Below are 115343 nucleotides of genomic sequence, written 5' to 3' on the forward strand. Positions count from 1 at the left end.
ATCTTGTCCTTCAAATTGTTCCATTATCCTAGTTTTATTGACTTAAATATACGGAAATTAAATGACTAACTCAATAAATTTAAATGAAATAAATTTTAAATAAAATAAAAATTGATGATTTGACCTATTTCCTGATGAATTGACCTTATTTATTTAATAAAATAGCAATAATTATAGGGTTGCAATTGATGAACTTATAATAATGATTTTCCTGATAAAAAGTTAGTAAAAATCAAATAAGCATTTGTTTTATCGAAGTAAGCGGTTTAGCAAAAAAAGAGTAAATTTAGATTTTAAAATTAATTTAAAATAAGAAGTAGTTAATTTAGATTTTTTATAAAATTTCGTTTTTATACAATGCAACTTAAATGAGATTCAACAACTTTGATAAAAAATAAATTATGTTAATATTGAAGCAATTAAAAAAAACACAAGACATTAATAGAACAAAATTTATTAATTATTTCGTTTTTATATTAATATGTTTCCATGTTTTTTCTTGTAATAAAAAAAGTAGCGTCTCTGATGATGATAAATCTATCAAGATTGAAGAAAAAAAACAGAAAAATAAAAAAAATAATATTGTTGATTCTACTGAAATTAAAAATGCTTATTCCACAAAAAAAATCCTTGTATTAGATTTCAATAAGAATGGTTCAAATGACACTTTAATAGTATCTACCAGCGCTTTATCAAATAAGAATGATGAAATCATATGGGATGACTCGCAACACTGGAGGGTTCATCTACAAAGTGAACATAAACTAAAAACTATTTATGAAAATGAGATACAATTGGGTAAGTTGAATGTATATTATAATACTTCAGAAAATACCTTTTTTTTAGTTGAAGATGCTCCTTATCAAAAATCTATTTATAAGATTGATACTGATAACAACTGGAAACTTATCAAAGTAAATAATCTTCCTGATTTTACAAAGTATAAAATAGTAACATTAGAATAAAAGATTTCATTTTTATAAAATTTAACTCTCTAATATTAAGAAACTTTTTTTTTAAAATGAGCTTTTATATTTTATGAAGAGTTCTTTATTTTTCTATGTCTAGATAAGCCAACCAACAAGCCTATAAAACCAATTATTGTAAAAATCACTCCCCAAAAAAATACATTGTATTTATCTACTAAAACCCTATAGATAAAAGTAAATAAGAACATTGTAAGACCAGTTATTTGCCAAACTCTATCTTTCTCTAACCTCGCATCACTGTTAATTATTGGAGTTAAGTTAAACAGTACTTTAAATTCATTCCAATCCCAAGCAAAAAGCAAAATATTTGCTAGTAAAACCATACCTGTTATTACAGGAGTAAGTGCGAAATAGTAGGATATAGTAATTACAAAAATATTTAATATGATAGGAAAATTTATGATTGCTCCCAATTTAGCATATTTTTGGGTCATTAAAAGAAACCCTGCGATGAGTTGACCTGCGCCTATAAACTTCCAGTATAATCCAGATTGATACATTGTTTCAAAAAAATGCCAAGGATTATCAATTGGATATAGCGCACCACTTTCTGTTGTAAAACGATTCCCTTTTATTTTTATAAGACTAGCAAACACAAAGGCACCACCAATTATATAACGGGTGTAGATAATAAAAATTTGTGCCCAAACGAGTGTTTTAAAATTTTTCATAATATAATTCGTTTATATAACGACGAGTTATATACGTTTGTGTTACTCAAAATAACCATATAATTTGAACAATTTATCTTGAGGTTTTTAATATCAAAACAAAAAATACGTTTTTTTAAATCCTTGAAAAATAATTTTTTACCTAAAAATTAGTTATTCAATTCTACTTTTTTCATCTTCAAGACCTGTATTTCTATTTCTTAATTTCTTAATTTCACTTCGTCCGAAGTTGTACGTTAAATTAATTTTGAATTGTCTGCTGTCACTTCCGCCACTACCATCAATAAATAAATCTCCAAATTGTGTTGTTCCACTCCAAGGGGACGTGTATAAAATATCATCTATACCAATTCTTAAGTTCAATTTATCATTCAAGAACTTTTTCTGAACTGCAATATTTAGAGAACCTAAACTGTTGGTTCTGTAGGTTCCTCCCCAAATTGATGGTGAACTATACCAGCCAGAAATCTCGAATCTAAAGTTATTTGGTAACTTAAAAGTGTTTTGTGCATATAAACTCAAAGAGTTTTGAGAAACCCCTACAAAATCTGGATTAGTAGCTTCGTAAATACTTCTAGAAGCATTTAAACTAACATAATAGCTCCACCATTTTGTAAAACTTGATGGATAAGAGATGCCTAAATTGATTACTTTTTGATTAGCTACATTCCTAACGTTGATAAAGTTTTGATTGTTTTCTGCCGCTTCTGTAACCTGCGCGAAGAAATCTTTGATAAAACTGTAACTTACAGAGGTATTTAGCCTGTAATTATACGTGTGCGAAAGCTTGATGTTATTGGTGTATTGTGGTTGTAAAAAAGGATTTCCCTTTTGTGCAGATAATTCATTAAGCTTGTATTCAAAAGGGTTTAAATTTTGATAATTTGGACGTTGTATTCTAGTGCTATAATTTAAAGCCAATGAATTTTTTTGATTGATTTGATACGTAATTCCACCACTAGGAAAAAAATCTGTATAATTTCTTTTAACAATGTTGTTATTGTTATTTTGAGTACTAGTTAAACGCCCTTCGGATGAAGTGTTTTCTACTCGTAAACCTACTTGAAAATTTACTTTTTTAAATTTTCGATTAAAGTTAATGTATCCTGCATTTATAATCTCGTCATACTCAAAATCATTAGATCTGTTGTTGTTTAAAATATCATTTCCGTTTTTTCTATCATAAAACTCAAATTCATTTTCTGTGTTAATTTTTGAGAATTTCACACCAAAACTTAATTTGCCTTTTAAGAAATTTTGCTCATAATCTCCTCTTACTGAAAACAAATTTATAATTGTTGGTGACACAATGAAAAAAATAACTTCATTTAGAATTACTGTTTCATCACTATTATAATAGAAATTAGGTTGTAAATTTTCTCGATTGCTTTTGTACTTCCCAAAATCTACATCAGCATTAAAAGAAGTTCCTTTTTTATTATCATATTTGTAATTGATATTGCTATAAAGGTTGTAAAAATCACTTTTGGTATTATTACCTGCTACTAGAATACTATCAGGACTGGTTTGGCTTTGAGGAGTAATTGGCGTTCTGGAATCAGAATCAGAAAAGGAATCATTAAAATTTGCGGATAAAATAATACCAAGTGTAGATTTTGTATCTATATAATAATCAAACCCTAATCTTGTATTAGTGTTATTAAAATCATTAACTGTTTCTGATTTCGCATCAAAAATGGTATTATTTTGAGTTCTATACAAATTTAAAAAATTAAAACTTTCTCCACTACTATTGCTTAAAGTTCCATACAAACTGGTCTTTTTACTTCTTTTGTTAAAAGAGCCCGAATTGTTAAAACGTGCAAACTTGCCTTGTGTATAACCACTCGCTAGACTACCATTTGTACCTAATGTTTTATCTCTTTTTAAAAGAATATTTATAATGCCAGCATTACCTTCTGCATCATATTTAGAAGATGGTTGTGTTATGATTTCTACAGCCTCAATATCACTAGATTGTAAGGTTTTTAAGAAATTTACTAAATCTTGACCACGTAGAATAGATGGCTTCCCATCAATATAAAAAAGCACACCTGTTTTGCCTTCTACAATAATATTGTCATTGTTGTCAATTACAATTCCTGGAGCTTTTCTTAATAATTCAAAGCCAGAATCTCCAGCTGCATTGATAGTATTTTGAACATTAAAAACAGTTTTATCTGCCAAAACTTGTACCATTGGTTTTTTGGTTTTAATAACAATTTCTTCTAATTCTTCTGATGAATTTTCTAACATTAATTGGCCAAAATTTTTGTTGGCAATTAGTTGAAATGCTTTTGTTTCATAATCTTTATATCCTAAACTTGTTATTATTAGAAAATAATTTCCTTCCTTGATATTTTGAATAATAAACTCACCTTTAGGATTTGTTATAGCTGCTTTTACAAACTTCTTATCATCTGAACTAAATAAAGATACTGCCACAGATTCTAAAGGGATATTATTTTTATCTATCACATTTCCTGAAATGGATTGTTGACAACATATTGAATAACTAATCAACAAAAAAAATAAAATTGAAATTAGATTTTTCATAAACTATGTATTTAAAATTATGCTACAAATATTTCACCTATTTAAAACTCTCACAATAACTTCTCGACGAATGGGAAAATAAGCAGTTGAATGAGAAAGGTTAATTCATCGGAAAATAGGTCAATTCATCGATTTTAATTTAAATTTTAAAGCATTAGTTTTAAATTTGTTATAAATTTTATTATTATGAAAAAATCTAATAAAAAGTTTAATATTTTAGGAGTGAACAGAAAAGAATTGCTACTATTTATTGGGTTCTACATCTTTTTTGCTTTTTTTTATCGTTTTACACTATGGGTCAATAGAGGTGGGTATGATGACCCAAACGATAATTTGTTTAACATCATTCTTTTTTTCGATGATGCTGGTTTAAAGTATGTAGTAGAGTTTTTGCTAACGATTCCTATTTGGTACTTACTTTTTAGAAAATTAAATTATCTTTCTCTACAAATAAAACTATTGCTACATTTTATTTTATTGCCTATTTATGTTTTTTCTTTTTTTAATATTTATTATGTGGTTTCAGATTTCATCGGGTTTGAACATCTGAAAGGGAAAAATGCCATTTGGGATATTTATTTACCTTCTTTATTCTATCTATTGCAATTCGGTATTATGCATTCTTATAATTATCATTTAGAGAATAAGAGAAAAATAGTTTTAGAAGGAGCATTAAGAACTGCAGCTTTAAAGAGTGAATTATCTGCCTTGAAAGCACAGCTGAATCCACATTTTTTATACAATGTTTTTAATACAATTAGCGCTTCAGTACCCGCAGAACAAGAAAAAACGAGAAATATGATTGCTGAATTATCAGACCTGTTTCGTTATCAATTAAAAGCATCACAAGTAGAAAAAGTTACTTTAAGAGAAGAATTGGCTTTTGTAAATAAATATTTAAAGTTAGAAAAAGAACGCTTCCAAGAACGTTTAACAGTAAATATTGATGTTGATGAATCTCTTTTGAATGAAAAAGTACCACCAATGTTATTACAACCTTTGGTGGAAAATTCTATAAAACATGGATTGTCTTCACTAATAGAAGGAGGAGAAATTACCATAAAAATAAAGGAAAAAGAAGAAAAATTATTTTTTGAAATTACAGATACTGGAATTGGAATCAAGAATAAAGAAAACGTTTTTAATAAAGGAATTGGATTAACAAACACAAAGTTAAGGCTGGAAAAGATGTATAAAAGCACTTTGAATTTATCTGATAATTTACCTAGGGGTTTAAAAGTAAGTTTTGAATTATGAAGAAAGTAATTATTGTTGATGATGAGATTGCTGGTAGAAAACTTATCAAAGAATATTTGGAAGATTATTCTGATTTAGTTTTACTAGGAGAAGCAAATAACGGTGTTGATGCGGTTAAAATCATCAATGAATTTAAACCAGATTTGGTTTTCTTAGACATTCAAATGCCAGGAATGACAGGTTTCGATGTATTAACACATTTAGAGGAGTTACCCCAAATTATTTTTTCTACAGCTTATGATCAATATGCATTAAAGGCATTTGAAGTGCATGCAGTAGATTATTTATTGAAACCATATACAAAGGACAGGTTTGAAAAAGCGATTCACAAATTGTCTTCTAATCTTTCCAATAACACAGCGCAAAATTTAACCAATAGTCTATTAATGGATGCTGAGAAATATCCTAAAAAAATACTAGTTGAATCTCAAAATAAGCTAGTAACTATATCTGTTCAAGAAATTATTAGAATTGAAGCTTTTGGTGATTATTCAAAGATTATTACGGCAGATAAAACCTACTTAAGCAACTTCGGAATCTCAAAACTCGAAGAAAAATTAAATACCGCCATCTTCTTACGCGTACATCGCTCATCCATAATAAATATCGATAAAATAAAAGAGTTGAATAAGTATGGAAAAAGTTACGACGTAACAATGCAAAATACTGATATTGTTCGTGTAAGTAGAGGATATATGGAAACTATAAAAAAAATAATGTATTAATAATTTATTTCAGAAAACCTTAGCCTTTAAAGTTTAAAATCTATCCATCCAATAAAAAAACTTTACTTATCGGATGACCTATATAGACAATTCTAATCATCTATTTAAAAAAAGAATCCACAAACTCAATTTTATGAAACACTTGTAAATCATCAATACCTTCTCCTACTCCAATATATTTTACAGGAATTTTAAACTGGTCTGAAATACCAATCACAACACCACCTTTTGCAGTACCATCTAATTTTGTTACAGCCAAAGAAGTAACTTCTGTTGCCAAGGTAAATTGTTTTGCTTGCTCAAATGCATTCTGACCTGTAGAACCATCTAACACTAGTAAAACATCATGTGGAGCATTGGCTACCACTTTTTGCATCACACGTTTGATCTTTGTCAATTCGTTCATTAAATTGACCTTATTATGTAAACGTCCAGCGGTATCTATAATAACCACATCGGCATTTTGAGTTACGGCAGATTTTAACGTATCAAACGCTACAGAAGCAGGGTCAGAACCCATTTCTTGACGTACAATGGGTACCTCTGTTCTGTCTGCCCAAACTTGTAATTGATCTATCGCTGCCGCTCTAAATGTATCTGCTGCGCCTAAAACTACCTTTAAACCTTGCTTTTTAAATTGGGCTGCTAATTTCCCTATGGTGGTGGTTTTACCAACTCCATTGACGCCTACAACCATTAAAACATAAGGCATTTTTTTGCCATCTTTATCGGCTGGAATTTCTGGGATGGTAAATTCAGTTTCATTTCCTTTATTGGTTTCAGACAATAAACCTGCAATTTCTTCTCTAAGAATTTTATTCAGTTCGTCTGTACCCACATATTTATCCTTTTCAACACGCTCTTCGATTCTAGTAATAATTTTAAGCGTGGTGTTTACACCAACATCAGAAGCAACTAAAACCTCTTCTAAATTGTCTAAAACGTCATCATCTACTTTCGATTTTCCTGCAACTGCTTTAGTTAGTTTGCCAAAGAAATTTTCTTTCGATTTTTCTAAGCCTTTGTCTAAGGTTTCTTTTTTCTCTTTTGAAAATATTTTTTTAAAAAAACTCATTCTTTTATTTTATAACCACAAACTGTACGTTAAAAAACGTGCCATTTGTGGGGTTTGGTCAAATTGTCATTAAAATATATGCCTGCTTACGGCAGGTGGGTTAGGGATTGTAATGGCATCCTTTTTATGCTAGACTTCATTCAGAATATCTTTTGAATAACTAAAAATAGTTTTCAAAAATTAAAAGATGCTGAAATAATTCAGCATAAAAAGATACAATGAAAAGCCCGACCTTTAGGGAACCCCCAAAAATACATAATTATACGGTACAAAAAAAAGCTACTTTCTAAAATTAGAAAGTAGCTTTACATATTTTATGTGTAAATGATTACTTTTTAGCTAAAAAGTCATTTACTTTAGAAGGATCCATAATTGCTTCTACAAATGTGTAAGCTCCAGATTTTGGAGATTTTACCATTTTTATAGCTTTACTTAACCTTTTTGATCCTGTTTGTAATGATGCTACTGATTTCTTTGCCATTGTCTAAATGTTTTACATCTATATGCTCTGTTCTGAGTTCTAGATATTTTTAATTATTTAATTTCTTTGTGAAGCGTCACTTTGTTTAAAATAGAGTTGAATTTTTTAATTTCCATTCTATCAGGACTGTTCTTCTTGTTCTTGGTTGTAATGTATCTAGAAGTACCTGGCTTACCAGTTGCTTTATGCTCTGTACATTCTAAAATTACTTGAACTCTGTTACCTTTTTTTGCCATCTCTGTATAATTTTAATCTGCGTAAGCTTACTTAGTTAAAAATCCGTTAGCTCTCGCTTCTTTTATAACTGCAGAAATTCCTTTCTTGTTAATATTTTTTAAAGCAGATGCAGATACTTTTAAAGTAATCCATTTATCTTCTTCTTGTATGTAAAAACGCTTCACCATTAAGTTCGCGTCAAACTTTCTCTTTGTTCTATTCAATGCTTTCGAAACATTGTTTCCAACCATTGCTTTTTTTCCTGTTAATTCACAAACTCTAGACATCTTTTCGACAGTATTTATAGTGTTATCTCTAAACGAGGTGCAAATCTACAAATAAATCTAATTCTGAACAAAACAATTTTACAAATTTTTAAAGAATTTCTTTTTGTAATATTTCTAGTGATTTACTTACTGTTCTATTAATTACTTTTTCTCTGGGTTGCCCAAAGTTAAACGCTTCTACAAACTGATGATCATCCCCCACCACAGCAATGTAAACCAGTCCTAAACTTTTATCGTTTTTATCTGTTGTTGGCCCCGCGTTTCCTGTTACTGCAATTGCATAATTGGTTTGCAACTTTTCTTTAGCTCCTTTAGCCATTTCTAAAGCAACTTCTTTGCTTACTACAGAATGTTTTTTAATCGTTTCTTCAGAAACATCTAGTAAGTTCATTTTTGTTTCTGCAGCATACGCTACAATGCTCCCTTTATAATAGGCCGATGAACCCGCTATTGAAACCAAAGTTGCCGCTATTTTACCTCCTGTAATGCTTTCTGCTGTACAAATGGTTTTATTTTTAGTTTTTAACAGTGCTCCTACTCTTTTTTCTAAGGAAGCATCGTCATCTAAACCAGTAATGATGTCTGGGAGTAATTGATAGAGTTCTGCTACTTTTGCATTTAATTCAGCTTCTAATTGTGCTTTATTTTCTCCTTTGGTTGATAGTCTGAGACGAACTCTGCCATAAGAAGGCAAATAGGCTAGTTTTATAGAGGAGGGTAAATTGTTCTCAAAGTCTTCAATTTTTTCTGCAATGGTGCTTTCTCCTTGACCATAAGTCATAATTGTTTTATGAATGATAAAAGGAAGCTTGAATTGTTCTTGAATTCTTGGTAAAACCTCGTTTGTTATCAAGCCTTTCATTTCATAAGGAACTCCTGGAAGCGACACAAAAACAGTCTCATTCTCATAAAACCACATGCCTGGTGCTGTCCCAAACTTATTCATCAAAAGCGTGGCTTTCGATGGAATTTGTGCTTGTGTTTTTTGAATTTCTCTAAAAGGATGCTTCATTTTTTGAAACAAACCTTTGATGTGCGCGATCACTTCTGGATATTCCACAAGTGCATCGTCCTTAAAAAATTCAGCAATTGTTTTTTTTGTGATATCGTCTTTTGTAGGGCCTAAACCTCCTGTTATAATAACGATATCTACTCTTTCTTGCGCTTCTTTAAACGCATCTAAAATATGTTGTTTATTATCTTGAATGGATGAAATCTGATACACAGAAACTCCAATTTTATTTAATTGTTGACCAATCCATTGTGAGTTGGTATCTATAATTTGACCGATTAGGATTTCATCGCCAATAGTAATAATTTCTGCTTTCATTCTTTGTCTTTAAACGCAAAGGTCGCAGAGTTTTCGCTAAGAATACAAAGATTTTTTTTCCTTTGCGAACTCTGCTTTTTCTTTTGCGTTCTTTGCGGTATAACTTATTTCACTCGAATACTAAATGCTTCTTTCCCTTCTAATACTCCTTTTAAAACATCATTTTCAATAACTTTGCCAACTCCAGCTGGTGTTCCTGTAAAAATAATATCGCCTTTTTTAAGCGTAAAGTATTGAGAAACATAGGCAATCAATTCATCTATTTTCCATAACATAGCATTTGTATTTCCATCTTGAACAATTTCATCATTTTTATACAATTGAAATTTTAAATTTTCTAAATCAAACTGTGCTTTCGGATAAAATTCCCCAATCACGGCGCTTCCATCAAATGCTTTTGCTTTTTCCCAGGGCAATCCGTTTTCTTTACAACTTTGTTGAATGTCTCTTGCCGTAAAATCGATTCCTAAACCAATTTCATCATAATATGTATGCGCAAATTTTGCATCAATGTATTTACCAACTTTATTAATTTTCAGTAAGACCTCTACCTCATAATGTACATCATTAGAAAAAGGAGGTATAAAAAAAGGATTTTTCTTTGGAAGTATTGCCGAATCTGGTTTTAGAAAAACAACAGGATTTTCTGGTTTTTCGTTTGCCAATTCTTCAATATGTTTTGCGTAATTGCGCCCAATACAAATTATTTTCATACAACCCCTTTTAATTTCCCCAAAGGGGAAAACACTCTTCTCTTTATCGTTACAAAAAGATAATTAACTACTAAATTATTATTTTTCAAAATATTTTTTGTTCAAACAGCTTTTAGCACAACAGTTTCTTCCCTTCGGGAAGATTAAGATGGGCTTCTACTCCCCAGCTTCTGGAAAAACAATGGCTCTATTTCCTGAAACGATTATTTGATTGTTTAAATGACATTTTACAGCCCTTGCCAACACCAATTTTTCAATATCTGCTCCAATTCTTTTTAAGGTTGTTGGTGTACTTTCATGAGTTACTGGCTTTACATCTTGCTCTATAATTGGGCCTTCATCTAAATCTTCAGTTGCATAATGTGCTGTGGCTCCAATTAATTTTACACCTCTTTCATAAGCTTTTTTATACGGATTTGCACCTTGAAAAGCGGGTAAAAAAGAATGATGAATATTGATAATTCTCTCTGGATAATAATTGATAAAATCTGAAGACAAAATCTGCATATATCTTGCCATTACAATCAAATCTATTTTATGAGCATCTAACAATTCTCTAACTTGAGATTCTTGTTGCAGTTTTGTTTCTTGTGTTACTGGCAAATAATGAAATGGAACACCAAACATTGCTGCAATGTGTCTTAACTTATCATGATTACTGATAATTATTTTTACGTTGCAATCTAATCTTCCTTCTTTAGAACGCTCTAACAAATCATATAAATTATGACTGGTGTGTGATACCATAATGGCCACACACTGTTTCTTATCTCCGTAATTTACAGACCAATCAAAGTGCAACGGTGTTGCCAATTTTAAAAAACCATTTTCTAAATCTTTTTTAGAAATAATGGTGCCAGCTGCATTCAAACGAATTCTCATAAAATAAGTGTCTTCAATAGCATTTACATATTGCTGACAACTTAAAATATTGAATTCTTTTTCATAAAAAAAATTAGTAATTTTCGCTACCAATCCTTTTTGATCTGGACATTTTATTAGAAAAGTTACTATTTGTGATTTCATTCCCATCTTAATCTTCCCGAAGGGAAGAAACTGTTATGTTAATATTTAACAAGAAAGCATGCTCCCTTGCCTTACTGAAAACTGCTGACTGCAAACTGCCAACTTTTTACGGTATCCATTTTTTAGGAAAATTTGGTTTTCTCTTCTCTAGAAAAGCATCTCTACCTTCTTTTGCTTCCTCTGTCATGTATGCCAAACGCGTTGCTTCACCCGCAAACACTTGCTGCCCCACCATACCATCATCTGTTAAATTCATAGCAAACTTTAGCATTCTTATAGACATCGGGCTTTTTTCTAATATTTCTTGCGCCCACTCATAAGCGGTACTTTCTAGTGCTTCATGTGGAATCACTGCGTTTACCATTCCCATTTCGTAGGCTTCTTGTGCGGAATAATTTCTTCCTAAAAAGAAAATTTCACGAGCTCTTTTTTGTCCAACCATTTTAGCCAAATATGCAGACCCATAACCACCATCAAAAGAAGTTACGTCTGCGTCTGTTTGTTTAAAAATTGCATGTTCTTTAGACGCCAATGTCAAATCGCAAACCACGTGCAAACTATGTCCGCCACCAACTGCCCAACCCGGAACTACTGCAATTACAGCCTTTGGCATAAAACGAATCAATCGCTGCACTTCTAGAATATTTAATCTGTGATACCCGTCTTCACCCACATAACCTTGGTGCCCTCTTGCTTTTTGATCTCCACCAGAACAAAAAGAATACACGCCGTCTTTTGTACTTGGTCCTTCCGCAGATAAAAGTACAACACCAATATTTACATCTTCACCTGCATCGTAAAATGCGTCGTACAATTCTTTGGTAGTTTTTGGTCTAAAAGCATTTCTAACATCAGGTCTGTTAAATGCTATTCTTGCAACACCATTGCACTTTTTATAGGTGATATCTTCATATTCTTTCGCAGTTTTCCAATCGGGTTGTATCATATTTTTGTATTTTAGACGTTCTAATAGCAAAATAGCATTAAAATGTCGCATATAATCATGTTTCTTTTTTGTTATAAAGAGAAAAAAACATTCTTGTCTACAAAAATAAACATTCTAAATGATGATTAAGAAATCGCTACCATTAATATTCTTATTTTTTTCGATTTATGGCTATTCGCAAAAAATTATAAATAAAACGATTGAATCTGATTATGTAGACTCGATAAGAACATTAAAAATATATCTTCCAGAAGGTTATGATGATAAAGAAGATAAAAATTATCCTTTAGCCGTAGTTTTAGATGCTGAATATTTATTTGATACTTATGTTGGAAACGCGGTGCTGTTTGCTGCAAAAGATAAAGCACCAAAACAAATTGTTGTTGGCGTACAAATGGCAAAAACTAGAAAAAAGGATACTTACTTTAATATAAATAATGGAAATTTAACTTCAGATAACGAAAATTTTTATCAATTTATAAAAGATGAAGTTATTTTTGAAATAGAGAGTACTTATAAAACATCTCCTTTTATTTCTATTATTGGTGAAGGCACTTCGGCAAATTTAATTACCAATTTCCTAAGAGAACAAACACCCTTTATAAATTCTTATATCTGTATAAACCCTACGTTCTCAGATTTTATAGGAAGTCAAATACAATCTTACAACATCTCTAGGTTTCAAAAAGAAGACAATACTTTTTATTTTTACACAAACAATGCTGCTGTTTTTTCTGATGAAAAACAAACAAGAATTGGTGAGTTACAACAATTACTTTCTGGGCTAGAAATTAAAAACTTTAATATTATAAATGATACCATCCATACAAAAAGTAGTGTTTCTGCAATTAGTGAAGCAATTCCTAGAGCATTCAATAAAGTTTTTGAAATCTATTCTGCCATTTCTAAAGAAGAGTTTGAAAAGAATGTAAAAGAACTATCTCCTCTGGATGCAATTTCTTATTTAGAGAATAAATACCTAGATATCGAATTTTTATTTGGAAGTAATTTAGGCATTAGAGAACAAGATATTTTTGCTATTGAAAAAATAGTGATTGAAAAAGAAAACGGAGATCAATTATTGAATTTTGGTAAGATGATTTTAAAACTCTTCCCTTCTTCGCCTTTGGGTGATTATTATATTGGCAGGTATTATGAAGAAGGTAAAAATATTAAAAAAGCATTAAAATATTATAAGATTGGTTATGGTAAAATGGATCCAGCAGATCCAAATGCTGATGCTTTTTATGAGAATATTTTAAGATTAGGTGGACGATGATTTAGTAAGTAGTCTTTTTAGTAGGCAGTCCTCAGTCTTCAGTAAGCAGTCCTCAGTCTTCAGTAGGCAATTGCAGTATTCATTAGAGGCATTTACTAAAACTGAAACCTATTTTACTAGAAATTTTAAAACTAACAAATATTCTAAATCAAATAACATCTAACCGCCCACTGAAGACTGCCAACTGAGGACTGCCAACTGAAGACTAAAAACTACTTCACCAACGCTATCCTATCTTCCTCAATTTCAATTAATTTCTGCTTATACAAGTTTCCGACTGCCTTTTTAAAAGCTTTTTTGCTCATTTTCATATGGAAACGAATAGCATCTGGAGAACTCTTATCTGTCAATAACACAAAACCTTCTCTACTATCTTTTAGTTTGGCCAATACTTTATCAACATCAGAATCAATTACATTTCTAAAACCTTGTGGTCTTAAAGAAACATCTATTTTACCATCTTCACGAATGTTTTTAATATAACCAGTAACTTCCATATTTTCTTCTAACTCCTGAAAAACCTCACTTCTAAAAAGTAAACCATCAAATTCTTCATTAATTAAAACGGTGTATCCCAAACCTGTTTCAGTTTCGATGACCAAGTTTACTTTATCTCCTTCCTGTAAATTCATTTCACCTTTTTGAGCGTTGTTTTCAAGTTCTTGTGAATTATTTTCTCCTTCTTGATTGTCCATTATTGTATGTATTTAAAATAATCTTTTAAAACTAAATCATTTTCTGCACTTGGCGTAAAGATTTCTAATATTTTTGGTTTTTCTGATGCTTCAAAAAATCCTTCTAGTTCTTTTTCAACAGTTTCTGAAGAATATGCTTTCTGATACTCAAACTCATGCATTTTACACAGATGTTCTGCAGTTAAACAATGAGGCGTTTCAAAATAATTATAAGCATTTGTAGTTCTTGGTCCAGGAATAATTTTAAAAATTCCACCTCCTGAATTATTGACAATAATAATTCTAAAACTTTTGGGGATATTTTTATTCCACAAGGCATTGCTATCGTAAAAGAAACTTAAATCGCCCGTAATAAAAACGGTTTGATTCTTACTTGCAACAGCAGCTCCTATGGCTGTACTTGTGCTGCCATCAATTCCGCTTGTACCTCTATTACAAAACACTGTAAACGTATCTTTGATTGTAAAAAGTTGCGCATATCTAATAATTGCACTGTTGCTAATTTGTAGTTGAGAGGTAGCTGGAATTTTTTCTAATACTTTCTCAAAAACAGCAAAATCTGAATGTGGAATTGTTTTGAAAAAAGCGGCATGCTTCTCTCTTCTTTCATCCCTAAAAGCCAACCACTTGGGTTGATAATTACTTTTTGAAGGTTTTATAAATTGGTTAAAGTGAGTGAAAAAATCGACAGGTTTTGTTTGAATAAATTCTGACAAACAAAAAAATGTATTGGTAGCTTTTCTAGCATCTATATCCCAATGATGTTTTGGTTGATAATCGCGTAAAAAACGTTTGATTCTTTTAGAGACAATCATCCCACCAAACGTAATTAAGATATCTGGCTGTAAATTTTTAAATTGAGCATCATCTAAGGAAAAAATTAATTGATCTATAGAATTGACAGCCTTATCATGGTGCAAATTAGAAGTTGTTTCTGTGAATATTAAAACCGAATCATCTTCCGCATATAAATCCATTAAATTGTGTAAATCTTCATCTGGATAATTGACACCCACCACAATCATTTTCTTTTCGGCAGCGTTCCAAATTTTAGACAACTTATCATAATTAATATGAGAATTATCTAGAGAACTCAAAGAAATATGCGGAAAGTGGTACTCTTTTAGCGTAGCTACCGTTTCATACAATGGCTCTTCAAAGGGAACATTTATGTGGACTGGTCCTTGTTGCGATACAGATATTTGTAAAGCTTCACCTATTAATTGAGCATTTCTGGTTTTAAATTTCGGGTTTTCTATCAAATTTGCAGAGAATAAAATATGATTTGCAAACACATTCTCTTGTCGAATGGTTTGTCCGTCGCCAATGTCTATGAAATGTTTTGGTCTGTCTGCAGAAATAATAACTAGTGGAATGTTGCTATAAAAAGCTTCTGCTATTGCAGGATAATAATTTAGTAAAGCAGAACCAGAAGTACACAAAACGGCCACTGGTTTTCTAGTTTGTTGCGCAATTCCTAAAGCGAAAAAAGCGGCACAGCGTTCATCTACAACACTTAGTGTTTCGATCTCTTTATGATTAGAAAAACCAATAGTAAGTGGTGCATTTCTTGAACCAGGAGAAATAACAACGGTCTCAATATTAAATTGAATACATGCCGAAATTACCAGTTGTGCGAGTTCTTTTTTTGGAAAAGCCCTCTTTAATTTCCTCATTTCGTCTACGCTCAATGCAGGCTCTGGGGAGGAACTCTTGCTGGATATTTTTATGTTAGTGTCTTTGCTCAAAAAGAACTTTAATTATACTATTAAGTTAGCAAACAGGTTTAGCCCTGATTGGAATGACATCCTTTTTGCTTTTTCAGCAAAAAGATACAATGGAAAGCAGGAAGCCTGACTGCAGCAGGCAGGTAGCTTCAAAAAATTATTCTTTTAACTTATTTCCTGCTTTTCATACAACAGTTCCTTCCCGTTGGAAAGGTTAGGATGGAATTAATTTCCTTTCTTGTAATCTGCTAAAAACTTCGCCAAACCACTGTCTGTTAAAGGATGTCTTAACAAGCCTTCAATTGCGCTTAATGGACCCGTCATAACATCAGAACCTAACTTTGCACAATCTATAATATGCATTGTATGACGCACAGAAGCTGCTAAAATTTGGGTTTCGAAACCGTAATTGTCATAAATCAAACGAATTTCTGAAATTAGGTTTAATCCGTCTGTAGAAATATCATCCAAACGTCCAATAAAAGGAGATACATAGGTTGCACCTGCTTTTGCAGCTAATAATGCTTGTCCCGCAGAAAAAACCAAGGTTACATTCGTTTTGATTCCTTTTGATGAAAAATATTTACATGCTTTTACACCGTCTTTTATCATCGGTAATTTCACAACAATCTGCGGATTTAAAGCAGCCAAAGCTTCCCCTTCTTTTACCATTCCATCAAAATCTGTAGCAATTACTTCCGCAGAAACATCACCATCTACCAATTCACAAATTTCTTTGTAATGATTAATAATATTTGCCTCACCGGTAATGCCTTCTTTTGCCATTAAAGATGGGTTTGTAGTAACACCGTCTAAAATACCTAAAGCTTGTGCTTCTTTAATCTGATCTAAATTTGCAGTATCTATAAAAAATTTCATCTAGTTTGTTTTGCGTTTTTTTAATAATGTTTCGTTTTACAAAGGTAATGAGATAAAATTATTTTATGATTGGAACAAAAAGTATTTTATGATCATTTATAAACAATTCTAAGGTATCTTTTTTAAAGCGATCTAAGAATTTTTTATCTTTTATTCTAATTGTTTTTACATATTTTAAGGTATCCAAATACTTTTGATATTTAAAGTGAAAACAACTATCTAAAAATACTTTTGAACAAGCTTTTACAATTACATCATTAGAAGCAAAAAAATGATACGTTTTTAAATTTGGGATGTCAAAAACTTGAATCTTATTTACAAAATTATTATCTTCTAAAGCAATATATTCATACTTATAAGGTGCACCAGGTGGCATTAAAAAACAAGAATTAAAAATAAATAATAAAATTATAAGAACTAATCTTTTCATAATTTATAATGATTCATTAATAATTTCTCATACATCTTATCTGGTAAAATTCGTTTTAAAACGATGGAGAACTTTTCCATAAAACCGCCTACCTTATAATGAATTTTAGGGTTTTCTGTTTGGATGATTTTATAAATAACTTTTGCCATTTCAATAGGATTCATTCCACTATCTACATGCGCATCCATTAACTCTAAATTGGTTTGATACTTTTCTTTGTAAGCAGAATTTTCAAAAACTGGTGTATGATATCTTCCCGCAGCAATGTTGGTAGCAAAATCTCCTGGAGCTACATTTACCATATGAATTCCAAAATTTTTCACTTCCATTCTCGTCGCTTCAGTAATTAATTCTAAAGCTCCTTTGGTTGCAGAATACAAACCTCTAAAAGGCAACCCCATATAACCTGCAATAGAAGTTACGTTGATAATTGTACCTGAATTCTGAGACCTCATTTGAGGTAAAACAGCTTTCATTACATCGATTGTACCAAAAAGATTTGTATTGAAAACGGCTCTCATTTCTTCGGTTGGTGTGTCTTCTATGGGGCCAGTAATTCCCATGCCTGCATTATTTACCAAAACATCTAGCTTTCCTTCTTTTGCGATGATAAGATCAACAGCTTTGTTTATAGATTGGACATCTAAGACATCCAAAGCAATCATTTCGAAGGAAAATTTTTGTGTTGTATCAGGATTTCTACTGGTTCCGTACACTTTAAAGCCTTTTTCTGACAAAAAAATAGCGATTGCTTTTCCTATTCCTGAAGAAGCACCAGTAATTAAAACAACTTTAGACATAAAAGAGTTCAAGATTTAAAGTTTAGAATTCAAGGTTTCGCAAATATCATAAAACTAATTTATAAATGTAAACAAATAGCTAGTTAAATAAGATCTCTTTTTCAAGTCAGAAGTTTTTTTGAAGTCCTTTCCTTTGGAAAGGATTTAGGATAGGAATAAAAAAATAGCGATTGCTTTTCCTATTCCTGAGGAAGCACCAGTAATTAAAACAACTTTAGACATAAAAGAGTTCAAGATTTAAAGTTTAGAATTCAAGGTTTCGCAAATATCATAAAACTAAATTATAAATGTAAACAAATAGCTAGTTAAATAAGATCTCTTTTTGAAGTCAGAAGTTTTTTTGAAGTCCTTTCCTTTGGAAAGGATTTAGGATAGGAATAAAAAAATAGCGATTGCTTTTCCTATTCCTGAAGAAGCACCAGTAATTAAAACAACTTTAGACATAAAAGAGTTCAAGATTTAAAGTTTAGAATTCAAAGTTTCGCAAATATCATAAAACTAATTTATAAATGTAAACAAATAGCTAGTTAAATAAGATCTCTTTTTGAAGTCAGAAGTTTTTTTGAAGTCATTTCCTTTGGAAAGGATTTAGGATAGAAATAAAAAAAATGGCAAGCTATCTACATCACACCGCTACAACCTAATACCTTTGCTGCGTTCCCGCCCTGGAGGATTCAAAGGGAGCTAGTTGTGTAGGACTTGCCGATGCAAATTTACAATCTATTTTTATGAAAACAATTAAAAATAGATTAATTTTTTTGTAACATTTTTAATACTCTGAATACTAATTAATTGTTTTGATAGTTTATAAAAATTTATAAAAAATAAAACTATCTCAATGAAATGAATATATTTGTATCACTAACTAAAATTAAAAAAACAAATGGAAAATCAAACAAACAGTAAAAGTATTATTTTAAATTATGGCTTATATTTAGGTTTAGCCTCTGTAATTATAGCTTTGATAAAATATGCGACTGGAAATCTTTATGTACAAGAATACTATTCTGGTATTGTTGGTATATTATTACTTATAGCTTTTATAGTACTTGGTATAAAAAAATATAAAAGTGATAACGGTGGTTTTATTTCTTTTGGTCAATCAGTAAAGATTGGTATTGGTTTAACAATGATTGCTACATTAATAATAATCGCCTATTATTTTTTATTATCTACTTTTATAGAGCCTGACTTTGCTGCAAATTCTATTGAAGCACAGAAAGTAATGCTTGCCGATTCTTTTGGAATGACGGAAGGACAAATCGAAGAAGCTACAAAGAATGCAGGAGATAACTTTAGTTTAAACTTATTTGGAGGAATTCTTATTATGAACTTATTCTTAGGAGGCATTACATCTTTAATAGCTGGAGCTATCATGAAAAAATCTGAAGAAGAAACGTATTAAACATTGTTTAAAAGTTCTTAAAGTTAAAACTTTACAACTACATAGATATGGATATTTCGGTAGTAATACCACTTCTTAATGAAGCAGCATCTTTACAAGAATTACACGATTGGATTGCAAAAGTTATGCAATCCAATCGTTATTTATATGAAATAATTTTTATTGATGATGGAAGTACAGATGCTTCTTGGACGGTTATTGAACAATTAGCAGAAAAGAATACGGCTGTAAAAGGAATTCGTTTTCAAAAAAACTTTGGAAAATCGCAAGCCTTAGACGCTGGTTTTGAACTCGCAAAAGGCGATGTTATAATTACCATGGATGCAGATTTACAAGACAATCCAGAAGAGATTCCAGAATTATATGACCTGATCATAAAAGAAAATTTCGATTTGATTTCTGGTTGGAAAAAGAAACGGTATGACAATGTTGTTACCAAAAATATTCCTTCAAAATTATTTAATGCTGCGGCTAGAAAAACATCTGGTCTAAAATTACATGATTTTAATTGTGGTTTAAAAGCCTATAAAAACGAAGTCATTAAAACCGTTAAGGTAAGCGGAGAAATGCACAGGTACATTCCTGTATTAGCTAAAAACGAAGGTTTTACGAAGATTGGCGAAAAAGTGGTGCAACATCAAGCAAGAAAATACGGCGTTACAAAATTTGGGATGGAGCGATTTGTAAATGGCTTTTTAGATTTAATTACCATCTCCTTTTTATCAAAATTTGGTAAAAAGCCCATGCACTTTTTTGGTCTTTGGGGAACTTTTATGTTTCTTTTCGGAACAACAACCGCATTTTATATTGGTCTTTTAAAACTCTATAAAGTTTACAATGGCATGAAAACAATTTTAGTTACAGACAACCCGTGGTTTTACATTGCGTTGACATCTATGATTTTAGGAACTTTATTATTTTTAGCAGGTTTTATTGGCGAATTGATAATACAGAGCAAAAGCAATGAAAAACACTACTCCATAAAGGAAAAACTCAATTTCTAAAATGTATCTTTGCATTTTATAAGCATAAAAATAAACTAAAAATGAGCGAAATTTTAGACAAAGCAAAACAGTGGTTATCTGCTACTTTTGATACTGAAACTCAACAAGAAATTCAGCAATTAATTACTGCTAATTCACCAGACTTAGCAGACAGATTCTATAAAGATATGGAATTTGGTACTGGAGGAATGCGTGGAATTATGGGCGCAGGAACCAACAGAATTAATAAATATACTTTAGGGAGAGCTACACAAGGTTTGTCTAATTACATGCTAGAAAACGTTCAAAAGAAACAATTAAAAGTTGTAATTGCTTACGATTGTAGACACAATAGCAAAAAGTTTGCAAAAGTTGTTGCAGACGTTTTTTCTGCAAATAACATACAGGTATTTTTGTTTGAAGACTTAAGAGCAACTCCAGAATTATCATTTGCAGTTCGTCATTTAAACTGTGATGCTGGTATTGTTTTAACAGCTTCTCACAATCCGCCAGAATACAATGGTTATAAAGTGTATTGGGCAGATGGCGGACAAATAGTTCCTCCGCATGATGGTGGAATTATCAATAAAGTAAATGCTTTAGATTTTTCTGAAATAAACTTTAAAGCAAATGAAGCACTCATCGAAACCATTGGGAAAGAAGTAGACGATGCTTTTATAGAAGCTTCTGTTAAAAATGGTTCTTTATCAAATGCTATTGATAGAAAAAATTTAAAAATAGTTTTTACCTCTTTGCATGGAACATCTATTGTATCTATACCTGATGCTTTAGCAAAAGCGGGGTATACAGATGTTCATATTGTTGAAGCACAAAGAGCGCCAGATGGAGATTTTCCAACGGTAAAATCACCAAACCCAGAAGAACCAGAAGCTTTAAAAATGGCAACTGATTTGGCAAATAAAATAAATGCTGATATTGTTATTGGCACAGATCCTGACTGCGACAGATTAGGAGTTGCTGTAAGAGATACCGATGGCAATATAAAATTGATGAATGGCAACCAGACCATGGTTGTGATGACAAAATTCTTATTAAAAAAGTGGAAGGATGCAGGTAAGATTAATGGGAAACAGTTTGTAGGTTCTACCATTGTATCCACAGAATTGGTAAACGATTTGGCAAATAGTTACAATGTTGAAACCAAAGTTGGTTTAACAGGTTTTAAATGGATTGCTAAAATGGTGCGTGATTTTCCAGAACTCGATTTTATTGGCGGTGGTGAAGAAAGCTTTGGGTATATGGTTGGCGATTTTGTTAGAGATAAAGATGCCGTTACCGCCACACTACTTGCTTGTGAGGTTGCTGCGTATGCCAAACAAAACGGGAGCTCTTTCTATAAAGAACTATTAGCTATTTATGTAGACAACAGTTTTTACAAAGAACATTTAATTTCTATCACAAAAAAAGGAATGGACGGAGCTACGCAAATACAACAAATGTTGAGCGATATGCGGAACAATCCTTTGACAGAAATAGATGGAGAAAAAGTAGCAACATTATCTGATTATGAAGCTTCTATTCAAAAGAATTTGATAACTGGTAAAACATCAAAAATTGATTTACCAAAATCAAACGTATTGATTTACCAAACTGAAAACGGAACAAGAATTGCGGCAAGACCAAGTGGAACAGAACCTAAGATAAAATTTTATTTCAGTGTGAATTCAAACTTAAATTCAAAAGAAAATTCAGTAAAAGTTGAGGCAAATTTAGATGCAAAAATTCAACGCATTATAAAAGAGATGAAATTGAATTAATGAGCTATTTTAAGGATATTTTAAAATATGAAAAGAAGTATAGAAAGTTTACACTCTTAAACATTCTATTCAATATTTTATATGCAATTTTTAATGTGCTCTCTGTTTTAGCATTTATTCCTGTTTTAAACATTTTATTTGGTAAAGAGAAAAAAGTAATTGTAAAACCTATATATGAAGATATAGCTAGCATTGGTAGTTATGCTGAAAATAGTTTCAACTACTTTATTTATCAAAAAATATTAGATGAAGGTGAAATTAGCGTTTTACTTTTTATCTGTATACTATCACTCTCACTTTTCTTTTTCAAAAATTTATTTAGATATTTAGCCTCTTATGTGATCACTTTCCTAAGAACTGGTGTTGTTAAAGATTTACGTGATAAAATATATCATAAAATTGTAGAATTACCTGTTTCTTACTTTTCAGAAAAAAGAAAAGGAGACATTATAGCAAGAATGACAGCAGATGTACAAGAGGTAGAAAATTCAATATTAAAATCTATAGAAGTCATCGTAAGAGAACCTTTAACAGTTATAATTTCAATAAGTATTATGCTTTTTATGAGTGTAAAACTGACCCTTTTTGTATTTATTTTACTACCAGTTTCTGGATTTATTATCTCATCAGTTAGTAAAAAATTAAAAGCAAACTCGGTTAAGGCTCAAAAAGAAACCGGTAATTTTTTATCTTTTATTGAAGAGACCTTAACGGGGTTAAGAATTATCAAAGGTTTTAATGCAGAACATGTTATTGAAAAAAAATTCAATGATTCTACCTCTAGTTTTCGAAAATTAATGACGAGTGTTTTTCACAGACAAACCTTAGCTTCTCCTATGAGTGAGTTCTTAGGTTCTGCAACAATAATTGCAATTCTTTGGTATGGTGGAGTTGAAGTTATAAATAAAACGAGTGCTTTAGATTCCAGTAAATTTCTAGGTTATATTCTTCTTTTTTATACGGTTTTAAATCCTATAAAATTAATTACAACTACCTATTATAATGTTCAAAAAGGGGAAGCTTCTGCAGAAAGAATTATGCAGGTTTTGAATACTGAGAATCAAATAAAAGACAAGATAAACGCCACCGCAAAAGAAGAGTTTAAAAGTAAAATTGAATTTAAAAACATTTCTTTTAAGTATAAAAAAGAATATGTTTTAAAAGACTTTTCTTTAACTATTAATAAAGGAGAAACGGTTGCTTTGGTTGGGCAATCTGGAAGTGGGAAATCTACCTTAGCAAATTTAATTACACGTTTTTATGACGTTGGTAAAGGCGACATAATAATTGACAATCAGAACATTAAAGACATTACAAAAAAATCGTTGCGGAATTTAATGGGCATTGTTTCTCAAGATTCTATTTTATTTAATGACACCATTACAAATAACATAAAATTAGGCGCTCAAAATGCAAGTGATCTAGCCGTTTTAGATGCTGCTAAAATTGCAAATGCATACGAGTTTATTAGAGAATTACCTTTGCAGTTTGAAACCAATATTGGTGACAGTGGAAATACCCTTTCTGGCGGACAAAAACAACGTTTATCGATTGCGAGAGCTGTTTTAAAGAATCCACCCATTATGATTTTAGACGAAGCTACTTCTGCGTTAGACACAGAATCTGAACAATTGGTACAAATTGCTTTAGAAAAAATGATGAAAAATAGAACCTCTTTAGTAATTGCACACAGATTATCTACCATACAAAAAGCAGATAAAATTGTAGTCATGAAAAAAGGTAAAATTGTTGAACAAGGAAAACATGACGAATTACTTGACAAAAAAGGAGAATACTTTAAGTTGGTTAATATGCAATCTTTAAGCTAATTGTAAGCCTAATTTTTTTCCTTTTTCAATCATAAAATCATAAGAAGCTTGGTGTTCATTTGGTATTTTCCCATCTAAAATGGCTTCTTTTATCGCTTCTTTTATTTGACCAATTTCTCTACAAGGTTTTAAATTAAAAGCCTTCATAATCTCTTCACCAGAAACTGGTGGTTGAAAATTACGTACTTTATCTCTTTCTTCAACTTCTTTTATTTTAGAGCGAACCAACTCAAAATTTTGATGATATCTTTTAAATTTCTTCGGATTTTTTGTGGTGATATCTGCCTCACATAGTGTCATTAAAGCATTAATATCATCACCAGCATCAAAAACCAAACGTCTTACGGCCGCATCTGTAACTTCACTTGCCAAAACAATTGGTCGAGAGCTCAACAACACCATTTTTTGAACAAATTTCATTTTAGTATTCAACGGCATTTTTAGGCGTTTGAACAATTTATAGACCATTTTAGAACCTACAAATTCATGCGCATGAAATGTCCAGCCAACTTTTTTACTAAATTTTTTTGTGGGTGCTTTTCCAATATCATGCAACAAGGCTGCCCAGCGCAACCAAACATCATTTGTGTATTTTGAAATATTATCTACAACTTCTAAAGTATGATAAAAATTATCTTTATGCTTTTGCCCTTCAACCTCTTCTACTCCTTTTAAATTAATTAATTCTGGAAGAATCTGAGGCAATAATTTTGTTTTTTCTAGCAATAAGAATCCTATAGATGGTTTTGATGCACTTAGTATTTTATGCAACTCATCTACAATGCGTTCTCTCGTAATAATTTCTAATCTGTGCGCGTTTTTTGCTATAGCTAATAATGAGTTTTCTTCAATTTTAAAATCTAATTGTGTTGCAAAACGAACGGCACGCATCATTCTTAAAGGATCATCAGAATAGGTAATATCTGGATTTAAAGGCGTTCTAATAATTCCTTTTTCTAAATCTAGCATTCCATCAAACGGATCTAACAATTCCCCAAAATTAGCTTCATTTAAACTCAACGCCAATGCATTTATAGTAAAATCGCGTCTATTTTGATCGTCCTGTAAACTTCCTTTAGAAACTTCTGGGTTTCTACTTTCTTCAGAATACGATTCTTTTCTAGCACCTACAAATTCAATTTCAATATCTTGATAACGCAACATGGCTGTACCGTACGTTTTAAAAATTTGAACTTTGGGTTTGTTTGGTAACAACTTAGAAACTTGAAGCGCCAAATCAATACCACTTCCAATGGCAACAATATCAATATCTTTTGCGGTGCCTCTTTTTAGGAAAAAATCTCTTACAAAACCACCAATTACATAACTTTCTACATCAATATTTTGCGATGCTTGAGAAATAATTTTAAAGATTTTTAATGAAATAGCCTCTTTCGAGATTTGTTTTTGCATGAACTATGGTCTTAAGGCCAGAATATGTTTCATCTATAATAATTGACAGTTTTAGATGATGTATATTCACTTTATTTTAGTGCAAATTTACTATATAATCAACATCTTTCAAAATTGGTTTTACTATTTATTAAAACGATTATTTTTATAAGTACAACACAACATCCAAAGTGTAAAAAATACTTTTATTCTATTTAAAATTCTACTTTTAAACCCTCTATATAATTTTCGTTTTTAATAAATGTTTATTAGTAATAACTCTAAAAATAGTAACTTTGTAATCTATCTAAAATATATGTCTCAAAAAATTCCAAATTATATAAAATACATTTTTACAAATGTTTTTTTTCTTTTTGCTTATATCTTTTTCTTTAGGGCGCTCTTCTATTTTTTATTGGCAGATCTAGACAACATTTCTAATTTAGAATTACAAAAAGCTATTTTTCTAGGAATTCGTTTTGATTTAAAGTTAGCTATTCTTACTTTTTTCCCTGCAACAATACTAATTTTAATTGCCAATCATAATTTTTTCAAAAAGGTAATATATAAAAGAATAGCTAGTATTTACCTTGTATTATGCTACTTAATTCTAACACTTTTTTATCTATTTGATTTTGGGTATTATGAGTATTTAGCGATTCGTTTAGACGCATCCTCTCTTCGTTTTTTAAGTGACATAAAGATATCTAGTCAAGTATTAATAGAAAGCTATCCTATTTACAAAGGTATTTTTGGATTGTTAATTTTATGCTTTATCATCTATAAATATGCGATCTTTATTTATAACTTATGCTCAAAAATACATCAAGAAATAGTTGCAAAATTAAAATTAGTATACTTTATTTTTACTATTTTACTGTTTTCTTTTGGCATTTACAACAGTGTAACACATTACCCTTTGCGCTGGAGTGAGGCTTTTTTCTCTGAAAATAATGCTCTAAATCAATTTACGTTAAACCCCGTTTTATACTTTTTTGATAGTTTTGCTTTTAGAAGTGAAGGTGTAGATTTGGAAAAATTTAAAACCTATTACCCAGTAATTGCAAAGCATTTAAACATTCCTGTAGATACTGTAAATTTTGAAAAAAAAATAACTTTCAAGAACCCTTACAAAAAAAAACCTAATGTTATTTTTGTAATGTTAGAATCTACGGGTACTGCCCCCATGAGTTTCTATGGAAACCCACTGAACAGCACACCTAAAATGGATTCGCTTATGAAAGAAAGCTTAAGTTTTTCTAAATTTTATGTGCACAAACCAGGAACCGCGGGTAGTGTTTTTGCGAGCATTACGGGTTTGCCTGATATTGAAGATGTGAAAACAGCCTCAAGAAATCCTATGATTATAGATCAACGTATTATTTTTGATCAATATAACGGTTATGAAAAACTATATTTTTTAGGTGGATCTGCAAATTGGGCGAATATTAGAGGCGTATTTCAATCTAATATAAAAGACTTAAAGATCTATGAAGAAGGAAGTTTTGAAGAGGAAAACAGAGCCGACGTATGGGGAATTGACGATTACGACTTGTTTAAAGAATCTGATAAGGAATTAAAAAAATTACACCAGAAAGGAAAACCTTTTATAGCTTACATTCAAACAGCAACAAATCACATGCCTTTTACGGTACCTAATAAAAAAGAAAGTTTTGTACCCATTTTAGAGCATGAAATTGACGAGGAAACACTACTCAAGGGAGGATTTAGATCTTTGGGTCAATTAAACGGAATTCGCTATTTAGATTTTAATATTGCGCGCTTTTTAGAAAGAACCAAAAAATCTGGTTATTATGAAAATTCTATATTTGCCTTTTTTGGGGATCACAGAGGAGGAATGAAAAAACTAAATTTCCTAAAAAATAATGAAGACGATTTAGGAATTCAAGTGCATCATGTTCCGTTTTTTATTCATGCACCAAAATATGTAAAACCTCAAGAAATTAAAAAATATGCAAAGCTAATAGATATATTTCCAACAGTAACAAGTTTAGCCAAAATAGATTATACGAATTATACTTTAGGAAGGGATTTATTGGATCGTAAAACCACAAATACGGCTGCATTTGTTTATACTCAAAGCAAAGGAGAAAAAGCTGTTGGAATAATAAAAGATGGTTTTTACTATGAGAAAACCAATACCACTAAAAAATCGAGTCTATATAGTTTACAAACAAATACAATTGACGATATTAAGTTTTTAAAACCAAATATCACACTGCAGATGGACAGCCTTTTGTCTGCCTACTATCATTCTACTAAATATTTATATTTTAACAATAAAAAATCACCAAACTAGTAAATAAAATTTTTAGGCGTAATCACTGTATTCAACGAGACAAAGTTAAAGTATAAAAATCCTTTGAATAAGTTCTTCTTGTTATATTAATTATATTTAACTGAAAGCCATTTTTTTATAAAATTTAATTTTTCTTTAGGACACTTATCTAAGCTTTGCATACAGAGAAAAAGTCTATTTTTATTTTTATCAGCATTTTTGAGCTTATATTTTATCCAAAAAAAAGGTTTTTTATAATTTTGAAAATTAACTAATTGATAATTGTTATTCAAAATAAAGGTATTGTTTTTTATCTCTAAATGAACGGCTAGAGATTGATTTAAAAATTGTTTATGACTCCTAAAACGATATTTAATGTTTTCTTCTAACATCTTTGAGTTTTTTAAATAATACTTTTCAAATGTAGATTTTCTCATTGCCGTAAAAGAATGATCTAAACGCACATACTTTTTAAAGCCTAACTTCTTAACAATTAATTGCTGACTTTTCTTAAACCCAAAAGCATTTATTTTTTCATCCTTACCAATCAATTGAAAAATCTTTTTTTGAAATTTCTTGTACCAAATATCTTCGTAAAAAGATGTCCAAACACCTCTAATTACAGTTTTATTACCAATAAAAAAATCAGAAATTTTTACATCATTCAATAAAAAAAAATCATCGTTTAAATAAATAAAACGTTCTGATAAATTGGGTATTTTATAAAGTAAAGACTCGATAGACATCGAGTTAAAAGTAGGTAAATATTTATGGTAACCTTCAAAAATTACTTTATGATCTACAATAAAAACATTGGGAAATTCTCTAGTTGCTTTTTCTGGATCTTTTAAAAAACCTGGAATCTGATTGTCTGTAACAATAAAGATATTTCTTATAAACTTAGCAAATTTTCGAATTGACTTAACCGAAAATTCAATCTCATTTACGTGATCGAAACGACTTCGAAAATTTATATTATTCATAGAGTTTAGATTTTCAACAAAAGGTTTCATCTTCTCTCTATGATTATAATCATGTCCGTCTACCCATGTAATTACCGCATCAATTTCATTATTTTCAAAACGCTCTAAATTCATAATTAAATAGGTATTGAATGAATTAAATTATGGCTAAATATTTTTATAGATAAAACTATACTGATACTTAAATAAAAATTATATGTTTCTTCTTGCAACCGTAGCGTATTGCATATAAAACATATCTAATTGTGAACATAATAAAAGAATATTAACTAAAACAGCAAAAGGAAAGAATAAAAATGACTTGGTTCTATTAATTCCTTTAATACATTGTATTGAATATCCAGAATCCATATGCAATCTTTGAATACTTTTTTTTGTAAAAAAACGGAAATGTGTATTGTCTAAAATACCAGATTCTGTGTATTTCCAGTCCTTTTTAAAAATCAAATTAAAAATATTTTTTGAATATCGAACGTTAGGTATTGACGAGACAGTTACACCCTCCTTTGTAAGTTTTATTTTTAATTTCTTTAAAACTTCTGAAGGATAGGTTAAATGTTCCAAAACATCATTCATAATAATAACATCAAAATAATCATCAGGCAAATATTTAAGTGCCTCATCAATAGCACTTTCAAAAACTTTAAAAAGCTTTTCAATAGCAAACTTTGCTGCGGTTGGATCTGGTTCTACACCCCATACCTCTATTCCATCTTTTACGAATTGTCCTGAAAAATTACCCTGCCCACAACCAATCTCTAATATAGTTTTGGCTTCCTTTGGAACAAATGGCAACATCCCAGTCCTGGCATGTTTATAATAAGATTTATCTTTTATTTCCATGCTATTTTTTGTTTTGATGATTCATAGATTTGTCACTCAACCAGGTCTGATTAATTATTGCAAAAATATAATACTTTAAAACTTTAAAAAACAAAAATAAGTCTAATCTAAATTTAAGGATAAAAAAGAAAATAAGCCCCAATAATGCTATGATTAATTTACTAAAGAATGTTGTTGACACGACAAGAAATTGAAGTATAAAATGTTTTATACCCGTAAAATGATTTCTAATATAAACATGTTTTGAAATGATTACTTCTGTTTTAGTAGTAACTGCTGTTTTGATATTAATTCGGGAGGAACCTCCGTGGTTATGAATTATTTCAGTATCTGTTAGCAGCGCAACTTCTCCTCCACTATTTCTAACTTTTTTAGAGAAGTCTACATCTTCAAAATACATCCAGTAATCTTCATTCCAACCATTAATTTTGTCAAACCAACGCCTACTTATACATACTACAGCACCAGAAACCCAATCTGGAAATAGGACTTCATCTTTCTTTTTTATTTTATTGAATAAATAGTTTTTGTTAAGTGCTCTTAAAAATCCAAAAAGTGTGTGAAAATCGGGGAAAAATCGATGTGTTTTTTCAAAGGAAGTTTCATTTTTTTGTTGGCAAGAAACGATACCGAAGTTTATATTTGCCTCTAAATAACGAACCATTTTGTAAATTGGTGCTTCTGTAACAATGGTATCTGGATTTAAAAAAAGTAAATATTCTCCAGATGCCTTTTTTGCGCCTAGATTACAACCATTTGCAAAACCATTATTTCCTGAGTTTACAAAAAAAGAAAAATCTGAAAATTTCTTTTTAAAGTCATTCAACCGATGATCATTAGAACAATTATCAATAATAATTGTTTCTAATTTTAAATTCGAAGATGAAATTTCTGCTATAGATTTTAGGCATAGTTCTAATGGTTTCCAACTTTTATAGTTGACAATAATTATAGAAATATTAAATTTAGAATTACTCATCTTTTAAAGCATCCCTGTTTAATAAACCTAATTTCATATATCTTGCTAACACTCCGTATGCTTGTGTTTTAGAAACTAAAAGCCCCATAAAACCATCCAAAAAACCAAATCTTATGATGTAATGAATACAAAACCGAACAGCTGGTTTTACTAAAATATGATATGCAGTTACTTTTTTGCCTTGTTCGTGCAATTCTTTTGCTCTTAAAGCGGCATAGTGATTCATTTTAGAAATGTAGTGATCATAGCTTCTGTAAGAATAATGTTCAATTTTATTGCTTAAAAAACCAACTTTACCCTTTGCTTTTATGGTTTCATGCACAGGGCTTCCATTATAATTACAAAACTCTTTTAAAAACAAGCGAATTACTTTATCTCTTTGAAAGCCAGAATACCTTACTCTTTGTCCACAAAAATAAAAAGCTCTTTTAATATAAAACCCCACAAAATCTTTAGGGTTTTCTATAGCTTCTACTATTTCTTTTTTCAATTCTTTGGGTACTCTTTCGTCTGCATCTAAAATATAAATCCAAGGATATTTTGCTTGATTGATTGCAAAGTTTTTTTGAGATGAAAAATCATCAAAGGTTCGCTTGATGATTTTTACATTCAATTCTTCTGCTATTTCTATGGTTTTATCTGTACTATAAGAATCTATGACAATAATTTCATCTGCAAAACGTACAGATTCAATTGCAGCTGCAATATGAATTTCTTCATTTAAAGTTGGTATTATTGCCGATATTTTTGCCATAGCATTTTTAGCTTTAAACCGCTACATCGTACTCACGTAAAGCATCATTCAAAGATGTTTTTTTGTTGGTACTTTCTTTTCTTTTTCCAATAATTAAAGCACAAGGTACGTTGTATTCTCCTGCGGCAAATTTTTTGGTATAACTTCCGGGAATCACTACAGATCTTGCAGGAACTCTACCTTTCATTTCTATCGGTTCATCACCAGTAACGTCTATAATTTTAGTACTCATTGTTAACACAACATTTGCACCTAAAACTGCCTCCTTCTCTACCCTGACACCTTCTACAACAATACATCTAGAACCGATAAAAGCACCGTCTTCTATAATAACAGGAGCTGCTTGTAAAGGCTCTAAAACACCACCAATACCAACACCACCAGAAAGGTGTACATTTTTACCAATTTGCGCACAAGAACCCACTGTAGCCCAAGTATCTACCATTGTCCCTTCATCTACATAAGCTCCGATATTTACATAACTTGGCATTAGAATTGTGCCCGAAGAAATATAAGCTCCGTGTCTTGCTACTGCATTGGGTACTACTCTAATTCCTCTTGCTGCAAAATTTCTTTTTAATGGAATTTTGTCATGGTATTCAAAAATACCCGCTTCTAAAGTTTCCATTTTTTGAATTGGGAAATATAAAACCACTGCTTTTTTAACCCATTCATTTACTTGCCAACCTCCCGAAATTTCGGGATGATTTGGTTCTGCAACTCTTAAAGTGCCTTTGTCTAATAAATCTATAACTTTTCTAATCGTATCAATGGTGTTTTGCTCTTTTAATAACTCTCGATTGTTCCAAGCTGCTTCTATAATTTCTCTAATTTCTTTCATTGTAATTGTTTAATTTTTACAAATATAATTGTATCCGCAAAAACTGAAAGCGAAGATACATTTTTTAAACAGATATTTTTGCTTTGTTTAAAAAACGTATTTTTGTTAAAAAAAGAATAAATGTCAAGAATTTTAGCCATCGATTTTGGTGAAAAAAGAACAGGAATTGCAGTTACAGACGAGTTGCAAATAATTGCGTCTGGCCTAACCACTGTAAATACTGCAGAATTACTCTCGTTTTTAAAAGCATATACTTTAAAAGAAAAAGTAGCCTTGTTTTTAGTAGGAAAACCAAAACAACTAAATAATTCTGATAGTCAAAGTGAAGTATTTATACTTCCTTTTCTAAAAAAATTAGAAAAAACGTTTCCTCAAATACCTATGATAAGAATTGACGAGCGTTTTACCTCTAAAATGGCTTTTCAAACCATGATAGACAGCGGTATAAAGAAAAAACAACGGAGAAACAAAGCAATGGTAGACGAAATTAGTGCTACTATTATTCTGCAGTCGTATTTATACAGTAAATAGTTTTTTGCAAAATGCATTCTTTGTACTTTTGCAATCGTTTTTAAATAAAAATAAATGATTTTACCAATTGTTGCATACGGTGATCCTGTTTTAAGAAAAGTTGCTGTAGAAATAGAGGCAGATTACCCTGATTTAGAAAAGTTAATTTCTAATATGAAGGAGACCATGTACAATGCCTCTGGCGTTGGCTTAGCGGCTCCACAAATAGGAAAATCAATTCGTTTATTTATCATTGATGCCTCTCCTTTTGCAGAAGATGAAGAGTTGTCTCATAAAGATAGAGAAACACTAAAAACATTTAACAGGGTTTTTATAAATGCTGAAATTTTAGAGGAAGAAGGAGACGAATGGGCTTTTAATGAAGGCTGTTTGAGTATTCCTGATGTAAGAGAAGATGTTTTTAGACAACCAAAAATTACGATTGAATATCAAGACGAAAGTTTTAAAACACATACAGAAATTTTAGAAGGTTTGGCTGCACGCGTTTTTCAACACGAGTATGATCACATAGAAGGTATTTTGTTTACAGACAAACTTTCCTCACTCAAAAAACGAATTATTAAAAAGAAATTAGAAAATATTTCTAAAGGAAAAATTAATTCAGAGTATAGAATGCGTTTTCCAAATATTAAAAAAGGCAAATAACAAATGTATTTCTGTTCGAGACCCGAGAAAAATTTTTATCAAGCGGTTGGAATGACGTAATGTCTCCTCGAGCGCAGTCGAGAGGTTAAAGAAGGTCTCGACTGCGCTCGACCAGACATATATTAATAATTTGTAAAACAGTAACTTACAAGCTACGTCAATGGTAGCCTTCCGAAGCTTCGCAAGGAAACTATTTAATTTTCGACATTCGTTTACATAGAGCGAAATCAAAATACTCGAAGAGATATTTTAAAATATAAAATCAAAATGGAATTTAACAAAATTATTTCAGTTACAGGCAAACCAGGTTTATACCAAGTAGTTTCTCAATCTAAAAACGCAATTATAGTTGCCTCTTTAACAGATCAAAAAAGATTGGCTGTTAACGCTACACAAAATGTAAGTTTATTAGAAAACATTGCTATCTACACTTACGAAGAAGACATTCCTTTACTGCAGGTCTTTAAAGCAATGTTCGAAAAAACAGAAGGTAAAGAAGCCATTTCTCATAAAGAAAGTGGTAAAAAATTAGAAGCATTTTTTGCGGAAGTATTGCCAGATTATGACGCAGAAAGAGTGTATACTTCTAACATTAAAAAAGTAATTCAGTGGTTTAACTTATTAGTGAACTCTGGGATGGATTTTTCTAAAATTGAAGAACCTACGGAAGAAAATACTGAAGAAACTGAAAGTAAATAGTATTCAGTATTCAGTATTCAGTATTCAGTATTCAGTATTTAAAACTAAAAAAATCTAGCGAATGTTGTCTCGAAATGTGCTTTTTAAAGCCTTTCGAAAATTTCATTTTTACTTTTAAACAAAATAAATATTGATTTCTGTAATCTTTAAAATTTGAAATTTTGAAATTTTGAAACTATAATAAAATTTGCATCTATAAACATTTTGCAACTCTTTAAAAATGAATAGCAGAAAAGAACAATTAGCAGCTTTTAATCGTTTGTTAGATATCATGGACGAACTTCGTGAGAAATGTCCGTGGGATCAAAAACAAACTTTAGACAGCCTACGTCATCTTACCATAGAAGAAACGTATGAACTGGCAGATGCTATTCTAGACAACGATTTAACCGAGATTAAAAAAGAATTAGGCGACGTTTTGTTACACATTGTTTTTTATGCAAAAATTGGAAGCGAGAAAAAAGCTTTTGATATTGGAGATGTTGCCAATTCCATCTCTGATAAGTTAATTTCTAGACATCCTCATATTTACGGAGATGTAAAAGTTGAAAACGAGGAAGATGTAAAACGCAATTGGGAACAATTGAAACTAAAAGAAGGCAAAACTTCTGTTTTAGAAGGGGTTCCAAAAAGTTTGCCTGCAGTTGTAAAAGCTAGTAGAATTCAAGAAAAAGTTGCAAGTGTTGGTTTTGATTGGGAAGAACCTGCACAAGTTTGGGAAAAAGTACAGGAAGAACTTTCTGAACTGAATGAAGAAGTTGAAAAAGATCATAAAGAAAATATCGAAAAAGAATTTGGCGATGTTTTATTTTCTATAATCAACTATGCACGTTTTATTGGTGTAAACCCAGAAAATGCTTTAGAAAAGACAAATAAAAAATTTATAAACCGATTTCAATATTTAGAAAAGGAAGCAAAAAAAGCTGGTAAAAATATTTCTGAAATGTCTCTAACTGAAATGGATGTGTATTGGGAAGCTTCCAAAGAATTCTTTTCCTAAAATAAAATTTTATTTTTATTTTAACTTAGCATTCAATTTAAAATCAACTCATTATGAAAAAATTAAAAACACTTTTTATACTTTCTCTAGTATTTTTCGTTTTTTATGGATGTATATCGAATGATAAAGCAGAAAATAAAGTCGATAAAATAGAGCATTCAGCAGAGTATAAAAATGTAGAACTTGCTATTTTAGATTATGTTGAAGGTTTGTATTTAGTAGATTCTACGAGAATTGACAAAAGTGTAGACACCAAATTACGTAAAATAGGATATTGGTATAATGCTGACGAAAAAGGATATCGAGATCATTTAGAAATGACCCATAAGCAGTTATCTAATTTAGCTGCTAGCTGGAATACATCTGGAGATAGAGCGAATGAAGAATCTCCAAAAATTATTGAAATATTTGATATAAATTCTAAAACAGCCTCTGCAAAATTAACTGCTGAGTGGGGAATTGACTTATTTCACTTAGCAAAAGTTCATAACCAATGGAAAATTGTAAATGTAATGTGGCAAAGTCAACCAGAAAAAGAATAATAATCTTTAATATGACAAACTTAAAACATCGTATACATTGTAGTAATAATAACTCCTTTATTCGTATGTAGTTTTGTACTCAGTAATTGATGCTCTTCTTTTACCTTCAGATTGAATGGTGGTAGCAATAAATTCAAACCACTTTTCTTTTTCAATCGAATTCCCTGTCCAGAAATAATATCTTTATTGGGAGTAAAATCACCATTCGGAATATGTTCCGTTAAAATAACATATTTAAAATCGTATAATTTACTGAGTATGCTTTGTATTTCAGCATTCGATAAATGTTGTAAGACTTGCCTTAAAATAGCACAATCTCCATGGGGTAAATTATCAACTGCAATGTTTACACATTGAAATTCTAAATTTTCGCTACCAAATTTTTCTTTATTCCTTTCAATTAAATCTTTTACAATATCTACAGCAATATATTTTGTAGTATGTTTTACCAATTGCTTACCGATATTGAAATCGCCACAACCTAAATCACATACCAGCAATGGATCTTTAAAAGAAGTTAAAAATGAGGTTAAAACTCTTATATACGGATCTACAATAGCTAGATGGTGAGAACCCGCACCAGAATAAAAATCAGAATTATCATCACCCCAAAGTTTCATTTTGTAGACTTGTTCCATCGCATCTTTGGTTGGCCAAGGCTTTTTTACTCTCTTTATATTCGTCTCTTTTTCATTCATAAAGATGAAATTTTCTAATCATACTATCGAAATATACTTTTCTATTTGTAATCAAACAAGAAAACAAACCTACAAATTATTCATAACAATGAGATTTATAAAGAATGATTAAAATACCTCAAAATCTGCTAAAACCTAATTAAAATCTTTATATTTAATTTTTTGAACTTAAAAAACCTATTTATAGGAATTTTTAAAATTCATATAATCACAATAATTAATTCCTTTACACAAAAGATATGTCAGAGAATCCGATACAATATAGTTCAGAAAAACTTGAAAAATTCAAAACTATCATAGAAAGTGATTTAAAAAAAACTACCGAAGAACTTGCTCGATTTCAAAACGATCAAAAAGATCAAAAACAACATTTAGCGAATACCAACGTAGATTTTAATCAAAGTAGCAAACATTTTCAGCAACAAGCTAAAGACAAACAACTGATTCGTCGTTTACAAGATAAATCTAGAGAACTTCAAGCTGCCTTAACGCGCATCGAAAATAAAACGTATGGGATCTGTGATAGAACTGGGCAACTGATTCGAGAGGAAAGACTTTTAGCCAAATCTACCGCCCGTTTTGATATTTTACCTAACTAAATTTAAAACATTGTTAAATGCAAATATCATACATATTTCAATTTTGACTGTTCTTCATAAAATTAATTTTATAGACTAAACATTTAGTATTGATCAAAATCTTAGTTAAAATAAAAAAGCCTTTTTCTGAAGTTTCAGAAGAAGGCTTTTTACAATTAAGTTTTATACTATTTATTTAGGCATCACAACACTTTCTATTGCATGTATAACTCCGTTTGAAGCGGCAACGTCTGCAATAACCACTTTAGACATGTTTCCTTTTTCATCCTTCAACATTACACTTGTTCCATCTAAAGATGCAACTAATGTACCTCCTTGAACAGTAGCCACTTCAAATGCGCCATTGTTTGCTTTAATAGCATCTACTACAGCTGCAGCATCAAATTTACCTGAAACCACATGGTATGTTAAAATACCTGTTAACATTGCTTTATTTTCTGCTTTCAATAAAGTAGCAATGGTACCTTCTGGTAACTTTGCAAAAGCATCATTTGTAGGTGCAAAAACAGTAAAAGGCCCATCTCCACTTAGCGTCTCAACCAAACCTGCTGCTTTTACCGCTGCTACAAGTGTAGAGAAATTCTCATTACCAACTGCAACTTCTACAATGTTTGGTGTTTGTTCTTCTTTAACAACCACTTCTACAACTTCTTCTTTTTTAGCTTCTTCTTTTTTTGAATCTTTACAGGATGTAGTTGCAAAAAGTCCTACCAATGCAAATGCCATACATACGTTCTTTGTTTTCATAAATTTAGTTTTTAATTATTGATTTGCCACAAAATTAAAGATTCATTTCTTAAATACTCTTAATTTTTGTTTAAATTTTAGTTAAAACACTTAAACAAAAGATATGTTTTAAATTTTGGATAAAAAAAACATCCAACCCTAAATTTAGAATTGGATGTTTTATAGTGCGTTTAAAAAATTTTATTTACTCAAATACATTTTTCGTCTTGCATATAAGTCGTAAAACTGATCATCTTTTAAGCTATCAATAAATAAAATACTTTCTCCAGTAGATTTCATTTCTGGACCTAGTTTTTTATTTACGTTTGGAAATTTATTAAAAGAAAAAACAGGCTGCTTAATTGCATATCCATCTAATTGTGGATTGAAATCAAAATCTGTAACCTTTTTCTCTCCCAACATTACTTTTGTGGCATAATTTACATACGGTTCTTTATATGCTTTTGCGATAAAAGGAACTGTTCTAGACGCTCTTGGATTTGCTTCAATGATATACACAACATCATCTTTTATGGCAAACTGAATATTGATCAAACCAACCGTTTTCAATTCTCGCGCAATAGTGTGTGTATGGTCTATAATTTGTTGCATCACCAAATCACCCAAATTAAAAGCTGGCAACGTAGCATTAGAATCTCCTGAGTGAATTCCACAAGGTTCTATATGTTCCATGATTCCCATAATGTAAACATTCCCATCAGCATCACAAATAGAATCCGATTCTGCTTCAATAGCGCCATCTAAATAATGATCTAATAATAATTTATTACCTGGCATTCTGCCTAACAAATCAACCACATGCTCTACTAATTCTTCTTTGTTGATGACAATTTTCATTCCTTGACCACCTAAAACATACGAAGGTCTTACCAAAATTGGAAAATCTAATTCATCTGCTAAAACTAAAGCTTCATCTGCGGTTTCTGCGATTCCAAAATCTGGATATGGAATCTTATTTCTCTTTAATAATTCCGAGAAACTTCCTCTGTCTTCCGCTAAATCCAACGCTTCAAAAGAAGTTCCAATTATTTTTATGCCGTATTTTGTTAACTTTTCTGCTAATTTTAGTGCGGTTTGTCCGCCTAATTGAACAATAACGCCTTCTGGTTTTTCATGACGAATAATGTCATAAATATGTTCCCAAAAAACAGGCTCGAAATACAATTTGTCAGCGGTATCAAAATCAGTAGAAACCGTTTCTGGATTACAATTAATCATTATGGTTTCATAGCCACATTCTGCCGCCGCTAAAACTCCATGTACACAACAATAATCAAATTCAATTCCTTGACCAATTCTGTTAGGTCCAGAACCCAAAACAATAATTTTCTTTTTATCTGTTACAATGCTTTCGTTTGCAATGATAATTTCTCCATCAGCTGTTTCAATTTCATTTTCAAAAGTTGAATAATAATAAGGAGTCTTCGCTTTAAATTCTGCAGCACAAGTATCTACCAATTTAAAGACACGCTGTACTTTTAGTTCCTCTCTTTTATTGTAAACTTCGCTTTCTAAACAATCTAGCATGTGTGCTATTTGTCTGTCTCCGTATCCTTTTTGTTTTGCTTCTAATAATAAATCTCTTTCTATTGTATCTATGGTATAGGTAGCAATTTCTTTCTGCAATTGAAACAATTCTTCATATTGCTTTAAATACCACATATCGATTTTAGTGATGTCGTAAATGGTGCTTAATGGAATTCCCATGGCAACGGCATCGTAAATAGCAAAAACCCTGTCCCAACTTGCATGGGTTAATTTTTCTATAATTTGATTGTAATCTGTATATCCTTTTCCGTCCGCGCCTAAACCATTTCGCTTAATCTCTAAAGATTGTGTTGCTTTGTGCAATGCTTCTTGGAAAGAACGTCCAATTCCCATAACTTCTCCAACCGCTTTCATTTGCAAACCTAACGTTCTGTCTGAACCTTCAAATTTATCAAAGTTCCAACGAGGAATTTTTACAATTACATAATCTAACGTTGGTTCGAATAATGCTGAAGTTGATTTTGTAATTCCGTTTTCTAACTGGTCTAAAGTATAACCAATGGCTAATTTTGTGGCTACTTTTGCAATTGGATACCCTGTTGCTTTACTCGCTAAAGCAGAGGAACGAGAAACTCTTGGGTTGATTTCAATGGCAATAATATCTTCTTTTTCATCTGGTGAAACAGCAAATTGTACGTTACACCCCCCTTCAAAATCACCAATAGAACGCATCATATGTATTGCCAAATCACGCATTCTCTGATAGGTTTTGTCAGACAATGTCATTGCTGGTGCTACGGTAATAGAATCTCCTGTATGAATACCCATCGGATCCATATTTTCAATAGAACAGATAATTACTACATTATCATTTCTATCTCTTAACAATTCTAACTCATATTCTTTCCATCCCATCATGGCTTTATCAATCATCACCTCATGAATGGGTGATGCTTCTAAACCTCTGCTTAGTAATTCATCAAAATCTTCTGCTTTGTAAACAATAGAAGCTCCTGCGCCACCTAAAGTGTATGAAGAACGAATTACTAAAGGAAAACCAAACTCTTGTGCAATTTCTTTTCCTTTTAAAAAGGAAGTTGCGGTTGCTTGTGGTGCCATGTCTACACCAATTTTTAGCATGAGTTCTCTAAATTGTTCTCTGTCTTCGGTAACATTAATGGCATCGATATCTACACCAATTAATTTTACGTCAAAATCTTTCCAAATTCCTTTATCATCTGCTTCAATACACAAATTTAAAGCTGTTTGCCCACCCATTGTTGGTAAAACCGCATCAATTTGAGGATGTTCTTTTAAAATCTGAATGATTGATTTTGTAGTTAAAGGCAACAAATAAATATGATCTGCCATGGAAGGGTCTGTCATAATTGTTGCGGGATTGGAGTTGATTAGAATGGTTTCAATTCCGTCTTCTCTTAAAGATCGTAAAGATTGCGAACCCGAATAATCGAATTCACATGCTTGCCCTATCACAATAGGACCAGATCCAATAATTAAAATTGATTTTAGGTCTTCTCTTTTTGGCATGTTAAGTAGTTGTGTATTATGTTAGTGTAAAAATATGTACTTGTTGGGTACAAAAAAAGGTGTTACTAAAAATAGTAACACCTTAATTATTAACAATTGTTAATCATTATATTATTTTTTATGTCTTGTTTCTGTAGACACAGATATTTTCTTTCTTCCTTTAGCTCTTCTTCTAGCTAAAACTTTTCTTCCATTAGCAGAGGCCATTCTTTCTCTGAAACCGTGTTTGTTTCTTCTCTTTCTCTTTGATGGCTGATACGTTCTTTTCGGCATTATATGTATTTTTAAATATCTTCTTTATTTCTAGTTTCTACTCAATGAATTTTACCTCATTTAAAGCGTTGGCAAATATACAATTGTTTTTATTTTTAACAAACAGAATTTGAAAAAAAATAAAAAAATTTATTTAATTTTTTTAAGGAGTTTTTTTATGGCTTTTTTAGCCAAGTTAAAAGAATTCCTATGTACTGGTATCGTACCAATTACAGGTCCTTGATGATCTATTTCTTCCTCAAAATGATATTTAGGATCGTTAACACTAGCAGTACAACTCATTTCTAAAATTACATCATTATTTTTTAAATCTATAATTTTTACAGTTGCAATGGCACCCGCTGAGGCAGAAATTAAACGCGCTTTATTATTTTGACTTAAACTTTTTTTATCTAAAAATTCTAAATATTCAATTTTTGAAAGAATAATAAAATCAAAATTAGTAGTCTTGCTTAATATTTCTAAATCTGTTTTAGAAATGTTATAAGGAAAACTGGATTTTAATAAAATTTTGCCGTTTTTATCTCTTACCTGATTTACAAAACTTACATTATTATCTAATTTATTGCTAAAATATTCTTGAACACTTTTTAGATTTTGTTTTCTAAATCCATTTTGGGTCTGAACACTTATAACATTTAAAATATAATTATCTTTTACATTTATTCTTTTATTTGGATTATAATAATCGTAATTATAATCTGGAATATTGAAAGAAAACAAATGTCCATTTCGGTTTGCGCAACTGTAACAAACCATAATAAAAAATAAGATTAAAACTTTTTTTAACATCCTAGAGATTTATACCTATCCTCAGATGTAAATCTATGATAATACCGTCAGAATCAAATGCTGTAAAATATTTTTGATCAAAAAAAGTTAGGTACCCAATACCAATACCAGCTTCGTAGTTAAAATACTTACCTAAATTACGCCTAATACCCCACTTTGGTATAAAAGATATACTATTTTCTGCCCCTTTACCTCTATCGTGCAAGATTTCAAAAATATTAGAACGATAGCTTGTTTTTATGGTAAAGAAATTAGCAGCATTATTCGCAATATTTCTTCCTTTTTTATTTCTTTTACCTAAATTATAGTACCATCTAGGTTCTAGTGTTATTTCTGGCGCCATAAAAAAGCCATTACCTTCTACAATTTCTGTATACAAACCTACCTCGGTTCTTAAAGATAAATTATCTAACATTTTTATTTCATTATTTAACCAAACCCCAACAGTACCTATTTGTACACTAAAAACAGATCTTTCTACGCTTATATTCTGGTCTTGTGCGCTACAAATTAGAGAAAGAAGAATAAAATTTATAACTAATACCTTTTTCATTTTATAGTTGATTTTTTTTATGGAATAACAAAACTACAATTTTACAAATGTTTTTCACTTTTTTTATTTGACATAAATTAAAGAGTTAGTACTTTTGTACAAACCTAAGAATACCATGAGTAACACTAAATACGTTTTTGTAACTGGAGGCGTAACTTCATCACTGGGAAAAGGAATTATTGCCGCATCTTTAGCGAAACTATTGCAAGAACGAGGTTTTTCTGTAACCATTCAAAAATTAGATCCATATATAAACATAGATCCAGGGACGCTAAATCCTTACGAACATGGCGAATGTTATGTGACTGATGATGGTGCAGAAACAGATTTAGATTTAGGCCATTACGAGCGTTATTTAAACATCCCAACTTCTCAAGCCAACAATGTTACCACAGGTAGAATTTATCAATCTGTTATTAATAAAGAGCGTAAAGGTGAATTTCTAGGAAAAACGGTTCAAGTAATTCCGCACATTACAGATGAAATAAAACGTAGAATACAGCTTTTAGGGGAAACGGGAGAGTATGATATTGTAATTACAGAAATTGGCGGAACTGTTGGTGATATTGAGTCTTTACCTTATGTAGAATCTGTTCGTCAATTGTTGTGGGAAAAAGGTGAGGAGAATGCCATTGTAATTCACTTAACACTAGTGCCTTATTTAGCGGCTGCAGGTGAATTAAAAACAAAACCAACACAACATTCTGTAAAGATGTTGATGCAAAGTGGTGTAAGTCCAGATATTTTAGTATGTAGAACAGAACATGAAATTTCTGACGACATCAAACGTAAATTGGCCTTGTTTTGCAACGTTAAAAAAGAAGACGTTATACAATCGATAGATGCAGAAACTATTTACGATGTGCCTAATTTAATGCTAGAACAGGGCTTAGATACCGTTGTTTTAAATAAAATAAAATTATCTTCTAAAGGTGAGCCTGAACTAAAAGTTTGGAATGAATTCCTTAGAAAACACAAAAACCCAAAATCTGAAGTAGAAATTGCTTTGATTGGGAAATATGTAGAATTACACGATTCTTATAAGTCGATCACAGAAGCATTTATTCATGCAGGTTCTTCCAATGAAACCAAAGTAAAAGTTCGTTGGGTGCATTCAGAAAGCTTAACACCTAAAAATGCAGAGAAAGCCCTAAAAGGTGTCAACGGTATTTTAGTAGCACCAGGTTTTGGAGATCGCGGAATTGAGGGAAAAATTAGAGCTGTACGATATGCACGCGAAAATAAGATTCCATTTTTCGGAATTTGTTTAGGAATGCAAATGGCAGTTATTGAATATGCTAGAAATGTGTTAGGTTTAGAAAATGCGAGTTCAACAGAAATGAACAAAAGCACAAAACACCCAGTTATCAACTTAATGGAAAGTCAAGAGAAAGTGACTGAAAAAGGAGGTACCATGCGTTTAGGTGCTTGGGACTGTGAATTAAAAAAAAGTACGAAAGCCTTTAGTGCTTACAAATCTGAATTGATCAGCGAACGTCATAGACACAGATATGAATTTAACAATGCATACTTAGCACAAATTGAAGCGGCAGGAATGAAAGCTTCGGGTGTGAATCCAAAAACAGGTTTGGTAGAAATTATAGAATTGCCCAATCATCCTTGGTTTGTGGGTGTACAATACCATCCAGAATATAAAAGTACGGTTTTAAAACCACATCCTTTATTTGTAGATTTTATAAAAGCAGCTTTAAAACAATCTAAAAAATAATTTTGCTGGGTTCAGAGCGTTACTGAAATCAAAGTATATTTTAATTGAAAGTAGCAAACAAAGTTTAAGAAACTTTAAACTTCTCGACCGCGCTCGAAGAAACCATCAAAAACGGAATGCTATTTGACCTACCATACACTTCAACAATAACCATAGAAAAATCAACTAAAAACAATACAGTTTTACTACATTTGTCGCCTTTTACTTCAAACAAGAAGTTTAAAAATGACAGATTGACATTTTAAAATAACACATGGAACAAAAAAAATTCGACTTCAATTCTTTTATAGGATTGATATTATTAGGAGGTATCATTTTTTGGTGGATGAGCACACAGAAACCAGAAATAGAGGCTACTGAAGAAACAAATACTACTCAAATTATAGATTCAACAAAAACAAGAGACAATTTTAGTACTCCCGTTGTTAATGAAACCACTTTTGAAAATGATTCTGTCAAGCAAATTGCTCTAAAAAATAAATTAGGTGCTTTTGCGCAAAGTGCAATAGTGGGCACTGATGGTTTTTCTGTTTTAGAAAACGAACTTGTAAAATTAACGATTGATAATAAAGGTGGACAAATTAAGGAAGCGCTAATTAAAAATTACAAAACCTACGATTCCCTTCCGCTTTATATGATAAAAGACAACAACGCGTCTTTTAACATCAATTTTGGAACTACAGACAACAGAATTTTAAATACCAAAGATTTATTTTTTCAGCCAACAATCACTAAAAATGGAGACAAACAGATTGTTTCTATGAAGTTAAGAGTTTCTGATACACAGTTTTTAGAATATAGATATGAAATGATGCCAAAAGAATATATGGTAAATTTCTCTATCCGTTCTCAAGGTTTAAGCACTATAATTAATTCATCGAATCCAATTCATTTAGATTGGTCGTTAACAGGTTTTAGACATGAAAAAAGTCTAAAAACTGAAAACACCATGTATACTTACTATTATTATAAAGCAGAAGGCGAAGTAGATTATATTAATGCTGGTAAATCTGAAGTCTTAAATGATTTAGATTGGGTTGCTTACAAACAACATTTCTTTACCTCTAACTTATTATCAGACACACCTTTTAATAATGCAACCATAACTTCTACAGATTTGGTCTTAAATGAAGATATTGATACTGTTTTTACAAAGAAATTCGAGCTAAAAACACCATTAGAATTGTCTAACGGAGAGTTAAATTATGATATGAAATGGTTTTACGGGCCAAATGACTATAATTTATTGAAAACATACAAAGGCACAGACTTAGCGGATTCTTCAGATTTGGGTTGGGGAATTTTTGGTTTCTTAAACAGAACGATTTTTTATCCCGTATTTAACTTCTTAAAAGGCTTCTTAGGAAATTACGGATTAATTATTATTTTAATGACCATCGTGGTTCGTCTAATCATGTCTCCTTTGGTGTATAAATCGTATTTATCAAGTGCAAAAATGAAGGTGATTAGACCAGAGTTAACCGCTTTGAATGAGAAATACCCAGGGAAAGAAAACGCAATGAAGCGTCAGCAAGAAACCATGGCAATTCAGCGAAAAGCGGGTGTTAGCATGATGTCTGGTTGTATACCCGCATTATTACAAATGCCTGTATTCTTTGCATTGTTTAAGTTTTTTCCAACAAACATCTCTTTAAGACAAGAAAGCTTTTTATGGGCCAATGACTTGTCTTCTTATGATACTATTTTTAAACTTCCATTTACGATTCCTTTCTACGGAGATCACGTAAGTTTATTTCCAATTTTGGCATCTGTAGCAATTTTCTTTTATATGAAAATGAATCAAAGTCAGCAAGCAAATATGCAAGCACCTACGCAAGAAGGAATGCCAGACATGAGTAAGATGATGAAGTATATGATCTACTTCTCTCCTATTATGATGTTATTTTTCTTTAACAATTATGCCAGTAGTTTAAGTTTGTATTATTTTGTATCAAACTTGTTAACCATTGCTATCATGTTGGTTATTAAAAACTTTGTGATTGATGAAGATAAAATTCATGCACAGATAGAAGAAAATAAAAAACGTCCTGAAAAGAAAAAAAGTAAGTTTAGACAAAAAATTGACGATGCTATGAAACAAGCGCAAGATCAACAAGCTAAAAAACCAAAAAGAAAATAAAATATTTATTTAAAAATCGAAACTTTAAAGTTTCGGTTTTTTTTTGTTCTCGATTCAAATAGTTAAAAAAAAAGAATATATTAGCACAATATTATCGAGGCTTAAAACTCTTTAATAAACCCCTAAAATAATACTTTATGATCCCTAAATCTAAAAGTAAATGGTACTTGGTACCATTTATCATACTATTTATTAGTTTAAATAGTAGTTCTCAAAATTGCGTTAATTATACTGTTAATCCAGCAACTACAATAACAACAACTGGTGGAATTATCTATAACACCATAATAAACGTACCACTCGATTTTGCTATTTCAGACATTAACGTTTCTTTAGACATCACACATTCTTGGAATTCAGATTTAAGTATATTTTTGATTTCACCTTCTAATACTAGAATAGAATTAAGTACTAGTAATGGAGGTAATGGTGACAATTACACGAATGTAATCTTAGATGATGATTCGACAAATACTTTTGTGAACGCCAATGCCACTTTAACAAATTATAATATAACCGGCACTTACAAACCTGAAGGTCTTTTAAGCGATTTTAATAATGAAAATGCAAATGGAAATTGGGTGCTAGAAATTACAGATACTCAAAATGACGATGGTGGAATTATAAATTCTGTTTCTCTAGAAATTTGTAGTTCTGAAATTGATAGAGACAGTTTTGAAAATTCTTTAGAGGGTTGGTCTCAAAGTGCTGGAGATATTTTTGATTGGATAAATAAAGAAAATAATACACCTTCCGCTGGCACAGGACCACAAAGTGGTGGATCTGAAGGCACATGGTTTATGTACATTGAAGCCTCGTCTCCAAGAGCTACAGGAGATAATGCTTTTTTAGAAAAAAGTTATGATTTTACAAATCAAATAAATTCTGCTATTTCTTTCGATTATCATATGTACACTGACAAAGTAAACTCAATGGGAACTTTAAATGTATTGGTTAGTTCTAATGGAGGAGCGTTTACAGAAGTATTTACAAAGTCTGGAAACCAAGGAATTGATTGGTTGGCCGCCAATATTGATTTATCTATTTATGATGGTGAAAACATCATTGTAAGGTTCGAAGCAATTGTTGGTGCAGGCACTATTTGGAGTTCAGATATTGCTATAGACAATGTAATCGTTTCTGGTTTTAACGCGACACCCAAGATAGAAATTACGGTTACTGCAGACACAAAAAATAAATCGATTGGAGATACAGAACCAGCTTTAACATATACAATTACTTCTGGTAATTTAGAAAGTGGAGATTCATTAGTTGGAAGTTTAACAAGAACCCCAGGCGAAGCAGTAGGTGGTTATAATATCAACCAAGGAACGTTAGTAAATGATAACAATCCAAAATACAACATCACATTTATTTCCGCGTTATTTACAATTGAAGATAAAGACACCGACGGTGATGGCTATGGAGATAGCACAGATGTTGATGACGACAACGATGGAATTTTAGATACAGATGAGAATTGTGTAATCCCTGGAGCTTCAGAACCGCAGCTAGATCAAATATCGTACAATACTAATGGTTATAGTATTTATGCAGTTGGAGGTAATACCAATAGTGGTTTAGGATTTCAAGAATCGGGATTTCAAAGTGACGCTTTTTCTAGAGGGTTAACGCTAAATAGATTAAATGGAGCTACAGATTTTAGCTCTTTACCTCCAGCTCCTGGAACCAATGGAACTGCTGGTTCTACAACAGGAACCTGGACGAATGGTACATTATCTTACATAACCACAGCCGCAAACCCTACTACAAGAAGAAATCAGTTTAGAAACACTACGGGTTCAGAATTTATATCTGGAACAGGCGGAGATGCAATTTATATCAAACCTTCCATAAATTTAATTCAAGGCGAAGATTATACTGTAAGTATAGGTTTTACAACCCCTGTCTATGCGTTTAATTTTGATTTAATAGATATTCTTGACACATTTATTGATAGTACAGACTTAATTATTAAATATGAAATATATGCAAACTCTGAGCTAGTTGCCTACTTCCAAAGTAATTTTATAGGAAATGATGCTACTGCCACTGTAGATGTTTTTGATGTAAATGGAGTTTCACAAGGAACGATGTTAATAGGAAACAATGTAGAGACTTCTATTGGTTTTATATCAGAAAATAGTATCTCCAACGTTTCAATTGTCCATAAAGTAATCAATGGTGCAATTACTGATAATAGAGCAGATTTACACGCTTTAGATAATTTTGTTTGGAGTACACAAACGCAATCTTGTTTTGCAGACGATTTAGATTTTGACAAAGATGGCTTAAATAACGATAAAGATTTAGATTCTGACAATGACGGAATTCCAGATAATATTGAAGCACAAACCACAATAGATTACAGAGCACCCAATTATATGTATACAGCAAATGGTTTAGATACGGCTTATAGTGTAGGACTAATTGCAGTAAACTCAGACGAAAGTGGAAATGCAGATTATGTAGCTTTAGATGCAGATGGTGATACTATTTTTGACACTGTTGAAGTAGGTTTCACAATTGATACTGATAACGATGGAATGACAGATGGCATTGTTGGTGAAAATGGTTTAGACAATTCTTTATATACAGCTGATGATTATAATGATGTAAATACAAACATTGATGATCCTAAATTATTACCAGATGCAGACAGCGACGTTTTAACTATTGGCGACGTAGATTACAGAGACAATCATGTATCAGGAACCCCTATGATTACTCAATTTTATATTGAAGGCACTAGCAGGGTTATAGAAATTACAAACATAGATACAAACTATAGTATATTAGCAAACACGATAGAGTTAGGATTATTCAAAGATAAATCAGGGATACAAACAGGAATAGTTCCAGACAATTCTTATACAATACCTGTAGCATTAGCTGCTGGTGAATCCATATTAATAACAAATGCTGCTGCTACTTTTTCAGGAGTGGTAAATGATGACATTACAAGTTTAATAGGTGCTAATGATATTTTAGTTTTATCTAACCCCAAAAGCATTGCTGATGGAACCAATGATTGGAAAAATAGATATGAGTCATCATTTAATTTAGAGAATGACAAAATATATGTACGAAATGATGAAATTATCACAACAAATAAAGATTTTTCACTGTCGGAATGGGTTGTTTTTGTAAATGAAGATTTAGATCCATACAGAGATGAAAGTTTTGGTGGACCAGAAAGACATCCTCATGACCCTGTTATTTCGGAAATAGCAAGTGCAGATGCAACTTCAAATTTAAGCTTGGGAGTACATCAAGTAAATCCAACCGTAAGAATTGGAGGCACTTGGTCTAATGGTTTTCCTGACAGAACTAGAAGCGTTGTTATAGATGAAGATTTTTCAACCTCATCAATAGTAAAAGCAAAAACATTAACAATTAACACTGGTAATAAGTTAACCATTAATAATAATTTATTAGTAGTCTCAGAAGATATTATTTTTGAAAGTGCAACTAGTGAAATTAGATTAGCTGCAGGCGCTCAATTGATACAAACACATACAGCAACTACCAAAGTTTCTGGAGCAGGAAATTTATATGTAGATCAAGATTCGCCTACTGCTAGTAAATATCGATACAATTACATGAGCTCTCCCGTGGGTGGTAGCTCTTTTACATTACAAAATGTTTTAAAAGATGGTACAGCAGCAACCTCCGCTACTTCTACTCCATTAGACATCAATTTTGTAAGCGGTTATGACGGTGATGAAACTTCAAGTCCTATAAAAATAGCAGACTATTGGATTTATACCTATGCCAGTGGAGACGGAAAACGCTCTAACTGGACTCAAAAGAAAAGTATAGGTAGTATTCCTGTTACTGATGGTTTTACGTTAAAAGGCCCTGGAATAGCGCAGAACTACACCTTTGTAGGAACACCAAATGACGGCAATTTAACAACTGCAATTGGTGGGAATGAATCGTATTTAGTAGGAAATCCTTTTCCTTCTGCAATAAGTGCAAAAAAGTTTATAGAAGATAATATGGATGCAATAGATGGTACTTTATATTTTTGGCAGCATGCTGGCGAAGAAGATCTCTCTAGCACCGTTACAGCGGGTCATTCATATAATGGTTATATAGGTGGTTATGGAACTAGAAATATTTCTATGGGAATTGCTGCAAACTCAGCAGCACTAGCAGGAGCATTCAATATTACTTTAGAAGCAGTAAATGCTACTGTTATTGGAACAGTGCTTACAGATTTAACTTTAAACACTGTACTATTAGATTCAAACACAGATTTGGTGGTTTTTAACGCCATACCAAAAGCAATTGATATTTTAAAAATAACTTACAGATCTTTAGCTCCAAAAAATATTAGATTAAAAATAAATGGGAATACCGTTGAAGATTTCACACTTCCAGCTTCTTTAACATACACAACATTTGACATCAGTAAATGTATAGAACAGAATAGTGATATCTCTATAGTCTCTTTAGATGACGTAGTTTTCTACCTAAATGCTATAAACCTTCAAGATGATGATGGTGAAATATCTTGTGTTCCAAATGCAAATGGTGTTGCTAGTTTTTCATATACTTCACCTTTAGATTACATTGCAATAGGGCAAGGTTTTTTTATCAGTGGAGATGCAGATGGAGGTGCAATCACTTTTAACAACAGTCAGAGAGAAAACATTATAGAAGGATCAGCATCAACATTTTTTAAATCAAATAAAGAACATAAAAAAGCTGCAGAAAAAAGAAAAAAATTACCGATTCTAAAACTAGGAATGAATTATACAGGTATGGAAGGAAATGAATTGCATAGGCAAATAGGTATTTCATTTAAATCGAACAATTCCTTTAATTACGAAGCAGGATATGACAGTTATTTATTCGATTTATCCAGTACAGATTTTTATTGGAAATTCCCAAATATGGATGAAAAATATGCGATTGCAGGAATCCAAAATATTTCTGAAGACTTAGAAATTCCCCTAGAAATTATAGTCGCTGAAGAAGATGAAATTAGTATAGAAATAGACGAAATTAGTTTTAAAAATAGCAATATTTTTATTTTAGATAAAGTTGAAAATAAATACTACAACTTAAAAGAAGAAAAAGCAAAAATTCTATTAAACAAAGGAGAATATAAAGATCGTTTTTTCTTGACTTTCAAACAAACAACAGTTTTAGGTACAGCAAATGATGTTGTTTCAAATAATATCGGTGTCTTTTATAACAAAGAAAATAAAGAAATCGATATCAATATAACAGATAACCTAATAGTTGATAAAGTTGAAATGTATTCAATATTAGGACAACAAATAAATGCTTGGAAATTTGATAAAAATCAAAAAGAGCATCTAAAAATAAAAGTTTCGAACCTTTCGAAGGCAGTTTATATTGTAAAAATAAATACAGACAAAGGTGTAATTTCTAAAAAAATACTCATAGAATAATATTTTATATTAAAAAGCAGCATCAAAAAACCACAATAAAAATATTGTGGTTTTTTGATGCTAAATAAGCAATAGAAATAAAACAACTGTTTAAAAAGAAATCTTTTTACAACAATTCTCAAATCCTTAATCTCCTCATAATTAATTAATAAGCTTATTTTTTAATAATAATTATTATTAAAAAAATTGTATTATCTTTGTTAAAAATTGTTATTCATCATTAAGAGATGTTATGTTCTCTAAATGATTCGTCATTCCCCCCAACATATTAAAAACAATATATAAGATATCAGTAAAATTGATATGATATATTGATGTGTACTTTCAAATGTGTGCTTTTTAAGTAAATCAAAATATTTACGACTAAAAGGTTCTATAACTGATGGTATCTAAAATACTTCTTAACAAAGAATATTTTTCCGATTCATCCCTATTAAATTGAAAAATATGACAAAGACTGCCTTATTCTATAAAACATGCTCAGCAATAGTAATAGTATTATTGCTACTAATTTCAACAAATCATACTTTTTCGCAAACCATTCCAGGTACAGGAACTTCTTCTAGCATCTGTGGTAATTGTAATCCTACAAACTGGGATGATGCTGATCCGTTGGTAGATGGAACTCCTGATATTTCTAACAGAAATCAAGCTGGTGCAAATTTTGGTACAGGTGGAAATGCAGGTTATAATGCTACTTGGGTAAATGCACCTTTGCCTTTACCTCCTACAGGAGATGTACGTTGGATTACTTTAAGAGATGTGGGTTCCTCCGGTAGTAGTAGTGAAGAAAATGTAACCACAACCATGACCGATTTAGTGGTGGGAAAACTCTATAAGCTAGTTATAAATTCTATGACTGTGATTTCCAACGAAGATGGTGGAGATGCGAATGATCAATTTTATGCAGGTACGTACATCGAAGATTTTGATATACAAATTGGCAACGCCCCTAGAAGAACCATTTCATCTGTAACACAAGATGTTTGGGGCAAAAATACAATTATATTTATCGCATCAGCTACCAGCGAAACATTTACCATATTTCCGGGAGCTGACTCTGGGTTTGCGGACACATTGGCAACTCTTAATTTGGTAGAAACAGTACATATTTCAGTAGATGGTGTATCAGCACTAGAATTATTAGATACGGATGGTGATGGTATTGATGACGCTGATGATATTGATGATGACAATGATGGAATTTTAGACATTACAGAAAGCGGTGGTAACCAACCAAATGGTGATGAAGATGGTGATGGTATTCCAAATTATTTAGACGATTTTGATGACGATACTGACAATGTAATCGGAGATGGATCTATGACAGATTATGGAGGATTTCCTGATGTCTATGACTTTGACAGAGACGGAATTCCCAACCATTTAGACTTAGATGCAGATAATGACGGAATCTTAGACAACAGAGAAGCACAAGATGCTTTGGGGTATACCGCTCCTTCTGGTAGTGTGGGTGCGAATGGTTTGTATGACATCTATGAAAATAACGATACACAGGCTGCCACATCAAACCTCAACTTAAATGATACAGATACCACAGGAAACCCAGATTATTTAGACATCGATTCCGATGACGATGGAATTCCAGACAACGTAGAAGCGCAATCAACTACAGGTTATATTGCTCCGACAGGGAATATAGGCGAAAACGGTGTAGATAGTGTATATGAAAGTAATGATAGCTTTAGCCCGCTATCACTTACTCCGGTAAATACCGATAAAGTAGATTTGCAAGATTACCGAGATTTAAATTCAGATAACGATAATTTCTTAGATATTGAGGAAAATGGTGATACCGATGATGTTTTAAGTGGAACAGATACCGATGGCGACGGATTGGATGACAACTTCGACTCAGACAATGTGAATTACGATGTAAATGACAACATCAATAATCCTAGTATTGATTTACCAAATGCAGACAGCGGTATAGATAACCAAGTAGATTTTAGAGATGCCGTAACAGGTTTGGATACTGATGGTGATGGCATTCCAGACAATGTAGATATTGATGATGACAATGATGGAATTTTAGATACGGTAGAATGCCCAAATCTTGGCCCCATTAGTGCAGGAAATGCCTCAGGTGTTGCAGATTCTAATAGTGTATCAAACCCGGGCAGAGCCATCAATGGTACTGCCACCTCTCGTTCAGGCTTAAATGCTGTAAGTGACTTTTTAATTATAGATCTTGGGTATCTTATTCCCGCTGGAACCGATATTTTTATAGAAGCCAGAGTATCAAACAATCTTCATCAAATGGGGGTTGAAGAGTCTATAGATGGTGTTACATATTTAACAGAGCAAAACTATACCTTTGCTGCAATAGCTGGTTCCAATACAGTTCAAACCTATACACTAACCAACACGGCAAGATTTATACGAATTACAGTAAGTGTAGATGCAGGTAGCGGTGCTTTGCAAGTGGGTAGTGTGGGTTATGAGGCTTTTACATTAACAGCTTGTAGAGATACAGATAGTGACGGCATACCAGATGCGTTAGATATTGATGCTGATAATGATGGAATTATAGACAATATTGAAGCACAAACTACTGCTGGCTATGTGGCACGAAGTGGCACAGTAGGTGCCAACGGATTGTATGACATTTATGAAGACACACCAGACGATGGTATTTCTATCTTGCCCATTACAAATACAGATACAGATAGTTTGCCAGATTATTTAGACTTAGACGCAGATGATGATGGAATTCCGGATAATGTAGAAGCACAAACAACCTTAGGTTATGCAGCACCCAACGGAAATGTAGGTAGTAATGGATTAGATAGTGCTTATGATTTTATAGATACTTTTGCATCCTTGGGCATATCGCCTTATAATCATGATGGAGATGCATCGCCAGATTTTAGAGATACAGATGCTGATAATGACGGAACAAATGACATTGCAGAAAACAATAGCCCAAATAATATTACAATTGATAGTGATTTAAATAATAATGGTTTAGACGATAATTTTGATGCCGTTGGAAACCTGCCTTATGATGTAAACGATATTATAGACAATCCTTCTGTGAATATGGCAGATGCAGATGCCGACATTAATTCTGGTGGAGATGCAGATTACCGAGATATTTTTGACGGAATAGACACAGACAAAGATGGTATTGCAAATGCAGATGATTTAGACGATGATGGTGATGGAATTCCAGACAGTGTAGAATGCTTTTCTGTAGCTTATGCGGCAGCAAACGCTAGCGCAGTTGCCTCCTCAAATAGTGTCACCAACCCCAACAATGCCATTGGAGACAATAATGCATATGCCAATTTAAACAATTCAAGCACAGATTTTTTAATCATCAATTTAGGGAAAGATGTGGTTGCAGGAACGATCATTGAAATCCGCTCAAGAGTTGGAAACTTGGGTAATGAAATGACGGTAAGCTCTTCTATTGGGAGTTCTGGTTTTGCCAATCCAACAACCTATACCTATACATCTGGTGTTAATATTGAAGAAGTAAAAAACTATACTTTAACTATAGATGCTAGATATATTAGAATTGTTATCAGTACAAGAGTTACCAGTAATTTAGGAATAGACAATGTATCTTATCAAGCATATACTGCACCCTGTGAAGGAGATACTGATGGCGATGGCATTAATGATTCTTTAGACTTAGACTCAGATAATGATGGTATATTAGATAATATTGAAGCCATGTCTGATGCCAATTACGTAGCTCCAACAAACAATGATGAAGACCTAGACGGTTTAGATGATGCGTATGATGCAGATTGTACCGGCGCAAATTGTGCTGGCGTTACAGGGTTTCCAATAAGCGCACCACAGAATTCAGATGCAGATACCAGGCCCGATTATTTAGACATTGATGCTGATAATGACGGAATCCCAGACAACATAGAGGCTCAAGGAACCTCAGGATATGTTTTACCAACAGGTATCTTCGGTAGCAATGGTATTGATAGTGCTTATGAAAACAATGATACATACAACGCCGTAGGATTAACCCCTGTAAATAGTGACAATCTTGATTTACCAGATTATAGAGATTTAAATTCAGACAATGATACATTGAATGATATTGAAGAAAATGGAATGGCCAATGTAATTACAACACCTTCTGATACAGACAATGATGGTCTAGACGACATTTTTGAAGGAGTTGATAATAATGACGGATATGATGTAAATGACGAGATTGAAAACCCTGAAACAGATTTACCTGATGAAGATGGAGATGCAGGAGCGGCAGGAGATGTAGACTATAGAGATGGTACCAACATTCCTGATACCGATGGTGACAATATTATAAACAGCATAGATTTAGATGATGATAATGATGGTATACCAGACATTAATGAAAGTGATGGTAATGACCCCGACGGTGATGAGGACAATGATGGCATCTTAAATTATCAAGACAATTCAGATGATGGCGATGGAGGTCCTGGAGGTACTACTGTGTATACAGATACCAATATGGATGGCATTCCAGACGTCTATGATTTTGATTCCGATGGTGTCCCAAATCACTTAGATATCGATGCCGACAATGATGGGATTCCAGACAATGTAGAAGCACAAACCACTGCTACTTATAGAGGACTTGCTAATGAAGACTCAGACAATGATGGTATTGATGATGCGTATGATACGGATTGTGCTTTAGTGGGAGATTGCGATGGTATTATTGGTGTAGATCTCTCTTCACCCAACAATCATGATGGTATAGACAATCCAGATTATTTAGACTTAGATTCAGACAACGATTTAACTCCAGACATTGAAGAAAACGGAGATGCAGATAACGTAGCTAGTGGCACAGATTCTGACGGAGATGGATTAGATGATAACTTTGAAGGAAGTAATGCTACTGCGGGTGAAGCATGGGATCCAAACGATGAAATTAATGATCCAACAGATGACTTACCAGATACTGATGGAGATTCAGGAAGCGGTGGAGACATGGATTACAGAGATGATACAGATGACAGTGTACCAGTAGCCACAGGAACTACGCTATGGTTAAGAGCCGATAAAAATGTTACAGGCGGAGCTACTGTAACCAGTTGGATAGATCAAACTGCAGCCTTAGATTTTACCAGTGCAAATGCAGGAACTTCCCCAGATGCTACAGTAAATTCTTTAAACTTTAATCCGGTAGTTACCTTTACCCCTGCAAATGAAGATGTTTTAACACTTTCTAGTTTAAATTTAAATCCGAGATCGATGTATATTGTGTATAATGATATCGCTACCGCTTCTTCTACAACTCCATTTACCAATGATGACACAGATGACGGTAACGGAATTGGATTTGGACATACAGATGATACACAAATTTATAACAATCCAGGAACTCCCGCAGATGTAAGAAACGGAACGGAATATAACAATGGTTTGGCTATCGATTTTACAACACTGGCAAGACCCGATGCCTTCCAACTACATTCAAGAATATTTGCAGGAAATTTGTCTGATGCCAATCATACCTATTATGTAGGAAAAGATAGAACAAATGCAGGAACAGGAATTAACGGAAGTATTGCCGAAATTATGTTATTTGACGCCGCTCATGCTAATGATAGAAGACAACAAATAGAATCTTATTTAGCATTAAAATATGGCTTTACGTTAAGTGATGCCTTAAATCCAGGAAGTACCGTTACCGAAGGGGATTATGTGTCACAAGATTTAACATTAATTTGGGATCATACAGCTAATAGCACTTACCATAATGATGTGGCAGGTATTGGAAGAGATGATGCCATGGCTTTTCAACAAAGACAGTCTAAATCTGTGAACAGCGATGCTATTATTACTATTGGTTTAAAAACTATTGCTGCAGATAACCTAAGCAATCCAAACAATATTAGTGCTAACAAATCTTTTTTAATATGGGGAAACAATGGTTCTGATACAAACAATACAAGTACCGCAACATTAATATGTGCTCCAGAAATTAAATTAGATCGTGTATGGAAAATTGTAGAAACCGGAACCATAGGAACTGCAAGAGTGGCGGTTACTAAATCTGTAATTGATACCCAGTTAAGTACGCCATCTACCATCAAAGTGATGAAAATTGCAGACGATGCTGCTTTTACCACCAATGTAAAACACATTCCGTTAAAAGCAACTGATGTGGTTACCATCGATGGAGTTGATCATTATTTTGTAGATTATAATTTTACAGGAGCAAAGTTTTTTACGTATGCTGAAATCAACGGTATTTTCTGGAATGGGAATGCTGGTGAATGGACAGGTGGTACAGGTGCTACAGATGGCCCTAGTACGAATGTTAATGATTTAGATAAAATTTTGGTTGTAGATGCAGAAACCTCATTAGCAAATGCTTTTTTAAATGAAAATGCAAATGTAGAATGTGTTTGGGTGAAAAAGAACTCTAAACTTGTTGTAGCATCTAATTTGTTCTTAGAGTTTGATGAGGAATTGGTTCTAGACGGCCAAATACGCTTGATTGATGATGCACAATTGGTACAAACACATTTAGGCTTTTCTAATGTAACAGGTACGGGTAAATTGTTTAGAGATCAAAAAGCTACCGTATCTAATGTATATAGATACCATTACTGGTCCAGTCCCGTAGTAGCTACTAATGGGAATACTACTTTTACTGTTGCCGATGTCATGAAAGACGGAACTACAAAAACCTCTGCAAACTCAACTCAAAAAAATATTAACTTTATCACTTATAATGGAGATCCAAATACTTATAATGGAGCTACCACAGACCCGATTACCATTGCCAATTATTGGATTTATTCTTTCTTTAACGGAGTAACTAGTGCAGATTATGTTCAACAATTACATACAGGTAATATCAATATTGGTGAAGGATATATTATGAAAAGTACCGGCAGAAGTCCACAAAATTTTACGTTTATTGGCTCTCCAAATGACGGAACCATTATGAAAACAGTAGATCCTGGAACGGCGTCATTAGTCGGTAACCCATATCCAAGTGCACTAAATGCCACTACTTTTTTAAATGCAAATAATGATGCTTTAGATGCTACTCTATATTTTTGGCAACATACAGGAGAAGTCAGTAATAGTACAGTGATAGAAGGTCATACAAAAGCGGGTTATTTTGGTGGCTATTCACAAAGGAATCTTGCCATGGGTGTCGCAGCAAATCAACCAAGTGATAATACCGCAGGTTTGGGAGACGCTACTTATAAAGTTCCTACAGAATTTATTCCTGTTGGTATGGGCTTCTTTGTATCGGCACCTGCTGATAAAGGAGGTGACTTCTTATTTGAAAATGCACAGAGAGTTTCTAGTACCGCTGGTGTGTTCTTTAAAAGTTCTAAAAAATCAAAAAGTCCAGAATCAATTCCTACACTAAAATTAGGACTTAATTATATCAATGAAGCGAGTGTAGAGCTGCATCGACAAATTGGAATTTCGTTTATAGAAAACAATACCTTTGAGTTTGAAAGTGGTTATGACAGTGAAATTTTTGATATTGGGGCAACAGATCTCTATTGGAAATTTCCTAAAATAGATTCTAAATTGGTGATTGCAGGAGTTGGTAAGATCGAAAATGGAATGCAAATACCAGTTAGTCTTGCTGTAGATAGTGAGAATCCAATTCAATTTATGATTGATGAGCGTGTTGCAATTGATTCGGGTATAGCCATCTTTTTAGTAGATTTAGTTACTGGTCAAATACATAATTTAATAGAACCAAAAGAATTATCGCTAGCGAAAGGCACCTATGAAGACCGATTTATCCTTGTTTTTGATGCCTCAGTATTGGCGGTAGAAAACATGCTTTTTTCAAAAAATATCTCAGTTTTCATGAATAACATTCAAAATGAAATCATTGTAAATAACACATCTAGTGCCGCAGTTAAAAAAGTAGAAATGTATACACTGTTAGGACAAAAAGTGCAAAGTTGGAAGCCAGAAGAAAATCAACAAAAAAATAGATTTAAAGTGCATCAAACAGCAACTGGTGTATATATTATTAAGGTACAAACAGCGAAAGGAAGTTTCTCTAAAAAAGTTTTTAAAGAATAACTATTACAATTGATTTTAGTGAGTTGATGAAAATTTAACATAAAAAAAATACACACAAATTTAAAATTAGTTAAGTTTGTGTGTATTTACATGCTCAAGAAATAAATATATATATTTACATAATACATATATTCCTCTTGTAAAACATAGAGCCCTAAGCTCTATATTGTAATACATGGAACCCTGAATTCCATATTGTAGTGTACAGAACCCTAGGTGCACATTTACAATGTTTTTTTTAAAAAATAATATTAATACCCCTCATTAAAATTCCCCCATAATGAAGCAAAAAAACATGCTGTTTTTTGTGTGTATGATTGTATTGTATCTGGTAACAATAAACAATACTCTAGCACAAACCTATTGTACTCCAATAAATCCATCCAACAATAATAATTTCCTAATTTCCAACTTCAGCCTTTTAGAAATAGATAATTCTAGCGATAAATCTGCAAATATATTTACGTTCTATAATGCAACCACCGTAAATGTTGCTAAAGGAAGCACTTATACTGCATCTATAACTTTCGAGATGAATAATTACAATGAAGCATCTGTTAAAGTTTGGTTAGATTTTAATAATGATGGTGATTTTTATGATGCGGGAGAGGAGGTATATACCTATACAGGTTCAGAACCAAAAAGTAAAGATGGTATTACCAAAACATTTCAGATCGCAATTCCTAATTCAGCAAATGCAGCAACTACAAGAATACGAACCGCTATTCGAAGAGGAAATACAATAGATCCCTGTGATCTTGCTTATCAAGTTGGAGAGGTTGAAGACTATGCTGTAAATATCAAACCTACTCCTACTCCACCAACAGCCAATTGTGTGTCAAGCATAAATATAAATTTAGATGTAACTGGCAACGCAACTATAAATGCTTCTGATGTAAACAATGGTTCTTTTGATGATTATGATAGCCAAGCAAGTCTCCTATTATCAATTGATAAAAATTCGTTTAATTGTGATGATGTCAATAATCCAGCCACAGTAAATCTAACCGTTACTGATACAGATGGTTTAAGTAGTACTTGTGCCACAACTGTAAATGTATCTGCCTATAATGGTGCATTTACTTCACCTGATTTAGAAGATATAAATGCATTTTGTTCGTATACAGCAGAAGCACCAGTAATGAATTATCAATGTAGCCAACAATTATTAGGTACAACTACAGATACTACTTCTTTTACAACAGCAGGAAATTATACCATCAACTGGACCTTTGATAACGGAACATCAACCGCAACCAGTAGTCAAAATATAACCATAGCAAACCCATCTACCCCAACAAGTTTAAATGCTACCAATATAAACGAAACCTCTGCTACACTAAACTGGACTTCTAGTAGCACGGGAACATTTAGAATACAATACCGTAGAAATGGTACAACAACTTGGACAGAAACAACCAGTACTAGCACATCTAAAATTATTACGGGTTTAGACGATGGTTTAGAGTACCAATATCAAGTAAAGGTAGATGCAAGCTGTGCAACATATTCTGCTATACACACTTTTACTACCATTCAAGTACAATATTGTGATGACAATGTTTTTATAAATAAAAGTAATAAGTATTTTATCTCTGATGTAAATATTGGGAACATCAACAATTCAACTCCAAAGAACGATGCTGTGTATCGCTATTTTAATACACTATCTGCAAACGTGGTGATTGGTGAAACATTTTCTGGAACAATAACCTACACAAGAAGTAATTATAACACAACTGCCCTAGTTGTCTGGATAGATTTTAACAATGATGGTGATTTTGATGATAGCGGTGAACAAATTTTATCTGATCTTAAAAGCGGGTCTGCAAGTACCGTTTTTACCATTGCTTTGACCAATATTTTAGTGCCAGAAACAGCCACTCTAGGTAAAACCAGATTAAGAATTGGTCTAAAACATACAGGCACACCAACTAGTGCTTGTAATTTCGATTATCAAAGTGGCGAAATTGAAGATTATGACATTTTCTTAAATGCTCCAGACAATACCCTTTTTGAGGCGGCATTAATTAGTCAAGTTTATCATTTTGGCACTTCAGAAAAATGGATAGAAGTTACCAATACAAGTGCTACAGACACCGTAGTTGCGAATACATTAGCATTGGCGTTATTTAAAAATTCAAGCGGAGATCAAACAGGTGTTTTTCCAACGGCTTCTCTTTTTATAAACGCAGCAACAGCTCCAGGTGCTTCAATTCTAATTAGAAATCCATCATCAACAATTACAAATTTTGTAGGTACAGCAATTGACAATTCTGCTATTACAGATTTTGATGACGCAAATGATATTTTAATTATTACGAAAAAAACAGACAATACCGCTTGGAAAAATAGATTTGATTTGGTGGAAAGTATTCCAAATAATACATGTTTACTCAGAAGTGATATAGTTACGACTTACAAAAATACCTACAACTCTAGCGAGTGGATATCTTATGTAAATGATGCTTTATCTACCACAACAAATCCTCCTGAAAGACATCCTCATGCACCTTTAATTTCAGAAATAATCAACGGAAATGCGGAAGCAAACACAAAATTGGGTTTACATAGAATTCATAAGACAGTAAGATCAGGAAATGCTTGGAGTAATGGATATCCAGATCGTTCAAGAAGTATATTAATTCAAGAAGATTTTAGCACCTCTTCTATCTTAAAAGCAAGAAAACTTGAAGTTGCCAATGCTGCTAAATTACTGGTAAATAACGAGCCACTTGTGGTGTCTGACACTATTAAAATAAACACTACAGGAGAAATAAGACTCGCAGGAACCTCTCAATTGATACAAACGCATACTGGAAGTAGAAAAGTTACAGGAACAGGAAAGTTATATGTTGATCAAAACTCACCAGTGCCAAGTTTGTACCGTTATAATTATATGTCATCGCCAGTTGTTACTCCAGGGTTAAGTACGTATACGATGTTTAATGTAATGAAAGATGGTACAACACCCACCTCTTTAAGTTCTGTACCAAAAAACATGAATTTTATTGGTGGTAATGATGGTAATTATTCAAACTCACCAAGTGGGGCAATCGCAATCGCAGAACGTTGGATTTATACCTATGACTATAATGGATCTAATTATGATTATATACAAAAAACGAGTACTGGAACCATTAATCCAGGGAAAGGATATCTATTTAAAGGACCAGGAAGACCACAAAATTATACCTATGTAGGTTCACCAAATGATGGTGCTTACAGCTACACAATTGCTGGAAGCAAATCTATTTTATTAGGCAATCCGTATGCGTCAGCATTGAATTCTAAAAAATTTATAGAAGATAATTTAGATGCTACAACAGGCACTTTGTACTTTTGGGAACATGCTGGAGAAACAAATTCTTCTGGAGCTTATGGTCATTATTCTTCTTCCTACATTGGTGGCTATGCTACTAGAAATGTTTCTATGGGAGTTGCTGCTTCTAATGTTGGTAGTAATGCTAGTTCTTCTACTTCTTATGATTATACTATGGAAGCAGAAAATGCAGTTACTGGTGGTAATGCTTCAAAAATAAATAACAGTGTATTACTAACCCAGCCTTATGATAGTATCACATTTAACAGTGTAAATATTAGTAAATCTGTTGATACTCTTAAAGTAATCTACAAATCTGAAGCCAATAGTACATTTGATATTGTTGTGAATCAAGCATTCGTAAAATCTTATACATTTACAACGTCAGCAGCCTATCAAACTGTAAAAATTCCACTTCAAATTCAAAAAAATGATACCCTTTTATTAAAAACTACAAGCAATGCTTCCATAAATATTGATAACATATTTTTTACTTTAGCTTTTGAATATACAGCACCAAAACAATACATACCCATAGGGCAAGGTTTCTTTGCCAGTTCTGATAGTGATGGCGGAACAATTATATTCAACAACAGTCAAAGAGAATTTATTAAAGAAGGAGAAAATGCTGTTTTTTTGAAAAGTGGTATTACAAAAAAAATAAACAACTCAAAAACTAATGATCCGCTAGCCATCTTAAAATTAGGGTTTAACTACAAGAATTCTGAAGACCAAAGTTTACATAGACAAATTGGAATTTCATTTTCAGAAAATAATTCCTTTTCATATGACAAAGGCTATGATAGTGAAATGTATGATCTCAACGAAACGGATTTCTATTGGCAATTTGATGAAATTCCTAATATGAAATTCGTAATTACTGGAGTTCAAAAAATCAATAATGATTTAGAAGTTCCAATACATTTTAGCATTGATAATCCAGATGAATTATCAGTAGTTATTGATGAAATAGAAAACATAGATTTTCCAATATTTATTTTAGATAAACTCACAAATACTTACCATAATTTATCTAGTACTGTAGAACTTACTCTTGATAAGGGTGTGTATGTAGATCGCTTTTACTTAGCCTTCGAAGAAAAATCTTTGTCTGTAGATGATGAAATTGCCAAAATAGGCTTGAGTATTTATATTGATAATAGTAATAAAGAACTCGTGGTTAAAAATAATAACAACCTTGAAATAGCCCATGTAAAAATCTACAACCTACTAGAACAAGAGGTTTTAGAATCAAAAAATTTAGAACAAACCCATGAAAACAGAATAAATATTTCCAATTTATCAAGTACCATTTACATTGTAAATCTTAAAACAAGTGAGGGAGTTATTTCTAAAAAAATCCTTAAAAAATAAACTTTTATTGGAGAATATTCTAGCAATATAATTAGAAACTAGAGTTTTATAACTGTTCTTTTAATTTCCCTATGGTATTATCAATTTCTTCTTTGGTTGTAAACTTGCTAAATGAAAAACGGATGGACGTTTTATCAGCTTCACCATCAAACAAAATTTCTGACAATACATGAGAGCCTTTATTACTACCACTTTGGCAAGCACTTCCACCAGAAACTGCAATTCCTGCTAGATCTAAACTAAACAGCAACATCTCATTTTTTACAGGAAAGCGTACATTTAAAATCGTGTAACTACTCTTGTCTAAATCTGATGAAAGTCCGTTAAACTGAATGTTTTCTGAAAGTTTCTTTAATTCAGAAATAAAATAAACCTTTAAACTTTCTATATAATTTTTATCTTTTTCTAAATTAGAAACGGCAATAGCTAAGGCTTTGTCCATTCCTAAAATAGCATGTACATTTTCTGTACTAGACCTTGCTCCTTTTTCTTGACCACCACCATGAAACATCGGTAGAATACCAAAACCTTTTTTAAAAAAGGCAAAGCCAACTCCTTTTGGTCCATGGAATTTATGTGCACTTGCGACTATAAAATCTATAGGTGTTTTTTGTAAATCTAAGTGATAATGACCAATGGTTTGTACAGTATCTGAGTGAAATAATGCCTTATTTTCTTTGCATAAATTGGCTATTTCATCAATAGGTAATAGGTTACCAATCTCATTGTTAATCATCATTAAACTCACCAATGTCTTCTCTTTTGATGATTTTAAAAGTGTTTTTAAATGAGAAATAATACTGCTTCCATCTGAATCCACTTTTACAAATTCTAAAGTGACATTATGGTTCTTCTGCAAAAACTCACAGGTATGTAAAACTGCATGGTGCTCTATTTTTGAGGTGATAATTCTAGTGACTCCCAAATTTAAAACCGCATTGTGTAAAATTAAATTGTCTGCTTCTGTACCTCCCGCAGTAAAAATAATTTCGCTTGCAGACACGTTAAAATGCTTCGCAATATTTTTTCTGGCAGTTTCTACTGCAGATTTTGCTTTTCTACCAAACTGATGTATCGAAGAAGGATTCCCAAAATTCTCTTCCATAGAAGACTGCATGATAGCGATGACTTCTGTGTCTATTTTTGTGGTTGCTGCGTTGTCTAAATAAATAGCATTCATAATACAAAAGTAGGTTTATTTTATGAGACTGTATTTTGAAAAACATATACTTCTGTTGCGCCTAAACCATATTTTTTATAAGACGCATCGTAATATTTTACGGGATATTTATTCAGTAGCGATTGTAGTTCAGATTTTAAAACACCTTCTCCTACTCCATGAATAAAGACAATTTTAGAGATTCTTTTTTGAATCGCAAATTCTACCTTTCTTTTTGCCGCATCTAATTGAATGTTCAGCATATCATAGTTGTCTAGGCCTCTAACAGACTTGACCAATTTATTGATGTGCAAATCAACCTCCATTACCACTTCTTGATGCTGCTTTTTAAAAAGACTATTTTTAGGTTTCGATTGAGCTATTTTGTCCTTTAAAAAATCATTATTAATGTCAGAAAATTTTGTAAGTTCATGTTGTTCTTTTTCAATTTTAACCAGTTCATTTTCATCAAAATTAAAAATCATTCCATCTTCAGTTCTAACAGTATAAGTATTTGCATCAATGCCTATAATTTCTCCTTTTAAAACATCATCTAAAACAGCTACTTTATGACCAATTTCGAAACGCTTTCTTAACATTGTTTTAATTTAGATTTAAATTTAAGACACTAATTTTGTTGCAAAAATAAGCATATGCTGAAAACTGCTCCTATTTCTACTGAAAACTTCTTTAAACAATCTTTAAAAAAGGTAAAACTAAGTGAAGATCGTAAGCAATTATTGAATACTATTTCTGAAAAAGTAGCCGCAGCATATACAAAACATGGAATTGTCAATTTAAATTTCATCTGTACACACAATTCAAGAAGAAGTCAATTAGGACAGGTTTGGGCATTTTATGCGGCACATTTTTTCAACCTACATATAAATTCTTTTTCTGGCGGAACTGAGGTAACTGCTTTTTATAGAAATACAGTTAAAACTTTACAAAAAGTAGGTTTCGACTTTCAGCTAGCAGATTTCTCTCATCAAAATCCTAAGTATCTAATCTCTTTTAAAGGAAGTAAAAAAACTATTTTAGGTTTCTCTAAAAGGTTTGACAATATAGAAAATTGTACGCCTTTTATAGCAATAACTACCTGTAACAATGCTGATAAAAATTGTCCGTTTATCCCCACAGCGTTAGAAAGGTTTCATTTGCCTTTTGAAGATCCGAAAACTTCTGATGGAACTTCTGAACAGACAGCAACATATTTAAAAACAAACCTACAGATTGCTGCAGAAGTCTATTTTATTTTTGATAAAATCAAAAAACTATTGGCTTAGACTTCTAAGTCTTTGTCATAAGGAATGCTGTTTAAAACATGATTAATTACGTTTACTCTCGCTTCGGTTTTTCTATTCGCTCTTATTACCTTCCAAGGAGAAATTTTTGTATTTGTCTTTTGAAACATCGCATTTTTATACTCTGTGTATTGATCCCATAAAATTTGCGCTCTTTCATCTAACTTTGTCATTTTCCACTGTTTTAAAGGATTGCTTTTAATATCGGCAAAACGTTTTGCTTGTTCCTTTTTAGAAATAGACATGTAAATTTTAACTAAATGAATTCCAGATTCTAAAATCATTTTTTCAAAATCATTTACCTGATTCATAAAAATTTTATATTCTTCTTGTGTGCAAAACCCATTTACCGGCTCTACCACTGCTCTGTTGTACCAACTTCTGTCAAAAAAAACAATTTCACCAGCTTTTGGTAATTGCTCTACATATCTTTGAAAATACCATTGCGTTTGTTCATCTTTTGTTGGTTTTGGTAAAGCAACAATTTTCATGTGACGTGGATTGATACGTTCTGTAAGCCTTCTAATGGCACCACCTTTTCCTGCAGCGTCTCTGCCTTGAAAAACAATAATAATGCGTTCGTTATTATGAATTGCCCATTTTTGCAGACGTATTAATTCTACCTGTAGTTTTTTTAATTTTTTTTGATAATCTACATATCGTAAACTTCTTTCAATATTATAAGGTTCTTTAGACAACAGTGCTAAAAGCCCTTTTTTGGTAGTTAATTTATTTACTTCTTTTGCAGTTAGTTCTTTCTCCATAACATTAATCTATATTTCTATTAGACCTATAATATCGCATTACTACGTTGGGATCTGGTGTTAGTATTGTTTTTGCTTCTTCTTTACCATCATAATCAAATTGAGAAATTACATGTCTCATCGCTTCTAATCTTGCCACTTTTTTATCGTTGGTTTTTATCATCATCCAAGGACTATAAGAAGTATGTGTTTTAGAAAACATTTCTGATTTGTAATGTGTATATTTATCCCAAAGCATTTGCCCTTTTTTGTCTACAGGACTAAACTTCCAACGTTTTAAAGGGTTTTCTTTACGAGCCTCAAAACGTCTTAATTGTTCATCTTTTGTAATGGAAAGCCAAAATTTTATAATGATCACACCATCTTCATACATCATGTGTTCAAATTCTGGCACTTGTACTAAAAATTCTTTGTATTGTTGCTCTGTACAAAATCCCATCACAGGTTCTACCACAGCTCTGTTGTACCAGCTTCTATCAAAAAACACAATTTCTCCAGGATTTGGCAATTCTTTTATATATCGTTGAAAGTACCATTGCCCTTTTTCTACTTCTGTGGGTTTATTTAAAGCGACCAATCTACTAGAACGAGGATTTAAATGTTCCATAAACCTTCTGATGTTTCCACCTTTCCCAGCAGCATCACGCCCTTCAAAAATAATTGCTACACGTTTGTTTTCTTTCGAAATCCAACGTTGTAATTTTACCAGCTCTATTTGTAACAAGCGTAATTCTTCTGTATAAATAAGTGTTTTTTTTACTTTGTTATACGAATCGCTTTTATGTTTAATTAATTCTAATAATTCTTTGTTGGTTTCTATCTTTTGAAAATCCTCAGCAGTCAATCTTTTCTTTGTACTCATGTATTTTATTTCGGACTCTAAAAATATTACTTTTTTTTGTTAATAAAGTTAAAAAAACACCAATTTAAGGAAGTTATTTTATATTTGCTATTCATGAAAAAAATTCTAGTCCTTCTTTTTTTCTCCTCTTCTATTTTAGCCTTTTCTCAAAAGAAATATTCTAAAGAAATAAGTTTTATTACTGAAAATGATTTGTATACGTCTACCTATGACGATAGGTATTATACAAACGGCATGTTTCTCTCTTTTAAATATTTATCAAAAGAGAAAAAAAACAACTTAGAAAAAAAGGTTTTAGCCTGGGAAATTGGTCACAGAATGTATACTCCTGCAGTTCCTTTAGTAAAATCTGTAGAAGAACATGATAGATCTTTTGCGGGATATCTTTATGGAAGTTTTGGTATCAATCGAATTTATAAAAAAGACAAAAGCTTTCATACAACAATTCAACTTGGGGTATTAGGCTCAAATGCATACGCAAAGGAATTGCAAGGTTTTATTCATAACATATATGGTTTTAGAAAAACCGTAGGTTGGAAACATCAGATAAAAGATGCTTTTGCAATTAATTTTAATACAGCCTATAATGCCTTTTTATTAAAAGACAGTTCGAATCACTTTGATATTTTTTGGACAAACTCAGGGAAAATTGGTACTGTTTTTACAGACCTGTCAACAGGGTTGTTAGCCAGAATAGGTCTAAAGCCACTACAATCTTTAGCTAACTCCATTGCTTTCAACACTAATCTTAATGATAAAAATACTTCTTATTTTAGAGAAACAGAATCTTTTTTCTACATAAAACCATCCTTAAGGTATGTTTTATATGATGCTACTTTTCAAGGAAGTTTTTTAAATAAAGGCAGTGAAGTTACCAATGAATTAATTCCATTAGTTTTTAACTTAGAAATAGGATTTAGATTTACGGCAAACAGATTTAATTTCGGATACGTTTATAACTATAACTCAAATAAAGCAAAAAATTTAAGATTCGATAACGGTCATACATATGGCTCTGTTATTTTGAATTATTTGTTGAAATAAATATTTTATAAAAGAAATCTAAAGGAGTCAGAGCCATAGAGGTATTTCGCTGGTTTCATACCCAGTCAAGCTGGGCACATGCTTTGACCTGAAAAAAGGTCAAAAACCATCCCGACAACATTCGGGACTATATTTAGATTCCCGTTACCCAATCAAGTTGGGCACATGCTTCACGGGAATGACAGTTTCAGCGGAAACCCCGAAGTAGAGCCTCGAGGAATTCTTTTCGATTAAAATAGACTTCGGCGAGCTCAGTCTGACATTTGTTATTTTTTATTAAAATTGGTTTTTTGATAGGACACCTTGAGATCTTGAAAACTTGAAACCTGAAACCTGAAACCTGAAACCTATTCTATAAAAAAATCATCTTTAAAACCAATCAAATAGAGTTTTTCTTGTGCTCTGGTAATTGCTGTATACAGCCATCTAAAATATTCTTTAGAAACACCATCTGGTAAATAAGGTTGTTCTACAAAAACGGTTTTCCATTGTCCTCCTTGAGATTTATGACAGGTCATTGCATAAGAAAACTTTACTTGCAAGGCATTGAAATACACATTCTTTTTGATTGCTAAAAACTGTTTGAATTTCGATTTTTCATGTGCATAATCTTCCTTTACTGCTTGGTATAGTTTATTAGATTCTTCATAGGTTAAAGAAGGTGTTTCACTTGTTAATGTATCTAATAATAAAACGGTTTCAAAAGGATGCATTTCTGGGTAATCGATCATTCTAATTTCTACTTCAGCAAACTTAAAACCGTACAATTCTTTGATAGAAAAAATCTTTAAGACTTCGCAAATATCTCCATTTGCAATAAAACCTGCTTTCGAAGATTCTGGCAACCAAAAATAATTATTCTTAACTATCATGATATAATCTCCTGCAGAGATTTCATTTTCCTGACCTCTAATATTAAATCTTATTTGCTGATTGTATTGGTTTGCACGTTTGTTAGAGCGCACAATAAAAGCAGTATCTTCTACGCCATTACTTTCGTAAGCGGTTACAATAGCATCTTCAATATCATAACCATCTTCTAACCTTTTGATATCTAGAAAACCAACATCAAACTGAAATTTATCACCTTTATTTTTTAATAGCAGTCTTAAATAAGTCGCATTTGCTAAAATACCTGAATTTTCATGCTGACGCATTACTTCATCTAACTCAATTTCGGTAACTTGTTTATGGTATTCATAGGTTAATGTATCTTCTTCTAAAGCGGGTGAAACATCTAATTTAACTGGTGGAAGTTGCGCTGTATCACCAATAAAAATCAACTTACAATTTACGCCAGAATATACATAAGAAATCAAATCATCTAGCAAAGAACTAGTATCAAAAAATTTCTGATTTTGTTTGCTATCTGGAATCATAGAAGCCTCATCTACAATAAAAATAGTGTTTGTATGCTTATTGGGTTGCAAAACAAAATCTACAGAACCATTGGTTTGTTTTTTCGGAAAGTAGATTTTTTTATGAATCGTAAAAGCTGGTTTTTTAGAATACACAGCAATTACTTTTGCAGCTCTACCTGTTGGTGCTAATAAAACCGCTTTTTTACCCGCAGTCCATAAAGAATTTACAAAAGCACCAATGGTGGTTGTTTTACCAGTACCCGCGTATCCCTTTAACAGAAATAAAGCATCTTTATCTTCATTAAAAATAAACTCACTTAGCAGTTGTAAGAGTTTGCTTTGTTTTGTTGTAGGTTGATATGGAAATTTCTTTAACAACTCTTTATTAAAATCTACTGGTTTTTCTATCATAAATGAATTAAAGCATCAAAGATACATTGATTTGTAAATAAAAGTTTTTATCATTAAAAAAAAATTGTAGATTTGCGATAAGACTATCTAAAAAATTTATCAAAAAAATGGGATTATTAGGAATGATTTTGGCTGCAGTTTTAGGTGCAGTAGTTATAGCTATCGTTGTAGTTAAGTTTTTACCTTTAAAATTAAGATGGTTAGCATCTATATTACTTTTATTCTTAGCAATCTTTTTAGGATATAAAATTTATAATGGTATTATGGAGCCTATTATCTTTAACGAAAAGAAAGTGAAAGTGTATGCCCCAGTTGTAGATAATCTAAAGATTATTAGAGATGCGGAAGTTAAATATTATGAAGTTACTGGTAATTATACAGAAGATAAAACAGGATTGATTCGATTTATAGATTCTGCAAAATTGGCTTTAACAAATACGAAAACTATTGTTAAGACTGTAAACGTTGGTGGTGGCATTACAAAAGAAGTAGAAGAAAGAGTAACAGATACTGTGGGTTATGAACCTGTTTTAAAATACTTTGAAAATAAGGATTATAAAAATATGTTTAAAGTGCCAGGTGTTGCAAATAAAGAATTTGAATTAGAAGTTGGTACTGTAGAGAAGGTTCAAGGTTTGGTAGTACCCACCTTTAGAGCGAGAACACCTAAGAAAAATCTTTTAGAAGGTATGAATCCGTCTTTAGTAAAACTAGAGTTAGAAGCACTTTCAACAGATCAAATTAAAGGAGAATATATTTCTGTAGGATCTTTAGATGAAGTGACTACCGCAGGAAACTGGCCACCTTCATACGATAAAAGAGGTGATAAAAAAGAATAGCAATATTTCTTCGAAATTCATAAAAGAAAATAGATTATCCATCCAATTTAATTTGGATGGATTTTCTTTTTCTATTTATAACACTACATCTAAAAAAGATGTTTATTTCTGTACATATACTTTTGAAGAAACGCAGACAACACCAGAACAGCTACTTTTAAAAATTGAAGAAATTTTTAAGAAAGATACCTATTTACAACAAGATTTTTCTGAGGTAATTGTAATCCATCAAAACAATCTTTCTACGTTGGTTCCTAATCATTTTTTTAACGAGAATGAGCTGGCATCTTATTTGAGTTTGAATATCAAAACACTCGCAACAGATTTTATTGCTTTTGATGAAATAGCCGTTTTAAACGCTAAAAATATTTATGTACCCTACATGAATATAAATAATTATTTGTTTCAGAATTTTGGTGAGTTCGAATACAAACATCATAGTTCTGTTTTGATTGAAAAGCTTTTAAAAACCAATAAATTTCAAGAGAAAACAATGTACGTGAACGTGTCTAAAGAGTCACTAGATATTGTTGTTTTAGAAAAAGAGCATCTACTACTTTCTAATACATTCTCATATGATTCAAAGGAAGATTTTCTATATTATATACTCTTTGTTGCAGAACAATTAAGCTTAGATAACAATGAATTTTCTCTTTATTTTATAGGTGAAATAACTATAGATTCAGAGATTTACAAGATCACCTACCAATATATTAAAAACGTGTACTTTTTAGAAAGTACAAACTCCATATTCACAGAACTTAATATGGCAAAACATACTAACTTCATACTCTTAGGCTCATGAGAATTATTTCTGGAAAATTAAAATCGAGACGTTTATCTGCTCCTAAAAATTTGCCCGTTAGGCCCACAACAGACATGGCAAAAGAATCTTTGTTCAACATTCTAAATAATACTTATTTTTTTGACTCAATTTCTGTGATTGATTTATTTTCTGGTACTGGAAATATTAGTTATGAATTTGCTTCTAGAGGAACAAAAACCATCTGGGCAGTTGATGCGCATTCTGGATGTGTTAAATACATCAACGAAACTGCAAAGCAACTAGATCTAGACATTCATACTTTTAAGAGTGATGTGTATAAGTTTCTTGAAAAAACAGCTCTCAAAGCCGATGTTATTTTTGCAGATCCACCGTATGATTTTGAAAAAGAGCAATTTTTAAAAATTGTAGATTTGGTTTTTGATAGAGAAATCTTAAATGAAGATGGCGTTTTAATTGTAGAACATTCCAAACACACAGATTTGACAACTCATGAAAAACATAAATATGACAAACGTTATGGTGGAAACGTTTTTAGTTTTTTCGAAAATCCTACAGAAAAAGAAGTATAATATTATAAAAGAGATTCTATAATAGCAGCAATTGTAATTCCTTCGGCTTCAGCTTTGTAATTCTTAACAATTCTATGAGATAAAATAGGAATCGCTATCGCTTTTACATCTTCTATATCTGGAGAATATTTACCATGTACCGCTGCATGCGCTTTTGCTCCTAAAATTAAGTTTTGAGATGCTCTTGGACCCGCACCCCAATCTAAATAGCTTTTTACCATTGCTGTAGCTTTATTAGATTTAGGTCTTGTTTTACCCACCAAACCAACAGCATACTCAATAACATTATCTGCCACTGGTATTTTTCTAATAAGCTTCTGAATTTCAACAATTTCTTCACCAGAAAAAACACTCCTAACTGTCTGATTTATAATAGAAGTAGTGCTTTTTACAACTTGCACTTCTTCTTCAAACGTTGGATATTCTAAATGAATAGAAAACATAAATCTGTCTAATTGCGCTTCTGGTAAAGGATAAGTACCTTCTTGTTCAATTGGGTTTTGTGTTGCTAAAACAAAAAATGGCAATGCTAATTTGTAGTGATTTCCAGAAACAGTTACAGAGCGTTCTTGCATAGCTTCTAATAATGCAGCCTGAGTTTTTGGTGGTGTTCTGTTGATTTCATCAGCTAAAATAATGTTGGAAAAAATAGGCCCTTTTATAAATTTAAACTGCCTGTTTTCATCTAAAATTTCACTTCCTAAAATATCTGAAGGCATTAGATCTGGTGTAAACTGAATTCTTTTAAAGTTTAAGCCCAAAGCATCAGAAACAGTATTCACCAATAATGTTTTAGCCAAACCAGGCACGCCAATAAGTAAAGAATGACCTCCACAAAAAACAGACAATAACGTAAAGTTTACTGCTTCTTTCTGACCAATAATTACTTTTCCAATTTCAGCTTTTAGAATTTCGAACTTACTTACTAAATTGTTTACTGCTATAACGTCCGACATTATTTGCTTGTTGCTTTTTTCCAGTTCTTCTTAAAAGCACATTCTTTATAGTCGTCTCCTAATTTAATATATGTGTCTTTAATTTTTTCTTTAGACCATTTTTCTATAGTCTCTTCTTTCTTTTTCTTTAAAGCAAGTTCTTGAATTTTTACATAATCATTTACCAATTCTGCAGTGTGCGTATCTGTTCTTTCTTTCATTAAAATGAACTTGTACATTTTCTCTCCACCTCTAGCTTCGTCATAAAAAACATCTGTAAACTCGCCTTGCTGTAAATCGTTTACTCTTGCATACATTGCAGGATCCATTCGCGTTAAATCGAACTTAGACTCACCTGTATAAGGGTTTAAAACAATACCACCATTATTTTTAGACGCTTTTTCATCTGAATATTTTTTTACAGCTTCGGCAAACGTAAGTTTTCCTTCTTGTATGTCTCTTTTAATCTCCTCGAGCTTTAATTGTGTTTCTTTTAAACGGTCTTCTGGAATTTCTGGTTGCATTAATATATGAGAAACTACTCTTGTGTTTCCTTTAATTTCATGCAACTGAATGATATGATACCCAAACAGTGTTTTAAAAGGTTTTGATATTTCATCTTTTTCTAATGAAAAAGAAACTTCTTTAAATTCTTTGATAAAACTAGATTCTTTGGTTACTTGCATTTTACCTCCATTCTGAGTAACTCCTGGATCTTTAGAGTTGATAATGGCTTTCATTCTAAAACTTGCGCCATCTAAAATAGCTTGTCGAATCTCATTCAATTCTGAAACTATTTTATTATTTTCCTCTGTAGTTGGTTCTGCATTCATGACAATTTGAGCCAATTCTATTTCTGCAGTAAATTCTGGTAATTCTCCTTTTTCTTTTAAACCATTAAAATACAAACGTACTTCTTCTGGTGTAACATCTATCTTTTCAGTAATTTTTAGTTGTTCTTGTTCTACAAGTGCATTTTCTTTTTGCACATTATACAATTCTCCCTTTAAGTCATCTAAATCGTTAAAACCATAGGCTGCAATTACTTTATCTACAGAACCATATTCTTGTGTAAAAAACTGAATACTTCTTTCTACTTTTTGATTGACCTCTGCATCAGAAACAGTAACACTATCTACCACCGCATGATGAGAAAGTAATTTTTGTTGCATTAATTCTTCTAACATTTCACAATCTGAAATGGTAATTTTACCTTCGCTTCTAAGTTCTACCTCTTGCTTAAATTTAGCAATATCTGAATCTAAAACGATGTTTTTACCAATCACAACTGCTACTCCATCAATCTTTATTTTTTGGGCAGCTGCTTGAAATGTTGTTGCTATAAATACTAGAGCAATTAAAAGTTGTTTAGTATATTTTGAAATTATTGTTCTCTGTGGCATCTTTTACTATTATTTTTTCAATATCTCTTATTAATTCGATTTTACGTTTGTGCAAAATCATTTCTTTTACGGTAGACTTTATATAGCTTAACGGAGCTATATCATTACGATATAAAACGTCTTTTATAGCCACCAAATATAAACCTAATGAATCTTGTTTTTGAATGAATTTTGTTTTTTTTAACAGATTTTCTTTAGAAAAAGGCAGTTTTAACAAAATCTTATCCAATTCTGTCCAAACAGAATCATTCAACTGGTAGATCTTAAAACTCAACTGTTGACTTTCTAACGCTTCTGCATCTTCAATTTCATCAGATTTAAATAAATCTATGATTTCATCTTTATCATTTATAGTGTTCGGAAAATAAAGATATTTAGATTTTACGAGCACTTCATTCAATTTAAAATTCTCATTATTTGCTAGATAATACATTCTAATTTCTTCATCAGAAATTAAAGTATCTAATTGCTGCTTTATCAATTCTTCTTTATACTTATTAATTAACAGACTTTCTTTGTAATCATTTACTAACGTGTTGATATTTTCTAAAGATTCTGATGAGTTGTTATTTCTGGCTTTTTTTAATAATAATTTTTTAAGCGCCCAATCTTGGATAAAACTTTTAACGAGAATAAGACTGTCTTCTTGAGAGATGTTTCTAGGCAAAAAACCTTCTAAGTCTTCTTTAAATAATTTTTCTGTATTGACAATTGCAATAATTTCTGAACTCTTGTTTTCCTTTTCTTGTACTAACAAATAATCACAAGAGGTTAGAAAAAGCATGCAAAAAGATAGAAGAACTAATCTCATTTTTTCTTTTCGTAAAATTTAATCAGCTTTTTTAATTGCTTTTTGTTTATTTTTATTGTATTCTTTCTTCTTAATTCTGCAATCCAATTTTCTTCTAAAAAATTTTGATAATCGTTCATTACCTCACCTTTTATATCTTCCAACTCTTTAGACTTGTATTTTTCTGGGTGATTAGAGAAATAGTTTTTTAAACCTAAAGTATCTTTAGAAGATTTGTCCCATATTTTCTGTTGCATCAATTCAAACAACAACAAACCATCTTCATATTCTTTTAAAGTATATGCATATTCTGGTTCTGTAAATATTAAATTTTCTTTATAATAAGCTAAAATTTCTTGATTTTTAAACATTTCAAAAAGTAAAAAAACTGCCTTATGTCTTCTATTTCTAATGTAATTTACAAATTCTTCTTGTGTAATATTTTTATCATTAATACTTAAAATGGTATTTTGAAGGGAATCTTTTGGAATTGCTCTGATATTTTTTCTTTCTAAAATTTTCTTAGCCTCTTCATTTTCTACAATCGTATAAGAAGCTTTCAATTTATTTATTACAGCCGTTTCAGACATTTGCATTCTAGAACTTTTCTTTATTTTAGTAGCAATATCTTTTTTTAGTTCACTAAAAGGTTTTATAGGGTATTTTTTTAGTAATTTTACAATGTGCCAACCAAAACGGGTTTTAAAAGGTTTTGAAAAATCACCTTCATCTTCTAATGAAAAAGCGGCGTCTTCAAATGGCTTCACCATACGACCTTTTCCGAATGTATTCAATTTACCACCTTTGGTTTTAGAACCTCTGTCATCTGAATACGCTTTTGCTAAAACTTCAAAGGCTTCTTTTTGTAGCAGTTTTGCATACACTTCATCTATTTTAGTCTTCCCTACAACCGTAGTATCCATTATTAAAATATGTGCGGTCTCCAATTCACCTTTCGATTCACGAAAATCATCTACTTTAATGATATGATATCCAAATTGTGTTCTAAATGGCATGGAAACCTCCCCTACTTTGGTAGTATACGCGGCATCTTCAAATGGAGAGACCATTTTAAAAGCATCAAAATATCCTAAATTTCCTTGATTTCCTTTTCTTCCAGATTTTGGATCATCTTGAGCAGACTTGTCATCTGATGTTTCTGAGGCAACTTTACCAAAATCTTCACCACCAACAATTCGATCTCTTATTTTTAAGATTTTATTGTACGCTTGTAATGTGTCTTTTGGAGTTGCTTCTTTAGAAGTTCTTATTAAAATATGTTTTGCTTTTACTTCATTTTTTGTTCTGAAGTAAATATCTTTTACCAAATTTGCAATAAACGTGGTATCTTGTAAATAAGGTGCAGAAAGCTGATTCTTATAGGTTTCTATTTCCCTTTTGTAAGAAGGCAAGGTATCTAACTTTAATTGATAAGCTTCTTTTACTTTTAACTTATAATTTATATAAAGTTCTAAGTTTTTAGTAATATCTTTTGCTTCTTCGCTGTCTATGATGTTTAAATTTTTTTCATAAACACGTTTAAAATCTGCTATGCTTGTTTTGTCCTTATTAATGGTGACTAGCGTTTTTTCTTTTTTTTGTGAAAAAATGCTCATGCTGATAAATACAATACAAATTGTTAAAATGCTATTTTTCATAAATAAACTTATAATGATATGATTCCTTTTATTTTTTCTGCTTTTCTGTAATATGCAATTACTTCTTCAGAATTTTTTAACTTTAAAACGATAGAAACACTCACATATTTGCCCGTTTTAGATTTTTTTGTATTTATAACGGCACCCGTATTATTAAATAAGGTTTCTACTTCTGCAACCTGATTTTCTGTTGTAGGCACAATAAACTTATATAAGTAATCTGCTGGAAAAGAGGTGGTATCTTCTAGCTGCACTTTTAATTTGTTGTAAAATTCGTCTTTATTGGACATAATAATTGTTAAAATTTTTCTAAACTATTTACAAATTGCAAGACACAAAATTACATTAAAAATTAGTTTTATAAAGGGAATGATTTATTTTTGTAAAATGCAACAAAAAATAGTTCTTATTGGAGGCCCAGGAACTGGGAAAACTACTGTTTTAAATGAACTTATAAAAAGAAATTTCTACTGTATGCCAGAAGTTTCTAGAGCCGTTACTTTAAAAGCAAAAGAAGAAGGAATCGATCAACTCTTCTTAACAGAACCTTTATTGTTTAGTAAAATGCTCTTAGAAGGTAGAGAAGAACAATATGTAAAAGCAAATCTTTTAGCCGAAGAAATTGTTTTTTTTGACAGGGGAATACCAGATGTTCATGCATATATGAACTATTTTAATACGGAATATCCAGCTTTTTTTATTAAAAAAAGTGCTCAATATACATATTCTAAAATTTTTCATTTTTCTCCTTGGAAAGAAATTCATATTACAGACAATGAGCGTTATGAATCTTTTGAAGAATCTGAAGAAATTGATGCTTTTTTAGTAAAAGCGTATTCAGAGTTAGGCTACAATTTAATAAATGTACCTTTTGGTTCTGTTGAAGAACGCACCAATTTTATTGTTAATTCGCTTTCTTGCGAATGATGATTTCTCCAAAAGAAATATTAAAAGAATATTGGGGGTTTTCATTATTTAGAGAACCACAAGAAGAAATCATCAAAAGTGTACTCGCACAAAATGATGTAATTGCTCTATTGCCAACTGGTGGTGGAAAATCTATTTGTTTCCAAGTGCCTGCATTGGCAAAAGAGGGTGTTTGTATTGTCATTTCTCCATTAATTGCATTGATGCAAGATCAAGTAGAAAACTTGAACAATCGAAATATAAAAGCAACTACAATTCCCTCAGGCAGCAGTCAAGATGAAATGATTACACTTTTTGACAACATTAAATTTGGAGGAATTAAATTTCTATACATTTCTCCAGAAAGATTACAAGCCACATTCATTCAACAAAAAATTAAAGAACTAACTGTAAATTTAGTAGCTATAGATGAAGCACATTGTATTTCTGAATGGGGACACGATTTTAGACCTTCCTACAGAAATATTAAGGCTTTAAAAGAACTTTTACCGGCAATTAATTTTATTGCTTTAACAGCAACAGCTAATAAAAAAGTTTTAGAAGATATCACAAATAATTTACAACTTTCTAAACCTATACTTTATAAAAAATCTTTTTACCGAGAAAACTTAGCCTATCAAATTTTTAAAATTGAAGACAAGCTAGAAAGAATACTTCAAATTTTTAAGAAGACAAAAGCACCTGCGATTATTTATGTAAACTCAAGAAAAAAAACAGAAGAAATCGCTAATTTTTTAAATGCAAATGCTTTTAAGAGTACCTTTTATCACGCAGGTTTATCTGTAATTGAAAAACAAATTGCTTTTAATGATTGGATGACTGAAAAGAAACCAATTATTGTGGCTACCAATGCTTTCGGAATGGGAATTGACAAAGCAAATGTGGGTTTGGTTATTCATTATAATTTACCCGCTAGTATAGAAAATTATGTACAAGAAACGGGGAGAGCAGGTAGAAATGAAAAAAAATCTTTTGGAGTACTACTCTATAATGAAAACGATATTTTTTTACATAAACAACAAACAGAAAATTCAATACCAACCCTTACGGAGGTCAAAGAAGTACATAGAAAATTATACCAACATTTTAGAATTCCTTATGGTGAGTTGATCGAAGAAACATTCTGGTTTAATTTCTTAGAATTTTGTAAAAAATACAGTTTCCAAGTAGTAAAGACAGATGTAATTCTAAAACTGTTGTCTAATTATGGTAGCATTGAATTGAATACCAACTATCAAAAAAAATCGACTTTAAAAGTTGTTGGTACGCATTATTCAATTGTAAACTTTTCTAAAAAAAATAGCTCTTTAAAAAATTTTATAAGTGTACTTTTAAGAACTTATGGCGGTCTTTTTGAAAGCGAAACAAAAATCGATGAATTCTTTTTAGCAAAAAAAGCAGGTATTACTTCCTTACAAGTCATACAAAATTTAAAAATATTAGAAGATCAAAACCTGGTCACCTACCTTCAAGTGAATAGTACAATTTCTATAAACTTTTTATTGCCAAGAGAAGATGATAAAACCATCAATCGATTTTCTAAGCAGATAAAAAAGTTCTTATCTTTAAAAAAAGAAAAAGCTGCTAATTTTATAAATTTTATCAAAAACGAAGATATTTGTAGAAGTATACAACTGCTTGCGTATTTTGATGAAAAAACCCAAAAAAAATGTGGTATTTGTGATGTTTGTATTGCCAACAAGAAAAAAGATAAGAAAGATTTATCACTAAATATACTCGCGCTTTTAAAAGAAAAAGAACCCTTATCCTCAAAAGAAATTAGCAATCGTTTAAATGCTTTTGAAAAAGACATTTTAATACATTTGCAGCGCTTGTTGTCTGAAGACACCTTAAAGATTACCCATCAGAATACATACCAACTAAAAAAATAATTATGAGAGATTTACGAATCGTTTTTATGGGAACGCCCGATTTTGCAGTAGCCATTTTAAAACATTTAGTAGAGAACCACTATACCATTGCGGGGGTTATTACGGCACCAGACAAACCTGCCGGTAGAGGAAGAAAATTAAATGAGTCTGCTGTAAAAAAATACGCAAGCTCTCAAAACATCTCTATTTTACAACCAACCAATTTAAAGAATGAAGATTTTTTAAAAGAATTAGCCTCCTTAAATGCCAATCTACAAATTGTAGTTGCTTTTAGAATGCTCCCCAAAGTAGTTTGGCAAATGCCAGAATTTGGGACCTTTAATTTACATGCTTCCTTATTGCCAGCATACAGAGGTGCTGCACCAATACATTGGTCTATTATTAATGGAGAAACAAAAACTGGCGTCACCACTTTTTTTATTGATGATAAAATTGATACTGGCGAAATTATTTTACAAGAAGAAATTGCAATTCATCACAATGAAACAGTTGGTACTTTGCATGACAAATTAATGCATTTAGGCGCTGCTCTGGTTTCTAAAACTGTAGATTACATTGGTAAAGGTGACATTACAACAACAAAACAGCCTGATTTAGAAGAAAAATCTGCACCCAAATTAAACCCAGAAAACACAAAAATAAACTGGTCAGACTCTCTAGAAAACATCTATAATAAAATTCGTGGTTTAAATCCGTTTCCTGCTGCTTGGACAATTATTCAAAATAACGAAGAAGAAATTTCTGCAAAAATTTACGCAATTCAAAAAGAGGTAGCAGATCATAATAATGCTGTTGGAAAAATTATAGCAACCAAAAAAGAATTGAAAGTGGCTGTTTATAAAGGATACATTATAATAGATGAAATTAAACTTTCTGGTAAGAAAAAAATGGACTCAAAAAGTTTGCTAAATGGCTATTCTTTTTCTTCAGAAGCAAAAATGTTGTAAAGCCTTTATTAGCAAGGTTTGTAGGGTTTTTTGATTCTCAATGCTTGGTTTATTAACAATTGATATACTTTTATTAACAAAAAGGCACTTTTTTAGGGGTCAAATTTGCGTAAGCCCACAATCCGTCTATATTTGTTAAGCTTTTAAGCGAAAAAATAATTTATTAAATAATTTTTAAACACAATTTATTATGAACAAATCAGATTTAATCGATGCAATGGCTGCTGACGCAGGAATTTCTAAAGTAGCTGCTAAATCAGCTTTAGAATCTTTTACAGGGAACGTAACTTCTTCTTTAAAGAAAGGTGAAAAAGTTGCTTTAGTTGGTTTCGGAACGTTCTCAGTATCTAACAGAGCTGCAAGAAGTGGAAGAAATCCTCAAACTGGAAAAACAATCCAAATTGCTGCTAAAAATGTAGCAAAATTTAAAGCTGGAGCTGGATTAAGCGATGCTGTAAACTAAGACTTATAGTTTTAAATAATATAAAACTCTCTTTTTAAGAGAGTTTTTTTATTTTAAATTATTTCTTATATTTAAAAATAAAAAACAAATGTCTAAACTAAAACCAAAAAAAGGAAGATTATTAGTTGCAGCACCTGCCATATTAAACGATCATTCTTTTAATAGAGCAATTGTTTTGTTAACTGAGCATACAGAAACCAATTCTGTAGGTTTTATTCTAAACAAACCTTTAGAATATAGTCTTAATGATCTGTTACCTGACATCAACTGCTTTTTTACTATTTATCAAGGCGGTCCTGTAGAACAGGATAATTTATATTTTGTTCACAGAGTGCCTCAACTATTAGAAGATAGTATAGAAGTTACAAATGGTGTCTTTTGGGGAGGTAATTTTAAACATTTAAAAAAACTTTTAAATGAAGGCGTGTTAGAAGAATCTGACATTCGCTTTTTCTTAGGGTATTCTGGTTGGGATAAAAACCAGCTGACAGATGAGCTAAAAGAAAAATCTTGGTTTGTTGCAGAAAATGATTTTGAAAATATTCTTTCTTATGATGGGGAAAGTCTTTGGAAAAATATGTTACTACAAAAAGGTGGTAATTATAAACTTTGGGCAAATGCACCCAGTGACTTTAATTTAAACTAGCTTCCTGCTATTTCTACTATTTTTAAATTCGCTTGTAATTTATTCCCTAATTCGGTTGTAAAAGATTTCTTTTTATATTTAGTCACTGGCTGAATACCAACAATTGCATTTGTTATAAAAACTTCATCTGCTTTTTGAACTTCAAAAGGAGAAATGGCTGTTTCTTCAATAGTAAAATCTTTATTTTTCATAAGAATTTCAATTACTTTTTTTCTTACAATCCCTTTAATGCAACCTTCCGTTAGAGCAGGTGTTTTTACAATGCTACCTTTTACAATAAAAACATTTCCATTGGTAGCTTCTACAACACCTTTGCGTTCATTTAATAAAATACAATTGTCTAAATCATTTTCATCTGCAAAAATACTGGCCAACGTATTTAACATTCTATTATTTGTTTTTATGGTTGATAAAAGACCCGAATAATTATAAAAATCTTTAAATACATCTATTTTGTATTCACTTTTAAATGTATGATTAGTTCCAGAAGCTTCTAGTAAATAATCAATTTCGTTTGTATCTGGCGTGTACAAACCTCCATCTTTTCTAAAAACATTTAGGCGAACTCTATATGTTGCAGTTTCTTCTAAAACGGCTATCGTTTTTAAAATTTCTTGTTCTAAAAATTCCAACGTAAATTTCATAGGAATTTTCATGCGGAGCATTCTCATAGAAGCCATCAATCTAAAATAATGGTCTTCCCAAAAAACCACTTTTTTATTGGATACTTTAATTGTTTCAAAAATACCATCGCCATATTTAAAACCCCTATTGTCTGAACTTAGACGTATATTTTCTTTAAATAATAACTCCCCGTTAAAATTAACCATTACTTTATTTTTTGGAGTTGCAAAATTACTATATTTTGACAGAATTAGACATAAAAAAACCAGCAATTCTGCTGGTTTTACTATATTTTATAATTTGTTTTAAGCACCAATTGTTTGCCTTAACTCATCTATTTGGTTCTCCCAAAGTTGTTTAGATTCTTCTACTTCGTCTTCGTCATCAGCAAAATCTGTAACAATTAAAGAAACATCTTTTGTTAAAGGATCTACTTGAATTCTAATTTCGAAAAAACTTTCATCATCGCCACTTTCTAACCATTTCCAACGAATTCTTTCACCCGCTTTTTTTGTAATTAGTTCGGCCAACTCTTCGGTATCTTCCCAAACAAAACTAAATACTTTTCCTCTAGAATTTACTTTGTCTGCAAACCATTCTTGTAAGTTTGATGGAGAAGAAATATATTGATACAACATATTTGGAGATGCGTGAATTGGGATTTCTAACTCAAATTGTACTTTTTCCATTGCTTGTTTTGTTAAGTGAACAATATAGGTATTTATTCTATTTAAAAAAAATTAAAAACACACGTTGCCAATCTATAAAAAGTAATTATATTTGCACCCGCAAACCAATGGCGAGGTAGCTCAGTTGGTTAGAGCGCAGGATTCATAACCCTGAGGTCACGGGTTCAAATCCCGTTCTCGCTACAATTAATTCAAAAAAAAAGTGCAACTGTAATGGTTGCACTTTTTTGATTTTAGAATTGCCTATATTCTGGGTTTTCAAAATTCCACCGTTTTCCTTCATCCCAGTCTTCTCTAGAGTTTCCGTAGGCTGAATAGCCTTCATTTTGCTTTAGCATATTTGCTAAATGCATTAGATTATAAGTCATAAAGGTGGTATTTCTGTTCGTAAAACTATTGTCTTTCGCATTGCTTTCTTCGTCTAAGTAACTTGGTCCAGGACCTACTTCACCAATCCAACCGCAATCTGCCTGTGGTGGAATTGAATATCCTATGTGTTGCAACGCATATAAAATTCCCATAGCACAGTGTTTTACACCATCTTCATTTCCTGTAACAACACATCCTCCAACTTTGCCATAGAACATATACTGTCCTTTTTCATTGGTTTTACTACTCATACTATACAATCTTTCAATTAGTTTTTGTGCTATTGAAGATTTTTCTCCCAACCAAATGGGAGTTCCAATAATGATAATATCTGCTTCAAATATTCTTTTGAATAGTTTTGGCCATTCGTCTGTTTTTTCACCGTGTGCTGTCATATCTGGATACACACCAGAGGCAACATCATGATCTATGAATCTAATATCGATTACATTTACACCTTCTTTCTCCATAATTTTTCTGGAGAGTTGCATTAATCCATCTGTATGGCTTTTTCTAGGTGATTTCTTTAAAGTACAATTTACATATACTGCTTTTAGTTTTGAAAAATCGGGGGTTCTCATGGGGAATAATTTTTAATTAATGGAAAATTTTAAGACTTCGTTTATTTGTAATTTTGCTAAATCAATAATTTTTTTTGAATTGATTTTTTCAGTTACTAAAGAGAGTTCTGTACAAGCTATTATTACATAACTTCTGCTAGCATATTTTTCTATGAATGATGCATAAACAGCAATATCTTTAGTTTCTTCTATATTTTCATATACTTTTTTTCTAAATTGATTGATGAATTTAAGATCTTCTAAATCTATTTTTTGAACAGATATATTTGCGTTTTTTAAATTTCCTCGCAAATAATCAGCGTTCATTGTATAATCAGTTCCAAAAATAGTTACTTCTTTAACAGCGTGTAATTTACAAAAATTTAAACACAATGCTATTGGATGAAAAACAGGAATTTTCGTTTCTAGTTTATCGAAAGTTTCATGAAATGTAATATTGGGAATTAGCCATTTTTTTACTGGTAATTTCTTAAGCTCTAAAATTAAATTTTGAGATATAGGAATTAACTTAGAAAATTGATTTGGCAAATACGGATTTAATGTATTAAAGTCTATTTGATACAATAAAAAAGGAAATGTATGATAGTCTCCATAGATTTTAAAATAGCTTTTTTGTAGCGTTTCTAGATAAAAATTTGTGCTTCTTTTACCAAGGCCTAAAATTCCGACTATACCTTTCATACTTTAAATTTTAGTCAAAATATAGTCTGCGAAGTATTCATTCGAATCCATCAACTTGTCAGTTATTTTTAAATAAGTTTCTTCTAGAAGATGTTCTAAAATAGCATCATTGTATTTTCTAGAAGTTTCTGTATGAATTTTTTCACCCTCTATAAAAGAAAATTTTTGATCTAAAGTATTTATAGAAACCTCTTGATTTTTTTTACTTACCAAATAACTTCTAGCAATCCCTTCATCTTGGGTATAGGTAGCTAGATGCTCAAAGTGATGAGTATTAAAATCACCTTCTAGTTCTTTATTTATTCTGTCTAACAAATTCATATTAAAACTTTTCGTAAGCCCCTCTTTATCATTATAAGCAGGCAAAACAACATGTTCACTTTTAATCATATCGACTCCTAAAAGTACTTTATCGTTTTTGTTAAGAGCGTTGCTAAGTTTTGTAAGAAAAATTTTTGCAGTCTCGTCTGACATATTGCCAATATTAGACCCTAAAAAGAGTACAACTTTTGGTGCTTTTTGTTGTTTTAAATTGTCTAAAACTTCAAAGTAATCACCCTGTTTTGTTGAAACCTCTAAACTAGCCATCTCTTTATTTAAATTACTTTTTAGATTCTTCAGTGCATTTTCTGAAATGTCTATAGGAGCATACTTAAAATTATACTCAAGACGAATTAGTTCTTTGAGCAAAAGTTTTGTTTTTGTGCCGTCTCCAGCGCCGAGTTCTATGATTTCAAAAAAAATATTTGGTGTTAATTTTAATTTTTGAATTATTTTTTCGGTTTGATTTTTAAAAATATCATGCTCTGCTCTGGTTAGATAATATGCTGGCATGTTCATTATTTTTATAAATATTTGATCTCCTATCGAGTCATAAAAATATTTAGAGGGTAGTGTTTTAGAGGTTTTACTTAATCCCTCTTCTACATCTTTCTTAAAAGTTTCTATCATATTATTTTGCAAGTCTTATTCCTGTAAATTGCCATTGTGTATTTGGCGAAAAAAAGTTTCGGTATGTATTTCTACTATGTTGTTTTGATGTTGCTGAAGAGGCTCCTCTTAGAACCATCGTATTTATCATAAATTTACCATTGTACTCTCCTACTGCGCCTTCTTTTATTTTAAAATTGGGATAGGGCAAATAAGCAGAATTTGTCCATTCCCAGCGTTTCCCCCAATTTAACTTTGCTGATGCAATTTCCCATTCAAATTCGGTTGGTAATCGCATTTCTTTCCAAAAGGCAAATGCTGAGGCTTCATAAAAAGAAACATGAGAGAGTATGGTATTGTCATCAATTTTCTCTAAACCAGACAATGTATATTGATACCATTCATTATCTATAGATTCCCAATACAAAGGGAATTTGATATTATTTTCTTGCAGCCAAGACCAACCATCATCTAACCAGTATTTTGGATTCTTATAACCATCTGAATTTATAAATTCAATAAATTCGCCATTAGTTACTAAAGAATTAGAAATACTAAAAGGCTCTAAAAAAACACGGTGATTGCCCAATTCATTATCAAAGCAAAAATCATTTCCTTTATAACCGATGTTATAAATTCCTTCTTCAAATTGTAACCAACCCTTGTTTTCATTTTTATCTGTTATAAAATTTTTATCTACATATATTGGATGAATTGGGTTTTTAGAGAATGTGTATTTTAAATCGGTAATTAATAATTCTTGATGTTGCTGTTCATGGTTTACCCCTAAAATAGTTAATTCTTGAATTTCTTGGCTCTCATTTTTATTTAATAAAATAAACATCGCATTGTCTACATAAGATCTATATTTAAATACCTCTTCTATACTAGGTCTTGTAATTAAACCTCTTTCGTTTCTTTTGATTCTTTTGCCAATTGTATTGTAATAACTATTAAAAAGAAATGAATATGCTGAGTTAAAAACCACATAATCTGAATGGTATTTCTTTAAAATCATCTCTTCAAAAAACCAGGTAGTATGGGCAATATGCCATTTTGGTGGACTTGCAAAAGGGGCAGATTGGGGAGTAAAATCTTCAATAGATAAAGATCTACAAAGACTCTGTGTTTTATTTCTTACTGATTGGTAAGAAGCTATTATACTTTTCATATCAAACAAAAATATTGCTATTCACTATTTTAAATGCGCTCATTTAGGAAGAATACTAACTCATAAAATTACTTTTCTATAAAATTTTAAAAATATTGGTTCTAATTTTGGTATTAGAGAAACAAATCCATCACTTTTCATACGCTTTATATACTTCATTAAAATTGCAAGATACGAAGTTTTGTTAGTCGAGATTTTTAAATTATGATTACTAAATTTAAAATAATATAAAAAAAATGAACAATTGATATGCTAACTGTTTCATTTTTAAACAAATCTAAAAAATATATTTTTTTGCAAAAAAAAGCATTGTAGAAATCAAAAATGATTCTATATTTGTAGCTCTTTACCACGCGAAAGTAGCTCAGTTGGTAGAGCGTCAGCCTTCCAAGCTGAATGTCGCCAGTTCGAACCTGGTCTTTCGCTCAAAAAACACTATTAAAAATAATGGTGTTTTTTTTATGCAAAATAGCTTGTAAAAATAAAGATATTTAAGTTTTAAAAATTATCTATAAAGACTTTAATTTATCCCCAAAAATCAATAATAATACAATAGGAATTGCTAATAAAATAACCATCAATCTATTGGTAGAAAATAAAGAAGGATATAAAATTAAGGTCAATGCAAAACCACCAATAGCACCACCTAAATGTGCAGAATGCCCAACATTTCCTAATTGTTTTTTCATTCCATAAATAGAATACAATAAATAACCGACTCCAAAAATATATCCTGGAATTGGAATCATAAAAAACAATGATAATTGCATATCAGGATATAATAATATGGAAGAATAGACAATACCCGAAACAGCACCAGAAGCACCAACAGCGCTGTAATATGGCTCGTTTTTATGATATGTTAGCGAATACAAGCTTCCTGCTAGTAAGCTTCCAAAATAGATAATTAAAAAATTTGGTATTCCTAGCATACCCGTCACGATCCTTCCAAACAAATACAAAGCATACATATTAAAACCTAAATGCGTCCAATCTACATGTAAAAAACCAGAGGTAAACATTCTAATTTTTTCACCAGACAAAACTTTACTTACTTGAAATTTATATTTATCTAAAAAAGCGTAGTCTTTAAAACCTTTCATTGAAACCAAAACGTTGGCTATAATTATAAATAATACTGCTTGGTTTATATTTCCTATCATCCCACAAACATAATAAAATCCTATTACTAATAACTCTTTTCAATTTAAATTTATATACGATATTTGCAGAACCAAAACCATATTATGCAATTTATTGTCTTTGCGCTTACTTACCCTTTTATTTGGCTCTTCTCTAGATTGCCAATGCGTATTTTATATATAAAATCTGATGTATTTTTCTTTCTTATTTATCATGTTTTTGGCTATAGAAAAGCAATTGTTTTAGAAAATTTAAAACTTGCTTTTCCAGAAAAACCTGAAAAGGAACTGCTAGATATCAGAAAGAAATTTTTTAAACATTTAATGGATCTAGTTATGGAAAGTGTAAAAGCATTTTCGATTTCAGAAAAACAAATCTTAAAGCGTTATAAATATAAAAATCCTGAGTTGGTAAATACATACGCAAAAGAAGGAAAGAGTATTGCCTTAGTGGGTGCCCATCAAGCAAATTGGGAATGGTCTGTAAGCTTGCCTTTAGCATTAGACATCCCTGTTTATGGAGCCTACACAAAACTTCAGAATAAGTATTTCGAAAAAAAAGTCTATAAATCTCGAAAAAAGTTTGATATCGATGGTTTTAAAACTTCAAAATTTGTAAAGGGGATTCAAAAAAACTTCAATCAACATATTCAGGCTGTTTATGTATTATTGAGTGATCAATCTCCACAAATTCAAAAAACTTTTTACTGGAGAGATTTTTTTGGAGTAAAAGTACCTGTGCACACGGGTGCAGAAATGCTTGCTAAAAAATTCGATTTGGTGGTGATTAACTATGTTGCTAAAAAAGTAAAAAGAGGATATTATGAAATTGAATTCCAATTAATTACAGAAACCCCAAAAGCGTTTGAAAATTATCAAATAACAGATAAATTCACAAAAATTACTGAAGATAATATTAAAGAACAACCTGAATTTTATTTGTGGTCGCACAAACGTTTTAAGCATAGAAATAAAGTGCCTACAAAATTCAAATAGTTACACGCTAAACCACTCTCTTACCAATTCTTGTTCGATTGGTTTTACTGTTTTGTGCGTAAAATCGTTTTTAATTGGATCGTAATTGTAATCTTTAGCCCAATTTTCTATATTTTTTGATAATTCTTTTAAAGAAGTACATACAAAATCTACTTCTTTGTTCGTAATTGTAGGATGCACAGACAAACGAACCCAACCCGGTTTTTCTGTATTACAACCATGTAAAATTTGATCTTTAATTCTGTTGGAAGTTTCTTGATCTACATTTAATAAAAAATGCCCGTAAGTGCCTGCACAAGAACAGCCTCCTCTTGTTTGAATTCCGAAACGATCGTTTAATAATTTTACTACTAAATTAAAATGATATTTTTCAAAATAGAAAGAAAAAATACTCAATCTTTTTTTATGATTGGGTGCTAATATTTTAACGCCTTCAAGATTTTCTAAGGTTTTAAAAATAACTTTATTTATCTCATTCTCTCTATTTTTAATGTGCTCAGTTCCCATTTTCTCTTTCAACTGAATCGCCAAAGCAATTCTAATAGTTTGTAAAAACGCAGGTGTACCACCATCTTCTCTCGTTTCTACATCATCAAAATAGTCGTGCTGTCCCCAAGGGTTTGTATAGCTCACAGTGCCGCCTCCAGGATTGTCTGGAATGGTATTTTTGTACAAACTTTTATTAAATATTAAAACTCCCGAAGTTCCTGGACCTCCTAAGAACTTATGCGGAGAAAAGAAAACAGCATCTAAATATTCATCTGTTACTGCTGGATGCATATTGATGTTTACATAAGGAGCACAACAGGCAAAGTCTACAAAACACAAACCATTATAACTATGAATTAATTTGGCTACCTTATGGTATTCCGTTTTTATTCCTGTAACATTAGAACAAGAGGTTATAGAGGCGATTTTAATTTTTCGATGTTCGTGTTTTTTGATACATTTTTCAAAGTTTTTTAAACAGACCAAACCTTCCTCATTACAAGGCACCACTTCTACATCTGCAATGGTTTCTAACCATGAAGTTTGATTCGAATGATGTTCCATATGAGAAATAAAAACAATAGGTCTTATTTCATCTGGAATATGGGTATGATTTTTTAAATTCTCTGAAACCTTGAGTCCCAGAATTCTTTGAAATTTATTTACAACACCTGTCATACCAGAACCAGAAGTAATCAAAACGTCATCATCATTTGCATTTACATGATGTTTAATAATTTTTCTTGCTTCATGATAAGCCAAGGTCATTGCTGCACCAGAAGTTGATGTTTCTGTATGCGTGTTTGCCACAAAAGGACCAAATTTATGAAGCATTTTTTCTTCAATTGGAAAATACAATCTTCCGCTTGCAGTCCAGTCTGTATAGATTAAATTTTGTTCTCCGTAAGGAGATATAAATTTTTGATCGATACCAACAATATTTTCTCTAAACTGATTAAAATAATTTTCTAAATCCATGATGTTGCTTTTAGAATAATTTAAACTTTCCTCCTACTAAAATATTATTTTGGAAGAAATAAAAATTTTGCGATGCCGAATCTGCTGTACTTAAAGATGTTTTGATATTCGGCATATTAATATATCCTATTTTATACTCTGCTTGCATATAAAAATGCTTTAAAAATGAAATATGTAAACCTCCAACTGCAGAAACGCCCCAACCCGATAAATGAAAATTATCATGTCTTTCTTTTCCTAATAGTGAAGTGTCTGTTCTTGGGTACAAAGCTCCTGCTCCAAAACCTTCAGTTACATTGATTTGTAAATTCTTTGAATCCAATCCAAACCAATGATCAATATTATCAAAACGTTTTACCTCTATGTTCACATAATTTAACCCATCTGTATGTTCAAATTTCAAAAAATCTCCCGCTAGATTGATATTTTGATTTGCGTAACTACCATCGTATTTTGCATTACCAATATGAATTTCTCCATTAATAGTAACCTCTTGGTTTGCAATCATTACATATTTCATGTGGTCTACACCAATAGAAACTGTATAATTTTCTTTAAAGAAATATCCAATTTTATAATTTGTTTGCGGAATTGTGATATTCCCCAAATTAAAATAATTATAAACAGAAAATTCTGTTTGCCTGTCTCTTGCGGCTACATTAGACAATGTAAAATCATAATCTTCTCCTTTAAATCGAATATCTGATTTAGAGTAATTTGCCCAATTCCAGCCCCAATACACAAAAAATTTCCCCTTATTTGTAATCTTGTTTTTTTTAGTAATTATAGTATTTTGTTGTGCTGAAATACTCGAAAAACAAAAGAGTAAAACAACTAAAATCACTGTATGTATTTTCAATAGTTCTGATGTGTTATTTGATGATTGCCTCTATTTCATTGATAAATCTTACGGCCAAATCATCTGCTGCTTGTTGTGATTTTGCTTCGGTGTAGATTCTAATAATTGGTTCTGTATTCGATTTTCTTAAATGAATCCATTCTTCTGCAAAATCTATTTTTACACCATCTATTGTGTTTACGCCCGAAATTTCGGGATCACTCTTATAGGTTGAAGCCATCGTTTCTAAAATTTTATCAACATCTATTTCTGGCGTTAATTGAATTTTATTCTTACTCATAAAATAACTTGGATACGAATCTCGCAATTCTTTACAAGACATTTTGCTATTTGCTAAATGTGATAAAAACAAAGCAACTCCCACCAAAGAATCACGACCATAATGAGAAGCAGGATAAATAATTCCGCCATTTCCTTCTCCACCAATTACTGTATTGGTTTCTTTCATTTTTATCACTACATTCACTTCACCAACAGCACTTGCAGTATAAGTTCCGCCATGTTTTTCTGTAATATCTCTTAATGCTCTAGAAGAAGATAAGTTAGAAACAGTGTTTCCGCCACCTAATTTGCCTAAAACATAATCTGCACAAGCAACCAAGGTATATTCTTCTCCAAACATAGAACCGTCTTCACAAACCAATGCCAAACGATCTACATCTGGATCAACTACAATTCCGAAATCTGCTTTTTCTTTTACAACCAAATTAGAAATGTCTGTTAAATGCTCTTTTAAAGGTTCTGGATTGTGAGGAAATTGTCCGTTTGGTGTGCAATACAATTCAACACATGCTACATTCAATTTTTTTAATAAAGCAGGAATAAAAATTCCACCAGTAGAATTAACACCGTCTACAACTACTTTAAAGTTTGCTTTTTTAATCGCCTCTACGTCTACCAATTCTAAATCTAAAACTGCCTGAATATGTTTTTCTAAATAAGAATGGTCTTTTGTATAGGTTCCTAAATCGTCTACGTCAGCAAAAGAAAAATCTTCGCTTTCTGCTAACTCTAAAATTTGTTCACCTTCGGCTCCATTTAAAAACTCTCCTTTTTCATTCAACAACTTTAAAGCATTCCATTGTTTCGGATTGTGTGATGCCGTTAAAATAATTCCTCCATCTGCATTCTCCATAGGAACAGCTACTTCTACAGTTGGTGTTGTAGACAAACCTAAATCTATAACATCGATACCTAAACCAACCAAAGTGTTCGTAACCAAACTAGAAATCATTTTTCCAGAAATACGTGCATCTCTGCCAATAACTACTTTTACTTGTTCTGAACTTGTTTCAGAATCATTCATATTACTTTTTCTTTTTTTTATAAATGCCCCATAGGCAGATGCAAATTTTACGGCATCTATGGGAGTTAGATTATCAGCCGTTTTACCACCGATGGTTCCTCTAATTCCTGAGATTGATTTTATTAATGTCATTCTTTTGGATGTCTTTTAAATTAGGATCACAAAGATAATTCTATTAAATGGTTATCTAAAATAATTTAACAGCTTGTAAAGTTTTGATACATCTATTCATTAGTAGGGAGTTACTCCTGCCTAAATCTGGTAGCTTAAGGATTACATTCTTTTTTTATTTAAAGATCATTGCGAGAAACGAAGCAATCTCTTATTAAATTTTAGATTACCATAGAAAGGAAAAACTTTCTGGTAATGACAGACTAAAAAATACAGTCTTTAGCTAACCTTAATGTAAAGATGCTGAAAAAAGTTCAGCACAAGAAAAAGCCGTTGCAAATTGCAACGGCTTTTAAGATATTTAGATTCCTACCAGCGTAGGAATAACTGGATACTAAAACTACCTCTCGACTGCGCTATTTTAGACTTGTTTTATAAAATATTAACTTAAAAGAAAACAAGATAATAATGATGGTGAAATTTCTTTTTTTGCTTCTTTTTTTCTTTGGTAATAAATTGTATTTTGTTAATAAAAAAGAACAGGGTGAACTTAATTTGTCTCTAGAAATTCAAGCTCTATACCTCGTATTAATCCCCGTTCTTTTATAACCAAATTACAAAAACCGAATAGAATTTTAGAATTTACCTATTAAAGGTATTTTATAATTAAAAATCTATTGCTCTGTTGAAAATACTGCAGCAGGCAAGCCTTCTTTATTATACAGGTTTGCTCCTTCAGGATTTCCAGCCCATGCGTAACGCACATGTTTTGGATTTGGAACTGATGTATTCCAAACTTCTATTTTATCCTTTGAAACTATTTTTGCTTCAGCTGGTTTCCACACGCCATCATCTCCAACAATTTCAAACCATTTTAATGGCTCATTGACCGAAACGGCATCCTCTAAAAGGTGTTTATGCCCCACCATTAAACCAGAACCTGTATGGGTAAAATCTATTTCTATTTTATTGTTTTGAATTTTAACAGACTTGTATAAAGGACCGCTTACTGCTTTTACCTTCATTTTATAATCTTTTGCCAGGGCCCAATACGCCAAACGTTTACCTACATCCATTTTGTTATGCGGATGAATATCATTAGGCTCTCCAATATCATATAATACAGCCATACCCGTATTAGGTACTTTTAAGGTTTTTCTAAGTTCATCATTAACAGTTGCCCAACCTTTACTCGCTTCATCACTACCTCTATTACAAGCTGCTAATTGCGCCCAATAAAATGAGAAATCACCTTGATTCCAATCTGACCTCCAACTGGTAACCATGGTGGTCAAAAATTCCTCATAATCTTCAGGTAAGTAAACCGCATTACTTTCACCTTGATACCAAATAGTACCTTTAATTTTATAAGGAATAATAGCATTCAACATACCATTATATAATGTTGTGGCTACTTGCATATCTTCTCTTGGATGCTTTAAGCCTTTTGGTTTACGTCCTTTTTTCCCCTTTTGCTCCCATACATTTACATTATATTTATAAACAGTATCTTCAAAACCTTTAGCATCCATATTTTTTATGGTGTTTTTTGTTTCTATATTCATGGCTCTGTAATATAGTTGTAAATTTTTATCGTTTAGATAAGCTTCTTCAGAAATCCAAGGTTGAATTCTACTTCCTCCCCAAGAACACTCTACCAAACCGATAGGTACATTTAAACGCTCACGCAATTCTTTAGCAAAGAAATAACCGGTGGCTGTAATTTTGTTCACCTCGTCTTTTTTAGCTTTTATCCATTTTCCAGTAAAATTTGTTTTCTTTTCATCTAAAGATGTTTGCCGTGATACTTCAATATGCCTTAACCAATCATCGTTTGCATTGGCGACTTCATCTTTAATGAAATCTGCTAAAGGTTGATATTTTTTATCTCTAACACCCTTTGAAAACCTTTCCATTGTATAATCCATATTAGATTGCCCCGAGCACAACCACACCTCACCTGATAAAACATCACTAATTGTAATGGTATTTTTTCCAGAAATTCTGATTGTAAATGGACCACCTGCTTTTGGTGTTTTTAAATTTACCATCCAAGAACCATCTGCTTTAGTAGCAGTACTTGCTTTTTTACCCCAACTACCCAATACTTCAACCTTTTCAAAAGGATCTGCCCACCCCCAAACAGGTATTTCGGTTTCACGTTGAATGACCATATGGTCAGAAAAAAGAGCATGAAGTGTTACATTAGCCATTAAAAATTGTGGCAAAGCAATGAAAAGAATGCTTGCTAATTTATAACCTATTTTCATATTTTATATTTGTTTACATTTATTACAGTTGCTATTAATTTGTAGAGAAATAAATGACTCCTTATAATTTCCTAAAAATTAAAATTTAATGCTTTTTTTAGAATAGACAATTCACTTTCTAATTTTACGTAAAAAACATCGATAAAGGTAAGTTTTATCAAACCGATAAAATACTATTGTATGTTTAAGTAGAGCAAAAAAATCATCCCATACTATAAAAAAAAGTATGCCTATAAAATGCAAAATAAAGAGACTTCTGTGGGTATTGATTATTTAAAAAACTCTACAAACAACTCATACAACTATTTCTTTAGAATTCGTTTTACAATTTCACCATTATCTGTTTTTACTTTAAAAATATACATACCCGAAGCTAGATCAGAAATATTGATTTCTGAATTTGAATTAGTTATACTCTCTTCTAATAATATTCTACCATTTATGTCATAAACAGTAACAGCTGTATCCACTGATTTTTTATTTATTATAGAAACAATTCCCTCTGTAGGGTTTGGATACATTCCCCAATTTAAATCGTGATCTACACTTTTTATAGCCAATATATTACCTATTACAATATTCGTAGCAGGAAAAAATGCTAGCCAATTAGCATCAGCTTCATAAGCTGCCTTCGCAGCAGCATCTGGCACATATAACTTGGCATCTGAAGAAATACCATTAAAAGTATCAGCTTCTATAGCTATTACTGAAGCACTATTAACCTGTACTGTAGTTAAAGTAGAAGTAGCAAAAGAAGTTGCTCCAATAGAGGTTAAACTGGCCGGAAAATTAATTTCTGTTATAGCGCATCCATTACATACTTGCGAATCCATAGTTTGTACATTAGGTGGTAAAATAAAAGACGTAACTGTAGGGTTTTCAAACAATAAAGCACCTGTAATATTTAACAAATCTACAGAAGCAGATAAATCTGCAGTTACAATACTATTATTCCTAAATACTGCTGTACCTGTAAGCGTAGTTAATGAAGCAGGAGTAGTTAATGTTCCACTAAGACCTCCGCCAGAAAACGCACCGTTATCCATGGTGATTACAGAGCTTATAATTTCATTACCATTAGTAACGCCAGTAGCATTTTGAAATGCCTGTTGCCCTATTAAAGTAATGTTATTTTCTCCTGTAAATGTTACAGAAGTTAATGATGTGGCACCTCTAAAACACCTACGAAGAAGAGATGTTACAGTACTTGGTATTTCAATAGATACAATAGTTGTATTTCCATTAAATGCTAACTCTCCAATAGCTGTAACAGAGCATACGTTGCTCCCTGTAGGCTCAACAACTGAACTAGGCACAATAACGTTTGCCAAAGCACTTACTGTAACCTCAACTTCCCATGGAGAATCATTAATTATCTCATAACTAATGTCTGAATCTGTAAATTGATCACCTATTGCTTGGGCATTGCTAAATGTAATTATTAAAAAAGTAATAAATAAAAGTAATAATTTTTTCATGGTAGTATAATAGTTTAAATTAATTAATCAACTATTACAATGCTACTAATTATTAAAAAAACAACATATAACTTATTGCCCATAATTCATAAACTATTGCTCTTCTTCATTTATTTTAGTTTTTAATGTAGGATAAACTTTAATAAATAAGAAAGGATAGCTTCTAAATAGAAACTATCCTTTTTTAAATAGTATTTACAACTTTTTTTAGTATCTAATTTTTAACAATTTTTTTAGTGAAAATATTTTCGTTTGAATAAATTTTAGCGATGTAAACACCATCTGAAATATTACTTAAGTTTATCTGACCATTATTACTTTGTATTTGCTTTGAAATGACAATTTGCCCAAATAAATTTATGATTTCTACTTTGGCAGAAACATAGTTTTTTATTCTAATATTTAAAACATCAGAAGCAGGTATCGGGTATAGTGAGATATTTTTTTCTATATTCTCAATATTTCCTGCACTCAACACTTGCGCTACAGTAATAGCAAATCTAGACGCATTGGATGTATTAGAAGTGTCACTCAATACTATAGAACCATCTGTACCTAATAATCTAATATTCCTTCCGTTTCCCAAAACAAGTTTATTTATAAGATAGTAGGTATCTCTTCCTGAAATAATTTCTACTTTCCACTTAACTGCATCATTTATTGTTGTATTAGAAACCATTTGTGGAAGACCTCCAACAGTTTCTCCCATCAATCTTTTTTTATCATCGCCAGCACCAAGAGCTTCTACATAATAATATTCTACTTCTCCAAGAACTGGAACAAATACCCATTGCTCTTGGATAGTTGGGAGCGATCCGTCTGAATCCTCATGGTCAGGATAAAGATAAAAACCAGTTTCATCGCTTCCATCAGCACTTAAATATCCAGACCATCGATTATTACCTATGTAATACGCAACATTAGGAGCTGGAAACTCACTTACCTCGCCACATCCTAAAATAAAGTTACCTGAACCGTTATCTGTAACTGGTCCGCAAGATGACCCAGTATTCCCTGAGCTCTCTGAAGGAAACTCGATAGGATACTCCGTTGAGTTAACTACGTTTAAGTTAGTTGCATAATGATTATTTTGAGATGCATTAGTTCCATTTAGCATACGCAAATTATTATAAAATCCTCCCATCTGAATTTTCAAATCTGGATTCACGTTAGGATCAGTTGTTTTTAATATTACATCATGTCCACTTCCACCTATATATGCTACGCAATTATTGCCATTATAATACGCATCTACAGGAGGAATGAGGGTAATATCAACCTTAGCATTACTATCAGAGTTATAAGTACTCTTATATACTGGTCCAAATACTGCATCTGAATAGCAATTGACTACAGATCCTCCACCACCAACTGCAAAAGCTTGTTCGTTACCAATAGATGTACACCCTTCTATATAATTAGTTCCTCCGGCTTGACCTAAAGTAACAGCGGTTCGCATGTGCTTTATAGTGCAATTAAGCACGGTAACATTACTTGCTCCTAATGGACCTATTTGTACACCATCAATAATAGTTCTACCAACATTATAAGCACGAATACCAGCTTCACCAGTACTAAGCATATAACCCGCAGGTAGTTTGTATCCCCAATCGGTCATAAAATTTACATTATCAGCTGCTGAACCAGTTCCTTCTTCTAAAAGAATATCATCTGTAGTTCGTAATTCGCCTTCTATGTAACAACCTTCAATCTTTGGATAACTTGCTGCCTGCATATAAATAGCATGCCCAAATGATCTGTGTATTATAGTACAATTAAGTACATGGTTTGACTCTCCTCTTACATTTATACTACTATGCTTATTATGTGCAATTACTGGTCCTGCTCCTTTTCCAAAAGTATCACCATAACCATAAGGTTTTGAACCCTTGGTTGTCATGTGAAATCCTTCTATTCTATTGTTTCTACCATCTATCGCAATATTAGTTACCTCATTTATTGGATCATCATACACAGAGCCTACATCTACTATGGTTAGATTTTTTAGTACGTTATTATTCCCAATTATTTGAATTTCATGCACATTACTTCTGGAAGCTGCAAATACACCTGTTTCTATATTGATTGTTACATCAGTAAAATCATAGGTACTATCATTACCTTCAAAAAGGAAAAGAATTCTATTATAGAAGCCACCAATCGTTGTATTATCTGGATATAATCCTGCACTAATGTCGGTAGCAGCAACGGTGTAAGTTCCAGCAGCTAATTTAACGTTTGCATTACTAGCTTTTAAATAGGGTTTTAGGTCACTTAATGTAGATACCGTAGTTTGCGCTTGTATATTGACAACAAACAGGATATATAAAAAAATTATATTAATTTTAAGGGAAGTGTAATTTCTTTTCATATAAAACTTTTTTTAACCGAAATTAAGTTATAACTATATGCTTTTATATAAATTATGATTCAGATATTGTAAATTGTAGTTCCTTATTTGATAATTTTATTAATTTTATTTTAAAATGAAAAACCTCGACCCAAGAGTACGAGGTATCAAGTAGAAATTTCTTTTTTATTTCGACGCAGAGCATCGGGGGAACCAAGCCGGCATAGGCAGGTTCAGCTAGTAATTTTTAATTCATTGCTTCGCTTCCGAAGCTTCGGAATAAAAATTGAGTTTCACTAATTTAACGTTCACTATTCATCAAATTTTTATATTTTTTGAACATTTACAAAATATGCTCCTAATACTTCGCCAGTTTTTAATGTAAACCATGTTTTGAGTTTTGTATCTCCTTTTTTAAGTGCTGCTTCAAATTCTACAAACTCCAAATTAGCATCTACTTTTTTTGAAATTTCAATACCTTGAATATTTATTTTAGCCTTTATAATATCTAAAGATTTTCCTTTTTTACTTTCTTTTACGCTTGTATTCGAAATTGCAGGACGTATTGGAGCTTCATCATTTAAAGCCAAATGTGTTTCTTCTGGCCAACGACGAAGTTTCAATCTATACCTACCACTTTGCGCTACATTCAGCATCCAATAGCCATTATTTATATAGCCACTTCTAATATGTCTTTGATGCCAAGGACTTACTTGATCTGTATGCCAATCATGACAATATAAATTTACTGAATTTGCTTTTTTATGTCCAACAATAATTCGTGGTTGATCGCTATATCCAGGCAACAAATCTTTCCACCATAAATTATAGGCTGTTTTGAACGCATCTATTTTGTTGGGAAACTGATCTGCAATATTTTTTCTTTGCGCTGGATCTGTATCTAAATCGTACAATTCTATACCATTTATCAATCGCCAGTTGGCTTGCATTAAAGCCGTTCTTAGCCAAGGCTCTGGAGTTTCGACACGTTGTGAATTGGTAATGATAATTCTATCTTTAAATGCTGAATTGTTACCATTCATTAAAGGAACCAGACTTTTGCCATCAAACTTTATATCTTTCTGTATGTTTAATTTACATAAATCAACCAACGTTGGTAAAATATCGTAATGGGCTGTTAATTCATTGATGTCATTACCAACAGTAATTCCTCCATTTTTCCAATGGATAAAAAGTGGAACACGATGTCCTCCTTCATACATACTGGCTTTAATACCGCGCATTCCTGCATTGTATCCTTTTGTTACAAACCCATCTAAACGATGCCCCTCTACTTTTGCACCTTGGGCTGTTCCGTTATCTGTAGTAAAAATTAAAATGGTGTTCTCTGCAAGCTTCAAATATTTTAAGTAATTGACTAGCTTGCCTACATTTTCATCAATATTTGCTAACAAACCATAGAAATTTGCATTCGGAATATTCTCATTGTTTTTATACGGATCTGAATATGTATCTGCAACAAAATATGGGGAATGCGCCGCATTAGTCGATACGTAGCAAAAGAAGGGTTTGTTCTTATTTTCTTCAATGTATTTTTTAGCATTGTTAAACCAAACATCTGTACAAAAGCCTTCAAATTTTTCTAACTTTCCATTGTGCAAATAGGTATCATTAAAATAGTCATTATCCCAATAATCCATAGTCTGTTCTATACCGCCGCCGCCATGCACTAAAACTTCATCAAAACCTTTGTCTTCTGGACGAAACGGATAATTATCACCCAAATGCCACTTCCCAAAAATACCAGTGCTATACCCATTTTCTTTAAAAATCTGTGCCATGGTTGTTTCTCTTTCCAAAATTAAAGAACGTCCGTTTATGGTATGCCAAACTCCAGTTCTATTAGAATGATGACCCGTTAAAAAAGCTGCTCGTGTTGGTGCACATGTAGGACTTACATGATAATTTGTAAATCTTGTACTTATGCTATGCAGCTTATCAATATTTGGTGTTTGAATGTATTTATTTCCAAGCGCAGCAATATCTCCGTAACCTTGGTCATCTACCATGATAACAATTACATTTGGTTTTTTAGCTTTCTCTGATGAAGTACATGACAGAAAAAATATGACAGAAAAAGGTATTGCAATGCAACATAAAAAAAGATCGATACCCTTTAAATTAGTGTTGTTGTTTTTATAAAAATTGAGTTTCATTTAGTTAAATTTTCAATTTAAAAATTAATAAAAATACATCCTTACGAAATTAAAATTTTAAACTTATTTTTGTATCATTTATAGTTCATTTACTATAAAATATAGACTCTTTTATACTTTTTTTTAGAAAAGTATTTGATTAGAAAATTTATCTGTCTTTTAATTCCAAGTCCCTATTTCAATTTGAATGCTTTTGCAATAGCTTCTTTTACCAGAACTTCCATAATTTCATAACCTTTAGCATTAGGGTGTACCGTATCTCGACCAAGTTCTTTTTTTAATCCTTTATGTTCATTAACCATACTTGAATAATAATCTAAATACACCAAATTATTCTTAACAGCATATTCTTTTATCAAATTATTGAGTTGACTAATTTTATCTATAGGCTCAATAGATGGACTCCAAGAATAACTACTTGCAGGAAGTACTGAAGCCAGTACCACTTTTATATTGTGTGCTTTGGCCAATTCTGCCATTGTAAAAATATTACTAGCAATTTGATCAATTGTTATAGGACCTCTGTTGCCGGCGATATCATTGGTTCCTGCATGTATTACAACTGCTTTTGGGCTTAAATTAATAACATCTTGTCTAAACCTTAATAACATCTGTGGTGTGGTTTGACCACTTATACCTCTTCCTATATAATTGTTTTCTTTAAAAAACCCTAGATTAAACTGCACCCATTTTTGGGTAATGGAGTTCCCCATAAATAACACTCGGTTTTCTTTTTTAGATGGTGCTTTTAATTCTTTATTTGCTTTTTTATATCTTTTTAAATTCGCCCAATCCTCATTAGGCATTAATTGTATTTTTATTACTGTGGCAATATCATTAGGGGCTTTTTCTGGCAGATGAATGGTTAAATTATCATCCACTAAATTCATTTTTAATTTCTGATAAGGGTTGGTAAGCAATGTTGCTTGTCTTGGTTTAATAGCTCTATTTATTACTAATTTACCATCTTCTGGCCAATCAAAAACATGAGCGTATAAAAATACATCTTTTGCAGTATATCGCCCCCATTCTGGTCTATCATAAGGGCTTACAGATGCTCCATAAATAGATTCTGCATTTTCTCTAGTCCAAACACCTATCGCTTTTAAACGCTCTGCACTTTCAGGCGGAAACTGACCTAAACCATCTGGACCTATATTTAATAAAAAATTGCCCCCTTTTGAAACGATATCGATTAAATTCTGAATAAGCTTTTCACTGCTTTTCCAATTTTTATCTGAAGGTTTATACCCCCAAGATCCATTCATCGTCATACACGATTCCCAATCAGAATCAATCCCTGTTGCTGGTATTTCTTGTTCAGGTGTACCAAAATCGCCTGCAAAATTACCGTCTTCATCCATTCCTTCCATTCCTTTACGACCTTTGTCCACTCTATTATTAATAATTGTATTTGGTTGAATTTCTCGAATAAAATCATAAAGTTCTTTACCCATTTCTGTAGTGTAATCTGCAATCCAATCACCATCAAACCATACGACTCCAATATCGCCATAGTTAGTTAAAAGCTCCTTTACTTGAGGTTTTAAATAATTTTCATAATATTTTGGAAATTCTGGATTTACTATAGTTTGATCTTTCTGACCTGCATTGTAATTAGGAAATAAGTTTCCTTGAGCTTGTGGATGGTGCCAATCTACAATAGAATGGTAAAAACAAAATATAATTCCTGCACGTTTACAAGCGTCTGATAATTCCTTTATAACATCACGCTTAAAAGGTGATGAATCCATAATATCATAATCTGATACTTTAGAATCCCATAAGCCAAAGCCATCATGATGTTTCGAAGTTATTACAATATATTTCATACCGGCATCTTTAGCCATAGCCACCCATTCATCGGCATCAAACTTTATAGGATTAAACATTTTAGGGAATTTTTCATATTCGGCTATGGTATAATCCAATTTATCCATAATCCATTCGGCACCACCTTTACAAATTTGACCGTCTCGTTCCCCACCTGGTATGGAGTACACACCCCAATGGATAAACATACCGAATTTGGCATCTCGCCACCATGCCATACGTTCATCATCAGAAAGTTTTTTTACTTCTGAAGTATTTTGGGAAAAACTTGTATTAAAGTTTAGAACCATAACTAATACAAATAGGATTAATTTATTTAATGCTTTCATTTATAGTTATTTATGTTGGTTTTTTTTTATTATTATTTCCTTTTCAGATTGATTTCTTATAATGAACTCATTTACTTAAAAACAACTTCTGCCTTTTCATACGCTTTTGATAGTCTAAACTCTATTTGTATGTTAGACCGACTCATTATGGTTTGTCGTGTTTCAATTAATTTACCACCATGGTATAATCTTAATTCAGCCGATTTCATATCATTAAAAAACGGTATTCTTATAAGTACTGGTTCATTATTCTGAAGGATGTATCCGTTTTCCACAGTTTCAAAAGACAGGTTTACTGGTGCTCCAGATGCAATTATTTCCCAACCATTTTGTTCATATTTATACATACCTGAAACAAACAAGAAATCAATAAGATTCTTCTTTGTTGACTGACGTACCATTGAGAATAGTCCTTTTTGATAAAACTCCTCTTGTTTAATAGCATCATTTTCAGATGTATTTAAAACCATTCTATCAGCGGTGGTTTTATCACTTAACAACACATTTATAACCTGCGTATTTGGATTATCCTCTAAACTTGAATACGATACATTTTCAATGGGGTTTTCACCACCTTCCATAAATGGATTAAATACCAAAGCAAAAGGGTTTCCCCAAGCAGCTTCCTCTCTTTTTAAAATTAGGGTTGATATAGGGTCATCTACTATTTCTTTTGGTGCTGTTCCATTTGAAATGGCATTTGATTTTGGTGCTTTTACGGAATATACGGTTTGGTTTGGACTTCCTTTTACCCAAATTTTCATAACATTATTAGGCTCTCCATTACTTTCTATTTTAAACAGTGCTTGAATATCTTTTGGAGTTTCAATTTTGGTTTTGTCGGTTAAATAATCGTACCCCTTTAAATCGCCTTGCTGTGAGCCAAAATCATCCGTCGCTGATAATTTTAATTCATTATTATTCTGAAATATTTGAAGTGATTGTCCTAAATTATGATAAAAATAATCATGCCTCTGATTACCAGACTGTTGTTTTTTTGACCTAAACACATCAACCACATAATTTTTATTGGTATTCGATTTAATAATAGCAGTAAATCGTTGTTGATTAGATTTCGTTTCTGGTTCAAAGAAAGACACTTTAGAAAACGTAATTTTATCGAAAATAGATGTTTTGCCTAATTCTGGAAAATAATTATCCAATTCAAATGGATGATAGCCACGCATGGCACCATAATCAGATTTACCATCTACCACAACCGTATTGTGGGCTGGAAACCTGGAGTAATACTCTCGATGGTCTTGATGCCAATAACTTGGACCTTTGCCCATATCCGGCCCTAAAACATAATTGTTTGCGAATAATTCTATAGAGATGCCATTAACATGCGAATGGTTTCCATAAGAACCAACCGTAGAAACCATGACCGCATCATCACCATCACCCAACCTTTGATTGAACATGCTTACATTGGAGGCATAAAAAGTAGGTGATGTTAGTTTTTCTAAATCAATCTCTTCAACATTTATTTCATTCTTTTTTAAATGATCTACGTAAAAAAATAATTCGAATAGATTATTTACTTTTCTTTTATATTCTCCTTTATCTACCATCATATTTAGCAAACCAGAAAATAAAAGTTCTTTTTCTTCTTCGTTATACTTCTTATAATTAGCAATTAGAAGTTCGAAATTTTTTGGAGGCATTATTTTATGAGCTGAATCTCCAAACCCAACCATATAACCCGTAGGAAATAAATATTGAAAGGATGCCAAAGCTGCTTTTTCAACAATTAGAAAATTAGAAAGCTCGTTTTTATTTGTATAATTATCGAGTAATGTAATGATTTCTAGCAGTGACGTGATTACGTGTGTTGAATACGATGCACATTCAGGCCACATACCAGTTTCTTGATCATAAACTAGAAGGGATTCCTTTATAGATAGCTGTCTTTCGGTTGATTTATCAAATGTGTGTTCTAAAAAGTATTCTCGTCCTTTACCATTTTCGTAATTTTTGTTACTCTCTAAAATCAAAGCCACATAGGTTAAAAATCGTGCTTGGAACAGGTTCCAATTATTATCTGGAATGCCATTTTTTATAATTTGATCTCCCCATTTCTGAAAAACAGCAACAGTATTACTAAGGTCTATTTTTTCGTTTTTGAAATAGTTGAATAAGAAATCGTAAGTAGTAACAAGGCTTAAAAGAATTTTTTCGTGAATGACTTCAAAGGTTGCCAAACCAGAAATGCGTTGTTGATTTCCATTCTCTAAATCTATTGGAGCATTTCTATAATACATGCCTTCTATATAGGTTTCAAAAACGGGTTTAGCAAATTCAGCATACTTTTTATCGCCCGTTACCCAATATAAAAAGGCAGCATCTTCAACAAGACTCATAATCTTGCGATTAATACCTTCTATAGCATGCCCTACTTTTGATGGATGTACCCATTCTTTTTTTTTCGTTTTTTTGTGTGCTAAATAATAGCCACGCGAATCATCAAAATAAGGCTCTATATCTTCTAATTTAGGTGCTGAATATTCTGTAGCCCAATCTCTAGTTCCTGAAAAACGAACTGTTGCCACTGGTGCTTTTCCTTTAGAGTATGCGAAATCCCCTCCTTTAAGATATACTTCATTATGCTTCGTTTTCCAATTCATTTGTAACCTAGAAACTAGCCATTCTGGGTTGTCTTCACAACGTTTTAGATATTTTTCTAGGTTTTCTTTTTTCCGTTCAACAAATTCTTTTTTCCAAGCTACTTTCTCTATTGTTTTTAAAAATGCTTCCTTAGAGTTGTTTGTTGTATAAATTCTAGGGTGTCCTTCGTTTTGTCCTAATAGCAACATTGGGCATAATAAAACACCGTAAATAAGCCATTTACAAATCGTTTTTATTTTATCTATTTCGCTATTTAATTTTCTAAAATTCATTCGTTTGGTATAATTTGTACAGCAAATCCATTATTGGCTTTAACTTTTAAATTTAATATGCTTTTTCTATCTAATTCTAACTCTTCAATTTTTACATGTGTTCTTGTTTGGATGGTTTCATCATCAGTGTAAACTTTAGCCATATACTTTTTCCCTTTTTCTAAAAAAGAAAAATCTACTTCTACAGATTGAGGTTTTTCGCCATTAATACCACCAATAAACCAAGCCTCTCCTTTTCTTCGAGCAATAACACCTAATTCCCCAATTTCTGAATACAACACTTTGGTTTCATCCCAAGTAGTTGGTACATTATCAAAAAACTCTAATTCTGGTTCATTTCCAATGGTATTGGTATTACCCCAAAGCGCATCGTCTTTAATCGGAGCTGCCGGAGCTTTATCGTACCAATATAAAAATTGCAGCGGGCTAAAAATGCACACTGTTTTTGCTAATTGAGAAGCATGTGAGCCCATTATATCCACTCGCTTGTTGTAATAACACACGGTATTATCGGCTGCTCCTGCCAACATTCTGGTGAACATCGTTATTAATGTATGTTCGTTTGGCACAGTTTCTTCATCACCACGAATGCCTTCTTGGGTCAATAAATTAGGATAGGTTCTAGAAAAACCTGTTGGTCTATATTCGTCATGAACATCTACAACCATTTCGTACTCGGAAGCTTTTTTTATAGCTTCATGCATCCATAGAGTTGCATCTTGATCTCCTACTCTTACAAAACCAAATTTAATACCAGAAATACCCCATTTTTTAAATAATGGTAATACCTCATCCAGTTGTTTTTCTAAAGCTCTGCGGTTTACGTACAACATGACTTTAACGCCTTTTTCTTTAGCATAATTACAAATAGCTTCAATATCAAATGGGCCTTTCGACCTTTTAGGATCTAGAGTAACTGTTGTGGCATCTGAAGTATTGTACATTTCATTACCGTACCAACCGGCATCAAAATGTACATATTGCATGTTATGACTAGCCACAAAATCGATAGCAGCTCGCCCCCCTTGCGTTGTTAAGGTTCCTTCACGAAGAACCTTTCCAGGAGTTATCCAAGACTCATCGGCAATTTTGGAAGGATCGTTCAAATTTTGAATTATATAATTATTCTCCAATAATTCTCCTTCATCTTTAGCCATCATAACCACGCGCCAAGGCGATTGAAATGGTAATTTTTTATGAACTTTTGTTTCTGTTTCTTTTCTTTTAGAAATGATAGCTCCTGTAATAGTATCTTGTTTTTGAACTCCCATTTTACCATCTAAACTTGAAAGAATACTATATTTAGACGATGTCCCTTTATCAAAACTTAATCGTGCATAATCCACCATTTTTGCTTCTGCTAAAGCAATTTTCAAACTATCGTGAATTTCAATAACTAATGGACGCTCGCAACCTTTTTGTAATTGCGATAATAAAATTTGTTTATACTCACCTTGTGCCGTAAGTACTCGTGGTTCTCGTTTTGGTGTAGACCAAACTTTATAATCTTCTTTAAAATTGTAATGAATCTTTTCATCTAAGCCCATTTTAAGAATATTGTTTTGCTCTGGAATTTCATATGAAATGGCAATTCCTTCGTTATAAGCTCTACAAATAATATTGACTTTAGAGTTTCCCAATTTAAGATATACTTTTAATAGATTGTAATTGTCTGGTATAACACTTAATTCGGCAAAGTTAGAATGCCATTGATTATTTACTGTGGAAGTATCCACCTTTAATATGGACAAATCACCTGAAAAATCTATTTCCTTAGAAATCAGCTCTAATGTTGAAGGTAATACAACATCATGGTCATTATATTTAATAGAAAAAGTGATGTTCCTTCTCGAATCACCAATAAGCGAGAATATTTTTTTCCCATCGGGAGATTTTACTTGAATATTTTGTGGTTTATTACAACCAGAAAATACCAAGGAAATGATTAAAATTCCCGTGATATGTTTTCTGTTTAAATAATTTAAAATCTTCATTATGATTATTTTCTTACTTCAATCGTGATTAGCTGATAAGACATCTTAGGAATGATAAAATTGACTATTTTTTGCTTGTCTTTAACCAAACGTTGTCCTTTTATCTCTGTTGATTCGTAGCTTAGCACAACCTCTCCTCTTTTATAAGTATCCGGTATTGATAGAATAACAGGCGAATCAGCTGTTAAATGCATATTATTTTCATTAAAAACCAATGTAGCTGCACCTGATTCACCTAAAGCCGTTTCGATACTAAAACCATCCATTCCAATTGACTTTCCTGAACCCAAAAACAATGTGGTTTCGTTTGCTTCAGTGGTTACAATACCAAATGTACCCGTAAAGGTCATGTTCTTATATTCAATAGTGTTGCTAATATCTGAGGAAAATATATAATCCGAACGGTCTGAAAGGCTTTCTACTTTTAATCCTACAAAACTATCCGTAACACCTTTAAAATCCAAGGTTTCTATATGTTTAATCGTTTTAGGTTCGCTTGTTGTTGATGGTTCATAAATAGCCACAAAAGGTTTATTCCAAGCTTCACCTGTTTGCCGTACTATAATAGTGTTTAACGGTTGATAAGCAATATCCTTTGGAATCATGGCATCCCTGAGCGCCTCAGAACGTGGTGATTTCACTTTAAATATTTCGCGCCCTGTATGACCGTTCATCCACATGTTCATACGTATAGTTTCCTCACCGTCTAAATTCAGATTAAATTTAGCCTTAAAAGTAGCATCTGTTTTTATGGATTGCTCGTCTGTTTTATAGTCGTATGCTTTAATATTTCCGTTAGCAGATGTTAGTTTCTTTGTGGGTATTAAATTCAACTCAGTATCACTCAAATCAGTTATTGTAAGTTCCTGACCAAGGTTATGGTAAAAATAATCATGGTATGTATCAGAACCCTCTTTAGTCGTAGACCTGAAAACATCAATATAGTAACCCGAAGTATCTCCTGTCCGTACAATACTCATTACCCTATTTTGATTTGAATTTGTACTAGGTTCATTAAAATAAAGGTCAGAAAACGTGATATTGGGATAGTAGCCTGTTTTTCTTTCAGAATCTGGATAAACGGCATTGACTTTAAACGGATATTTACCACGCATACGTTGATATTGGGATTTACCATTTACCGAAACCGTATTGTGTGCCGGAAACTGTGAATAATATTCCCGATAATCCAATTGAAAATAACTAGAACCTCTGCCACCCTCTGGAGCCAGCACAAGGCCTTTTCCATAAAGTTCCATGGCAATTCCGTTGGAATGCGAATGATTGCCTAATGAACCTGCTTGAGAAATCATCAAGCCATGCTTTGAATCAAGACCATTACGTTGTACCAACCAACTTACCGTTGGTGCATAAAAAGTATTGGTCATATAATCTGCTTCATTAGCAGGCTGAACATTTTTATCTAAATGAACTTCATTCTTATAAAGCAAATTTTGAAATGTATTTTTTGAATTTTTATTTTCTTTAATATCACCATCTTTTTCAAGCATATAAATAAGAGATGTGAATTTTTCTTCTTGCTCATGTTTTCCAAAATATTGGGCATTTGCTACAAGGTCGAGCATGGGTTCTATATGAAGTTTCCCATAATGTGAATCTCCAAAAGCTACCGTATACTTATTAGGGTATAAATACTGGGGCATAATCGCAACAGCTTTGGGTATAATGGGCATAAACTTTAAAATATCGATATCTAAAGCCTCTTGAATTTTCATAGCCATTTCTATAAAACCCTTTGCAACACTAAGTGCATAACCAGCCCCTTCGTTCCAGATGCCATTATCGGAATCATAACCAGAATCCAATACATCTGTTACCGACCATTGACGCTCGCTGGTTTCATTAAAAATTGTATTCAAATAAAACTGACTTCCTTTACCATCTGCATAGCTACTATCATCATCGAGTATTAAAGCAATTTTTATGACCAAGTTAGCTTGATGAAGATTCCAGTTATTGTCTGGAATACCATGCTTAATGATGATATCTGCCATTTTTTTAAATGCATCTGTATAGATGGGCATGTCATCTTTCTTATTTTCCTTGAGATACCCATATAAAAAATCAAAACAACTTGAAGCTGGGGCAACAATACCCTCTTTAATAACCTGAAAAGAAGTAAAGCCAATGATGTTTTTTACATTGCCATTTTTTAAATCTACTGGTGCATTTCTATAATAAATCCCTTTCATATAAATATCAAACAAATGGGAAGCTAGTTTTGCATACGCTACATCACCTTCTACATAATATATCATAGCAGCATCGCGAGCAATCTTCATAATATTGCTATTTATATTTTCTATGACCCTACCTGTTTTTAAAGGTTTTACCCATTCCCATTTGTCTGTGTTTTTATTTTGCAGCCAAAGTCCTCTGGCATCTTCAAGGTAAGGTTTCATATCCTCAAACTTTGGTGTTCTATAATCTGTAACATAATCTCTTTGTCCTGTAAAACGGACTGTTGGTACTGGCGCTTTTCCTTCAGCATGTGAATAGTATTCACCATTTACAAAAACATCAGTAGCATGGCTTTTCCAATACATTTGAAACCGAGAGGACAACCATTCTGGGTCTGATTTATATTGTTCAACATACGATGAAATTTTACTTTTAAATTTTTCGTAATCTCTTTTTACGTTTTTTGAATTTTCTAATTGTAGCAGTATTTTTTCTTTTGAAGCACCAGACAGAATAAGTCTTGGATGGTTTCTTTCAATTTTTTTAGGAAAAACAAATTGGGCATAAGTTGTCTGGCTTACCAATAAGAAAGCTATAATACTAATGCTATAAATACTTATTTTTAGTTTCATACTTAACAACTATTCGTTACGAGCCCAAATATGGCTGCCATCTAATAAGTTTTTATATTCGATGTTCAGTTCCTTTTTCATCTTTTCAAAAACATCTGGGTTTGTTGATGACAAATCAGTGGTTTCTCCTATATCATTTTTTAAATTAAATAAAACAAAATCGGTAAGCTTCGCACTTTTCACAAAAGCTTCGTTACCATCATATAAATTATGAATGTGTGGTAATTCGGCATTATTGGCTACTAAACGCCCCATTATTTTCCAGTCTCCCTTTCTCATAGCAACTCTATGTTCGTTTATAGCATCGTAAAAAGCCCAAATTAAAGGTTTGCTGCGCTCAAATTCCCCTTGAGTTAAAAGTGATTTAAAGGATTCTCCATCAATGCCATTTTTAGGTAATCCAGCTCTTGCTAGTTCAGAAAATGTAGGTAAAAAATCAAGTGCAGAAACTACTTTATCAGAAGTTCCAACAAATGTTTCTTTTCCGATCCAATTGACAATACAAGGGACTCTAAACCCAGCTTCATTAGTCCACAACTTCATACCTTTTAAATCACCTGGTGTCCCGTAAGAATTTTTTGCTTTCTTGTGCCTATGTAAGGTTTCTGGACCATTATCTGATGTAAAAACAACAATTGTATTTTCAATTTTATTTTCACTTAAGTAGGCCATTAAACGTCCTACAGCTATGTCTACATTTTCTACATTGGCAAAATATGCTGCTGCTGCTTTGAGATCTGTAAATTGAAGATACTTCTGAACTAAATTCTCTGGAGATGCAATTGGTTCGTGAGGTTCATGAAAAGCAACTTCCAAGAAAAAAGGCTTTTTATCTTCTCTTTTATCTAACCAACCAATAGCTTCATCTACAACAATTTGACTACTAAACCCATTTATTTTCCTTACTTTTTCTCCATTACGAATAAAATTTCTTGGATTTTTATGACTAGGTGAAGCATTGTTACGCGTGGCAAACCAATGGTCAAATCCAAAGTGGTTTGGTTGTGGTTGTGCTTCAGAATTAAACCTAGAATTACAATGCCATTTACCTACCAAGCATGTAGCATAGCCTGCTGTTTTTAGTAACGAAGGAATGGTTTCTTCATGGGCTTGTAGATGCACCAAATCTCTATGATCTTCACTTTTTTTAGGTGCTGGAATAAAATCGTATATACCTGCTCTGTTTGGGCTTCTTCCTGTTAGTAGTCCAACACGAGATGGCGAACATACAGGTGCAGCCGCATAAAAATTGGTCAATTTAATACCAGATGCTGCCAACTTATCAATATTGGGTGTTTTTATAAATGGATGACCATAGGAAGATAAATCACCATATCCTAAATCATCACATAAAAACACAATGATGTTTGGCTGTTTTTTAATTTCGGTTTTACGCTTCTTACAAGAATAAATTATAAGAATAATCATAAAAAATTTTAATACTTTAGAATACATATCTCTTAACTTTTTTTCTTGAAAAATTTATCAAAAATTATCATTTGATATTTTATTATAAGAATTCGGGATAATCACCAAATTCTTAATGTTTTTACCGATAGAATGCCTATGAACAATAAGCGAATTTGCTTTTGATGCAAACACAACAAATGAGATGCACATAAATAAGAAGTACTTATTGTTTTTTTTAATCATATAGCTATCTATTTTATTCTTTTAACATTAGATCTTCTAACGCTTCGAGAGTTTTTCCTTTGGTTTCTGGCATCATAAAAAAGACAAATAATAATTGTAAGACCATCATACCCGCAAAGACTAAAAACACAACACCTGCGCCAATCATTGGATGATTGAATAAAAACGGAATTAATGAAGGAATTATTGCTGCTAAAATCCAGTGGGTTGAACTTCCAAAAGCTTGACCTGACGCTCGCAAGTGATTTGGAAAAATTTCAGAGATAAATACCCAGATTACTGCTCCTTGACCGATGGCGTGTGCTGCTATAAAAATAAATAGGAATATGGGAACAGCCATCCCTGTCCACCCTAAAAAGAAAGCAGCAGAAACCAATCCTAAAGAGATAATATATCCTACAGAACCGATATACATTAATGTTTTACGTCCTAACTTATCAATTAAAAAAACACCTAACAGCGTAAATACAAGATTTGTAAACCCAATGCCAATACTGCTTAATAAAGCGGCACTTTCACCCAAACCAGCTTCTTCAAAAATTCGTGGTGCGTAATATAAAAAAGCATTTATTCCAGAAAACTGATTAAAAAATGCAATTAAAAAAGCCAGTAGTAATGGAAATCTATATTTTTTGGTAAAAATAGTTTCAGCTTTATTTATAGTTTCTGAATGACTCTGAAATTCTAATAATTGAGCATCCACATCTGCAGTAGCATCTATTAACTTTAATACTTCTTTAGCTTCGGTATTTCTTCCTTTTGAGGCCAACCATCTAGGGCTTTTTGGAAGTCTAAAGGCAAACAAAATATATAAAATAGCAGGAATTGCTTCTACACCTAGCATCCACCTCCATGCATTTTCGCCAATGTCGCTTAATAGATAATTCGATAAAAATGCGATTAAAATGCCAAAAACAATATTAAATTGATACAATGCTACCAAACGACCACGATCTTTTGCGGGAGCAATTTCTGAAATATAAGCTGGTGCCGCAATTGTGGAAGCCCCCACGCCAATACCACCAATAAAACGTGCAAATGCAAAAACCCAAGGATCATTTGAAAATGCAGAACCAATTGCTGAAACTGCAAATAAAATACCAATCATAATTAATATCTTTTTTCTACCATATTTATTTGTTGGGATGCCTCCAGAAATAGCCCCTAATACGGTTCCCCAAAGTGCAGCACCCATTACTACCCAGCCGTGAAAAGAGTCTGAAGATTCCCATAACAATTGTAACTTTTTATCTGCTCCAGAAATAACCACAACATCAAAACCAAATAAGAATCCTGCAAGTGCTGCTGTAATTGACCAAATAATTATTTTTTTATTCATTTTATTTTTGCTTCGGTTCATTTTAATTGATTGCTGTTCTTTTAAAAAATATTTCTAGATTTAAAATCCGATAGTAACGTCAATATTTATAAAAAAAACTCTCTTGTTTTAAAAACTTTTTACACTCTCCTCCTATTTAAATCTAGTTGGTTGAAGCTTCACTTCTTTTA

89 protein-coding genes, 2 tRNA genes and 1 other RNA gene (1 of these 92 running past the window's edge) are annotated in these 115343 nt (G+C 31.8%); 33 read left to right on the top strand and 59 right to left on the bottom strand.

Features of this window, described 5'->3' with window-relative positions:
- Window positions 1-410: 410 nt before the first annotated feature.
- Window positions 411-965 (top strand): hypothetical protein, encoded by a 555-nt coding sequence (locus Q0998_RS08515; RefSeq protein WP_299668893.1) that lies wholly within the window; start codon window positions 411-413, stop codon window positions 963-965.
- Between the two features lie 71 nt (window positions 966-1036).
- Here Q0998_RS08515 and Q0998_RS08520 read toward each other — a convergent pair whose 3' ends face one another.
- Together Q0998_RS08520 and Q0998_RS08525 are read right to left on the bottom strand one after the other, a co-directional pair.
- A complete protein-coding gene (locus tag Q0998_RS08520; RefSeq protein ID WP_299668896.1) occupies window positions 1037-1660 on the bottom strand; it encodes a hypothetical protein in 624 nt (207 codons plus the stop codon).
- Window positions 1661-1813: 153 nt separating this feature from the next.
- On the bottom strand, window positions 1814-4216 hold the full coding sequence (locus Q0998_RS08525) for a TonB-dependent receptor (RefSeq protein ID WP_299668899.1): 2403 nt from the start codon (window positions 4214-4216) through the stop codon (window positions 1814-1816).
- Window positions 4217-4402: 186 nt separating this feature from the next.
- Here Q0998_RS08525 and Q0998_RS08530 point away from each other — a divergent pair, with 186 nt between their 5' ends.
- Together Q0998_RS08530 and Q0998_RS08535 are read left to right on the top strand one after the other, a co-directional pair.
- Entirely contained in the window at window positions 4403-5473 is a 1071-nt protein-coding gene (locus Q0998_RS08530; protein ID WP_299668902.1) for a histidine kinase, read from the top strand.
- A complete protein-coding gene (locus Q0998_RS08535; protein ID WP_299668905.1) occupies window positions 5470-6198 on the top strand; it encodes a response regulator in 729 nt (242 codons plus the stop codon). The genes Q0998_RS08530 and Q0998_RS08535 overlap by 4 nt, the downstream gene beginning before the upstream one ends.
- A gap of 100 nt (window positions 6199-6298) precedes the next feature.
- On the opposite strand, the gene ftsY is transcribed toward Q0998_RS08535, so the two are convergent.
- From ftsY to Q0998_RS08575, 8 genes are all read right to left on the bottom strand, one after another.
- On the bottom strand, window positions 6299-7273 hold the full coding sequence (gene ftsY / locus Q0998_RS08540; protein ID WP_299668908.1) for a signal recognition particle-docking protein FtsY: 975 nt from the start codon (window positions 7271-7273) through the stop codon (window positions 6299-6301).
- 328 nt (window positions 7274-7601) lie between these two features.
- On the bottom strand, window positions 7602-7754 hold the full coding sequence (locus Q0998_RS08545; RefSeq protein ID WP_242176920.1) for a DUF4295 domain-containing protein: 153 nt from the start codon (window positions 7752-7754) through the stop codon (window positions 7602-7604).
- 53 nt (window positions 7755-7807) lie between these two features.
- Window positions 7808-7990: a 50S ribosomal protein L33 gene (gene rpmG / locus Q0998_RS08550; RefSeq protein WP_299668917.1), complete on the bottom strand. Its 183-nt coding sequence runs from the start codon at window positions 7988-7990 to the stop codon at window positions 7808-7810.
- A gap of 27 nt (window positions 7991-8017) precedes the next feature.
- Window positions 8018-8257: a 50S ribosomal protein L28 gene (gene rpmB / locus Q0998_RS08555; RefSeq protein WP_299668920.1), complete on the bottom strand. Its 240-nt coding sequence runs from the start codon at window positions 8255-8257 to the stop codon at window positions 8018-8020.
- A gap of 88 nt (window positions 8258-8345) precedes the next feature.
- Complete coding sequence (locus Q0998_RS08560) at window positions 8346-9587, bottom strand: competence/damage-inducible protein A (RefSeq protein ID WP_299668923.1); 1242 nt, start codon at window positions 9585-9587, stop codon at window positions 8346-8348.
- A gap of 104 nt (window positions 9588-9691) precedes the next feature.
- Window positions 9692-10300, bottom strand: coding sequence for a fumarylacetoacetate hydrolase family protein (locus tag Q0998_RS08565; RefSeq protein WP_299668925.1), 609 nt, complete (start codon window positions 10298-10300; stop codon window positions 9692-9694).
- 156 nt (window positions 10301-10456) lie between these two features.
- Window positions 10457-11326, bottom strand: coding sequence for a formyltetrahydrofolate deformylase (gene purU / locus Q0998_RS08570; protein ID WP_299668927.1), 870 nt, complete (start codon window positions 11324-11326; stop codon window positions 10457-10459).
- 106 nt (window positions 11327-11432) lie between these two features.
- Entirely contained in the window at window positions 11433-12272 is an 840-nt protein-coding gene (locus Q0998_RS08575) for a 1,4-dihydroxy-2-naphthoyl-CoA synthase (RefSeq protein ID WP_299669168.1), read from the bottom strand.
- Window positions 12273-12390: 118 nt separating this feature from the next.
- Between Q0998_RS08575 and Q0998_RS08580 the strand changes: the two genes are divergently transcribed.
- Window positions 12391-13551 carry an alpha/beta hydrolase-fold protein gene (locus Q0998_RS08580; protein ID WP_299668929.1) on the top strand — a complete coding sequence of 387 codons (1161 nt, stop codon included), beginning with the start codon at window positions 12391-12393 and terminating at the stop codon, window positions 13549-13551.
- Between the two features lie 212 nt (window positions 13552-13763).
- Here Q0998_RS08580 and Q0998_RS08585 read toward each other — a convergent pair whose 3' ends face one another.
- The 6 genes from Q0998_RS08585 to ffs form a co-directional block, all read right to left on the bottom strand.
- Entirely contained in the window at window positions 13764-14246 is a 483-nt protein-coding gene (locus Q0998_RS08585) for a DNA-binding protein (RefSeq protein ID WP_299668931.1), read from the bottom strand.
- Window positions 14246-15922, bottom strand: coding sequence for a 2-succinyl-5-enolpyruvyl-6-hydroxy-3-cyclohexene-1-carboxylic-acid synthase (gene menD / locus Q0998_RS08590; protein ID WP_299668934.1), 1677 nt, complete (start codon window positions 15920-15922; stop codon window positions 14246-14248). The genes Q0998_RS08585 and menD overlap by 1 nt, the downstream gene beginning before the upstream one ends.
- Before the next feature lie 276 nt (window positions 15923-16198).
- Window positions 16199-16852 carry a fructose-6-phosphate aldolase gene (fsa, locus tag Q0998_RS08595; protein WP_299668937.1) on the bottom strand — a complete coding sequence of 218 codons (654 nt, stop codon included), beginning with the start codon at window positions 16850-16852 and terminating at the stop codon, window positions 16199-16201.
- A 58-nt stretch (window positions 16853-16910) separates the two neighbouring features.
- On the bottom strand, window positions 16911-17282 hold the full coding sequence (locus Q0998_RS08600; protein ID WP_299668940.1) for a hypothetical protein: 372 nt from the start codon (window positions 17280-17282) through the stop codon (window positions 16911-16913).
- The gene (locus Q0998_RS08605) at window positions 17279-18082 is read right to left on the bottom strand and encodes an SDR family oxidoreductase (RefSeq protein WP_299668943.1); all 804 of its coding nucleotides are present in this window, start codon (window positions 18080-18082) and stop codon (window positions 17279-17281) included. The genes Q0998_RS08600 and Q0998_RS08605 overlap by 4 nt, the downstream gene beginning before the upstream one ends.
- Window positions 18083-18688: 606 nt before the next feature.
- An RNA gene (gene ffs / locus Q0998_RS08610) (signal recognition particle sRNA small type) lies at window positions 18689-18787 on the bottom strand.
- A gap of 178 nt (window positions 18788-18965) precedes the next feature.
- Between ffs and Q0998_RS08615 the strand changes: the two genes are divergently transcribed.
- The 4 genes from Q0998_RS08615 to Q0998_RS08630 are packed head-to-tail and all read left to right on the top strand — an operon-like array spanning window position 18966 to window position 24077.
- Window positions 18966-19487: a DUF4199 domain-containing protein gene (locus tag Q0998_RS08615; RefSeq protein WP_299668944.1), complete on the top strand. Its 522-nt coding sequence runs from the start codon at window positions 18966-18968 to the stop codon at window positions 19485-19487.
- A 47-nt stretch (window positions 19488-19534) separates the two neighbouring features.
- Window positions 19535-20491: a glycosyltransferase family 2 protein gene (locus Q0998_RS08620; RefSeq protein WP_299668946.1), complete on the top strand. Its 957-nt coding sequence runs from the start codon at window positions 19535-19537 to the stop codon at window positions 20489-20491.
- A gap of 41 nt (window positions 20492-20532) precedes the next feature.
- Window positions 20533-22248: a phospho-sugar mutase gene (locus Q0998_RS08625; RefSeq protein WP_299668949.1), complete on the top strand. Its 1716-nt coding sequence runs from the start codon at window positions 20533-20535 to the stop codon at window positions 22246-22248.
- Window positions 22248-24077: an ABC transporter ATP-binding protein gene (locus tag Q0998_RS08630; RefSeq protein ID WP_299668952.1), complete on the top strand. Its 1830-nt coding sequence runs from the start codon at window positions 22248-22250 to the stop codon at window positions 24075-24077. Before Q0998_RS08625 ends, Q0998_RS08630 begins: the two co-directional genes overlap by 1 nt.
- Here the strand turns inward: Q0998_RS08630 and Q0998_RS08635 are convergent.
- Complete coding sequence (locus Q0998_RS08635; RefSeq protein WP_299668955.1) at window positions 24069-25490, bottom strand: HD domain-containing protein; 1422 nt, start codon at window positions 25488-25490, stop codon at window positions 24069-24071. The genes Q0998_RS08630 and Q0998_RS08635 overlap by 9 nt on opposite strands.
- Before the next feature lie 295 nt (window positions 25491-25785).
- Here Q0998_RS08635 and Q0998_RS08640 point away from each other — a divergent pair, with 295 nt between their 5' ends.
- Complete coding sequence (locus Q0998_RS08640; protein WP_299668958.1) at window positions 25786-27789, top strand: LTA synthase family protein; 2004 nt, start codon at window positions 25786-25788, stop codon at window positions 27787-27789.
- A gap of 86 nt (window positions 27790-27875) precedes the next feature.
- Here the strand turns inward: Q0998_RS08640 and Q0998_RS08645 are convergent, their stop codons facing one another.
- The 5 genes from Q0998_RS08645 to Q0998_RS08665 form a co-directional block, all read right to left on the bottom strand.
- On the bottom strand, window positions 27876-28865 hold the full coding sequence (locus Q0998_RS08645) for a Stealth CR1 domain-containing protein (RefSeq protein ID WP_299668960.1): 990 nt from the start codon (window positions 28863-28865) through the stop codon (window positions 27876-27878).
- A 78-nt stretch (window positions 28866-28943) separates the two neighbouring features.
- Entirely contained in the window at window positions 28944-29594 is a 651-nt protein-coding gene (locus Q0998_RS08650; protein ID WP_299668963.1) for a class I SAM-dependent methyltransferase, read from the bottom strand.
- A 1-nt stretch (window position 29595) separates the two neighbouring features.
- Complete coding sequence (locus tag Q0998_RS08655; RefSeq protein WP_299668966.1) at window positions 29596-30573, bottom strand: glycosyltransferase family 2 protein; 978 nt, start codon at window positions 30571-30573, stop codon at window positions 29596-29598.
- Window positions 30566-31327, bottom strand: a complete 762-nt coding sequence (locus tag Q0998_RS08660; RefSeq protein WP_299668969.1) for a glycosyltransferase family 2 protein — start codon at window positions 31325-31327, stop codon at window positions 30566-30568. The genes Q0998_RS08655 and Q0998_RS08660 overlap by 8 nt, the downstream gene beginning before the upstream one ends.
- Before the next feature lie 13 nt (window positions 31328-31340).
- Window positions 31341-32168 carry a 2,3,4,5-tetrahydropyridine-2,6-dicarboxylate N-succinyltransferase gene (locus Q0998_RS08665; RefSeq protein ID WP_299668972.1) on the bottom strand — a complete coding sequence of 276 codons (828 nt, stop codon included), beginning with the start codon at window positions 32166-32168 and terminating at the stop codon, window positions 31341-31343.
- Between the two features lie 120 nt (window positions 32169-32288).
- Between Q0998_RS08665 and ruvX the strand changes: the two genes are divergently transcribed.
- The 5 genes from ruvX to Q0998_RS08690 all read left to right on the top strand — a co-directional run bounded on the left by ruvX (window position 32289) and on the right by Q0998_RS08690 (window position 35585).
- Window positions 32289-32699 (top strand): Holliday junction resolvase RuvX, encoded by a 411-nt coding sequence (gene ruvX / locus Q0998_RS08670; protein WP_299668975.1) that lies wholly within the window; start codon window positions 32289-32291, stop codon window positions 32697-32699.
- A gap of 54 nt (window positions 32700-32753) precedes the next feature.
- A complete protein-coding gene (gene def, locus Q0998_RS08675; RefSeq protein WP_299668977.1) occupies window positions 32754-33344 on the top strand; it encodes a peptide deformylase in 591 nt (196 codons plus the stop codon).
- Window positions 33345-33611: 267 nt separating this feature from the next.
- Window positions 33612-34043, top strand: coding sequence for a DUF5606 domain-containing protein (locus tag Q0998_RS08680; RefSeq protein ID WP_299668979.1), 432 nt, complete (start codon window positions 33612-33614; stop codon window positions 34041-34043).
- A 220-nt stretch (window positions 34044-34263) separates the two neighbouring features.
- Entirely contained in the window at window positions 34264-35043 is a 780-nt protein-coding gene (gene mazG / locus Q0998_RS08685) for a nucleoside triphosphate pyrophosphohydrolase (RefSeq protein ID WP_299668982.1), read from the top strand.
- A 53-nt stretch (window positions 35044-35096) separates the two neighbouring features.
- Window positions 35097-35585: a nuclear transport factor 2 family protein gene (locus Q0998_RS08690; RefSeq protein WP_299668984.1), complete on the top strand. Its 489-nt coding sequence runs from the start codon at window positions 35097-35099 to the stop codon at window positions 35583-35585.
- Window positions 35586-35605: 20 nt separating this feature from the next.
- Here Q0998_RS08690 and Q0998_RS08695 read toward each other — a convergent pair whose 3' ends face one another.
- Window positions 35606-36283: a class I SAM-dependent methyltransferase gene (locus Q0998_RS08695; protein ID WP_299668987.1), complete on the bottom strand. Its 678-nt coding sequence runs from the start codon at window positions 36281-36283 to the stop codon at window positions 35606-35608.
- Between the two features lie 239 nt (window positions 36284-36522).
- Between Q0998_RS08695 and Q0998_RS08700 the strand changes: the two genes are divergently transcribed.
- Window positions 36523-36882 carry a hypothetical protein gene (locus tag Q0998_RS08700; protein ID WP_299668990.1) on the top strand — a complete coding sequence of 120 codons (360 nt, stop codon included), beginning with the start codon at window positions 36523-36525 and terminating at the stop codon, window positions 36880-36882.
- 171 nt (window positions 36883-37053) lie between these two features.
- Here the strand turns inward: Q0998_RS08700 and Q0998_RS08705 are convergent, their stop codons facing one another.
- From Q0998_RS08705 to Q0998_RS08725, 5 genes are all read right to left on the bottom strand, one after another.
- Window positions 37054-37629, bottom strand: coding sequence for a fasciclin domain-containing protein (locus tag Q0998_RS08705; RefSeq protein WP_299668993.1), 576 nt, complete (start codon window positions 37627-37629; stop codon window positions 37054-37056).
- 180 nt (window positions 37630-37809) lie between these two features.
- Entirely contained in the window at window positions 37810-40665 is a 2856-nt protein-coding gene (carB, locus tag Q0998_RS08710; RefSeq protein ID WP_299668996.1) for a carbamoyl-phosphate synthase large subunit, read from the bottom strand.
- 111 nt (window positions 40666-40776) lie between these two features.
- On the bottom strand, window positions 40777-40938 hold the full coding sequence (rpmH, locus tag Q0998_RS08715) for a 50S ribosomal protein L34 (RefSeq protein WP_299668999.1): 162 nt from the start codon (window positions 40936-40938) through the stop codon (window positions 40777-40779).
- 129 nt (window positions 40939-41067) lie between these two features.
- Window positions 41068-41730 (bottom strand): hypothetical protein, encoded by a 663-nt coding sequence (locus Q0998_RS08720; RefSeq protein WP_299669002.1) that lies wholly within the window; start codon window positions 41728-41730, stop codon window positions 41068-41070.
- 1 nt (window position 41731) lies between these two features.
- Window positions 41732-42283 (bottom strand): hypothetical protein, encoded by a 552-nt coding sequence (locus tag Q0998_RS08725; RefSeq protein WP_299669005.1) that lies wholly within the window; start codon window positions 42281-42283, stop codon window positions 41732-41734.
- A gap of 115 nt (window positions 42284-42398) precedes the next feature.
- Here Q0998_RS08725 and Q0998_RS08730 point away from each other — a divergent pair, with 115 nt between their 5' ends.
- The 5 genes from Q0998_RS08730 to Q0998_RS08750 all read left to right on the top strand — a co-directional run bounded on the left by Q0998_RS08730 (window position 42399) and on the right by Q0998_RS08750 (window position 64329).
- Complete coding sequence (locus tag Q0998_RS08730; RefSeq protein WP_299669008.1) at window positions 42399-44012, top strand: CTP synthase; 1614 nt, start codon at window positions 42399-42401, stop codon at window positions 44010-44012.
- A 253-nt stretch (window positions 44013-44265) separates the two neighbouring features.
- On the top strand, window positions 44266-46152 hold the full coding sequence (gene yidC / locus Q0998_RS08735; RefSeq protein ID WP_299669010.1) for a membrane protein insertase YidC: 1887 nt from the start codon (window positions 44266-44268) through the stop codon (window positions 46150-46152).
- 137 nt (window positions 46153-46289) lie between these two features.
- Window positions 46290-51578, top strand: a complete 5289-nt coding sequence (locus tag Q0998_RS08740) for an MBG domain-containing protein (RefSeq protein ID WP_299669013.1) — start codon at window positions 46290-46292, stop codon at window positions 51576-51578.
- A 447-nt stretch (window positions 51579-52025) separates the two neighbouring features.
- On the top strand, window positions 52026-59633 hold the full coding sequence (locus Q0998_RS08745; RefSeq protein ID WP_299669015.1) for a T9SS type A sorting domain-containing protein: 7608 nt from the start codon (window positions 52026-52028) through the stop codon (window positions 59631-59633).
- 280 nt (window positions 59634-59913) lie between these two features.
- Window positions 59914-64329: a GEVED domain-containing protein gene (locus Q0998_RS08750; RefSeq protein WP_299669018.1), complete on the top strand. Its 4416-nt coding sequence runs from the start codon at window positions 59914-59916 to the stop codon at window positions 64327-64329.
- 46 nt (window positions 64330-64375) lie between these two features.
- Here Q0998_RS08750 and Q0998_RS08755 read toward each other — a convergent pair whose 3' ends face one another.
- Both Q0998_RS08755 and Q0998_RS08760 read right to left on the bottom strand, forming a co-directional pair.
- The gene (locus Q0998_RS08755; protein WP_299669021.1) at window positions 64376-65509 is read right to left on the bottom strand and encodes a cysteine desulfurase family protein; all 1134 of its coding nucleotides are present in this window, start codon (window positions 65507-65509) and stop codon (window positions 64376-64378) included.
- A gap of 20 nt (window positions 65510-65529) precedes the next feature.
- Window positions 65530-66087 carry a Smr/MutS family protein gene (locus tag Q0998_RS08760; protein WP_299669024.1) on the bottom strand — a complete coding sequence of 186 codons (558 nt, stop codon included), beginning with the start codon at window positions 66085-66087 and terminating at the stop codon, window positions 65530-65532.
- Between the two features lie 54 nt (window positions 66088-66141).
- Here Q0998_RS08760 and Q0998_RS08765 point away from each other — a divergent pair, with 54 nt between their 5' ends.
- Entirely contained in the window at window positions 66142-66774 is a 633-nt protein-coding gene (locus Q0998_RS08765) for a hypothetical protein (protein ID WP_299669027.1), read from the top strand.
- On the opposite strand, the gene ppk2 (Q0998_RS08770) is transcribed toward Q0998_RS08765, so the two are convergent.
- Both ppk2 (Q0998_RS08770) and ppk2 (Q0998_RS08775) read right to left on the bottom strand, forming a co-directional pair.
- Window positions 66771-67556: a polyphosphate kinase 2 gene (gene ppk2 / locus Q0998_RS08770; RefSeq protein WP_299669030.1), complete on the bottom strand. Its 786-nt coding sequence runs from the start codon at window positions 67554-67556 to the stop codon at window positions 66771-66773. The genes Q0998_RS08765 and ppk2 (Q0998_RS08770) overlap by 4 nt on opposite strands.
- A gap of 4 nt (window positions 67557-67560) precedes the next feature.
- Complete coding sequence (ppk2, locus tag Q0998_RS08775) at window positions 67561-68418, bottom strand: polyphosphate kinase 2 (protein ID WP_299669033.1); 858 nt, start codon at window positions 68416-68418, stop codon at window positions 67561-67563.
- 93 nt (window positions 68419-68511) lie between these two features.
- Here ppk2 (Q0998_RS08775) and Q0998_RS08780 point away from each other — a divergent pair, with 93 nt between their 5' ends.
- Entirely contained in the window at window positions 68512-69462 is a 951-nt protein-coding gene (locus tag Q0998_RS08780; protein WP_299669036.1) for a lipid A deacylase LpxR family protein, read from the top strand.
- A gap of 347 nt (window positions 69463-69809) precedes the next feature.
- Here Q0998_RS08780 and Q0998_RS08785 read toward each other — a convergent pair whose 3' ends face one another.
- Window positions 69810-71234 (bottom strand): AAA family ATPase, encoded by a 1425-nt coding sequence (locus Q0998_RS08785; RefSeq protein ID WP_299669038.1) that lies wholly within the window; start codon window positions 71232-71234, stop codon window positions 69810-69812.
- Window positions 71235-71341: 107 nt separating this feature from the next.
- Between Q0998_RS08785 and Q0998_RS08790 the strand changes: the two genes are divergently transcribed.
- From Q0998_RS08790 to Q0998_RS08800, 3 genes are read left to right on the top strand one after another with little or no spacing between them, the layout of a single operon-like run.
- Window positions 71342-72073, top strand: a complete 732-nt coding sequence (locus Q0998_RS08790; RefSeq protein WP_299669041.1) for a hypothetical protein — start codon at window positions 71342-71344, stop codon at window positions 72071-72073.
- On the top strand, window positions 72057-72878 hold the full coding sequence (locus Q0998_RS08795) for a DUF3822 family protein (protein ID WP_299669044.1): 822 nt from the start codon (window positions 72057-72059) through the stop codon (window positions 72876-72878). Before Q0998_RS08790 ends, Q0998_RS08795 begins: the two co-directional genes overlap by 17 nt.
- Entirely contained in the window at window positions 72875-73429 is a 555-nt protein-coding gene (locus Q0998_RS08800) for an RsmD family RNA methyltransferase (protein ID WP_299669047.1), read from the top strand. Before Q0998_RS08795 ends, Q0998_RS08800 begins: the two co-directional genes overlap by 4 nt.
- Before the next feature lie 2 nt (window positions 73430-73431).
- On the opposite strand, the gene Q0998_RS08805 is transcribed toward Q0998_RS08800, so the two are convergent.
- The 5 genes from Q0998_RS08805 to Q0998_RS08825 are packed head-to-tail and all read right to left on the bottom strand — an operon-like array spanning window position 73432 to window position 78505.
- Window positions 73432-74385, bottom strand: a complete 954-nt coding sequence (locus tag Q0998_RS08805) for a MoxR family ATPase (protein WP_299669050.1) — start codon at window positions 74383-74385, stop codon at window positions 73432-73434.
- Window positions 74385-75767 carry a peptidylprolyl isomerase gene (locus tag Q0998_RS08810; protein WP_299669053.1) on the bottom strand — a complete coding sequence of 461 codons (1383 nt, stop codon included), beginning with the start codon at window positions 75765-75767 and terminating at the stop codon, window positions 74385-74387. The genes Q0998_RS08805 and Q0998_RS08810 overlap by 1 nt, the downstream gene beginning before the upstream one ends.
- Window positions 75733-76578, bottom strand: a complete 846-nt coding sequence (locus Q0998_RS08815; RefSeq protein ID WP_299669056.1) for a hypothetical protein — start codon at window positions 76576-76578, stop codon at window positions 75733-75735. Before Q0998_RS08815 ends, Q0998_RS08810 begins: the two co-directional genes overlap by 35 nt.
- A complete protein-coding gene (locus Q0998_RS08820) occupies window positions 76575-78215 on the bottom strand; it encodes a peptidylprolyl isomerase (RefSeq protein WP_299669059.1) in 1641 nt (546 codons plus the stop codon). Before Q0998_RS08820 ends, Q0998_RS08815 begins: the two co-directional genes overlap by 4 nt.
- Before the next feature lie 8 nt (window positions 78216-78223).
- A complete protein-coding gene (locus Q0998_RS08825; RefSeq protein WP_299669062.1) occupies window positions 78224-78505 on the bottom strand; it encodes a DUF493 family protein in 282 nt (93 codons plus the stop codon).
- 97 nt (window positions 78506-78602) lie between these two features.
- On the opposite strand from Q0998_RS08825, the gene Q0998_RS08830 reads away from it, so the two are divergent.
- From Q0998_RS08830 to Q0998_RS08850, 5 genes are all read left to right on the top strand, one after another.
- Window positions 78603-79142, top strand: a complete 540-nt coding sequence (locus tag Q0998_RS08830; protein WP_299669065.1) for an ATP-binding protein — start codon at window positions 78603-78605, stop codon at window positions 79140-79142.
- The gene (locus tag Q0998_RS08835; protein ID WP_299669067.1) at window positions 79139-81034 is read left to right on the top strand and encodes an ATP-dependent DNA helicase RecQ; all 1896 of its coding nucleotides are present in this window, start codon (window positions 79139-79141) and stop codon (window positions 81032-81034) included. The genes Q0998_RS08830 and Q0998_RS08835 overlap by 4 nt, the downstream gene beginning before the upstream one ends.
- A gap of 2 nt (window positions 81035-81036) precedes the next feature.
- A complete protein-coding gene (gene fmt / locus Q0998_RS08840; protein WP_299669069.1) occupies window positions 81037-81981 on the top strand; it encodes a methionyl-tRNA formyltransferase in 945 nt (314 codons plus the stop codon).
- Window positions 81982-82171: 190 nt separating this feature from the next.
- Window positions 82172-82444 (top strand): HU family DNA-binding protein, encoded by a 273-nt coding sequence (locus Q0998_RS08845; protein ID WP_299669072.1) that lies wholly within the window; start codon window positions 82172-82174, stop codon window positions 82442-82444.
- A gap of 88 nt (window positions 82445-82532) precedes the next feature.
- Window positions 82533-83090: a YqgE/AlgH family protein gene (locus tag Q0998_RS08850; RefSeq protein WP_299669075.1), complete on the top strand. Its 558-nt coding sequence runs from the start codon at window positions 82533-82535 to the stop codon at window positions 83088-83090.
- Here the strand turns inward: Q0998_RS08850 and Q0998_RS08855 are convergent.
- Window positions 83087-83920 (bottom strand): aminotransferase class IV, encoded by an 834-nt coding sequence (locus tag Q0998_RS08855; protein ID WP_299669078.1) that lies wholly within the window; start codon window positions 83918-83920, stop codon window positions 83087-83089. The two genes, Q0998_RS08850 and Q0998_RS08855, sit on opposite strands and share 4 nt — an antisense overlap.
- A gap of 99 nt (window positions 83921-84019) precedes the next feature.
- Window positions 84020-84403, bottom strand: coding sequence for an START-like domain-containing protein (locus Q0998_RS08860; RefSeq protein WP_299669081.1), 384 nt, complete (start codon window positions 84401-84403; stop codon window positions 84020-84022).
- A gap of 109 nt (window positions 84404-84512) precedes the next feature.
- Between Q0998_RS08860 and Q0998_RS08865 the strand changes: the two genes are divergently transcribed.
- Window positions 84513-84586 (top strand) — tRNA-Met (locus tag Q0998_RS08865).
- Between the two features lie 50 nt (window positions 84587-84636).
- Here Q0998_RS08865 and Q0998_RS08870 read toward each other — a convergent pair.
- From Q0998_RS08870 to egtB, 4 genes are read right to left on the bottom strand one after another with little or no spacing between them, the layout of a single operon-like run.
- Entirely contained in the window at window positions 84637-85353 is a 717-nt protein-coding gene (locus Q0998_RS08870) for a flavodoxin family protein (protein WP_299669083.1), read from the bottom strand.
- A gap of 12 nt (window positions 85354-85365) precedes the next feature.
- On the bottom strand, window positions 85366-86034 hold the full coding sequence (locus tag Q0998_RS08875; protein ID WP_299669085.1) for an aspartate/glutamate racemase family protein: 669 nt from the start codon (window positions 86032-86034) through the stop codon (window positions 85366-85368).
- Window positions 86035-86037: 3 nt separating this feature from the next.
- Entirely contained in the window at window positions 86038-86985 is a 948-nt protein-coding gene (locus tag Q0998_RS08880) for an L-histidine N(alpha)-methyltransferase (RefSeq protein ID WP_299669088.1), read from the bottom strand.
- Window position 86986: 1 nt separating this feature from the next.
- Window positions 86987-88135, bottom strand: coding sequence for an ergothioneine biosynthesis protein EgtB (gene egtB, locus Q0998_RS08885; protein ID WP_299669090.1), 1149 nt, complete (start codon window positions 88133-88135; stop codon window positions 86987-86989).
- A gap of 353 nt (window positions 88136-88488) precedes the next feature.
- On the opposite strand from egtB, the gene Q0998_RS08890 reads away from it, so the two are divergent.
- Window positions 88489-88561 (top strand) — tRNA-Gly (locus Q0998_RS08890).
- Between the two features lie 83 nt (window positions 88562-88644).
- Here the strand turns inward: Q0998_RS08890 and Q0998_RS08895 are convergent.
- Entirely contained in the window at window positions 88645-89298 is a 654-nt protein-coding gene (locus Q0998_RS08895) for a rhomboid family intramembrane serine protease (protein ID WP_299669093.1), read from the bottom strand.
- 84 nt (window positions 89299-89382) lie between these two features.
- On the opposite strand from Q0998_RS08895, the gene Q0998_RS08900 reads away from it, so the two are divergent.
- Window positions 89383-90273, top strand: a complete 891-nt coding sequence (locus Q0998_RS08900; RefSeq protein WP_299669096.1) for a lysophospholipid acyltransferase family protein — start codon at window positions 89383-89385, stop codon at window positions 90271-90273.
- Here the strand turns inward: Q0998_RS08900 and Q0998_RS08905 are convergent, their stop codons facing one another.
- The 14 genes from Q0998_RS08905 to Q0998_RS08970 form a co-directional block, all read right to left on the bottom strand.
- Complete coding sequence (locus Q0998_RS08905; RefSeq protein WP_299669099.1) at window positions 90274-91740, bottom strand: aminotransferase class V-fold PLP-dependent enzyme; 1467 nt, start codon at window positions 91738-91740, stop codon at window positions 90274-90276.
- Between the two features lie 10 nt (window positions 91741-91750).
- Complete coding sequence (locus Q0998_RS08910) at window positions 91751-92599, bottom strand: hypothetical protein (protein ID WP_366943618.1); 849 nt, start codon at window positions 92597-92599, stop codon at window positions 91751-91753.
- Window positions 92600-92612: 13 nt separating this feature from the next.
- Complete coding sequence (gene glmM, locus Q0998_RS08915; protein WP_299669102.1) at window positions 92613-94037, bottom strand: phosphoglucosamine mutase; 1425 nt, start codon at window positions 94035-94037, stop codon at window positions 92613-92615.
- A 653-nt stretch (window positions 94038-94690) separates the two neighbouring features.
- Window positions 94691-96286, bottom strand: coding sequence for a sialate O-acetylesterase (locus tag Q0998_RS08920; RefSeq protein ID WP_299669105.1), 1596 nt, complete (start codon window positions 96284-96286; stop codon window positions 94691-94693).
- A 302-nt stretch (window positions 96287-96588) separates the two neighbouring features.
- Window positions 96589-97764, bottom strand: a complete 1176-nt coding sequence (locus Q0998_RS08925; RefSeq protein ID WP_299669108.1) for a leucine-rich repeat protein — start codon at window positions 97762-97764, stop codon at window positions 96589-96591.
- Between the two features lie 214 nt (window positions 97765-97978).
- Window positions 97979-100135, bottom strand: coding sequence for a T9SS type A sorting domain-containing protein (locus tag Q0998_RS08930; protein ID WP_299669111.1), 2157 nt, complete (start codon window positions 100133-100135; stop codon window positions 97979-97981).
- A 305-nt stretch (window positions 100136-100440) separates the two neighbouring features.
- Window positions 100441-102291, bottom strand: coding sequence for an arylsulfatase (locus tag Q0998_RS08935; RefSeq protein ID WP_299669114.1), 1851 nt, complete (start codon window positions 102289-102291; stop codon window positions 100441-100443).
- 173 nt (window positions 102292-102464) lie between these two features.
- The gene (locus Q0998_RS08940) at window positions 102465-104453 is read right to left on the bottom strand and encodes an alpha-L-fucosidase (RefSeq protein WP_299669117.1); all 1989 of its coding nucleotides are present in this window, start codon (window positions 104451-104453) and stop codon (window positions 102465-102467) included.
- Window positions 104454-104524: 71 nt separating this feature from the next.
- Window positions 104525-107353: a heparinase II/III family protein gene (locus Q0998_RS08945; RefSeq protein ID WP_299669120.1), complete on the bottom strand. Its 2829-nt coding sequence runs from the start codon at window positions 107351-107353 to the stop codon at window positions 104525-104527.
- Window positions 107350-109347 (bottom strand): glycoside hydrolase family 97 protein, encoded by a 1998-nt coding sequence (locus tag Q0998_RS08950; RefSeq protein WP_299669123.1) that lies wholly within the window; start codon window positions 109345-109347, stop codon window positions 107350-107352. The genes Q0998_RS08945 and Q0998_RS08950 overlap by 4 nt, the downstream gene beginning before the upstream one ends.
- Before the next feature lie 5 nt (window positions 109348-109352).
- Window positions 109353-112181, bottom strand: coding sequence for a heparinase II/III family protein (locus Q0998_RS08955; protein WP_299669126.1), 2829 nt, complete (start codon window positions 112179-112181; stop codon window positions 109353-109355).
- A 9-nt stretch (window positions 112182-112190) separates the two neighbouring features.
- Entirely contained in the window at window positions 112191-113609 is a 1419-nt protein-coding gene (locus Q0998_RS08960; RefSeq protein ID WP_299669128.1) for a sulfatase-like hydrolase/transferase, read from the bottom strand.
- 238 nt (window positions 113610-113847) lie between these two features.
- Entirely contained in the window at window positions 113848-115173 is a 1326-nt protein-coding gene (locus Q0998_RS08965) for a sugar porter family MFS transporter (protein ID WP_299669130.1), read from the bottom strand.
- Between the two features lie 132 nt (window positions 115174-115305).
- On the bottom strand, window positions 115306-115343 hold the 3' end of the coding sequence (locus Q0998_RS08970; RefSeq protein ID WP_299669132.1) for an alpha-L-fucosidase. Its footprint extends 1726 nt past the window's final position; the window shows 38 of its 1764 coding nt (coding positions 1727-1764); the start codon falls outside the window, past its right edge — the gene reads right to left on this strand; its stop codon occupies window positions 115306-115308.

This window comes from uncultured Polaribacter sp. (assembly GCF_947501385.1).
Lineage (GTDB): Bacteria > Bacteroidota > Bacteroidia > Flavobacteriales > Flavobacteriaceae > Polaribacter.

Excerpts from the sequence above, each read along its gene's own strand:
- Q0998_RS08520 (WP_299668896.1), bottom strand. The coding sequence starts at position 1,660 with ATGAAAAATTTTAAAACACTCGTTTGGGCACAAATTTTTATTATCTAC.
- Q0998_RS08525 (WP_299668899.1), bottom strand. The coding sequence starts at position 4,216 with ATGAAAAATCTAATTTCAATTTTATTTTTTTTGTTGATTAGTTATTCA.
- Q0998_RS08530 (WP_299668902.1), top strand. The coding sequence starts at position 4,403 with ATGAAAAAATCTAATAAAAAGTTTAATATTTTAGGAGTGAACAGAAAA.
- Q0998_RS08535 (WP_299668905.1), top strand. The coding sequence starts at position 5,470 with ATGAAGAAAGTAATTATTGTTGATGATGAGATTGCTGGTAGAAAACTT.
- ftsY (WP_299668908.1), bottom strand. The coding sequence starts at position 7,273 with ATGAGTTTTTTTAAAAAAATATTTTCAAAAGAGAAAAAAGAAACCTTA.
- Q0998_RS08545 (WP_242176920.1), bottom strand. The coding sequence starts at position 7,754 with ATGGCAAAGAAATCAGTAGCATCATTACAAACAGGATCAAAAAGGTTA.
- rpmG (WP_299668917.1), bottom strand. The coding sequence starts at position 7,990 with ATGGCAAAAAAAGGTAACAGAGTTCAAGTAATTTTAGAATGTACAGAG.
- rpmB (WP_299668920.1), bottom strand. The coding sequence starts at position 8,257 with ATGTCTAGAGTTTGTGAATTAACAGGAAAAAAAGCAATGGTTGGAAAC.
- Q0998_RS08560 (WP_299668923.1), bottom strand. The coding sequence starts at position 9,587 with ATGAAAGCAGAAATTATTACTATTGGCGATGAAATCCTAATCGGTCAA.
- Q0998_RS08565 (WP_299668925.1), bottom strand. The coding sequence starts at position 10,300 with ATGAAAATAATTTGTATTGGGCGCAATTACGCAAAACATATTGAAGAA.
- purU (WP_299668927.1), bottom strand. The coding sequence starts at position 11,326 with ATGAAATCACAAATAGTAACTTTTCTAATAAAATGTCCAGATCAAAAA.
- Q0998_RS08575 (WP_299669168.1), bottom strand. The coding sequence starts at position 12,272 with ATGATACAACCCGATTGGAAAACTGCGAAAGAATATGAAGATATCACC.
- Q0998_RS08580 (WP_299668929.1), top strand. The coding sequence starts at position 12,391 with ATGATGATTAAGAAATCGCTACCATTAATATTCTTATTTTTTTCGATT.
- Q0998_RS08585 (WP_299668931.1), bottom strand. The coding sequence starts at position 14,246 with ATGGACAATCAAGAAGGAGAAAATAATTCACAAGAACTTGAAAACAAC.
- menD (WP_299668934.1), bottom strand. The coding sequence starts at position 15,922 with ATGAGGAAATTAAAGAGGGCTTTTCCAAAAAAAGAACTCGCACAACTG.
- fsa (WP_299668937.1), bottom strand. The coding sequence starts at position 16,852 with ATGAAATTTTTTATAGATACTGCAAATTTAGATCAGATTAAAGAAGCA.
- Q0998_RS08600 (WP_299668940.1), bottom strand. The coding sequence starts at position 17,282 with ATGAAAAGATTAGTTCTTATAATTTTATTATTTATTTTTAATTCTTGT.
- Q0998_RS08605 (WP_299668943.1), bottom strand. The coding sequence starts at position 18,082 with ATGTCTAAAGTTGTTTTAATTACTGGTGCTTCTTCAGGAATAGGAAAA.
- Q0998_RS08615 (WP_299668944.1), top strand. The coding sequence starts at position 18,966 with ATGGAAAATCAAACAAACAGTAAAAGTATTATTTTAAATTATGGCTTA.
- Q0998_RS08620 (WP_299668946.1), top strand. The coding sequence starts at position 19,535 with ATGGATATTTCGGTAGTAATACCACTTCTTAATGAAGCAGCATCTTTA.
- Q0998_RS08625 (WP_299668949.1), top strand. The coding sequence starts at position 20,533 with ATGAGCGAAATTTTAGACAAAGCAAAACAGTGGTTATCTGCTACTTTT.
- Q0998_RS08630 (WP_299668952.1), top strand. The coding sequence starts at position 22,248 with ATGAGCTATTTTAAGGATATTTTAAAATATGAAAAGAAGTATAGAAAG.
- Q0998_RS08635 (WP_299668955.1), bottom strand. The coding sequence starts at position 25,490 with ATGCAAAAACAAATCTCGAAAGAGGCTATTTCATTAAAAATCTTTAAA.
- Q0998_RS08640 (WP_299668958.1), top strand. The coding sequence starts at position 25,786 with ATGTCTCAAAAAATTCCAAATTATATAAAATACATTTTTACAAATGTT.
- Q0998_RS08645 (WP_299668960.1), bottom strand. The coding sequence starts at position 28,865 with ATGAATTTAGAGCGTTTTGAAAATAATGAAATTGATGCGGTAATTACA.
- Q0998_RS08650 (WP_299668963.1), bottom strand. The coding sequence starts at position 29,594 with ATGGAAATAAAAGATAAATCTTATTATAAACATGCCAGGACTGGGATG.
- Q0998_RS08655 (WP_299668966.1), bottom strand. The coding sequence starts at position 30,573 with ATGAGTAATTCTAAATTTAATATTTCTATAATTATTGTCAACTATAAA.
- Q0998_RS08660 (WP_299668969.1), bottom strand. The coding sequence starts at position 31,327 with ATGGCAAAAATATCGGCAATAATACCAACTTTAAATGAAGAAATTCAT.
- Q0998_RS08665 (WP_299668972.1), bottom strand. The coding sequence starts at position 32,168 with ATGAAAGAAATTAGAGAAATTATAGAAGCAGCTTGGAACAATCGAGAG.
- ruvX (WP_299668975.1), top strand. The coding sequence starts at position 32,289 with ATGTCAAGAATTTTAGCCATCGATTTTGGTGAAAAAAGAACAGGAATT.
- def (WP_299668977.1), top strand. The coding sequence starts at position 32,754 with ATGATTTTACCAATTGTTGCATACGGTGATCCTGTTTTAAGAAAAGTT.
- Q0998_RS08680 (WP_299668979.1), top strand. The coding sequence starts at position 33,612 with ATGGAATTTAACAAAATTATTTCAGTTACAGGCAAACCAGGTTTATAC.
- mazG (WP_299668982.1), top strand. The coding sequence starts at position 34,264 with ATGAATAGCAGAAAAGAACAATTAGCAGCTTTTAATCGTTTGTTAGAT.
- Q0998_RS08690 (WP_299668984.1), top strand. The coding sequence starts at position 35,097 with ATGAAAAAATTAAAAACACTTTTTATACTTTCTCTAGTATTTTTCGTT.
- Q0998_RS08695 (WP_299668987.1), bottom strand. The coding sequence starts at position 36,283 with ATGAATGAAAAAGAGACGAATATAAAGAGAGTAAAAAAGCCTTGGCCA.
- Q0998_RS08700 (WP_299668990.1), top strand. The coding sequence starts at position 36,523 with ATGTCAGAGAATCCGATACAATATAGTTCAGAAAAACTTGAAAAATTC.
- Q0998_RS08705 (WP_299668993.1), bottom strand. The coding sequence starts at position 37,629 with ATGAAAACAAAGAACGTATGTATGGCATTTGCATTGGTAGGACTTTTT.
- carB (WP_299668996.1), bottom strand. The coding sequence starts at position 40,665 with ATGCCAAAAAGAGAAGACCTAAAATCAATTTTAATTATTGGATCTGGT.
- rpmH (WP_299668999.1), bottom strand. The coding sequence starts at position 40,938 with ATGCCGAAAAGAACGTATCAGCCATCAAAGAGAAAGAGAAGAAACAAA.
- Q0998_RS08720 (WP_299669002.1), bottom strand. The coding sequence starts at position 41,730 with ATGTTAAAAAAAGTTTTAATCTTATTTTTTATTATGGTTTGTTACAGT.
- Q0998_RS08725 (WP_299669005.1), bottom strand. The coding sequence starts at position 42,283 with ATGAAAAAGGTATTAGTTATAAATTTTATTCTTCTTTCTCTAATTTGT.
- Q0998_RS08730 (WP_299669008.1), top strand. The coding sequence starts at position 42,399 with ATGAGTAACACTAAATACGTTTTTGTAACTGGAGGCGTAACTTCATCA.
- yidC (WP_299669010.1), top strand. The coding sequence starts at position 44,266 with ATGGAACAAAAAAAATTCGACTTCAATTCTTTTATAGGATTGATATTA.
- Q0998_RS08740 (WP_299669013.1), top strand. The coding sequence starts at position 46,290 with ATGATCCCTAAATCTAAAAGTAAATGGTACTTGGTACCATTTATCATA.
- Q0998_RS08745 (WP_299669015.1), top strand. The coding sequence starts at position 52,026 with ATGACAAAGACTGCCTTATTCTATAAAACATGCTCAGCAATAGTAATA.
- Q0998_RS08750 (WP_299669018.1), top strand. The coding sequence starts at position 59,914 with ATGAAGCAAAAAAACATGCTGTTTTTTGTGTGTATGATTGTATTGTAT.
- Q0998_RS08755 (WP_299669021.1), bottom strand. The coding sequence starts at position 65,509 with ATGAATGCTATTTATTTAGACAACGCAGCAACCACAAAAATAGACACA.
- Q0998_RS08760 (WP_299669024.1), bottom strand. The coding sequence starts at position 66,087 with ATGTTAAGAAAGCGTTTCGAAATTGGTCATAAAGTAGCTGTTTTAGAT.
- Q0998_RS08765 (WP_299669027.1), top strand. The coding sequence starts at position 66,142 with ATGCTGAAAACTGCTCCTATTTCTACTGAAAACTTCTTTAAACAATCT.
- ppk2 (WP_299669030.1), bottom strand. The coding sequence starts at position 67,556 with ATGGAGAAAGAACTAACTGCAAAAGAAGTAAATAAATTAACTACCAAA.
- ppk2 (WP_299669033.1), bottom strand. The coding sequence starts at position 68,418 with ATGAGTACAAAGAAAAGATTGACTGCTGAGGATTTTCAAAAGATAGAA.
- Q0998_RS08780 (WP_299669036.1), top strand. The coding sequence starts at position 68,512 with ATGAAAAAAATTCTAGTCCTTCTTTTTTTCTCCTCTTCTATTTTAGCC.
- Q0998_RS08785 (WP_299669038.1), bottom strand. The coding sequence starts at position 71,234 with ATGATAGAAAAACCAGTAGATTTTAATAAAGAGTTGTTAAAGAAATTT.
- Q0998_RS08790 (WP_299669041.1), top strand. The coding sequence starts at position 71,342 with ATGGGATTATTAGGAATGATTTTGGCTGCAGTTTTAGGTGCAGTAGTT.
- Q0998_RS08800 (WP_299669047.1), top strand. The coding sequence starts at position 72,875 with ATGAGAATTATTTCTGGAAAATTAAAATCGAGACGTTTATCTGCTCCT.
- Q0998_RS08805 (WP_299669050.1), bottom strand. The coding sequence starts at position 74,385 with ATGTCGGACGTTATAGCAGTAAACAATTTAGTAAGTAAGTTCGAAATT.
- Q0998_RS08810 (WP_299669053.1), bottom strand. The coding sequence starts at position 75,767 with ATGCCACAGAGAACAATAATTTCAAAATATACTAAACAACTTTTAATT.
- Q0998_RS08815 (WP_299669056.1), bottom strand. The coding sequence starts at position 76,578 with ATGAGATTAGTTCTTCTATCTTTTTGCATGCTTTTTCTAACCTCTTGT.
- Q0998_RS08820 (WP_299669059.1), bottom strand. The coding sequence starts at position 78,215 with ATGAAAAATAGCATTTTAACAATTTGTATTGTATTTATCAGCATGAGC.
- Q0998_RS08825 (WP_299669062.1), bottom strand. The coding sequence starts at position 78,505 with ATGTCCAATAAAGACGAATTTTACAACAAATTAAAAGTGCAGCTAGAA.
- Q0998_RS08830 (WP_299669065.1), top strand. The coding sequence starts at position 78,603 with ATGCAACAAAAAATAGTTCTTATTGGAGGCCCAGGAACTGGGAAAACT.
- Q0998_RS08835 (WP_299669067.1), top strand. The coding sequence starts at position 79,139 with ATGATGATTTCTCCAAAAGAAATATTAAAAGAATATTGGGGGTTTTCA.
- fmt (WP_299669069.1), top strand. The coding sequence starts at position 81,037 with ATGAGAGATTTACGAATCGTTTTTATGGGAACGCCCGATTTTGCAGTA.
- Q0998_RS08845 (WP_299669072.1), top strand. The coding sequence starts at position 82,172 with ATGAACAAATCAGATTTAATCGATGCAATGGCTGCTGACGCAGGAATT.
- Q0998_RS08850 (WP_299669075.1), top strand. The coding sequence starts at position 82,533 with ATGTCTAAACTAAAACCAAAAAAAGGAAGATTATTAGTTGCAGCACCT.
- Q0998_RS08855 (WP_299669078.1), bottom strand. The coding sequence starts at position 83,920 with ATGGTTAATTTTAACGGGGAGTTATTATTTAAAGAAAATATACGTCTA.
- Q0998_RS08860 (WP_299669081.1), bottom strand. The coding sequence starts at position 84,403 with ATGGAAAAAGTACAATTTGAGTTAGAAATCCCAATTCACGCATCTCCA.
- Q0998_RS08870 (WP_299669083.1), bottom strand. The coding sequence starts at position 85,353 with ATGAGAACCCCCGATTTTTCAAAACTAAAAGCAGTATATGTAAATTGT.
- Q0998_RS08875 (WP_299669085.1), bottom strand. The coding sequence starts at position 86,034 with ATGAAAGGTATAGTCGGAATTTTAGGCCTTGGTAAAAGAAGCACAAAT.
- Q0998_RS08880 (WP_299669088.1), bottom strand. The coding sequence starts at position 86,985 with ATGATAGAAACTTTTAAGAAAGATGTAGAAGAGGGATTAAGTAAAACC.
- egtB (WP_299669090.1), bottom strand. The coding sequence starts at position 88,135 with ATGAAAAGTATAATAGCTTCTTACCAATCAGTAAGAAATAAAACACAG.
- Q0998_RS08895 (WP_299669093.1), bottom strand. The coding sequence starts at position 89,298 with ATGATAGGAAATATAAACCAAGCAGTATTATTTATAATTATAGCCAAC.
- Q0998_RS08900 (WP_299669096.1), top strand. The coding sequence starts at position 89,383 with ATGCAATTTATTGTCTTTGCGCTTACTTACCCTTTTATTTGGCTCTTC.
- Q0998_RS08905 (WP_299669099.1), bottom strand. The coding sequence starts at position 91,740 with ATGGATTTAGAAAATTATTTTAATCAGTTTAGAGAAAATATTGTTGGT.
- glmM (WP_299669102.1), bottom strand. The coding sequence starts at position 94,037 with ATGACATTAATAAAATCAATCTCAGGAATTAGAGGAACCATCGGTGGT.
- Q0998_RS08920 (WP_299669105.1), bottom strand. The coding sequence starts at position 96,286 with ATGAAAATAGGTTATAAATTAGCAAGCATTCTTTTCATTGCTTTGCCA.
- Q0998_RS08925 (WP_299669108.1), bottom strand. The coding sequence starts at position 97,764 with ATGAAAAAATTATTACTTTTATTTATTACTTTTTTAATAATTACATTT.
- Q0998_RS08930 (WP_299669111.1), bottom strand. The coding sequence starts at position 100,135 with ATGAAAAGAAATTACACTTCCCTTAAAATTAATATAATTTTTTTATAT.
- Q0998_RS08935 (WP_299669114.1), bottom strand. The coding sequence starts at position 102,291 with ATGAAACTCAATTTTTATAAAAACAACAACACTAATTTAAAGGGTATC.
- Q0998_RS08940 (WP_299669117.1), bottom strand. The coding sequence starts at position 104,453 with ATGAAAGCATTAAATAAATTAATCCTATTTGTATTAGTTATGGTTCTA.
- Q0998_RS08945 (WP_299669120.1), bottom strand. The coding sequence starts at position 107,353 with ATGAATTTTAGAAAATTAAATAGCGAAATAGATAAAATAAAAACGATT.
- Q0998_RS08950 (WP_299669123.1), bottom strand. The coding sequence starts at position 109,347 with ATGAAGATTTTAAATTATTTAAACAGAAAACATATCACGGGAATTTTA.
- Q0998_RS08955 (WP_299669126.1), bottom strand. The coding sequence starts at position 112,181 with ATGAAACTAAAAATAAGTATTTATAGCATTAGTATTATAGCTTTCTTA.
- Q0998_RS08960 (WP_299669128.1), bottom strand. The coding sequence starts at position 113,609 with ATGATTATTCTTATAATTTATTCTTGTAAGAAGCGTAAAACCGAAATT.
- Q0998_RS08965 (WP_299669130.1), bottom strand. The coding sequence starts at position 115,173 with ATGAATAAAAAAATAATTATTTGGTCAATTACAGCAGCACTTGCAGGA.